Annotated in this window: 102 protein-coding genes and 4 tRNA genes (2 of these 106 only partly in view); 59 read left to right on the top strand and 47 right to left on the bottom strand. The window is 70.8% G+C overall.

Annotation, left to right across the window (positions count from 1 at the left end):
- From CP978_RS11825 to CP978_RS11800, 6 genes are all read left to right on the top strand, one after another.
- Positions 1–711 carry the 3' portion of an SCO2525 family SAM-dependent methyltransferase gene (locus CP978_RS11825; RefSeq protein WP_043440104.1) on the top strand. Its footprint begins 60 nt before the window's first position, so the window shows 711 of its 771 coding nt (coding positions 61–771); the start codon falls outside the window, past its left edge; its stop codon occupies positions 709–711.
- Between the two features lie 71 nt (positions 712–782).
- Entirely contained in the window at positions 783–2,624 is a 1,842-nt protein-coding gene (locus CP978_RS11820) for an SCO2524 family protein (RefSeq protein ID WP_043440103.1), read from the top strand.
- A gap of 3 nt (positions 2,625–2,627) precedes the next feature.
- Positions 2,628–3,545: an SCO2523 family variant P-loop protein gene (locus tag CP978_RS11815; RefSeq protein WP_043440102.1), complete on the top strand. Its 918-nt coding sequence runs from the start codon at positions 2,628–2,630 to the stop codon at positions 3,543–3,545.
- Positions 3,542–4,525: an SCO2522 family protein gene (locus CP978_RS11810; RefSeq protein WP_043440101.1), complete on the top strand. Its 984-nt coding sequence runs from the start codon at positions 3,542–3,544 to the stop codon at positions 4,523–4,525. The genes CP978_RS11815 and CP978_RS11810 overlap by 4 nt, the downstream gene beginning before the upstream one ends.
- Position 4,526: 1 nt before the next feature.
- The gene (locus CP978_RS11805) at positions 4,527–5,495 is read left to right on the top strand and encodes an SCO2521 family protein (RefSeq protein ID WP_043440100.1); all 969 of its coding nucleotides are present in this window, start codon (positions 4,527–4,529) and stop codon (positions 5,493–5,495) included.
- Between the two features lie 96 nt (positions 5,496–5,591).
- Positions 5,592–6,536 carry a DUF6879 family protein gene (locus CP978_RS11800; protein ID WP_221500895.1) on the top strand — a complete coding sequence of 315 codons (945 nt, stop codon included), beginning with the start codon at positions 5,592–5,594 and terminating at the stop codon, positions 6,534–6,536.
- Between the two features lie 36 nt (positions 6,537–6,572).
- On the opposite strand, the gene CP978_RS11795 is transcribed toward CP978_RS11800, so the two are convergent.
- Complete coding sequence (locus CP978_RS11795) at positions 6,573–7,403, bottom strand: ABC transporter permease (protein ID WP_043440098.1); 831 nt, start codon at positions 7,401–7,403, stop codon at positions 6,573–6,575.
- Positions 7,400–8,314, bottom strand: a complete 915-nt coding sequence (locus CP978_RS11790; protein WP_043448434.1) for an ABC transporter ATP-binding protein — start codon at positions 8,312–8,314, stop codon at positions 7,400–7,402. Before CP978_RS11790 ends, CP978_RS11795 begins: the two co-directional genes overlap by 4 nt.
- A 132-nt stretch (positions 8,315–8,446) precedes the next feature.
- Between CP978_RS11790 and CP978_RS11785 the strand changes: the two genes are divergently transcribed.
- From CP978_RS11785 to CP978_RS11775, 3 genes are all read left to right on the top strand, one after another.
- On the top strand, positions 8,447–9,655 hold the full coding sequence (locus CP978_RS11785; protein WP_043448432.1) for a sensor histidine kinase: 1,209 nt from the start codon (positions 8,447–8,449) through the stop codon (positions 9,653–9,655).
- Positions 9,652–10,317: a response regulator gene (locus tag CP978_RS11780; RefSeq protein ID WP_043440097.1), complete on the top strand. Its 666-nt coding sequence runs from the start codon at positions 9,652–9,654 to the stop codon at positions 10,315–10,317. The genes CP978_RS11785 and CP978_RS11780 overlap by 4 nt, the downstream gene beginning before the upstream one ends.
- A 311-nt stretch (positions 10,318–10,628) precedes the next feature.
- Positions 10,629–11,750 (top strand): FAD-dependent oxidoreductase, encoded by a 1,122-nt coding sequence (locus CP978_RS11775; protein ID WP_043440096.1) that lies wholly within the window; start codon positions 10,629–10,631, stop codon positions 11,748–11,750.
- 42 nt (positions 11,751–11,792) lie between these two features.
- On the opposite strand, the gene CP978_RS11770 is transcribed toward CP978_RS11775, so the two are convergent.
- Together CP978_RS11770 and CP978_RS11765 are read right to left on the bottom strand one after the other, a co-directional pair.
- Entirely contained in the window at positions 11,793–12,065 is a 273-nt protein-coding gene (locus CP978_RS11770; RefSeq protein WP_043440094.1) for a DUF397 domain-containing protein, read from the bottom strand.
- Positions 12,047–12,880 carry a helix-turn-helix domain-containing protein gene (locus CP978_RS11765; protein ID WP_043440093.1) on the bottom strand — a complete coding sequence of 278 codons (834 nt, stop codon included), beginning with the start codon at positions 12,878–12,880 and terminating at the stop codon, positions 12,047–12,049. The genes CP978_RS11770 and CP978_RS11765 overlap by 19 nt, the downstream gene beginning before the upstream one ends.
- Before the next feature lie 116 nt (positions 12,881–12,996).
- Here CP978_RS11765 and CP978_RS11760 point away from each other — a divergent pair, with 116 nt between their 5' ends.
- The 5 genes from CP978_RS11760 (at position 12,997) to CP978_RS11740 (ending at position 15,762) form a co-directional block, all read left to right on the top strand.
- A complete protein-coding gene (locus tag CP978_RS11760; protein WP_043440092.1) occupies positions 12,997–13,245 on the top strand; it encodes a hypothetical protein in 249 nt (82 codons plus the stop codon).
- The gene (locus CP978_RS11755) at positions 13,245–13,463 is read left to right on the top strand and encodes a hypothetical protein (protein WP_043440091.1); all 219 of its coding nucleotides are present in this window, start codon (positions 13,245–13,247) and stop codon (positions 13,461–13,463) included. The genes CP978_RS11760 and CP978_RS11755 overlap by 1 nt, the downstream gene beginning before the upstream one ends.
- 73 nt (positions 13,464–13,536) lie before the next feature.
- The gene (gene recO, locus CP978_RS11750) at positions 13,537–14,283 is read left to right on the top strand and encodes a DNA repair protein RecO (RefSeq protein WP_043440090.1); all 747 of its coding nucleotides are present in this window, start codon (positions 13,537–13,539) and stop codon (positions 14,281–14,283) included.
- 33 nt (positions 14,284–14,316) lie between these two features.
- A complete protein-coding gene (locus CP978_RS11745; RefSeq protein WP_043440089.1) occupies positions 14,317–15,153 on the top strand; it encodes an isoprenyl transferase in 837 nt (278 codons plus the stop codon).
- Positions 15,154–15,222: 69 nt separating this feature from the next.
- The gene (locus CP978_RS11740; protein WP_043440087.1) at positions 15,223–15,762 is read left to right on the top strand and encodes a YcxB family protein; all 540 of its coding nucleotides are present in this window, start codon (positions 15,223–15,225) and stop codon (positions 15,760–15,762) included.
- A 43-nt stretch (positions 15,763–15,805) separates the two neighbouring features.
- On the opposite strand, the gene CP978_RS11735 is transcribed toward CP978_RS11740, so the two are convergent.
- From CP978_RS11735 to CP978_RS11720, 4 genes are all read right to left on the bottom strand, one after another.
- Positions 15,806–16,222, bottom strand: coding sequence for a Fur family transcriptional regulator (locus CP978_RS11735; protein ID WP_043440085.1), 417 nt, complete (start codon positions 16,220–16,222; stop codon positions 15,806–15,808).
- A gap of 64 nt (positions 16,223–16,286) precedes the next feature.
- A complete protein-coding gene (locus CP978_RS11730) occupies positions 16,287–17,183 on the bottom strand; it encodes a metal ABC transporter permease (RefSeq protein ID WP_043440083.1) in 897 nt (298 codons plus the stop codon).
- The gene (locus CP978_RS11725; RefSeq protein ID WP_043440082.1) at positions 17,183–17,971 is read right to left on the bottom strand and encodes a metal ABC transporter ATP-binding protein; all 789 of its coding nucleotides are present in this window, start codon (positions 17,969–17,971) and stop codon (positions 17,183–17,185) included. The genes CP978_RS11730 and CP978_RS11725 overlap by 1 nt, the downstream gene beginning before the upstream one ends.
- Before the next feature lie 19 nt (positions 17,972–17,990).
- Positions 17,991–18,956, bottom strand: coding sequence for a metal ABC transporter substrate-binding protein (locus CP978_RS11720; RefSeq protein WP_043440081.1), 966 nt, complete (start codon positions 18,954–18,956; stop codon positions 17,991–17,993).
- Positions 18,957–19,176: 220 nt separating this feature from the next.
- On the opposite strand from CP978_RS11720, the gene CP978_RS11715 reads away from it, so the two are divergent.
- The gene (locus tag CP978_RS11715) at positions 19,177–20,559 is read left to right on the top strand and encodes a glycine--tRNA ligase (RefSeq protein WP_043440080.1); all 1,383 of its coding nucleotides are present in this window, start codon (positions 19,177–19,179) and stop codon (positions 20,557–20,559) included.
- Between the two features lie 197 nt (positions 20,560–20,756).
- On the opposite strand, the gene CP978_RS11710 is transcribed toward CP978_RS11715, so the two are convergent.
- Complete coding sequence (locus tag CP978_RS11710) at positions 20,757–21,353, bottom strand: ALF repeat-containing protein (protein ID WP_043440078.1); 597 nt, start codon at positions 21,351–21,353, stop codon at positions 20,757–20,759.
- Positions 21,354–21,516: 163 nt separating this feature from the next.
- Positions 21,517–22,968 (bottom strand): MFS transporter, encoded by a 1,452-nt coding sequence (locus CP978_RS11705; protein WP_043440077.1) that lies wholly within the window; start codon positions 22,966–22,968, stop codon positions 21,517–21,519.
- A 96-nt stretch (positions 22,969–23,064) separates the two neighbouring features.
- Here CP978_RS11705 and dusB point away from each other — a divergent pair, with 96 nt between their 5' ends.
- Positions 23,065–24,216, top strand: coding sequence for a tRNA dihydrouridine synthase DusB (dusB, locus tag CP978_RS11700; RefSeq protein ID WP_043440076.1), 1,152 nt, complete (start codon positions 23,065–23,067; stop codon positions 24,214–24,216).
- 46 nt (positions 24,217–24,262) lie between these two features.
- Here the strand turns inward: dusB and CP978_RS36385 are convergent, their stop codons facing one another.
- Positions 24,263–26,947 carry an alkaline phosphatase family protein gene (locus tag CP978_RS36385; RefSeq protein ID WP_407083913.1) on the bottom strand — a complete coding sequence of 895 codons (2,685 nt, stop codon included), beginning with the start codon at positions 26,945–26,947 and terminating at the stop codon, positions 24,263–24,265.
- Between the two features lie 612 nt (positions 26,948–27,559).
- Here CP978_RS36385 and ppdK point away from each other — a divergent pair.
- Both ppdK and CP978_RS11685 read left to right on the top strand, forming a co-directional pair.
- Complete coding sequence (gene ppdK, locus CP978_RS11690; protein ID WP_043440075.1) at positions 27,560–30,301, top strand: pyruvate, phosphate dikinase; 2,742 nt, start codon at positions 27,560–27,562, stop codon at positions 30,299–30,301.
- Between the two features lie 204 nt (positions 30,302–30,505).
- Positions 30,506–31,288 carry a sulfite exporter TauE/SafE family protein gene (locus CP978_RS11685; RefSeq protein WP_043440073.1) on the top strand — a complete coding sequence of 261 codons (783 nt, stop codon included), beginning with the start codon at positions 30,506–30,508 and terminating at the stop codon, positions 31,286–31,288.
- A 24-nt stretch (positions 31,289–31,312) separates the two neighbouring features.
- Here CP978_RS11685 and CP978_RS11680 read toward each other — a convergent pair whose 3' ends face one another.
- Both CP978_RS11680 and CP978_RS11675 read right to left on the bottom strand, forming a co-directional pair.
- Entirely contained in the window at positions 31,313–31,951 is a 639-nt protein-coding gene (locus CP978_RS11680; RefSeq protein ID WP_043440071.1) for a class F sortase, read from the bottom strand.
- A 144-nt stretch (positions 31,952–32,095) separates the two neighbouring features.
- Positions 32,096–32,620: a hypothetical protein gene (locus tag CP978_RS11675; RefSeq protein WP_043440070.1), complete on the bottom strand. Its 525-nt coding sequence runs from the start codon at positions 32,618–32,620 to the stop codon at positions 32,096–32,098.
- 386 nt (positions 32,621–33,006) lie between these two features.
- Here CP978_RS11675 and CP978_RS11670 point away from each other — a divergent pair, with 386 nt between their 5' ends.
- The gene (locus tag CP978_RS11670; RefSeq protein ID WP_043440069.1) at positions 33,007–33,417 is read left to right on the top strand and encodes a gamma-glutamylcyclotransferase family protein; all 411 of its coding nucleotides are present in this window, start codon (positions 33,007–33,009) and stop codon (positions 33,415–33,417) included.
- 94 nt (positions 33,418–33,511) lie between these two features.
- The gene (locus CP978_RS11665; RefSeq protein WP_043440067.1) at positions 33,512–34,462 is read left to right on the top strand and encodes an intradiol ring-cleavage dioxygenase; all 951 of its coding nucleotides are present in this window, start codon (positions 33,512–33,514) and stop codon (positions 34,460–34,462) included.
- Between the two features lie 207 nt (positions 34,463–34,669).
- Here the strand turns inward: CP978_RS11665 and CP978_RS11660 are convergent, their stop codons facing one another.
- Positions 34,670–35,365 carry a SanA/YdcF family protein gene (locus CP978_RS11660; RefSeq protein WP_043440066.1) on the bottom strand — a complete coding sequence of 232 codons (696 nt, stop codon included), beginning with the start codon at positions 35,363–35,365 and terminating at the stop codon, positions 34,670–34,672.
- A 220-nt stretch (positions 35,366–35,585) separates the two neighbouring features.
- On the opposite strand from CP978_RS11660, the gene CP978_RS11655 reads away from it, so the two are divergent.
- From CP978_RS11655 to CP978_RS11640, 4 genes are all read left to right on the top strand, one after another.
- On the top strand, positions 35,586–36,992 hold the full coding sequence (locus CP978_RS11655) for a deoxyguanosinetriphosphate triphosphohydrolase (RefSeq protein ID WP_043440065.1): 1,407 nt from the start codon (positions 35,586–35,588) through the stop codon (positions 36,990–36,992).
- A 172-nt stretch (positions 36,993–37,164) separates the two neighbouring features.
- Positions 37,165–38,430, top strand: coding sequence for an NAD(P)/FAD-dependent oxidoreductase (locus CP978_RS11650; RefSeq protein WP_043440064.1), 1,266 nt, complete (start codon positions 37,165–37,167; stop codon positions 38,428–38,430).
- Positions 38,431–38,593: 163 nt separating this feature from the next.
- A complete protein-coding gene (dnaG, locus tag CP978_RS11645) occupies positions 38,594–40,498 on the top strand; it encodes a DNA primase (protein ID WP_043440062.1) in 1,905 nt (634 codons plus the stop codon).
- Positions 40,499–40,720: 222 nt separating this feature from the next.
- Positions 40,721–41,986 (top strand): RNA polymerase sigma factor, encoded by a 1,266-nt coding sequence (locus tag CP978_RS11640; protein ID WP_063839051.1) that lies wholly within the window; start codon positions 40,721–40,723, stop codon positions 41,984–41,986.
- Positions 41,987–42,043: 57 nt separating this feature from the next.
- On the opposite strand, the gene CP978_RS11635 is transcribed toward CP978_RS11640, so the two are convergent.
- The 4 genes from CP978_RS11635 to CP978_RS11620 form a co-directional block, all read right to left on the bottom strand.
- The gene (locus CP978_RS11635; protein WP_043440060.1) at positions 42,044–43,972 is read right to left on the bottom strand and encodes an ABC transporter ATP-binding protein; all 1,929 of its coding nucleotides are present in this window, start codon (positions 43,970–43,972) and stop codon (positions 42,044–42,046) included.
- Positions 43,972–45,705, bottom strand: coding sequence for an ABC transporter ATP-binding protein (locus CP978_RS11630; protein WP_043448429.1), 1,734 nt, complete (start codon positions 45,703–45,705; stop codon positions 43,972–43,974). Before CP978_RS11630 ends, CP978_RS11635 begins: the two co-directional genes overlap by 1 nt.
- Positions 45,706–45,988: 283 nt before the next feature.
- Complete coding sequence (locus CP978_RS11625) at positions 45,989–47,443, bottom strand: FGGY family carbohydrate kinase (protein WP_150478203.1); 1,455 nt, start codon at positions 47,441–47,443, stop codon at positions 45,989–45,991.
- A gap of 82 nt (positions 47,444–47,525) precedes the next feature.
- Positions 47,526–47,831: a hypothetical protein gene (locus tag CP978_RS11620; protein ID WP_043440057.1), complete on the bottom strand. Its 306-nt coding sequence runs from the start codon at positions 47,829–47,831 to the stop codon at positions 47,526–47,528.
- Between the two features lie 164 nt (positions 47,832–47,995).
- Between CP978_RS11620 and CP978_RS11615 the strand changes: the two genes are divergently transcribed.
- The 4 genes from CP978_RS11615 (at position 47,996) to CP978_RS11600 (ending at position 49,175) form a co-directional block, all read left to right on the top strand.
- A tRNA-Asn gene (locus tag CP978_RS11615) sits at positions 47,996–48,068 on the top strand.
- A gap of 5 nt (positions 48,069–48,073) precedes the next feature.
- Positions 48,074–48,146: transfer RNA gene (locus tag CP978_RS11610), tRNA-Asn, on the top strand.
- 167 nt (positions 48,147–48,313) lie between these two features.
- Positions 48,314–48,387, top strand: a tRNA-Ile gene (locus CP978_RS11605).
- A gap of 170 nt (positions 48,388–48,557) precedes the next feature.
- A complete protein-coding gene (locus tag CP978_RS11600; protein WP_052454085.1) occupies positions 48,558–49,175 on the top strand; it encodes an SMI1/KNR4 family protein in 618 nt (205 codons plus the stop codon).
- A gap of 50 nt (positions 49,176–49,225) precedes the next feature.
- On the opposite strand, the gene CP978_RS11595 is transcribed toward CP978_RS11600, so the two are convergent.
- The gene (locus tag CP978_RS11595; protein ID WP_043440056.1) at positions 49,226–50,263 is read right to left on the bottom strand and encodes a rod shape-determining protein; all 1,038 of its coding nucleotides are present in this window, start codon (positions 50,261–50,263) and stop codon (positions 49,226–49,228) included.
- 227 nt (positions 50,264–50,490) lie between these two features.
- Complete coding sequence (locus CP978_RS11590) at positions 50,491–51,960, bottom strand: acyl-CoA synthetase (protein WP_043440055.1); 1,470 nt, start codon at positions 51,958–51,960, stop codon at positions 50,491–50,493.
- 219 nt (positions 51,961–52,179) lie between these two features.
- Here CP978_RS11590 and CP978_RS11585 point away from each other — a divergent pair, with 219 nt between their 5' ends.
- Complete coding sequence (locus tag CP978_RS11585) at positions 52,180–53,064, top strand: ATP-grasp domain-containing protein (protein ID WP_043440053.1); 885 nt, start codon at positions 52,180–52,182, stop codon at positions 53,062–53,064.
- On the opposite strand, the gene CP978_RS11580 is transcribed toward CP978_RS11585, so the two are convergent.
- From CP978_RS11580 to CP978_RS11565, 4 genes are all read right to left on the bottom strand, one after another.
- Positions 53,048–53,680, bottom strand: a complete 633-nt coding sequence (locus tag CP978_RS11580; RefSeq protein WP_376697922.1) for a hypothetical protein — start codon at positions 53,678–53,680, stop codon at positions 53,048–53,050. The genes CP978_RS11585 and CP978_RS11580 overlap by 17 nt on opposite strands.
- Before the next feature lie 70 nt (positions 53,681–53,750).
- Entirely contained in the window at positions 53,751–56,702 is a 2,952-nt protein-coding gene (locus tag CP978_RS11575; protein ID WP_043440050.1) for a beta-galactosidase, read from the bottom strand.
- Positions 56,703–56,954: 252 nt separating this feature from the next.
- A complete protein-coding gene (locus CP978_RS11570; protein ID WP_043440049.1) occupies positions 56,955–57,731 on the bottom strand; it encodes a LysM peptidoglycan-binding domain-containing protein in 777 nt (258 codons plus the stop codon).
- 403 nt (positions 57,732–58,134) lie between these two features.
- On the bottom strand, positions 58,135–59,754 hold the full coding sequence (locus tag CP978_RS11565; protein WP_150478202.1) for a pyridoxal phosphate-dependent aminotransferase: 1,620 nt from the start codon (positions 59,752–59,754) through the stop codon (positions 58,135–58,137).
- Positions 59,755–60,093: 339 nt separating this feature from the next.
- Between CP978_RS11565 and CP978_RS34830 the strand changes: the two genes are divergently transcribed.
- The gene (locus tag CP978_RS34830; protein ID WP_043440045.1) at positions 60,094–60,960 is read left to right on the top strand and encodes an SCO2400 family protein; all 867 of its coding nucleotides are present in this window, start codon (positions 60,094–60,096) and stop codon (positions 60,958–60,960) included.
- A gap of 89 nt (positions 60,961–61,049) precedes the next feature.
- Here the strand turns inward: CP978_RS34830 and CP978_RS11550 are convergent, their stop codons facing one another.
- Complete coding sequence (locus CP978_RS11550; RefSeq protein ID WP_043440044.1) at positions 61,050–61,484, bottom strand: MarR family winged helix-turn-helix transcriptional regulator; 435 nt, start codon at positions 61,482–61,484, stop codon at positions 61,050–61,052.
- A gap of 167 nt (positions 61,485–61,651) precedes the next feature.
- Between CP978_RS11550 and CP978_RS11545 the strand changes: the two genes are divergently transcribed.
- Together CP978_RS11545 and CP978_RS11540 are read left to right on the top strand one after the other, a co-directional pair.
- Positions 61,652–62,674, top strand: a complete 1,023-nt coding sequence (locus CP978_RS11545; RefSeq protein ID WP_043440043.1) for an NADP-dependent oxidoreductase — start codon at positions 61,652–61,654, stop codon at positions 62,672–62,674.
- Between the two features lie 134 nt (positions 62,675–62,808).
- On the top strand, positions 62,809–65,265 hold the full coding sequence (locus CP978_RS11540) for a beta-glucosidase family protein (RefSeq protein WP_043440042.1): 2,457 nt from the start codon (positions 62,809–62,811) through the stop codon (positions 65,263–65,265).
- A 47-nt stretch (positions 65,266–65,312) separates the two neighbouring features.
- Here the strand turns inward: CP978_RS11540 and CP978_RS11535 are convergent, their stop codons facing one another.
- Both CP978_RS11535 and CP978_RS11530 read right to left on the bottom strand, forming a co-directional pair.
- Entirely contained in the window at positions 65,313–66,287 is a 975-nt protein-coding gene (locus CP978_RS11535; RefSeq protein WP_043440041.1) for an aldose epimerase family protein, read from the bottom strand.
- A gap of 9 nt (positions 66,288–66,296) precedes the next feature.
- Positions 66,297–67,187: an SGNH/GDSL hydrolase family protein gene (locus tag CP978_RS11530; RefSeq protein ID WP_043440040.1), complete on the bottom strand. Its 891-nt coding sequence runs from the start codon at positions 67,185–67,187 to the stop codon at positions 66,297–66,299.
- A gap of 240 nt (positions 67,188–67,427) precedes the next feature.
- Between CP978_RS11530 and CP978_RS11525 the strand changes: the two genes are divergently transcribed.
- On the top strand, positions 67,428–67,922 hold the full coding sequence (locus CP978_RS11525; protein WP_043440037.1) for a DUF3145 domain-containing protein: 495 nt from the start codon (positions 67,428–67,430) through the stop codon (positions 67,920–67,922).
- A 174-nt stretch (positions 67,923–68,096) separates the two neighbouring features.
- On the opposite strand, the gene fabF is transcribed toward CP978_RS11525, so the two are convergent.
- The 5 genes from fabF to CP978_RS11500 all read right to left on the bottom strand — a co-directional run bounded on the left by fabF (position 68,097) and on the right by CP978_RS11500 (position 73,097).
- On the bottom strand, positions 68,097–69,368 hold the full coding sequence (gene fabF, locus CP978_RS11520; RefSeq protein ID WP_043440035.1) for a beta-ketoacyl-ACP synthase II: 1,272 nt from the start codon (positions 69,366–69,368) through the stop codon (positions 68,097–68,099).
- Positions 69,369–69,491: 123 nt separating this feature from the next.
- Entirely contained in the window at positions 69,492–69,740 is a 249-nt protein-coding gene (locus tag CP978_RS11515) for an acyl carrier protein (protein ID WP_043440034.1), read from the bottom strand.
- Between the two features lie 101 nt (positions 69,741–69,841).
- On the bottom strand, positions 69,842–70,873 hold the full coding sequence (locus tag CP978_RS11510) for a ketoacyl-ACP synthase III (protein ID WP_043440032.1): 1,032 nt from the start codon (positions 70,871–70,873) through the stop codon (positions 69,842–69,844).
- Positions 70,874–70,884: 11 nt separating this feature from the next.
- Positions 70,885–71,802, bottom strand: coding sequence for an ACP S-malonyltransferase (locus CP978_RS11505; RefSeq protein WP_043440030.1), 918 nt, complete (start codon positions 71,800–71,802; stop codon positions 70,885–70,887).
- Positions 71,803–71,891: 89 nt separating this feature from the next.
- The gene (locus tag CP978_RS11500) at positions 71,892–73,097 is read right to left on the bottom strand and encodes a PucR family transcriptional regulator (protein ID WP_043440028.1); all 1,206 of its coding nucleotides are present in this window, start codon (positions 73,095–73,097) and stop codon (positions 71,892–71,894) included.
- Positions 73,098–73,177: 80 nt separating this feature from the next.
- Here CP978_RS11500 and CP978_RS11495 point away from each other — a divergent pair, with 80 nt between their 5' ends.
- Entirely contained in the window at positions 73,178–73,834 is a 657-nt protein-coding gene (locus tag CP978_RS11495) for a pirin family protein (protein WP_043440027.1), read from the top strand.
- A gap of 58 nt (positions 73,835–73,892) precedes the next feature.
- Here CP978_RS11495 and CP978_RS11490 read toward each other — a convergent pair whose 3' ends face one another.
- The 3 genes from CP978_RS11490 to CP978_RS11480 form a co-directional block, all read right to left on the bottom strand.
- A complete protein-coding gene (locus CP978_RS11490) occupies positions 73,893–74,714 on the bottom strand; it encodes a serine hydrolase domain-containing protein (RefSeq protein WP_043440025.1) in 822 nt (273 codons plus the stop codon).
- A gap of 10 nt (positions 74,715–74,724) precedes the next feature.
- Positions 74,725–75,198 (bottom strand): hypothetical protein, encoded by a 474-nt coding sequence (locus CP978_RS11485; protein ID WP_043440023.1) that lies wholly within the window; start codon positions 75,196–75,198, stop codon positions 74,725–74,727.
- An 88-nt stretch (positions 75,199–75,286) separates the two neighbouring features.
- A complete protein-coding gene (locus CP978_RS11480; RefSeq protein ID WP_043440022.1) occupies positions 75,287–75,757 on the bottom strand; it encodes a GNAT family N-acetyltransferase in 471 nt (156 codons plus the stop codon).
- Positions 75,758–75,853: 96 nt separating this feature from the next.
- On the opposite strand from CP978_RS11480, the gene CP978_RS11475 reads away from it, so the two are divergent.
- Entirely contained in the window at positions 75,854–76,330 is a 477-nt protein-coding gene (locus tag CP978_RS11475; RefSeq protein WP_043440021.1) for a MerR family transcriptional regulator, read from the top strand.
- Positions 76,331–76,350: 20 nt separating this feature from the next.
- Here the strand turns inward: CP978_RS11475 and CP978_RS11470 are convergent, their stop codons facing one another.
- From CP978_RS11470 to CP978_RS11460, 3 genes are all read right to left on the bottom strand, one after another.
- On the bottom strand, positions 76,351–77,211 hold the full coding sequence (locus CP978_RS11470) for a DUF4429 domain-containing protein (protein WP_043440020.1): 861 nt from the start codon (positions 77,209–77,211) through the stop codon (positions 76,351–76,353).
- A 66-nt stretch (positions 77,212–77,277) separates the two neighbouring features.
- Positions 77,278–78,495: an alpha/beta hydrolase gene (locus tag CP978_RS11465; RefSeq protein ID WP_043440018.1), complete on the bottom strand. Its 1,218-nt coding sequence runs from the start codon at positions 78,493–78,495 to the stop codon at positions 77,278–77,280.
- A gap of 228 nt (positions 78,496–78,723) precedes the next feature.
- Positions 78,724–79,365 (bottom strand): TetR family transcriptional regulator, encoded by a 642-nt coding sequence (locus tag CP978_RS11460; protein ID WP_043440016.1) that lies wholly within the window; start codon positions 79,363–79,365, stop codon positions 78,724–78,726.
- A gap of 111 nt (positions 79,366–79,476) precedes the next feature.
- On the opposite strand from CP978_RS11460, the gene CP978_RS11455 reads away from it, so the two are divergent.
- Positions 79,477–81,105 carry an MFS transporter gene (locus CP978_RS11455; RefSeq protein ID WP_043440015.1) on the top strand — a complete coding sequence of 543 codons (1,629 nt, stop codon included), beginning with the start codon at positions 79,477–79,479 and terminating at the stop codon, positions 81,103–81,105.
- A gap of 652 nt (positions 81,106–81,757) precedes the next feature.
- Here CP978_RS11455 and aceE read toward each other — a convergent pair.
- On the bottom strand, positions 81,758–84,505 hold the full coding sequence (gene aceE, locus CP978_RS11450; protein WP_043440014.1) for a pyruvate dehydrogenase (acetyl-transferring), homodimeric type: 2,748 nt from the start codon (positions 84,503–84,505) through the stop codon (positions 81,758–81,760).
- Between the two features lie 478 nt (positions 84,506–84,983).
- On the opposite strand from aceE, the gene CP978_RS11440 reads away from it, so the two are divergent.
- The 6 genes from CP978_RS11440 (at position 84,984) to CP978_RS11415 (ending at position 89,567) form a co-directional block, all read left to right on the top strand.
- Complete coding sequence (locus tag CP978_RS11440; protein WP_043440013.1) at positions 84,984–85,421, top strand: DUF3052 domain-containing protein; 438 nt, start codon at positions 84,984–84,986, stop codon at positions 85,419–85,421.
- A 221-nt stretch (positions 85,422–85,642) separates the two neighbouring features.
- Positions 85,643–86,101: a peroxiredoxin gene (locus CP978_RS11435; RefSeq protein WP_043440011.1), complete on the top strand. Its 459-nt coding sequence runs from the start codon at positions 85,643–85,645 to the stop codon at positions 86,099–86,101.
- A 116-nt stretch (positions 86,102–86,217) separates the two neighbouring features.
- The gene (locus tag CP978_RS11430; protein ID WP_043448427.1) at positions 86,218–86,793 is read left to right on the top strand and encodes a TerD family protein; all 576 of its coding nucleotides are present in this window, start codon (positions 86,218–86,220) and stop codon (positions 86,791–86,793) included.
- Positions 86,794–86,891: 98 nt separating this feature from the next.
- Positions 86,892–87,467: a TerD family protein gene (locus CP978_RS11425; protein WP_043440009.1), complete on the top strand. Its 576-nt coding sequence runs from the start codon at positions 86,892–86,894 to the stop codon at positions 87,465–87,467.
- Between the two features lie 50 nt (positions 87,468–87,517).
- A complete protein-coding gene (locus CP978_RS11420) occupies positions 87,518–88,666 on the top strand; it encodes a DUF475 domain-containing protein (RefSeq protein WP_043440007.1) in 1,149 nt (382 codons plus the stop codon).
- A 169-nt stretch (positions 88,667–88,835) separates the two neighbouring features.
- Positions 88,836–89,567 carry a TerD family protein gene (locus CP978_RS11415; protein WP_043440006.1) on the top strand — a complete coding sequence of 244 codons (732 nt, stop codon included), beginning with the start codon at positions 88,836–88,838 and terminating at the stop codon, positions 89,565–89,567.
- 39 nt (positions 89,568–89,606) lie between these two features.
- Here the strand turns inward: CP978_RS11415 and CP978_RS11410 are convergent, their stop codons facing one another.
- Entirely contained in the window at positions 89,607–90,473 is an 867-nt protein-coding gene (locus CP978_RS11410; protein ID WP_043440005.1) for a TerD family protein, read from the bottom strand.
- 185 nt (positions 90,474–90,658) lie between these two features.
- Here CP978_RS11410 and CP978_RS11405 point away from each other — a divergent pair, with 185 nt between their 5' ends.
- From CP978_RS11405 to CP978_RS11395, 3 genes are read left to right on the top strand one after another with little or no spacing between them, the layout of a single operon-like run.
- Positions 90,659–91,825 (top strand): HpcH/HpaI aldolase/citrate lyase family protein, encoded by a 1,167-nt coding sequence (locus tag CP978_RS11405; protein WP_043440004.1) that lies wholly within the window; start codon positions 90,659–90,661, stop codon positions 91,823–91,825.
- Positions 91,826–91,876: 51 nt separating this feature from the next.
- The gene (locus CP978_RS11400) at positions 91,877–94,432 is read left to right on the top strand and encodes a phosphoribosyltransferase (RefSeq protein ID WP_043440002.1); all 2,556 of its coding nucleotides are present in this window, start codon (positions 91,877–91,879) and stop codon (positions 94,430–94,432) included.
- Positions 94,429–95,241 carry an HAD family hydrolase gene (locus tag CP978_RS11395; protein WP_043440001.1) on the top strand — a complete coding sequence of 271 codons (813 nt, stop codon included), beginning with the start codon at positions 94,429–94,431 and terminating at the stop codon, positions 95,239–95,241. Before CP978_RS11400 ends, CP978_RS11395 begins: the two co-directional genes overlap by 4 nt.
- A 218-nt stretch (positions 95,242–95,459) precedes the next feature.
- Here the strand turns inward: CP978_RS11395 and CP978_RS11390 are convergent, their stop codons facing one another.
- Positions 95,460–95,681, bottom strand: coding sequence for an FmdB family zinc ribbon protein (locus tag CP978_RS11390; protein ID WP_043440000.1), 222 nt, complete (start codon positions 95,679–95,681; stop codon positions 95,460–95,462).
- A 562-nt stretch (positions 95,682–96,243) separates the two neighbouring features.
- Here CP978_RS11390 and CP978_RS11385 point away from each other — a divergent pair.
- From CP978_RS11385 to CP978_RS11375, 3 genes are all read left to right on the top strand, one after another.
- Positions 96,244–98,445: a transglycosylase domain-containing protein gene (locus CP978_RS11385; RefSeq protein WP_079162510.1), complete on the top strand. Its 2,202-nt coding sequence runs from the start codon at positions 96,244–96,246 to the stop codon at positions 98,443–98,445.
- Between the two features lie 53 nt (positions 98,446–98,498).
- Positions 98,499–99,776, top strand: coding sequence for a polysaccharide deacetylase family protein (locus tag CP978_RS11380; RefSeq protein ID WP_043439999.1), 1,278 nt, complete (start codon positions 98,499–98,501; stop codon positions 99,774–99,776).
- Between the two features lie 123 nt (positions 99,777–99,899).
- Complete coding sequence (locus tag CP978_RS11375) at positions 99,900–101,093, top strand: amidase domain-containing protein (protein WP_227745355.1); 1,194 nt, start codon at positions 99,900–99,902, stop codon at positions 101,091–101,093.
- Positions 101,094–101,124: 31 nt separating this feature from the next.
- Here CP978_RS11375 and CP978_RS11370 read toward each other — a convergent pair whose 3' ends face one another.
- Together CP978_RS11370 and CP978_RS11365 are read right to left on the bottom strand one after the other, a co-directional pair.
- On the bottom strand, positions 101,125–102,750 hold the full coding sequence (locus CP978_RS11370; RefSeq protein ID WP_376697921.1) for a coiled-coil domain-containing protein: 1,626 nt from the start codon (positions 102,748–102,750) through the stop codon (positions 101,125–101,127).
- A gap of 103 nt (positions 102,751–102,853) precedes the next feature.
- The gene (locus tag CP978_RS11365) at positions 102,854–103,639 is read right to left on the bottom strand and encodes a DUF4097 family beta strand repeat-containing protein (protein ID WP_052454083.1); all 786 of its coding nucleotides are present in this window, start codon (positions 103,637–103,639) and stop codon (positions 102,854–102,856) included.
- 164 nt (positions 103,640–103,803) lie between these two features.
- On the opposite strand from CP978_RS11365, the gene CP978_RS11360 reads away from it, so the two are divergent.
- Positions 103,804–103,878, top strand: a tRNA-Val gene (locus CP978_RS11360).
- Positions 103,879–104,134: 256 nt separating this feature from the next.
- The gene (locus tag CP978_RS11355; protein ID WP_043439996.1) at positions 104,135–104,539 is read left to right on the top strand and encodes a hypothetical protein; all 405 of its coding nucleotides are present in this window, start codon (positions 104,135–104,137) and stop codon (positions 104,537–104,539) included.
- On the opposite strand, the gene CP978_RS35595 is transcribed toward CP978_RS11355, so the two are convergent.
- Positions 104,536–105,117 carry a hypothetical protein gene (locus CP978_RS35595; protein ID WP_043439995.1) on the bottom strand — a complete coding sequence of 194 codons (582 nt, stop codon included), beginning with the start codon at positions 105,115–105,117 and terminating at the stop codon, positions 104,536–104,538. The genes CP978_RS11355 and CP978_RS35595 overlap by 4 nt on opposite strands.
- 716 nt (positions 105,118–105,833) lie before the next feature.
- Here CP978_RS35595 and CP978_RS11340 point away from each other — a divergent pair.
- The 3 genes from CP978_RS11340 to CP978_RS11330 all read left to right on the top strand — a co-directional run bounded on the left by CP978_RS11340 (position 105,834) and on the right by CP978_RS11330 (position 108,212).
- A complete protein-coding gene (locus CP978_RS11340; RefSeq protein WP_043439993.1) occupies positions 105,834–107,045 on the top strand; it encodes a helix-turn-helix domain-containing protein in 1,212 nt (403 codons plus the stop codon).
- Positions 107,042–107,584: a flavoprotein gene (locus CP978_RS11335; RefSeq protein ID WP_043439992.1), complete on the top strand. Its 543-nt coding sequence runs from the start codon at positions 107,042–107,044 to the stop codon at positions 107,582–107,584. The genes CP978_RS11340 and CP978_RS11335 overlap by 4 nt, the downstream gene beginning before the upstream one ends.
- A gap of 469 nt (positions 107,585–108,053) precedes the next feature.
- The gene (locus CP978_RS11330) at positions 108,054–108,212 is read left to right on the top strand and encodes a hypothetical protein (protein WP_227745353.1); all 159 of its coding nucleotides are present in this window, start codon (positions 108,054–108,056) and stop codon (positions 108,210–108,212) included.
- 151 nt (positions 108,213–108,363) lie between these two features.
- Here CP978_RS11330 and CP978_RS11325 read toward each other — a convergent pair whose 3' ends face one another.
- A complete protein-coding gene (locus CP978_RS11325) occupies positions 108,364–108,669 on the bottom strand; it encodes a hypothetical protein (RefSeq protein ID WP_043439991.1) in 306 nt (101 codons plus the stop codon).
- A gap of 263 nt (positions 108,670–108,932) precedes the next feature.
- Here CP978_RS11325 and CP978_RS11320 point away from each other — a divergent pair, with 263 nt between their 5' ends.
- On the top strand, positions 108,933–109,622 hold the full coding sequence (locus tag CP978_RS11320; RefSeq protein WP_043439988.1) for an HAD family hydrolase: 690 nt from the start codon (positions 108,933–108,935) through the stop codon (positions 109,620–109,622).
- A gap of 108 nt (positions 109,623–109,730) precedes the next feature.
- On the opposite strand, the gene CP978_RS11315 is transcribed toward CP978_RS11320, so the two are convergent.
- Entirely contained in the window at positions 109,731–110,027 is a 297-nt protein-coding gene (locus CP978_RS11315) for a hypothetical protein (protein WP_043448422.1), read from the bottom strand.
- 438 nt (positions 110,028–110,465) lie between these two features.
- Between CP978_RS11315 and CP978_RS11310 the strand changes: the two genes are divergently transcribed.
- The 5 genes from CP978_RS11310 to CP978_RS11290 all read left to right on the top strand — a co-directional run bounded on the left by CP978_RS11310 (position 110,466) and on the right by CP978_RS11290 (position 113,423).
- On the top strand, positions 110,466–111,332 hold the full coding sequence (locus CP978_RS11310; RefSeq protein ID WP_043439986.1) for an SDR family oxidoreductase: 867 nt from the start codon (positions 110,466–110,468) through the stop codon (positions 111,330–111,332).
- 66 nt (positions 111,333–111,398) lie between these two features.
- Complete coding sequence (locus CP978_RS11305) at positions 111,399–111,812, top strand: Imm10 family immunity protein (protein WP_043439984.1); 414 nt, start codon at positions 111,399–111,401, stop codon at positions 111,810–111,812.
- 80 nt (positions 111,813–111,892) lie between these two features.
- Positions 111,893–112,357: a hypothetical protein gene (locus tag CP978_RS11300; protein ID WP_043439983.1), complete on the top strand. Its 465-nt coding sequence runs from the start codon at positions 111,893–111,895 to the stop codon at positions 112,355–112,357.
- Between the two features lie 83 nt (positions 112,358–112,440).
- The gene (locus CP978_RS11295) at positions 112,441–113,016 is read left to right on the top strand and encodes a hypothetical protein (RefSeq protein ID WP_043448421.1); all 576 of its coding nucleotides are present in this window, start codon (positions 112,441–112,443) and stop codon (positions 113,014–113,016) included.
- A gap of 206 nt (positions 113,017–113,222) precedes the next feature.
- Complete coding sequence (locus CP978_RS11290) at positions 113,223–113,423, top strand: hypothetical protein (RefSeq protein WP_221500893.1); 201 nt, start codon at positions 113,223–113,225, stop codon at positions 113,421–113,423.
- 12 nt (positions 113,424–113,435) lie between these two features.
- Here the strand turns inward: CP978_RS11290 and CP978_RS11285 are convergent, their stop codons facing one another.
- Positions 113,436–113,730, bottom strand: the 3' portion of a protein-coding gene (locus tag CP978_RS11285) for a hypothetical protein (protein WP_043439981.1). Its footprint extends 65 nt past the window's final position; the window shows 295 of its 360 coding nt (coding positions 66–360); its start codon lies off the right edge, out of view — the gene reads right to left on this strand; its stop codon occupies positions 113,436–113,438.

Raw genomic sequence — 113,730 nt, 5'->3', positions numbered from 1 at the left:
CGCGACTTGCAGGCCGAGGACGCGGAGATCCTTCATATCGTTCGCGATCATTTCGGCGATCATTTCCGCGACCGGTCCGAAACGGAGGCGACCGGACCGGTTTCCGGTATCGATGTGGGCGCCGGCGCCAATCTCTACCCCGCGCTCGCGATGCTGCCCTGGTGCGACGACATCACCCTCTTCGAGCGCTCCTCCGCGAACGTGCGCTACCTCAGGAGTCAGACCGCCTCCTACGACGCCAACTGGGACCAGTTCTGGCGGCTGCTGTGCAAGAACCCCGCATATGCCGCCCATGACATGGACCCGAGGGCCAGGTTCCGCGACACCGTCCGGGTCGAGCCGGGCGATCTCTTCGACCTGGTGCGGCACCGGGGACGGTGGTCCGTGGGAACCATGTTCTTCGTCGCGGAGTCGATGACCACCTCACACGCGGAGTTCGCCCGCGGTGTCGAGTGTTTCCTGGGTGCCCTGGCACCCGGTGCACCCTTCGCCGCCGCGTTCATGGAGCATTCGAAGGGGTATCACGCAGGAGAGCATTTCTTCCCCGCGTGCGACGTGGGGGAGCCGGAGGTGCACGAGAGCCTGAAGCCGTTCGCGGGTGAGTTCACGACTGTGCGCCTCAAGTCCTCGGCCGCCGTTCGGGAAGGGTATTCGGGAATGATCGTCGCCTATGGCCGACGACGTTCGGAGGCCGATATTCCGACCGGTTGAGGACAGAATCTTCACAACAGAAGAACGCTCTTCCCAAATGACGGCAACGCGGCCTGTGTGAGGGGCATGGGATGCAGATCAAGCCACGCCAGCATCTGCTGGACATCTGGCAGGCGGTCGCCCGCCATTCCTTCGACGGAGGTGAGTGGAGCTGGGGCCGCTGGGGCGGGGAAAGCAGTGTCGCCGACGCGGAGCGCCTGCTCTGCCTCCTCTACCCGGCCACGGAGATCCCGGCCTTCCGGCTGGACGATCCGGACACCACCGCGGAGGACGTCCAGAAGGTGCTGAAGAACGCCGGCGGTCGGCTGGAGACCCCGGCCAACCTGGTGACCGCCGCGGCCCAGTTCATGCGCACCCACACCAGCGACGACAAGAGGCCCAGTTTCGCCGGCGGCTACTACTTCGTCTCCTCGGACCCGGACCGGGGCCTCACCGAGGAGCAGCGGAGCCTCGGGGTGGTCGACGCGTACTCGATGTCGATCACTCTCTGTCTGGCCACGCTCGGCTTTCTGAAGGTCTACGAGTCCAAGACCCGGCGCAGCGAGGTCCAGGAGACGATCCAGGAGCTGCGGGCCGCCACCAGCAAACGGCTCACCGCCGCCATGGTGAGCCTGCTGCGCGCCTTCACCGTCAATGTCTTCGACACCGAATCCTCCCAGGGCCGCACCCTCTGTGAACTCCTCGGCCAGGGACGCCTCTCCCAGCGGCATGTGCTGGGGAACTTCCAGCGCCGCTTCCGGGCGCTGCGCGCCGCCATCGCCGAGAGCCTGGTCCTCGGCGTCGATGTGGAGGAGGGCCTCAAGGACGAGAACCGGTTCTTCGAGTGCGGCTGGGGCTGGAGCATCATCCGGGACGCGCCCACGGTGGAGACCGCCGAGGAGGTGGGGCCCCAGCCCGAGGGCGTGGCGAGCCCCGTGCCGTACCTGTACTTCACCGTGGTCGCGCTCGACGGCATCCAGGACCTGTTCTCCGACCGCACCCTCACCCTGGGCCTGCTCAACGCCGAACAGCAGAGGCTCGCCCAGGCGCTGCGACTGCGCTGGGAGATCACCCAGCAGTTCTGGTCCGGCATCGCGCGTTTCGACACCGACCGCTGGCCCCTGGAGGACATCCCCTGGCGCACCACCGGCCAGAAGCTGGAGTCCGAGTACTTCTCCCTCTCGGTCGGGGCCATCCTGGTCCACGACCTGATGCGGCGCAAAGCCACCGACGACGATCTGACCCGCACCGTCAGCGTCATGGAACGCCTCGCCGAACGCGGCCGCATCACCAGCAGGATGACCCGCGACGACCCCATGGTCCGGCTGCACAACCCCGGTGTCACCCTGCCGTTGCAGGGCAGCGAGAGCCTCGGCCCGCGCATGCAGTGGATCATGAAGGACTTCTCGGCGCAGCTGCTCAAACGGACCATCCAGCTGTGCACGCTCTCCCGCAACCTCGCCTCGCACGACCGGCTGCTCAGGCTCGCCGAGGACATCTTCGGCCAGCTGTGGCGGCGTCGTATCCGGGAGGGCGAGGGCATCGGCCTGTGGGACAACGTCCACGCCGCCTACCCGGACTCGCCCGTCTCCGACAGCCCGGTGTCCTGGAGCATCACCGAGCGCGTCACCGAGGTGATGGTCCAGGTCCAGCAGATGTACCAGCAGCAGCCGATCCGCAGCCCCGACCTGACCGAACTCGCCCGGGCGCTGCTCAGCGAGTCCACCCACCTCCTCGGCAACGAGCAGATGGAGCCCACACCCGCCTCCGAGGGCAACCGCGGGATGCAGCTCAGGGGCATCGAGGTCAAGCTGCGCCGCGCCCGCAGGCTGGTGGACGACCAGCCCGGTACCGCCTGTGCGTTGACGCTCGATGTGCTCGGCCAGCTCGACGCCCTCGTCCGGGCTCGTGAGGCCGCGGTCCAGGGGGTGTGAGCCGTGCTCGTCTTCGCGGCCTCCGACAAGGGAGGCACCGGCCGTTCCGTCACCAGCGCCAACCTCGCCTATCACCGGGCACTGGCCGGTGACGACGTCTGCTATCTCGACTTCGACTTCGGCTCGCCCACCGCCGCGGCCGTCTTCGACGTCCCCGACGCCCGCCGGGCCGCCGAGGAACAGGGCCTGCACACCTATCTGACCGGTGAGACCGCCGAGCCGGCCCGGGTCGACGTCTGGGCGGACACCGAGCACCCGGTGCTGCGCAACCGGCCGCCCGGCGCGGGCCGTCTGGTGCTGATGCCCGGCGACCTCAGCGGCGGCGAGTTCGCCACCACCGAGGACAACCTGCGCCGCTGTGTGGACCTGCTGCTCCGGCTCAACAGCGAGTTCGATGTGATCGTCGTCGACCTCAGCGCCGGCCGCAGCTATGCCGTCGACATGGCGCTGGAGGCCACCTCGCAGCGCGAGATGCGCGGTGTCGAGTTCCGCTGGCTGGTCTTCCACCGCTGGACCCGCCAGCATGTGTCGGCCGCGGCGAACCTGGTCTTCGGCAGGCGCGGCATCCTCGCCGGCGGTGTCTCACGCGGCCATGACGAGGGCGCGCTGCGCAACGCCATCCGGTTCGTACGGGCCGCCGTACCCGACCCCGAGTCGTCGCTGTGGTCGCAGGTCTCGGCCACCCAGTCGGCGTGGATGCGCGCCTGCGACAGCGACCTCAAGCAGCTCGCCTCCTCCTCCGGCATCGGCTACAGCCTGGTCCTCGGCTCCGTGCCCCTGGAGCCCGTCCTGCAGTGGCGCGAACAGCTCATCACCGACGAGGACGTGCTGGACAGCCAGATCGCCAACCGGGAGACCTGGGAGGCGCTGAGCGAACTGGCCGGCCGGCTCACCGACGACAAATACTGGGAGCCGGCGTGACGGAGTCCGTGTTCCAGGAGACCACCGCCCAGCCCCGCACCCAGTCCGTGCCGCTCTCCCATCTCTCGCTGGAGCTCGGCCATCTCTACATGGAGGACTTCGAGGCCGGGCCCGAGCGGCTGCGGGAGCACTTCGCCGAGGTACGGATCTGGGTGGAGGCCGCCCGGGCCGCCGCCGCGCGCCGCACCGGCGGCAGGCGGCCCCGCATCAGCACCTGCTTCCTCGTCGACGACTACTTCACCCGTTTCTCCACCCCCGCCGAACTCGTCCCCGTGGTGCTGGAGGAGGCCGCGCAGGCCGGACTGGTCATCGACTATCTGGCCCGCGAGTCGGGCTGCGCCGTCGCCGACAAGATCGAGATCGCCGAGTCCGTGGCACACCGCCTGGTCGAGTCGCCACCACCGGGCAGCCATGGCTCCCGCCCGCCGGTCAGCCAGACCGGCTGGCTCGCCAACGGGCAGCGGACGCCCACCTCGCGCAGCGCCATGGACGAGGTCACCGGCTGGCAGCCGCCCCAGGAGACCGCCGCCCGCAACCACTCCGTGTTCATGGACGTCGAGCTGTGGTCGGAGAAGGACGGACAGCGCCTGTGGTCCTGCCCGTTCCTCGCCGCGGTCTGGCAGCTGGCCCGTCTCGGACTGCTGCGCCACCTCGGCGAGCCGGTGCTGACCCCACGGCCCTGGAACGGCGGGGACTTCCCCTACGACTGGGACCGGCTGCCGCCGCTGCTCCAGCTCAGCCCCGCGGCGGCGCCCTTCTGCGCGTACCGCACCTGCACACTGATGGCGAACCGCTTCCTGGCCGTGGAGGACGCCGTACGACTCATCCTCGACCAGGTGGACGTCGACTCCGGTGCCCTCCGGCAGGTCGCCGAGCGCTCCGCCCGCGAGGGCGCCGCGGTGCCGGCCGCGGTCGCACAGCGCGCCGGCTATGTCTTCTACGAGGAGCCCGCCCACGTCTCCTCCGCCGAGGAGACCTGAGATGCGAGCCCCGGGGGAGTCGGCACGTCCGGTCGTCGTCTGTGGCGAGACCCGCACCGGACTGCTGCCGTCCTTCCAGGCACTGGACGGCCGGGCCGCCGCCCAACTGCTGAGGCTGCGCGCCGACGAACACGTCCGGGTCTCCGAACGCCCCAATCTGTACGCGCTCTCCCCGGAGGTCCTCACCGGGGTGGACTGCAGACTGCCCACCGCCAACGGGGCCAGGGTGCGCGGCGTCGGCACGGTGGCCACCCGCGCGGCGCTCACCGAGGGCCGGGTCCTGCAGACCACCGCCCGCTTCGGCGCCCCGGCCGCCGGACCCGATCTGCGCCGTCCCTGGGGCCACTACCTGGTACGGCCCGGGCTGGTCGAACCCTTGGGGAAGCTGCCCGAACGGGCCGTCGCGGAAGGCGTCCTGCGCGGGAACGGGCGGGGCGAGCTGGACCTCGGGATGATCGCCGAGGGGCTGTTCGCGCAGCTGATGCGGCATCCGCTGCTCGACCACAAGGCGCCCTTCAAGTCCCGGCGCACCCGGCTGCGCTGGGTCGCGCGGCGTGCCCCGCAGGGCGAGGGACCCTCGCTGGCGCGCTTCACCCTGGCCGAGGACGGGCTGCGGACCATGGAGCTGAGGCTGCCGGACGGCACCCCGGCCGCCGCGGCCGCGGGACTGTGCGAGGACCTCGCCCTGCACGACTGGCTGCTGACGACCGTCGTGCACATGCTGGACAGCAGCAGGCTCGGTGCGTCGGACGGCCCCTCGGCCGTCCTGGCGCTGCGCCCGGCCGTCGATCATCTGCTGCATCTGTGGATGCCGGGCGCCCATGTGGACCGCACCCTGGGTCAGCTGTGGGACGTGCTGGAACGGGAGCCGGGGTTCACCCGCCAGTGGGGAACCCTGGTCCAGCGCATCCGCGACCAACTGGCCGTCCAGGCTATTCCATTGCTCCACCGGGCGCTGAGCGCACCCTGAGGGGCGGCACCAACGACGCATTCGACGGGGGAGGTCGAAGTGAACGGAACGACGACAGGAGAGGTAAGGGCGGCGCCGCAGCGCGAGGAGCAGCGAGTGTCGAAAGTGTTCCGCAAGACCCTGGTCACGGCGGTGGTGGCAGCGGGAACGTTCCTGCTGACCAATGCCCTGACCCCGGACCAGGGCGAGTTGTGGCAGTGGACCGTGTCCATCACCCTCGGCAGCGCGACGCTCCTGGTGCAGTATCTGGTGGACTTCGGCGAGCGGCTGGAGACCGTCGAGGAGTACCAGAAGCGGCGGCTGCGCGAGATGAAGGACCGGCTGACCGCGCACCACGCCGAGATGCGCGAGGCGATCGACGAGAGCTTCGCCAAGATCAACGACGCCACCGAGCTGTTCAGCCAGGTGGACCGTTCGGTGCTGCGCTCCGACGGGGTGACCCGGCTGGCCCGCAAGTACACCCAGGTCGGCGAGCACGGTTCGGAGATCGTGAAGACCTTCGCCCAGGAGGAGATCGGCCGGCTCGCCTCGCTGATGGAGAGCCTCAGCAACGGCAGCGCGGAGTGCCCCGGCGAGAACCATGAGTGGCTGATCGACCTCACCACCTGCGCCCGGCGGACGGTGTATGCCACCAGCACCGATGTGGACCGGGACTTCTGGTTCAGCGAGCCGGCGAAGCGTTATCTCGCCGCGCAGGGGGAGGCGATCAAGAAGCGCGGGGTGCAGGTGCGGAGGCTGTTCCTGGTGGACGAGCCGGAGCATGTCACCGAGGGCCTGCGGACCGTCTGCGCCCGGCAGCGCACCTTCGGCATCGACGCCCGGATCGCGGTCCAGTCGCGGCTGGAGCCCAGCGTCCAGGTGACCCCGCTGAACGACTTCATCATCTTCGACGGCGAACTCTGCTACGAGACCGAGCCGGATGTGCGGGTGGTGCCCGTGAAGACCACCCTGAAGATGACGCCGGAGCACGTCCGCGAACGCGTCAACCGCTTCAATGTGCTCTGGGAGGCCACGGAGGAGGGGACCGAGACCGCCGACTGAACCGTGTGCCGTGCCCCGCGTTCCGCGCGCCGGGTCTCAGACGTCGCGGCGGTCCACGGCCACCACCGTGACGACGGCCGCCACCAGTGCCCACGCCCCGAACACGATCCAGCCGCCCGTCACCGTGGTCGGCCAGCGGGAGACCAGGGTGAACGGCTGGTGCCCGTAGTCGATGTCGACGAGGCGGAGCCAGGCGCTGAAGGGGAGGGCGTTCCGGACGCACGCCGTCCAGTGGTAGCGCTCGGTGATGAAGGAGGGCAGGAACAACAGGACGAACACATGGACCACCATGGTCGTCGCGCTGTGCCGGATCAGGGCGCCGAGGCCCATGCCGACCAGGGCGCAGACCGGGGCGAGCAGCGCCGACGCCATCACCACGCGCAGCGCCCCGGGATGACCGATCGGCACGCCCTGGCCCCGGCCGTCCAGGATGGCCTGGGTCGCGGCGAAGGAGGCGCTCGCGACGACGGCCCCGTACACCGTCATGACGGCGGTCACCACGGCCACCTTCGCGGCCATCAGCGCACGCCGGTCCGGGACGGCCGTGAAGGTCGTGCGGATCAGGCCCGTCGCGTACTCGCCGACGACCGTGGCGGCGCCGATGCTCGCCGCCGCCAGGACCAGGATCATGGCGGCGCCCTGAGTGAAGGCGTCCCGCAGCGCCCAGGAGAGGAAGTTCTCCTGGATGACCCGGCCGTAGCCCGGGTAGTTGGCGTAGTCGGCGCGGGCCGCGTTGGCGTTGAAGGCGATGACGGCGAAAGCGCTGGAGCCCAGTGCCCAGGAGGTGGAGCGCAGGGAGCGGAGCTTGATCCACTCGGCGGCCAGCAGATCGGTGAAGCGCGCGGCGGGCAGGGCGAGAGTGGTCATCGGGGCTCTCCGGCGAGGTATTCGACGCTGTCGGCGGTCAGTTCCATGAAGGCGGCTTCCAGAGAGGCGGCCTGGGGGGACAACTCCCGCAGCAGGAAGTGGTGTTCATGGGCGATCTCGCCGATCCGGTCCGACCCGAGCCCGGTCACCTCCAGCGTCTCCCCGTCCTGCGGCGCCACGGTCGCGCCCTCGGCCGACAACGCGGCGGCCAGCGCCTCCGCGTCGGGCGTGCGCACGGTCACCGTCGGCCGGGTGCCGCGCGCGGAGAACTCGGCGAGGCTCTCCGCGGCGATCAGCTCACCCCGGCCGATGACGATCAGCTCGTCGGCGGTGTGCTCCATCTCGGACATGAGGTGACTGGAGACGAAGACGGTACGCCCTTCGGCGGCCAGCCTCCGGAACAGCCCCCGCACCCACAGCACACCCTCGGGGTCCAGCCCGTTGAGCGGCTCGTCGAAGAGGAGGACCGGGGGATCGCCGAGCAGCGCGGCGGCGATACCGAGCCGCTGCTTCATGCCCAGTGAATAGCCGCCGACCCGGCGCCGGGCCGCGGCATCGGTGAGCCCCACCTCGGCGAGGACCTCGTCCACCCGGCGCGCTGCAATGCGGTTGCTGCGGGCCAGAGCCGCCAGATGGGCGCGTGCGGACCGGCCGCCGTGCACATCACCGGCGTCCAGGAGGGCACCGGCATGGTGCAGCCCCCGAGGGTGCCGGCGGAAGGAGCGCCCGCTGACGGTGGCGGTACCGGAGGTCGGCTCGACGAGGCCGAGCAGCATCCGCAGGGTGGTGGTCTTGCCCGCGCCGTTCGGCCCCAGGAAGCCGGTGACACGGCCGGGGCGGACGGTGAAGGACAGGTCGTGGACGGCGGTGGTGTCGCCGTAGCGCCGGGTGAGCCGGTTGACTTCGATCACGGGGTCCACGGTGCCGGGGCGGGCGGTCCGGGGCATCGCCCCGTCGCCGACACTCGGGGAGGGGAGTGTCGACCGTGGTTGTACGTCCCTGGTCCGATGACCGGCGCCGCGCCCCGTGCCTACCATCGCGGCATGCACGCCACCACGCCGCTCCCCCTGCTCAAGCGGGTGCCTCCGGGCGCCTGGACGGTGGTCGCCTGGTGCGCGGGGCTGGTCTTCACGTTCATCGCCCGGACCAGGCTGCCCGGGGAGAGCGAGCCCGGCCAGTACCCCAGCCATCTGCTGCACCGCTGGGACGGCGTGACCTTCGTCGTTCTGGCCACCGCGACGGCCCTGAACGGCGGCCGTCTGCTGGCGCGCCGCCCCCTGGCCGCCTGCGTCTGTCTGCTCCTGGCCGCGGTTCTCGGGACGGTCCCCCTGTCGGTGGGCGAGATCCCTATGGCGCAGTTCCTCGCGGCCGGCGTGGCGCTGTACTTCGTCGCGACGAGCTGCCCGCGGCGCACCGCGCGCATCGCCCTGGCGCTGGCGCTCGGGACCCTGGTCACCTTTGTGGCCGTCCGGCTGTTCTGCTGGGGGGTCGCCGGCACCTCCTCGGAGCTGGCCGTGGCCCTGATCGCGGTGATTCTCTGGCTGCTCGGCAGGTCGGCGCACCAGGTCCGGGCACACGCCGAGCGGCTGAGCGCGCAGGCCGCGGCGCAGGCGGTGACCACCGAGCGGCTGCGCATCGCCCGGGAGATGCATGACACGGTGGCCCACAGCATCGGCATCATCGCCCTCCAGGCGGGCGCGGCGACCCGGGTGGCGACGACCCAGCCGGAGGCGGCGCGCGAGGCGATGCGGGCGGTGGAGACGACCGGCCGGGAGACACTGGCGGGGCTGCGGCGGATGCTGGTCGCGCTGCGGGCGGCCGACGCGGGGCACCAGGACGATCCGGGCACGGCGGCGGGGCCCGTCAGCGGACTGGACGACGTCGACGGCCTGGCCGCCACCACGACGGCGGCGGGCGTGCGGGTGGAGGTGCGGCGACGGGGCCGCCCCCGCCCTCTTCCCCCGGACATCGACCTGTCGGCGTTCCGGATCATCCAGGAGTCGGTGACCAATGTCGTACGGCACTCGGGCACCCACGCCTGCCGGGTGACCGTGGACTACGGCGAGGACGACATCCGACTGGAGGTGACCGACGACGGCCGGGGCCGGGGCACGTCGACGGACACCGGCTTCGGCCTGGCGGGCATGCGGGAACGCGTGGCCCTGCTGCACGGCGAGTTCCACGCCGCGCCGCGTCCCGAGGGCGGTTTCCGGGTGGCGGCCCGGCTGCCCGTACCGGTGGGTGTCCGATGACCGTGCGCGTGATCCTTGCCGACGACCAGGAGCTGATCCGTACGGCGCTGCGGATGGTGATGGCGGACATCGAGGACGTGGAGGTGGTCGGGGAGGCGAGCACCGGCGCGGAGGCGGTGTCGCTCACGGAGGAACTGGGGCCGGACGTCGTGGTGATGGACATCCGTATGCCGGAGATGGACGGCATCGAGGCGACGCGCCGCATCACCGCGGGCTCGACGGACGCGCGGATCGTGGTCCTGACGACCTTCGACGACGATGACTATGTGTACGGGGCGCTGTACGCCGGGGCGTCCGGGTTCCTGGTGAAGGACATGGCGCTGGACGACATCATCGGCGCGGTACGGGTGGTGGCGGCGGGCGACGCGTTGATCGCGCCCGGCGTGACCCGGCGCCTGATCCGGGACTTCACGGCCCGCCCCGAACCGGTCCGCGCCCACCGGGAGCTGTCCGGCATCACGGATCGCGAGCGGGAGGTCCTGACCCTGGTGGCCAGTGGCCTGTCCAACACCGAGATAGCCGCCGAGCTGTACATCAGTGTGGCGACGGCGAAGACCTATCTGACCCGCCTGCTGACGAAGCTGGACGCCAGGGATCGCGTGCAGCTGGTGATCATGGCCTATGAGGCGGGGCTGGTGTCGGTGCCGCGGGGGGCGTCGTAGCCGTCCGGTGGGGGCGGGTGGGCCGTGTGGCCCGGTGGGACGGGTGCGGGTTCGTTGGGGGTGTTTTGCGCAGTTCCCCGCGCCCCTTTCGGGGTGCCGGTGCGGGTGGTTCGGCGGGTGCGGGCTCGTTGTGGCTGGTCGCGCAGTTCCCCGCGCCCCTTTCGGGGCGCCAGTGTCGGGGGGCGATGTGGGGTGTCGGGGGGCTGTCGGGGGTGTCGGGGTGGTGTCGGGTGCTTGTCGGCCGGGTTCGGGACCTTGCGGGGAGCTGCCGGGTGCCCGCCCGGCAGAGGTGCGACTTGCAAGGAGTCACCATGACCACCCCCGTCACGATCATCGGCGCCGGCCTCGGCGGACTGATCCTGGCCCGCGTCCTGCACATCCACGGCATCCCCGTCACCGTCCATGAGGCGGAGGCCTCGCCGATGGCACGCGCGCAGGGCGGGCTGCTCGACATCCACGACGACAGCGGCCAGCCGGCCCTCGAGGCGGCCCGGCTGACGGACGAGTTCCGCGGCATCGTCCTGGAGGGCCACCAGGCGGTGCGAATCCTCGACTGCAACGGCACCGTCCTGGTCGACAAGGCCGACGACGGCACGGGCGGCCGTCCCGAGGTGCTGCGCGGCGAGCTGCGGCGGATCCTGCTCGACTCGCTCCCGGGCGGCACCGTCCGCTGGGGCCACAAGGTCAGCGGCGCCCGCACCCTCGGCGACGGCCACCACGAGGTGACCTTCGGCGACGGCACCACCCTCGTCACGAGTCTGCTGGTCGGCGCGGACGGCGCATGGTCACGCGTCCGCCCGTTGCTCTCCGACGCCACCCCCGAGTACGCCGGCCGGTCGTTCGTCGAGACCTATCTGTACGACGCGGACACCCGGCACCCGGCCGCGGCCAAGGCGGTCGGCGCCGGTTTCTTCGGCGCGTTCGACCCTGCCGTGCGCGGGAGGTGGATCGGGGCTCACCGGGAGACCGAGGGGACCCTGCATGCCTATGTGGCACTGTCCGAGTCGCAGGACTGGTTCGCCGGCATCGACTTCACCGACCGCGCCGCGGCCACCGCGCGGATCGCGCAGGAGTTCGACGGCTGGGCGCCGGAACTCACCGCCCTGATCACCGACAGCGACACCGCCCCGGCCCTGCGCCTCCTCCACGCCCTCCCGGTCGGGCACCGCTGGGACCGGGTGCCGGGCGTGACCCTGGTCGGCGACGCCGCCCATCTCTCGGCCCCCGACGGAAACGGCGCCAACCTGGCCCTTCAGGACGGCGCGGAGCTCGGCGAGGCCCTCGCCGCACATCCCGACGACATCGAGGCCGCGCTCAGCGAGTACGAGCGGGCGCTGTTCCCGCGCAGCGCGGCGTCCTCCGCCGAGGCCGCGGAGGATCTCGCGTTCCAGGAGCTGGTCGACCTCTTCAACCAGGGCGAGCAGACCCGGTGAGAACAGGGTTCTGCGGGGTCCTGACCGGGCCCCGCAGGGCCTTCACAGCCCCACGGCCCCGATGAACTCCGTCCACGCCACCGAGCCGAAGACCACCACGGCACCATCGGGCATCTTGCTGTCCCGGACGGGGACGACGCCGGGGACTCCGTCGGCTACTTCGACGCAGTCGCCACCCTCGCCATTGCTGTATGTGCTTTTGCGCCAGCGCGCGGCGCCGGGGAAGTCATAGGCAACTTCGACGCAGCTTCCGCCATTGCCATCGCTGTGGCTGCTCTTGCGCCAGCGGGCGTTGCTCAGGTCGTACCCTCGCATCGTCTGAAGTCCTCCGCCGCCGACTCGATCAGAGAGAGGGACGCCTTCGGCGACAGCGCGGCGACCCTGAGTAGATCGTATGTCGCACGCATCCGCTTCACCAGGGCCGGATCGTCGAGCAGATTCCCCGAATACACCGCTTCTGTATAGGCAGTTGGCGGGGCGTCATCGAACTCCATCAGCGTGATCATCCCCGCCATGGCGGCGTAAGCGCCTGCCGAGTGCGGGATGACCGTGACCAGCATCTTCCGTTCGCCTGCCAGGGTAAGAACGTGCTCCAACTGGTCGGCCATCACCTCGTATCCCCCGACCGGAATGCGCACCACGTTCTCGTGCAAGATCGTCCAGTACTCCGGCCTTGTGGCATTGCTGAGGATCTGTGCCCGCTCCATGCGAGCCGAGACCTTCTCATCGATGTACTCGTCGGCGGCGAAAGGGCTCGTCGCCAGCGTCACCGCCCGGGTGTACTCCGCCGTCTGCAGCAACCCCGGCACCAACGTGGGTGCGAACTCGCAGATCTTCGTCGCCGTCCGCTCCAGCTCCACCACCGCCGCGAAGTAGTCCGCGTACCGCGTGTCGTCGATCAGCTTGCGCCAGGTGCGCTCGAAGAAGCCCGAGGTTCCAAGAACCTCGTCGATCCGCTGGGCCACGTCCAACTGGGGTTTTCTGATGGCCTGTTCGAACTGGCCGATATAGCCGCCGGAGACGAAGACCCGGGTGCCCAGCTCCACCTGGGTGAGGCCCTGATCCTCCCGCCGCCGCTTCAGCTCCGCGCCGAAGAACTCCCATGCCGCCTGGCGTGAACCGTTGGCCATGACTCAACGCCCCTCTGCTGCTTCGTGCTTGTAGGAGACAGATGGCTGCCAAGTGTAGATGCGGAGAGTCACCATAAGGATGCGAAGGGTAAAAGTGGAGTGGGAAGGGGAGCACCGTGGCGGCAGGACCGGTATCATGTGGAGGACGACACTCGGCGCGCTGCGTCGAAGAGGCGGAGGAGACAGTGAAGGAATTGCGGGCGGCGCTCGCGGAGGCCGGGGTGATCCTGCCGTCCCTCAGGCTCGACCCGGTGAGCCTCGCACGTGAGGCGCCCTGTCCGCTGGTGGAACTGGGCGGGTGTTCCGTCGACGTCGCCACCCGGCTCACGGCGGCCCTGCGGGCGCAGCGGCCCGCGGGGGCGTGATGCAGAAGCCGCCGATCGGTTCCCATGCGGTGGACGTCCGCTCCGGCAGGGTGGGCGTGGTGATGGGGCACGAGGGGCCGTATGTGCAGCTGCGCCCGTACGGCGGGGGCCGCGAGTGGGACGTGGAGCCGGAGGCCGTGCGCCCCGCGACCCCGTCGGAGCGGCTGAGCGCGGCGACCGCGTACGCCAACGCCCGCAGCCGCGGCGAGGTGCTCTGAGGCGCGGTGGCACGCGCCCCGGGAGCCGGGGCGCGGCCCCGGGCAGTTCCCGGCGTGGGCGAGAATGGGGTCCATGAGTCTGTTCCGCGACGACGGCATCGTGCTGCGCACCCAGAAGCTGGGTGAGGCGGACCGGATCATCACGCTGCTCACCCGGGGGCACGGACGGGTCCGTGCCGTGGCCCGGGGGGTGCGGCGGACCAAGTCGAAGTTCGGGGCCAGGCTGGAGCCGTTCTCGCACGTGGACGTGCAGTTCTTCGCGCGCGGGAGCGAGCTGGTGGGGCGCGGGCTGCCGCTGTGCACCCAGAGCGAGACCATCGCCGCGTACGGCGGCACCATCGTGACGGACTACGCGCGCTACACCGCGGGGACCGCCATGCTGGAGACCGCCGAGCGGTTCACCGATCACGAGGGGGAGCCGGCCGTCCAGCAGTATCTGCTGCTCGTCGGCGGGCTGCGGACCCTCGCCCGCGGTGAGCACGCGCCGCATCTCGTCCTCGACGCCTTTCTGCTGCGGTCCCTCGCCGTCAACGGCTATGCGCCCAGCTTCGGCGACTGCGCCAAGTGCGGCATGCCCGGACCCAGCCGGTTCTTCTCGGTGGCCTCGGGCGGGGCCGTGTGCGGCGACTGCCGGGTGCCCGGCAGCGTCGTACCCTCGCCACGCGCCCTGGAACTGCTCGGCGCGCTGCTGACGGGAGACTGGGAGACCGCGGACGCGTGCGAGCCGCGGTACGTCCGGGAGGGCAGCGGACTGGTGTCGGCGTATCTGCACTGGCACCTGGAGCGCGGACTGCGCTCGCTTCGGTACGTGGAACAGTAAGAGCGACAGCACTTCGAGGGAGACGAGAAGCACATGGCCGTACGCGGGTTCCTGGGGCGTCAGCGCCGTGACTACCAGACTCCGGAGCCGCACCTGTCCGGAGCCCGCCCGCCGAAGCTCCCGGGCGAACTGGTCCCCACCCATGTGGCGATCGTGATGGACGGGAACGGGCGGTGGGCCAAGGAGCGGGGCCTGCCGCGCACCGAGGGGCACAAGGTCGGCGCCGAGCGGGTGCTGGACGTGCTCCAGGGCGGGATCGAGATCGGCGTGGAGAACATCTCTCTGTACGCCTTCTCCACCGAGAACTGGAAGCGCTCGCCCGAAGAGGTGCGCTTCCTGATGAACTTCAACCGTGACTTCATCCGCAAGTCCCGCGACCAGCTCGACGCCCTCGGGGTCCGGGTGCGCTGGGTGGGCCGGATGCCCAGGCTGTGGAAGTCGGTGGCCCAGGAGCTCCAGATCGCCCAGGAGCAGACCAAGGACAACGACCGGATCACGCTGTACTTCTGCATGAACTACGGCGGCCGTGCCGAGATCGCGGACGCGGCACAGGCCCTGGCCGAGGATGTGAAGGCCGGGAAGCTGGACCCGTCGAAGGTCAGCGAGAAGACCCTGGCGAAGTACCTCTACTACCCGGACATGCCGGATGTGGACATGTTCCTGCGCCCCAGCGGCGAGCAGCGCACCTCCAACTATCTGCTCTGGCAGAGCGCCTACGCGGAGATGGTGTTCCAGGACGTCCTCTGGCCCGACTTCGACCGCCGGGACCTGTGGCGGGCGTGTCTGGAGTTCGCCTCCCGGGACCGCCGCTTCGGCGGGGCGATCCCGAACGAGGAACTGCTGGCCATGGAGGGCAAGCAGGAGGAGTAGCCCCGGCCACGCGCTGTCACCTGCGGCGGTTACGCTCACGGCTCGTCACCACAATCCTGGGGAGGGGCCGTGACGGAACAGACGGTGGAACAGCGCGCGACCGAGGTCGTGCTGGAGTACGAGTACCGGCAGGACGAACTGACGGACGCCGTGCGGCTGATGCTGCGCAAGCGGGGCCGGGCCGGCCTTATCCACCGCCCGGTCTTCCTGGTCTGCGTCGGGCTGCTGGGGGCCGCGGTGTTCGCGTCGGGCGTGCTCCAGGACGACCCCGTCTTCTTCGTCTTCGGGGGGATGTTCGTGGTCTGGCCGGTGCTGATGGCCCGAGTGCCCGGGATAACGGCCCGGCAGCTGCTGAGGGCCAACCAGCACCACGGCGTGATGCGGGTGACCGTGGGCGAGCAGGGGATGCGGACGGTGAGCGCCCATGCCGACATACGTCTGGGATGGGCCAACTACGGCAGCTACGCCGAGACCGAGCAGTGCTTCGTGCTCCGCAGCCCCGACCGCATCGGGGCCTGCGCCGCGGTGCTGGTCAAGCGGGGCGCGAGCACTCCGGAGGACGTGGACCGGCTGCGGACCCTGCTGGACGGCAGCCTGCCGCGCGTCTGACCTCCGTGCGCCCGGGCGGATCGTCCGGGCGCACGGACGCCGTTCAGTTCCCTGCCGCCGCGCACTCCGCGCAGGTGCCGAAGATCTCCACCGTGTGGGCGACGCCGACATAGCCGTGCTCCGCGGCGACGGCCTCCGCCCACTTCTCCACCGCGGGGCCCTCCACCTCGACCGCCTTGCCGCAGACGCGGCAGACCAGATGGTGGTGGTGCTCCCCGGTCGAGCAGCGGCGGTACACCGACTCGCCGTCGGAGGTGCGGAGCACATCGACCTCGCCCGCGTCGGCGAGGGACTGGAGCGTGCGGTAGACGGTGGTCAGGCCCACCGAGTCGCCCTTGTGCTTGAGCATGTCGTGCAGTTCCTGCGCACTGCGGAACTCGTCGACCTCGTCGAGCGCCGCCGCTACGGCGGCACGCTGGCGGGTGGATCGTCCACGTACGGGCGGACCGGCGGTCGTCACCGTTGCCTCCTCACGTCTGCGGCTGCCGGGCCATTGTGCCAGCCCGGGCCGCACACAGTCAGATTCAGCCCTCGTCGGTCGCCGCCCGGGTGGCCGGAATCGCATACTCCGGTGGGTCCCCGGCCTCCTGGGCCGCGGCCAGCGCCCGCGCCCGTCGCCGGGCCAGTGGTGTCGCCAGCCCCGTGAGGACGATGAAGACGGCGATCGTCAGCAGGACGATCGTGGCGCCGGGCGGCACGTCCCGGTAGTACGAGGTGATCGTGCCGGTGAGGGTCACGGTCACGCCGATGGCGACGGCGATCGCGAAGGTCGCCGCGAAGCTGCGGCTCAGCTGCTGTGCCGCGGCCACCGGGACGACCATCAGGGCGGAGACCAGCAGCAGGCCCACCACCCGCATCGCGACCGTCACGGTCGCCGCCGCCGTGATCGCCGTCAGCAGGTTCAGCGCCCGCACCGGCAGGCCGGTCACCCGGGCGAACTCCTCGTCGTGGCTGACCGCGAAGAGCGGGCGGCGCAGCCCCAGGGTGACCAGCACGACGAAGGCCGCCAGCAGGCAGATCGCCATGACGTCCGACTCCGACACCGTGGACAGCGAGCCGAACAGGTACGACATCAGATTCGCGTTGGAGCCGCCCGGCGCGAGGTTGATGAACATGACACCGCCGGCCATGCCGCCGTAGAACAGCATGGCGAGGGCGATGTCGCCGCGGGTCCGGCCGTACCAGCGGATCAGTTCCATCAGGACCGCGCCGAGGACGGAGACGGCCGTCGCCATCCACACCGGGGAGGTCGACAGCAGAAACCCGAGACCGACACCGGTCATCGCCACATGACCGATGCCGTCGCCCATCAGGGCCTGGCGGCGCTGGACCAGATAGATGCCGACGGCGGGCGCGGTGATGCCGACCAGGACGGCGGCGAGCAGGGCCCGCTGCATGAAGGCGTAGTTCAGGAAGTCCATCAGCTCAGCAGTCCCGTACGGGTCGGTCCGGTGCCCGCCGCCGCGCCGTGCGGGTGTACGTCGTCGTGCGGGTGTACATGGTCGTGGCCGGGGAGGGCGTGCTCGCCCACGGCCTTCGGGGGCGGGCCGTCGTGCACCACGAGGCCGTCGCGCAGCACCACCGCCCGGTCGATCAGCGGTTCCAGGGGGCCCAGCTCATGGAGCACCAGCAGGACGGTCGCGCCCGACGCCACCTGGCGCTCCAGCGTCCGCGCCAGTACCTCCTGGCTGGCCAGGTCGACGCCCGCCATCGGCTCGTCCATGATCAGCAGCTCGGGCTCGGAGGCGAGGGCACGGGCGATCAGCACCCGCTGGTGCTGGCCGCCGGAGAGCGCGTCGACGGAGTCCTTGGCCCGGTCGGCCATGCCGACCAGCTCCAGGGCGTGCCGTACGGCCCGGTGGTCGGCCCTGCGCAGGACGCCGAGGCGGGCCCGGGAGAGCCGGCCGGAGGTGACCACCTCGGTCACGGTGGCGGGCACCCCGCCCCCGGCCGTGGTGCGCTGCGGCACATACCCGACGCGCCGCCAGTCGCGGAACCGCCGCCGGGGGGTGCCGAACAGCTCGACCTCGCCGGCGCCGACCGGCACCTGGCCGATGACGGTGCGTACGACGGTCGACTTGCCGGAGCCGTTGGCGCCGAGCAGCGCGACGACCTCACCGCGGTGCACGGTGAGGTCGATGCCGCGCAGGACGGGGCGTGAACCGAGCTCGGCGCGGACCCCGCGCAGCGCTATGACGGCCTCGCTCATGCCTGCATCCTCCGGTGGATCACTTGGCTCCCAGGGCCGTCTGGAGGGCCTTGAGGTTGGACTCCATGACCTGGAAGTAGTCCTGGCCGCGGGACTCCTTGACGATGCCCTCGATCGGGTCGAGGACGTCCGTCTTCAGGCCGGCGTCCTTGGCGATGGTCTTCGCGGTCTTGTCGCTGACGAGCGTCTCGTAGAAGACCGTGGAGACACCGTCGGCCTCAGCCATCTTCTCAAGGTCCTTGACGCGGGCGGCGCTGGGCTCGGAATCGGGGTCGAGGCCGCTGATGGCCTCCTCGGTGAGCCCGTAGCGCTCGGCGAGGTAGCCGAAGGCGGCGTGAGTGGTGATGAACACCTTGTCCTTGGTGTTCTTCAGGCCCTCGGTGTACTGGACGTTCAGGTCGTCGAGCTTCTTGACCAGCGCGTCGGTGTTCTTGCGGTAGGTGTCGGCGTGGTCCGGGTCCGCCTTCTCGAAGGCCGTGCCGACGCCCTTGGCGACCTCGGCGTACTTCACCGGGTCCAGCCAGATGTGGGGGTCCTTGCCGCCCTCTTCCTCGCCCTGGTGGGTGTCGTGGGCCGCCGCGTGGCCGCCGACCTCGTTGCCGTGCTCCTCCAGGGTGGTCAGGGAGGCGGCGTCGATCTTCGTCTTGACCCCGGACTGCTCCACCGCCTTGTCGACGGAGGGCTGGAGGTCCTTGAGGTAGAGCACCGCGTCGGACTTCTCGAGCTGGACGATCTGCTGGCCGCTGATCTCCAGGTCGTGCGGCTCCTGGCCGGGCCGGGTGAGACTGGTGACATGGACGTGCTTCCCGCCGATCTGCTCGGCGAGGAAGGCCATCGGGTAGAAGGACGCGACGACGTCGAGGGTGCCGCTGCCGCCCTTGGCACCGGCTGCCGTCTCGGAGGAGCAGGCGGAGGTCGCGGTGAGGGTCAGTGCCGTGACCCCGGTCAGGGCGGCGGTGGATATCAGGCGTCGTCGTACGTTCATGACAGTCATTTTCATCAAATATGGAAACCGTTGTCAACAAGCTCCCGGTTCGGAGGCCCGCCGAGCGCGTTCGTGATCATCAGCGAGCCCGGGGGCCCGACTTGGGAGCCGTACTGATTTGATTGAAGGGGAGCCCTCGCCGGTAACCTGAAGCATTCGCTCTGAAGCAACGCTCTGAAGCAGTCGCTTCGTCGTCCGTCGTCGTAATGAAGAGAGCACCGTGGCCGCCGACAAGATCGACACCATCGTCAGCCTGAGCAAGCGCCGTGGCTTCGTATTCCCCTGCAGCGAGATCTACGGCGGTCAGCGTGCCGCCTGGGACTACGGGCCGCTGGGTGTCGAGCTCAAGGAGAACATCAAGCGTCAGTGGTGGCGTTACATGGTGACGTCGCGCGAGGACGTCGTGGGTATCGACTCGTCGGTGATCCTGGCGACCGAGGTCTGGGTGGCCTCCGGCCACGTCGCCACCTTCACCGACCCGCTCACCGAGTGCACCTCCTGCCACAAGCGCTTCCGCGCCGACCACCTGGAGGAGGCCTACGAGGCCAAGCACGGCCGTCTGCCGGAGAACGGCCTGGCGGACGTCAACTGCCCGCACTGCGGCAACAAGGGGCAGTTCACCGAGCCCAAGCAGTTCTCGGGCCTGCTCTCCACCCACCTCGGCCCGACCCAGGACAGCGGCTCGGTCGCCTACCTGCGTCCCGAGACCGCGCAGGGCATCTTCACCAACTTCGCCCAGGTCCAGCAGACTTCGCGTCGTAAGCCGCCCTTCGGCATCGCCCAGATGGGCAAGTCCTTCCGCAACGAGATCACGCCGGGCAACTTCATCTTCCGCACCCGCGAGTTCGAGCAGATGGAGATGGAGTTCTTCGTCAAGCCGGGCGAGGACGAGAAGTGGCAGGAGTACTGGATGCAGGAGCGCTGGAACTGGTACACCGGCCTCGGCCTGCGCGAGGAGAACATGCGCTGGTACGAGCACGCCAAGGAGAAGCTCTCCCACTACTCCAAGCGCACGGCCGACATCGAGTACCGCTTCCAGTTCGGCGGCTCGGAGTGGGGCGAGCTGGAGGGCGTCGCCAACCGCACGGACTACGACCTCTCCGCGCACGGCACGGCCTCCGGCCAGGACCTCTCCTACTTCGACCAGGAGGCCGGCGAGCGCTGGACGCCGTACGTCATCGAGCCGGCGGCCGGTGTCGGCCGGACGATGCTGGCCTTCCTCCTCGACGCCTATGTCGAGGACGAGGCGCCGAACGCCAAGGGCAAGATGGAGAAGCGCACGGTGCTGCGTCTCGACCCGCGCCTGGCCCCCGTGAAGGTCGCGGTGCTCCCGCTGTCCCGCAACCCGGAGCTGTCCCCGAAGGCCAAGGGCCTGGCCCAGGCGCTCCGCCAGCACTGGAACATCGAGTTCGACGACGCGGGCGCCATCGGCCGCCGCTACCGCCGCCAGGACGAGATCGGCACGCCGTACTGCGTCACGGTCGACTTCGACACGCTGGACGACAACGCGGTGACGGTGCGCGAGCGTGACTCCATGAAGCAGGAGCGCGTCTCGCTGGACCAGATCGAGGGCTACCTGGCCGGCCGGCTCATCGGCTGCTAGCCACTCCGCGCGGTCGCGCACGGGGCCCGGGGGCCTACCCCCCCCGGGCCCGGGAACCCCCGAACGCCGGGCGGTCCGGATCACTCCGGCCCACCCGGCGTTCGCCGTCCCCGCCCCCCGCCGGGACGGTCGACCCCCGCTCTTCGACGACCGGTTCGGGTAGCGCTGGGATGCGTCGGCCACGGATCCAGTGGGCCCTAGCCCTTCACCTCGTACCGCCCGACTTCCAGGAAGTACCGCAGGTCCTCCGGTGTACCGGCGGTGAGGGCGTCGGTGGCCGCCCTGCGGAGGGCGTCGCTGGAGGCCGGGTCGGCGAGGATGCGGAAGATCGCGACGCGGTCGTCTTCGGCCTGTGCGAGGCGGTAGCCGGTCTCGAGGAAGGCGCGGAGGGCGTCCGGGGTGTCGGTTTCGAGGGCCTTGGTGGCTTCTCGGATGACGCCGGTGCCGGAGTTCTTGTCGGCGAGGATGCGGAAGATCGCGACGCGGTCGTCTTCGGCCTGTGCGAGGCGGTAGCCGGTTTCGAGGAAGGCGCGCAGGGCGTCCGGGGTGTCGGCCTCGAGCGCCTTGGTGGCCTCCCGGACGACGGCCCGGCCGGAGTTCTTGTTCCCCAGGATGCGGAAGACCTCGACGCGGAGGTCGTCCAGGGACATCTCGTCCACCGGCGTTCCGGAGGCGGACGCCACGGCCGTGGTCGTCGTGGCCGTCGAGCCGGCGGCGAATGCCGGGGAGGTCAGCAGGAGAGCGGGTGCCAGGGCGGTGGCCGCGACGAGCAGGGCCGCACGCGTCGGTCTCATGGGAGTGTGCCTCCGTGGTCGATCTGTCGGTGCGACCGATCCTCCCCGCGGCGCCCCGCCGAATCATTGCCCGGTGTCGGCAGTCTTCCGCCACGGTCGTTGCCGCCTACACCTAGGCGGTCGGGGCGCACCAGGGTCCGCCGGGCAGGCCACGGCCCCGGTGTCAGTGGGCTGCGCCGACGCCTGCCGCGTCCCGGATCTCGGCCTCCTGGAGGCGGTCCGCCGTGCGGTCGGCGGTCCTGCGGCCCCAGCGGCCGGTGGTCAGCGCGCCCAGGGTCAGGACCAGGGCCCCGCAGACCACGAGGATCCACCAGCCCGGGCGGGCGGCGGCCACAAAGGTGTCCCGGTACGAGGACGCGGTCACGCCCGAGGCCAGCACCGCGCCGATCACCGCCACGCCCAGGGTCTGGCCGAGCTGGCGGCTGGTGGAGGCGACCGCGGCGGCGACTCCGGCCTGGGCGCGGGGCATGCCGGAGACGGCGGTGTTGGTGATGGGGGCGTTGACGAAGCCGAAGCCCACGCCGAACAGGATGTAGCCGAGCAGCAGCGTGGCGTCGGAGGTCTCCGCCTGGAAGGCCGCGAACAGCAGCGCGCTGACGGTGATCGCACAGCCCGCGATCAGCAACGGCAGGCGTGGCCCCCGGCTGCCGACCAGACGGCCGGACAGGGGCGCGCACAGAAAGGTCGGGGCCGCCATCGGGATCATCCACAGGCCCGCGTGCAGGGCGTCGAGACCGCGTACGTTCTGCAGATACAGCGTGGACAGGAACAGAAAGCCGCCCAGGGCCGCGAACGCGCTGATCGCGATCACGGTGGCGCCGCTGAACGGCGCCGAGTGGAAGAAGCGCAGGTCGATGAGGGGTTCGTCGCGCCGGGGCTCGTACCAGAGCAGGCCGAGCAGGGCCAGCAGCGCGACCGCCGCGAAGGGCACCACCGTGCTGAGGCCGGCCTCCGGGGCCTCGATGATCGCGTAGGTCAGGGAGCCGAACAGGGCGATCACCAGCAGCTGGCCGACCGGGTCCGGGCGGCGGGCCTTGGGGGCGCGGGACTCGGGGATGCAGCGGAGGGTGAGCAGCAGTGCGGCCGCGCCTATCGGCAGATTGATCCAGAAGATCGAGCGCCAGCCGACCGACTCCACCAGCAGCCCGCCGACCAGCGGCCCGGCGGCCATGGAGATGCCGACCACGGCGCCCCACGCCCCGATCGCACGGGCTCGCTCACGGCTGTCGGTGAAGGTGTTGGTGATGATCGACATGGCGACCGGGTTGAGCATCGAACCGCCCACCGCCTGCACCATGCGGAACGCCACCAGCGCCTCCAGGCTGGGGGCGAGGGAACACAGCAGCGAACCGATGCTGAAGACGGCGAGACCGGCCATGAAGACGCGTTTGCGGCCGATCCGGTCGGCGGTGGAGCCCGCGAGCATCAGCAGCGTCGCCAGGACCACCGTGTAGGCGTCGATCGTCCACTGCAGGCCCGCCACACTCGCGTGCAGCTCCTTCTGCATCGAGGGCAACGCGACGTTCAAAACGGTGTTGTCGAGGCTGACGATCAGCAGGCTCATACAGCAGATCGCGAGCACAAGAAGACGTCGTCGACGGCTGGGCTCGGGCATGCGTTCCATCGTACGCCGGTGTCGATAGTGCGGTTAACTAATGACTTCCGGGAATTCGGGGGCCGGGTACCCCTCGGCGTACGGGACAATGGGGGAATGTCCACGCCCCCGATGAACCCGACGACGCTGCGGATCGGCCCGCACTCCGTCCAGCCGCCCGTGGTGCTCGCACCCATGGCCGGGATCACCAACGCTCCCTTCCGGACGCTGTGCCGGGAGTTCAGCGGTGGCAAGGGGCTCTTCGTGAGCGAGATGATCACGACCCGGGCGCTGGTCGAGCGCAATGACAAGACCATGCAGCTGATCAGGTTCGACGCGACCGAGCGTCCTCGCTCGATCCAGCTGTACGGCGTGGACCCGGCGACCGTCGGCAAGGCCGTCCGCATGATCGCGGAGGAGGATCTGGCCGACCACATCGACCTGAACTTCGGCTGCCCGGTGCCCAAGGTGACCCGCAAGGGCGGCGGCTCCGCCCTCCCGTACAAGCGGAATCTGCTGCGGGCGATCCTGCGCGAGGCCGTCAGCGGCGCCGGTGATCTGCCGGTCACCATGAAGATGCGCAAGGGCATCGACGACGACCACATCACTTATCTGGACGCCGGGCGGATCGCCGTGGAGGAGGGCGTCACCGCCATCGCCCTGCACGGCCGCACGGCCGCCCAGCACTACGGCGGCACCGCGGACTGGGACGCCATCGCGCGGCTGAAGGAGCATGTCCCGGAGATCCCGGTGCTCGGCAACGGCGACATCTGGTCCGCCGAGGACGCGCTGCGGATGGTGCGGGAGACGGGCTGCGACGGAGTGGTCGTGGGCCGCGGCTGTCTGGGGCGGCCCTGGCTGTTCGCCGATCTGGTGGCGGCCTTCGAGGGGCGGGTGGAGGACCTCGCCCGTCCGTCCCTGCGCGAGGTCGCGGACGTCATGGTCCGGCACGCCACGCTGCTGGGAGAGTGGATCGGCGACGAGTCCCGCGGGGTCATCGACTTCCGCAAGCATGTCGCCTGGTATCTGAAGGGCTTCGCGGTCGGCTCGGAGATGCGCAAGCGGCTGGCGATCACCTCCTCGCTGGAGGAACTGCGGGCCGGTCTCGATCAGTTGGACCTCGACCAGCCGTGGCCCGCCGGCGCCGACGGGCCCCGCGGCCGTACGTCCGGCAACAACCGGGTGGTGCTGCCGGACGGCTGGCTGAAGGACCCGTACGACTGCGCGGGGGTCGGCGAGGACGCGGAACTGGACACCTCCGGGGGCTGACCCGGGCGCCCGCGCCGGGGTCAGCCCTTCGCCGCGGGCGCCGGGGTCAGCTCTTCGGGTGCGGGGTGGAGCCGTAGGCCGTCAGAAAGCGGTCGCGGAAGGAGCTCATCTTCCACACCGGGGCGTCCTGCGCGGGCCGCAGGCCGTCCGACCAGCCCCAGTCGGCGATCTTGTCGAGCACCGCGGGGTCCTTGGCGACCACGGTGCACGGCACATCACGGCTGGCGTGGTCGCCGCTGACCCGGGAGATCGGCTGGTGGTCACCGAGGAAGACGAGGACCGTGTCGTCGGTGCCGTAGCGCTCCAGGAACTGGGTCAGGCTGGTGAGCGAGTACTGGATCGACTGGCCGTACCCCTCCTTCGACAGGGTGCTGTCGGCGATGACGTCCTTGGGGTCGCTGCCCGCCTTCTCGATGGCGTCGAACACCGAGCCGTTGCCCAGCTCGTCCCAGCCGACCATCTTCGGGATGGGCGCCCAGGGCTGGTGGCTGGAGGTCAGGATGATCTCCGACATCAGCGGCTTGTCGCGCTTCTTGCTGTGCTCCAGCTGCTGGTAGGCCTCCAGGGTGTACTGGTCGGGCATGGTGGACCAGCTGAACTTCGGGCCCTGGTAGCCCAGTTGGAAGGCGTTGTAGACCTTGTCCAGGCCGTGGAACCTCTGCTCCGGCCAGCCCTTCTGCACCCCGGGCATGACCCCGACGGTGTCCCAGTCGCCCGTCTTCTGGAAGGCCTTGGTGAGGGTGAGACGGTCGCTCGTGGTGACGGTGCGATAGCGGCTCTGGTTGTCGACCCAGAGGCCCGACAGGAACGTGGAGTGGCCGAGCCAGCTTCCGGCGCCGTACGTCGCCGAGGTCAGCCAGCCGCTCTTGGCCTGGAAGCCCGCCTCGGTGAGGGCCTTGGTGCTGTCGGCGAGCGTCTGTTCGACACCGGGGGCGATCTCCGGGTCCTCGAGCGCGGTGCGGCCGTAGCTCTCGATGAAGGTGAAGATCATGTCCTTGCCGCGCAGATCGGGCACCAGCTCGGAGCCCGGGGTGCCGCCGAAGGCGTCCACCCCGGCGGTGCGGGCGAACTCCTGCTCGTCCCGCAGGGTCTCGCGGATGCTGTCGTTGCGGGCCTGCACCGTGTGGACGGTGCGCTCGGCGGCCACCGGCACCCCGTCGATCCGGAGGCCGAGGGCCGTGCAGATCATCCACGCCAGGCTCAGGACCAGGACGGTACGGGTGGTGGTGGCGCGATGCCGGGCCATCAGCCCGCCGAGCCGGACGAGGGCGAGCACGGGGACGAGGAGCAGGGCGGCCGCGATCACGAGCACCGCCACCAGCGCGCCCACGGCGCCCGTCCCGCCCAGGGTGTCCTCGAGGTAGGAGTAGCCGTCGGGGAACAGGGGCCAGTCGAGGATCACGTCGAAGCCGCGGCCGAGGTATTCCTGGAAGCCGATGTCCAGCAGATTGAGCAGGGTCAGCACCCCGAGGGTGATCCCGCCGATCCAGGTGGCCGTCAGCCGTGGCCGCCGGGGGAGCACGGCCAGGAGCACGGCGAAGGTCAGCGCCTCCATCGGCAGCCGGGTGAACGCGGCGAACTTCAGGCTCTCGGGCTTGCTCGGCAGCAGCAGCGCGGCGACGACGAAGGCCCCGGCGAGCACGGTGACGGCGATACCGGGAACCCGGGCGGCGCGCGGGTGCGCCTCCCCCCAGTCCCGTAGCCGCGACAGCCGGGGGCGCGGTGTCGCGGTCTGCTCGGTGGCGGGTGCCGCGGCCGGTCGGGGATCCGGGGCTGCGTCCACCTCGGCGGTGGGGGCCGGGGCCGGTGCGGGGTCGGACGTCGGGTCCGGGGCGGAGTCGGTGCGGTCGGCTTCCGGGGCGGGGGGCCTGTCGTCGGTGCCGGCCGGGCCCGCGCTCTCGGTGGCGGCGGATATCGCCCGGCCGCCGGGCGCCGGTCCTGCGCCCTCCGGTCCGTGTTCGGCTACGGAGTCCCCTCCGGAGACCTGCGCCGCCAGGGCGTGCTCCGGCTCGGGCTCCGCCTCCGGCCCGGCCTTCGGGGCGTTGGATATGGACTCGGACGCGGGCTCCGGCCCAGGTTCAGGCTCCGTATGGGACTTGGCCTCGGGCTCCGACCCGGACTCGGGCTCGGGCTCCGACCCGGGCTCGGCCTTCGGGGCATCGGATGTGGACTCGGGCTCGGGCTCGGGAGTACCGGGGGCCGGGCTGTGGTCCGTGACACCGGGGGTCGCCTCGGGCTCCGCAGGATCGGAGGCCGGGCCGGGGCCCGTAGCACCGGACGCTGATCCGGTTTCCGTGGCGCCGGTGCCCGACGTGGGCTCTGCGACGGCGGACGTGGCCTCGGGCTTCGCGGTGACGGGGCCGCCCTCGGAATCCGCCGTGAGGGGCCTCGGGCCGCGGCCCGTTGTCCCGGAGCTCGCCTCGGGCTCCATGGTGCCGGAGCACGCCTCGGGCTCCGCCGTACCGGAGGCCGGATCGTGGTCTGCCGTGCCGGAGGCCGACTCGGGCCCCGCGGCGCCCTCCGCCGAAGGCCTCGGGTGCGGCACCGTGCCCGGTGCGGGGACGGGTTCCGTGTCGGGGGCGGAGGCGGTCGGCGTGGATGCCTCGGTGTCGGCGTCGGCCGGTGTGCCCTCCGGATCCGGGGTCTGCCGTTCCTCCTCCGTCGGCAGGTCCTCGCCCGTGGCCTCCCCAGCCTTGTCCGTCGTCTGTGGTGAGCGTGTGTTGAGAGGCAACCCGAAGGTCCTTCCGTTGCGCAGACCGTGCTGGAGGACGGGCCCCGACCGGGGGAGTCCGGGGCCCGCCGCCATCCCGTACGAGTGCTCGCTCGGGCGCGTTCAAGGCGGAGCCCCGGCACCGGGCAAACACCCGGCAAACTTCGCCATGGCGTGCTTTTGACCATCCGGCCCGGCACCCCGTGCCGTCGTCCCTTCGAGACCGCGGGTGCCCGCACGCACGTCCGTATGTCCGTCCGCATGGTGAAAACGGGGCCCTTCGAGGGCGTGATTCTCGCCACCCTTGATAGGGCTACCGCTCAGATGAGCGATTTTTTACCGTCTGCACTTCTCCAAGGGCTGGCACTCAGTGCCGTACCTCATCCGTTCAGCGGGCGAAATCAAGTGTATGGAATCCCGCTCATGTGAGCGTTACCCTTGACTTGAGAGCACTGTCGCGTTCAAGAAGTGAAAACATCCGGCCGCGAGGAGTTGCCGACCCTTGACTTTCGATCCAGTGGCGGACGAGTGGTTACAGGCGCATGGCGCGCAAGTGGACGTACCCAGACTCCTTCGATCTGGGTATGTTCCTCGCCGTCAGGGCAGCCACCACGTCCTCGAGGAGTCGAGACCGTGTCGGAAAACAAAGATCCTCAAGTCACGCAGAACGGCGGCGAGGGCGTGAAGTTCGTTTATGACTTCACCGAAGGCAACAAGGACCTCAAGGACCTCCTCGGTGGCAAGGGCGCGAACCTCGCCGAGATGACCAACCTCGGCCTCCCCGTCCCTCCGGGCTTCACCATCAGCACGGAGGCCTGCAAGGTCTACCTGGGGAGCGGCGAAGAGCCCTCGGCGCTGCGTGACGAGGTGAGTGCGCACCTCGCCGCGCTGGAGCAGCGGATGGGCAAGAAGCTCGGCCAGGCCGACGACCCCCTCCTGGTGTCCGTGCGCTCCGGTGCCAAGTTCTCGATGCCCGGCATGATGGACACGGTCCTGAACATCGGTCTGTCCGACAAGTCCGTCCAGGGTCTGGCGAAGCAGGCCGGCGAGGAGCGCTTCGCCTGGGACTCGTACCGCCGTCTCATCCAGATGTTCGGCAAGACCGTGCTCGGCGTCGACGGCGAGCTCTTCGAGGACGCGCTCGAGGCGGCCAAGACGGCCAAGAAGGTCGCGGTCGACACCGAATTGGAGGCCGGCGACCTCAAGAAGCTGGTCACCAAGTTCAAGAAGATCGTCAAGACCGAGGCCGGGCGCGACTTCCCTCAGGACCCCCGGGAGCAGATGGACCTCGCCATCAAGGCGGTCTTCGAGTCCTGGAACGGCGACCGCGCCAAGCTCTACCGCCGCCAGGAGCGCATCCCGCACGACCTGGGCACGGCCGTGAACATCTGCTCGATGGTCTTCGGCAACCTGGGCCCCGACTCGGGCACCGGAGTCGCGTTCACCCGTGACCCGGCCTCCGGCTACCAGGGCGTCTACGGCGACTACCTCCAGAACGCGCAGGGCGAGGACGTGGTCGCGGGCATCCGCAACACGGTCCCGCTCGCGGAGCTGGAGCGGATCGACAAGAACTCCTACGACCGGCTGATGCAGATCATGGAGATCCTGGAGAACCACTACAAGGACCTCTGCGACATCGAGTTCACCATCGAGCGCGGCCATCTGTGGATGCTCCAGACCCGGGTCGGCAAGCGCACCGCGGGCGCGGCCTTCCGGATCGCCACCCAGCTGGTGGACCAGGGGCTGATCGACGAGGCGGAGGCGCTGCAGCGGGTGACCGGCGCCCAGCTCGCCCAGCTGATGTTCCCGCGCTTCGACGAGCAGGCCAAGGTCGAGCAGGTCGGCCGGGGCATCGCGGCCTCCCCGGGCGCGGCGGTGGGCAAGGCGGTCTTCGACTCGTACACCGCGGTGAAGTGGTCGCGCTCGGGTGAGAAGGTCATCCTGGTGCGCCGCGAGACCAACCCGGACGACCTGGACGGCATGATCGCGGCCGAGGGCATCCTGACCTCGCGCGGCGGCAAGACCTCCCATGCGGCCGTGGTCGCCCGTGGCATGGGCAAGACCTGTGTGTGCGGTGCCGAGGAGCTGGAGGTCGACACCAAGCGCCGGCGGATGACCGTGCCCGGCGGGCAGGTGGTGGAGGAGGGCGACCTCATCTCCATCGACGGCTCGTCCGGCAAGGTCTACCTGGGCGAGGTCCCGGTGGTTCCCTCCCCGGTCGTGGAGTACTTCGAGGGCCGGATGCACGCCGGTGCCGACGACGCCGACGAGCTGGTCGAGGCCGTGCACCGGATCATGGCGTTCGCCGACCGCAAGCGGCGCCTGCGGGTACGGGCCAACGCCGACAACGCCGAGGACGCGCTGCGGGCGCGGCGCTTCGGCGCCCAGGGCATCGGACTGTGCCGCACCGAGCACATGTTCCTCGGCGACCGTCGCGAGCTGGTCGAGCGGCTGATCCTCGCGGACACCGGGGCCGAGCGCGAGGAGTCCCTGAAGCAGCTGCTCCCGCTGCAGAAGAAGGACTTCGTCGAGCTCTTCGAGGCGATGGACGGACTCCCGGTGACGGTCCGTCTGCTGGACCCGCCGCTGCACGAGTTCCTGCCCGACATCACCGAGCTGTCGGTGCGCGTGGCCCTGGCCGAGTCCCGTCAGGAGCCGCACGAGAACGAGCTGCGGCTGCTCCAGGCGGTGCACCGGCTGCACGAGCAGAACCCGATGCTGGGTCTGCGCGGGGTGCGCCTCGGACTGGTCATCCCGGGCCTGTTCACCATGCAGGTGCGGGCCATCGCCGAGGCGGCGGCCGAGCGCAAGGCCGCCAAGGGCGACCCGCGCGCCGAGATCATGATCCCGCTCGTCGGCACGGTCCAGGAGCTGGAGATCGTGCGCGAGGAGGCCGACCGGGTCGTCGCCGAGGTCGAGGCGGCCTCGGGCACCTCGCTGAAGCTGGCGATCGGCACCATGATCGAGCTGCCCCGTGCGGCGCTGACGGCCGGGCAGATCGCCGAGGCGGCCGAGTTCTTCTCCTTCGGCACCAACGACCTCACCCAGACGGTGTGGGGCTTCAGCCGGGACGATGTGGAGGCCAGCTTCTTCACCGCGTACCTGGAGAAGGGCATCTTCGGCGTCAGCCCGTTCGAGACGATCGACCGGGACGGCGTCGGCTCCCTGGTGGCGTCCGCCGTCGAGGCCGGCCGTGCCACCCGCCCCGACCTCAAGCTCGGCGTCTGCGGTGAGCACGGCGGCGACCCGGAGTCGGTGCACTTCTTCCACGAGGTGGGGCTGGACTATGTGTCCTGCTCGCCCTTCCGGATCCCGGTGGCCCGGCTCGAGGCGGGCCGGGCGGCCTCCCAGTCGGGGGGCAGCGACCACCGCTGAAGACCCCGGAGTCCTTGTCGTGGTCCCCGACCCTCACGACCGATGCGACAAGGACTCCGGCTCACGGAGGAAGGGGCGGCACCCGTGCGGGGATGCCGCCCCTTCGCCGTCGCGGGGGAGGGGAATCGTCGCGGGGTGAGGGGAATCTCTGAAGAACCTCAATTTCGTGGACGATGCAATCATCGTGTCCTTAGAGTCGCGATCATGCCGGACATATCCCTGACCATGGTCGTCGTCCTGTGCCTCGCCGCTCTGGGGGCGGGCTGGATCGATGCCGTGGTGGGCGGCGGGGGACTGCTGCTGCTCCCCGCCCTGCTGCTCGGGCTGCCCGGCAACACCCCGGGCGCTTATGCGCTCGGCACCAACAAGGCCGTCGCGATCGTGGGCACGACAGGTGCGGCCGTGACCTATGTCCGCAGTACGCCGGTGGATGTGAGAACGGCCGTACGGATCGGGCTGGCGGCGCTCGTGGGGTCCATGGCCGGGGCGTTCGTCGCCGTGGGACTGAGCACGGACGTCCTCAAGCCGGTCGTCATGGTGGTGCTGCTCGGTGTCGGCGCCTTTGTGCTGCTGCGGCCCGCCTTCGGCACCGTGGCCCCGTCCGGACCGGTCTCCGCGCGCCGGGTGCTCGCCGCGATCGGGCTCGCGGGCCTCGGCATCGGCTTCTACGACGGGCTCATCGGGCCCGGCACCGGCACCTTCCTGGTCCTGGCGCTGACCGCGATCCTCCATCTCGACCTGGTGTCCGCCTCCGCCACCGCCAAGATCGTCAACTGCTGCACCAATGTCGGCGCCCTCGCCACCTTCGCCTGGCAGGGCACGGTCTTCTGGCAACTGGCCGCGCTGATGGCCGTGTTCAACCTGGCGGGCGGCATGGTCGGCGCGCGCACCGCGCTGAAGAAGGGCAGCGGATTCGTCCGGATCGTGCTGCTCACGGTGGTCTTCGCCCTGGTGGTGAACCTCGCCTACCAGCAGTGGGTGGCCTGAGCGGACCGCGGAGCACGCGACGGATCAGCGGCTGCCGGTGAGGTGCGCGAAGACCACCACATTTCCCAGGTAGCCCGTTCTGCGCGAATAGCCGCCCCCGCAGGTGATCACCCGCAGCTCGGGGCGGTCCGCCTTCCCGTACACCTTCCGGTCGGGGAAGTCCTTGTCCGCGAAGACCTCGACCGCATACACCGTGAAGACGGCCGTCGAGCGGTCCCGGCGGTGCACCTCGATGGTGCTGCCCTTCCGCAGCGCGCCCAGGTCGTAGAAGACGGCCGGGCCCGCCGAGTTGTCCACATGGCCGGCGACGACCGCGGTGCCCGTCGCGCCGGGCGCGGTGCCGGCCTCGTACCAGCCGGCCAGGTTCTTCCGGGACGCGGGCGGCGCCTCCAGGCGGCCGGCGGAGTCCAGACGCAGACCCGTCAGGGGGGCGTCGACACGGATCGAGGGGATGCGTATGCGGTCCGGCGGCGAGGGCGGCAGCGCGCGGGCGCCGGACCGGTCGGGGCCGGTGCCCGAGGACGCCTGGGCGGCCGTCGGCTGGGGCGGCGTCCGTATCTCGGAGGCGCTGCGCAGCAGCCCTATACCGGTACAGAGGGCTATCACCGTGACGGACGCTATCGCGGCGTCGCCGACCGCTCCGGACCTGCCGACCTTGCGCACCTCGAACCTCCTGCGTGGACGCCGGGAACCGGCTGTCGTCGTGGACGCCGGGAGCCCGTGCCCCCTCCGGGCCGCGAGGGGCGTCGGACCCGGAGGGGGAGCGGGACGGCGGTACCGGCGGGACGGACCGCGGAGGGGTGTCCGTCAGATCCTGTCGCCTCTCGCCCGGCGATGCAGGAGCCAGGTACCGCCCGCGGCCGCGACGGCGAGCGCCGTCACTCCGGCCGCGGTCTTCACGGGGTCGGGGCCGAGTACGCCGCCGACCCCCGTCTTCATGCTTCCTCGCGGAAGCGCCGGATCCTTGATCGGGGTCAGGGAGACCGTCAGATCGCCCGTCACCGAGGTGTGCCGGCCGGCGGAGCATCTGGCGACGATCTCGTACGTCCCCGGCTGCGCGCCCGACGGCACCCGGAACCGCCCGGTCGCGTTCTGCTCCTGGGCGCCGGGCGCCAGCAGGAAGGTGCCGGCGCCGACCGCGGAGGCGTCGCCCACCGCGGAGCCGTTCGCCCCGCAGACGGCCGTGCCGACGGTGACCTCGGTCCCCGGCACCACGGCCGAGGGGAGGACCCGGAGGCTCCGGGTGTCGTCGCCGTACGCGGGGACGGCGGTGAGGCACGCGACGACGACGGCGAGCGCGGGACCTGTCAGCAGGCGTGCCGTTCGTCGCATCGCGGTGCTCCTCCGAGAAGGCACGACCCGCGGCACCCCCAGTGTGCCGCTGCCTCGGCCGTGCCCTGCACTGTCGAGACAAGCGCCGCTCGCCCCCACCCGCTCTCTGACGGGGCGTCAGAAATACGGTGAACGGGTGCCGGCCGGGGCGCCCCACGGGCCGGAGGTGTTGACGTTCCGGCAGGTCAGCGGCGTACGACGGGAGTGGCGGGGAAGAATCCCCGAAGATCCGGCGGCCGAGGACGAACGGGTGAGGGCGTCCGGTCCGCCGGAATCGATCTGCGATGCTTCGACAGGGAACCCGGGAGGGAGACGAACGTGGCGACGGCCGACCGGTGCACCGCTGTGACCAGGCGTACCGCCGTGACCGGCGGAGGGGCGGACCGATGAGACTGCCCTTCTTCGTGTACGGGACACTGCGCCCGGGCGAGCACAACCATGACCTCTTTCTGCGCGGCCGGGTCCGCTCCGAGGAGCCCGGACTGCTGACCGGCGCCGTGCTGTACGCCGGACCCGGCTACCCCTACGCCGTGGAGCAGGGCCGGGGCACGGTCAGCGGCGAGATCGTCACCGCGCTGCCCGAGGCGTACCCGGAACTGCTCGCCGACCTCGACCGGTTGGAGGAGTATGTGCCGGGCGATCCCCGCAGCCTCTACGAGCGGGTGGACCGGGAGGTGACGACCGCCGACGGCAGGACCGTACGGGCCTGGGTGTATGTCGCCGGACCCGTGGTCGCGGCCCGGCTGCGCGCGGACGGCAGGCCGATCGAGGGCGGGGACTGGCTCGCCCGCCGCTGAACCTCACCGGGCCCGGGCCGCCGTGTCGCTCGTGCGGGCGACCACCCCGTGCGCCCCCGCCCGGCGCGCGGCCCGCACCCCTAGGGTCCCGGCCATGACCGACAGCGCAATCACCCGGCGCCGCGCCCTGGCGCTGGGCGGCGCCGCGACGGGCGCCCTGCTGGGCCTCGGCCTCGCCTCCTGCTCCGCCCCGCGCCGCGGCTCCCGCGCCCCGGCACCGGACGCTGCGTCGAACGCCGCCCCCGACGGCCAACTGTGCGTGCTCGCCCCGAGCACCACGGAGGGTCCCTACTATCTGGCGGGCGCGCTCTTCCGCAGGGACATCACCGAGGGCAGAAAGGGCGTCCCGCTCACGGTACGGCTGACCGTGCGCGACCACCCCCACACCTGTGGCCCCCTGAAGGGCGCACTCGTGGAGATCTGGCAGCCCGACGCCTGGGGTTACTTCTCCGGCTACACGGCACTGCACCCGGGCGGCAGGGTGCCCGCCGCCGACACCGCCGGCGCGAACCCCGCGACCTGTCTGCGCGGTTGTCAGACCACCGGCGCCGACGGTGTCGCCGAGTTCACCACGATCTTCCCCGGCTGGTACAAGTCGCGCGCCCCGCACCTCTACGTCAAGGTGCACACCGGTGTCAGCAGGACCGGCCGCAGCTTCGAGGGCGGCCGGGCCAACTGGACGGGGCAGCTCTTCTTCGACGACCGCTACGCCGACGAGGTGTACGCCAAGGCCCCGTACACCGAGCACCGCGGCACCCGAGGCCGGCTCGCGCGGGACCGGGTGTACCGCGGGGGCGGCGAACGGGACGGACTGATGCGGGTCACCGGGAACGCGGACCGGGGGCTCGTGGCGAGCCTGACCGTCGGGGTCGATCCGACGCGGGAGAACATCGCGTCGTCGTCGGACGACGAGGGCCTCCCGTCGGCGGACCCGTCGTCCCCTTCGTCGTCGACGAGCCTCAGGCCGCCGTACGACGAGGCGAGCGTCTCCCCGTACGGCTCGCCGGACGACGCGGCGAGCGCCTCCCGGCCGGCCACTCCCTGACCTGCCCCGGCGGTCGGTGGGGCCGGTCCGTGTGCCCCGGGCTCAGAGCTCCGAACAAAAGTGGGGCCCGGCGGGCGGCGCCCGGCACGCACGCTCGCCGCGTTGCCGGAAGGCCCTGGTAGCTCCGCTACAAGGACCTTCCGGCGCCTTGCGATCGCACGCACCGGACACCGCCCGCTGATCGGACCCCACTTTTGTTCGGAGCTCTCAGCCGCGCCCCGCCGCCAGCGCCTCGGCGATGCCCGGTTCCTCGGGGCCCAGGAAGGTCGGATCCGGCCGGAACAGGGCCTCCAGGGCTGCCTTGCCCGCCGCGAAGACCTCCCGGGTGTTGCCGTAGTACCAGGTCACATCGTGCTTGGCGGGGACGCCGACGCCGTACGCCGTCACGCCCGCCGCCCGGCACAGGGCGACCGCACGGCGGATATGGAAGTCCTGGCTGATCAGGACGGCCCGGTCCACGCCGAAGATCTTCTTGGCCCGGACACAGGAGTCCCAGGTGTCGAAGCCCGCGTAGTCGCTGACGATCCGTTCGTCGGGCACGCCGTGCCGGGTCAGATAGGCGCGCATCGCGTCCGGCTCGTCGTAGTCCGTACGGCTGTTGTCGCCGGTGACCAGGACGACCTCGATCCGGCCCGCCCGGTACAGCCGCGCCGCCGCGTCCAGCCGGTGGGCGAGATAGGGCGACGGCTCGCCGTTCCACAGGCCGGCGCCGAAGACGACGGCGACCTCGGTGCGGGGCGCGTCCGCGGTCGTGCGGAGCCGGTCGCCCGTCGTCAGGAACAGCCAGGTCACCGGCAGCAGCGCCAGTACGCACCCGAGCATCAGGACCTGGACGGCCCTGCGCCGGCCGGTACGGGTGCGCGGCAGGCGCGGCCTCAGAAACGCCAGGCGCGGCACGGCCATCGGACCCATCCCCCCGAATCGCTGATCACGCCTGGGGAGACGCGCACCGCGGTGATCCGGTTCTCCCGGCGCACGAGCGGCTCATGGCACCCGCCGGATCACCGGGCCCTCGAACGACGGCCGGGCGCCATGAAAACACCCGGTGGGACGCTGTCCGGCCCTCCGGCGGGAAACGGACGCCGACATCCCGATTGTCGTCCGCTGCGTTTACTGTCGGGTCATGGACGGCTCTGCACCCGAGACCCATCAGACCTCCGCCCCGTACCGGAACGGCCCGGCCGACTCGGCGTACGACGCCGCGGCCGTCGAGCGCTGGGCGCCCGAGCCCGACAAACGCCCGGGCCGCACCGCGTTCCAACGGGACCGCGCACGGGTGCTGCACTCGGCGGCGCTGCGCCGGCTGGCGGGCAAGACCCAGGTCGTCACCCCCGACGCCCTCCCCCATCGGCTCGAAGCCGCTCGCGCGGGAGGCGGGCCGGTCGAGGCCTGGGACGCCAGCCCCCGCACCCGGCTCACCCACTCGCTGGAATGCGCCCAGGTCGGCCGGGAGCTGGGCGCCGCCCTCGGCTGCGACCCCGATCTCGTGGAGGCCGCCTGTCTCTCCCACGACCTCGGCCACCCGCCCTTCGGCCACAACGGCGAACAGGCGCTGAACGAGTTCGCCCGGGACTGCGGCGGCTTCGAGGGCAACGCCCAGTCACTGCGGCTGCTCACCCGCATCGAGCCCAAGCGTTTCGTCCACAGCGACGAGACCGGCGAACTCGTCAGTGTGGGACTGAACCTCACCCGCGCCGCCCTGGACGCCGCCACCAAATACCCCTGGCCGCGCGGCGAGCACCCCACCGACCCCGCCTCCCCGAAGTTCGGCGTCTACGAGGACGACCGCCCCGTCTTCGACTGGGTCCGCAAGAACGCCCCCGGGCATCGTGTCTGCTTCGAGGCCCAGGTCATGGACTGGTCCGACGATGTCGCCTACTCGGTGCACGACTTCGAGGACGGACTGCACGCCGGCCATATCGACCCCGGCTGTCTGCACGCCGAGCCCGAGCGGGAGGCCGTCTTCGCCGTCGCCCTCGGGCGGTACGTCCCCGCGGACACCGACCCGGCCGAGCTGTCCGAGGCACTGGACCGTCTCCTCGCCCAGGAGTGGTGGCCCCGCGGCTACGACGGATCCGCGATCGCCCAGTCCCGGCTGAAGGACGCCACCAGCCAGCTCATCGGCCGCTTCTGCCTGGCCGCGGAGGGCGCGACCCGGGCGGCCTGGGGGCACGGCACCGGCCGTCCGGGCACGGAGGGCGGCGGCGGACGCCTCACCCGGTACGCGGCCGAACTCGTCGTCCCCCGGGGCACCCGGCTGGAGTGTGCGGTCCTCAAGGCGGTCGCCGACCGGTATGTGATGCAGCGCGCCGAGCAGGAGCGGATCCGCGCGGCGCAGCGCATCGTGGTCGCCGAACTGGCCGAGGCGCTCACCGCCCGCGCCCCCGAAGGGCTCGACCCGCAGTTCCGGGCGCTGTTCCGGGAGGCGGCCGACGACCGCGCCCGCAAACGGGTGATCGTCGACCAGATCGCCTCGCTCACCGATACCTCGGCGCGTTCCTTGCACGCCCGGCTGACGGGGACCTCATGACCGGACCACCAGGGCCCGGCGACCGTACCGGCGGGGGCCGTACGACCCGGCCGACCGGGACCGTATGACCCGGACGCGACCGGGTGTGGCCTGATCGGGGCACTCCCCCTTCCCGCAGCACGCCCCGTGCGGGAGGCTCGCATATGGCGACATCCTTACGAGGAGGCATCAAGTGGTCGACGCGGATCAGACATTCGTCATCGTCGGGGGAGGTCTCGCGGGCGCCAAGGCGGCCGAGACGCTCCGCGCGGAGGGTTTCACCGGCCGCGTGATACTGATCTGCGACGAGCGCGACCACCCCTATGAGCGACCTCCCCTGTCCAAGGGCTTTCTGCTCGGCAAGGAGGAGCGCGACAGCGTCTTCGTCCATGAGCCCGCCTGGTACGCGCGCAACGACATCGAACTGCACCTCGGCCAGACCGTCGACGCCCTCGACCGCCACGCCCGCACGGTCCGGCTCGGCGACGACGGCACCCTCATCCACTACGACAAGCTGCTGCTGGCGACCGGCGCCGAGCCCCGCCGCCTGGACATCCCGGGCACGGACCTCGCCGGCGTCCACCATCTGCGCCGCCTCGCCCACGCCGAGCGCCTCAAGGGCGTCCTCGCCTCGCTCGGCCGGGACAACGGCCATCTGGTGATCGCGGGCGCCGGCTGGATCGGCCTGGAGGTCGCGGCGGCGGCCCGCGAGTACGGCGCGGAGGTCACCGTGGTCGAGCCCGAGCCGACCCCGCTGTACGGGGTCCTCGGTCCGGAGCTGGGCAATCTCTTCGCCGAGCTGCACCGCGAGCACGGTGTCCGCTTCCACTTCGGCGCCCGGCTCACCGAGATCGTCGGCCAGGACGGCCTGGTGCTGGCCGCCCGCACCGACGACGGCGAGGAGCACCCCGCGCACGATGTGCTCGCCGCCATCGGCGCGGCACCGCGCACCGCGCTCGCCGAGGCGGCCGGCCTGGAGATCGCCGACCGGGCGCACGGCGGGGGCGTGGTGGTCGACGAGCGGCTGTGCACCTCCGACCCCGACATCCACGCGGCCGGTGACATCGCCTCCTTCCGGCACCCCCTCTTCGGCACCCGGCTGCGCGTGGAGCACTGGGCGAACGCGCTCAACGGCGGCCCGGCGGCGGCCCGGGCGATGCTGGGCCGGGAGGTCACCTTCGACCGGGTGCCGTACTTCTTCTCCGACCAGTACGACCTGGGGATGGAGTACTCCGGATGGGCGCCGCCCGGCTCGTACGACGAGGTGGTGATCCGGGGCGACGCCGGGAAGCGGACCTTCGTCGCGTTCTGGCTGACGGAGGGCAGGGTGCTGGCCGGGATGAATGTGAACGTGTGGGATGTCACAGATCCGATCCAGCGCCTGATCCGGGCGCGGACGGTCGTCGACCAGGAGGCCCTGGCGGACCCGGGGGTGCCGCTGGAGAGCCTGGCCCCCTGAGCCGGCGGCGGGCGTCCGGCGCGCCGCGCCGCACACCGGGCCGCCCCGGAGGCGCCTTGGACCCCGGACCCGGGCCGTCCAGGGTTCCCCCCGGCGGCCCGGACCCCGGCCGGGGTCCGGCGGTCCCGCCGGGGGTGTCCGACCCGCCCCGTAGAATCGCCTCGTGGCAGGACGGATCAACGACGAGGACGTGAAGGCGGTTCGGGACGCGGTCCCGATCGACTCCGTCGTGGCCGAGTACCTCCAGCTGCGCAACGCGGGCGGCGGAAACCTCAAGGGTCTCTGCCCCTTCCACGACGAGAAGTCGCCGTCCTTCCAGGTCAGTCCCAGCAAGGGCCTGTTCCACTGCTTCGGCTGCCAGGAGGGCGGCGACACCCTCACCTTCGTGATGAAGGTCGACCACCTCTCCTTCTCCGAGGCGGTAGAGCGCCTCGCCGCCCGGGCCGGCATCACCCTGCGGTACGAGGAGGGCGGGTACAACCCCACCCACCAGCGCGGCGAGCGCATCCGCCTGGTCGAGGCCCACCAACTCGCCGCCCAGTGGTACGCCGAGCAGCTCGACTCCAGCCCCGAGGCCGAGACGGGACGGAAATTCCTCGCCGAGCGTGGCTTCGACCAGGCCGCCGCGCTCCACTTCAACGTCGGCTACAGCCCCCAGGGCTGGGACCACCTCACCCGCCATCTGCGGGGCAAGGGCTTCAGCGACAAGGAACTGCTGCTGTCCGGCCTCTCCCAGGAGGGCCGCCGCGGCCCCATCGACCGCTTCCGCGGCCGGCTGATGTGGCCCATCCGCGACATCGGCGGGGACGTCGTGGGCTTCGGCGCCCGAAAGCTCTACGAGGCGGACAACGGACCGAAGTATCTGAACACCCCCGAGACGGCGATCTACCGCAAGTCCCAGGTCCTCTACGGCATCGACCTGGCGAAGAAGGACATCGCCAAGTCCAGCCGGGCGGTGGTGGTCGAGGGCTACACCGATGTCATGGCCTGCCATCTCGCCGGTGTCCCCACGGCCATCGCGACCTGCGGCACGGCTTTCGGCGGCGAGCACATCAAGATCCTCCGGCGCCTGCTGATGGACAACGGCAGCGCCCGGGTGATCTTCACCTTCGACGGGGACGCGGCCGGCCAGAAGGCGGCCCTGCGCGCCTTCGAGGACGACCAGAAGTTCGCGGCCGAGACCTATATCGCCATCGCCCCCGACGGCATGGACCCCTGTGAGCTGCGGCTGGCCAAGGGCGACGAAGCGGTCGCCGACCTCGCCGAACCCCGTACGCCGCTCTTCGAGTTCGCACTCCGCCAGATCGTGAGCCGCTACGACCTGGAGACCCCCGCGGGCCGCGCCGCCGCGCTGGACGAGGCCGCCCCGGTGGTGGCCCGTATCAAGAACAGCGGCGCCCAGCACGAGGTCGCGGTCCAGCTCGCCGGCATGCTCGGCATCCTGGACACCCAGTTCGTGGTCAAACGGGTGGCGCAGCTGGCCCGTTGGGCGCGCGACCGGGGCGGCAGGGGTCCCGCCCCCGGTGGCCGGCGCCCCGAGCAGCCGTACCAGGAGGCCCCCCGCCCGACCGTGACCGGACCGGCGCTCAACCTCCGCAACCCGGTCTATGCGACCGAGCGTGAACTGCTCAAACTCGCCCTCCAGCAGCCGGAGCTGGTCTCCCCGGCGTTCGACGCCTATGGGGTCGACGAGTTCACCGCGGCGCCCTATGCGGCGGTCCGCCGGACGATCCTGGAGGCGGGCGGCGCCGAATGGGGCGTCCAGGACCCCCAGGAATATCTGGTCCGGGTCCGCGAGGCCGCCCCCGACGACACGGTCCGCGCCATGGTCACCGAGCTGGCGGTCGAGGCCATCCTGCGCAGGACGGTGGACGAGGCCTATGCGGGCACCGTGCTGGTCACGGTCCGCCGCCGCGCGGTGGAACGCCGGGTCCGTGACGTCCAGAGCACTCTGACCCGGCTCGGCCATCAGGCTGACCCGGCCCAGCTGTCCGCCGTGCAGAACGAACTGTGGGTGCTTCAGCAGTACGACCAGGCCCTGCGGGAGCGGGGCGCGACGGCCCTGTGAGGCCGCGGGAGGTGCGCCGGGCTTCCCGCTGAGGGCCCCGGCACCGGGATGCCGGGCGAGTAACCGCCCGGTCACCCTGTGAACGCAAAAAGTGCTCGCACGCCCCTCGTGGCGGCGATATGTCGTACCCCACACTGGGGTGCGGTGCCTGAGTCCTCGGAGCGCGGCCGACCCGCCCACGGCGGGTCCGGCGCCCCCGCGCTTCCGCTCGACGACTGAGGGATGGCCGGAGATCGGACCGCCGGTCCCATCCCCGACGTACCGCTGCCGGCTGCCTCGGCAGCGACATCCATGGAGGTCGCCCCCGTGCAGACCCAGACCCTCGCCCAGACCGACATCCCTGCCGATGAGCCCGACGCGGAGCCCGGCTCCCTCGCCGCGATGCCCCCGCAGAGCCGGCTCACGCACCACCCCGAGGGGGAGACGGGGCCGCGGATCACGTCCGGGTCCGCCGGGCCGCCCGCCGCGGCGGCGGAGGCCACCGAAGCCGCCGGGACCACCGCAGTCGCAGAGCCCGACGAGGCCGTCGAGACGTCCGAGCCCGTCGAGCCGCTCCAGGGATCCGCCGACACCGGGGGCCCCTCCTCGGACCTGTTCCGCCAGTATCTGCGCGAGATCGGCCGTATCCCGCTGCTCACGGCCGCCGAGGAGGTCGATCTCGCCCGCCGCGTCGAGGCGGGACTGTTCGCCGAGGAGAAGCTGGGCTCCGCCCCCGATCTGGACACCCGGCTCGCCCTGGACCTGGACCGCCTCGTGGTCATGGGCCGGATGGCCAAACGACGGCTGATCGAGGCCAATCTGCGGCTGGTCGTCTCCGTCGCCAAGCGCTATGTGGGCCGCGGACTGACCATGCTCGATCTGGTCCAGGAGGGAAACCTCGGCCTGATCAGGGCCGTCGAGAAGTTCGACTACGCCCGCGGCTACAAGTTCTCCACCTATGCGACCTGGTGGATCCGCCAGGCCATGTCCCGCGCCCTGGCCGACCAGGCCCGCACCATCCGGGTCCCGGTCCATGTGGTCGAGCTCATCAACCGGGTGATCCGCGTCCAGCGCCGGATGCTCCAGGAGCGCGGCCGCGAACCGACGCCCGAGGAGGTCGCCGACCATCTGGACCTGCCCGTCGAGCGGATCGGCGAGGTGCTGCGGCTCGCCCAGGAGCCCGTCTCGCTGCACGCCCCCGTGGGCGAGGAGGACGATGTGGCCCTCGGCGACCTCATCGAGGACGGCGACGCCACGAGCCCCGTGGAGTCCGCCTCGTTCCTGCTGCTGAGGGAGCATCTGGAGGCGGTCCTGTCCACCCTGGGCGAGCGGGAGCGGAAGGTCGTCCAGCTGCGGTACGGGCTGGCGGACGGCCGCCCCCGCACCCTGGAGGAGATCGGCGGCATCTTCGGGGTGACCCGCGAGCGGATCCGCCAGATCGAGTCCAAGACGCTCAACAAGCTCCGGGACCACGCCTTCGCGGACCAGCTCAGGGGCTATCTGGACTGAGGGGACCGCCCCGCAGGACGGTCCCCTCGGACAACCGGCGGCCGGCCCGCCGCGACCTCAGTCCACCTCGGCCACGGCCTGGGCGAACTGCGCCTGGTACAGCCGCGCGTAAGCGCCCTCGGCGGCCAGCAGCTCGCTGTGCGAGCCCTGTTCGACGATCGAGCCGTTCTCCATCACCAGAATCGTGTCCGCGTCCCGGATGGTCGACAGCCGGTGGGCGATCACGAACGACGTCCTGCCGTGCGCCAGCTTCGCCATCGCCTTCTGGATCAGGACCTCGGTCCGGGTGTCGACCGAACTCGTCGCCTCGTCGAGGACCAGGATCACGGGGTCGGACAGGAACGCCCGGGCGATGGTGATCAGCTGCTTCTCACCCGCGCTGACGCCCGTGCCCTCGTCGTCGATCACGGTGTCATAGCCGTCCGGCAGCGTACGGACGAACCGGTCCGCGTGCGCGGCCCGCGCCGCCTCCTCGATCTCCCCGCGGGTCACCTCGCGCGCGGCACCGTAGGCGATGTTCTCCGCGATGGTGCCGCCGAACAGCCAGGTGTCCTGGAGCACCATCCCTATCCCGGCGCGCAGTTCGTCCCGGGACATCTTGGCGATGTCGACCCCGTCGAGCGTGATGCGCCCGCCGGTGACCTCGTAGAACCGCATCAGCAGGTTCACCAGGGTCGTCTTGCCCGCTCCGGTCGGGCCGACGATCGCCACCGTGTGGCCCGGCTCCACCTTCAGCGAGAGGTTCTCGATCAGCGGCTTCTCGGGGTCGTACCGGAACGAGACGTTCTCCAGCGCGACCCGTCCCCGCAGCTCCTCCGGACGCACCGGCTCCTCGGGGTCGGCCTCCTGCTCGTCCGCGTCCAGCAGCTCGAAGATCCGCTCCGCCGAGGCGACACCCGACTGCACCAGGTTCGCCATCGAGGCGACCTGGGTCAGCGGCATGGAGAACTGCCGCGAGTACTGGATGAAGGCCTGCACATCGCCGATGGACAGCGACCCGGAGGCGACCCGGAGGCCACCGACCACGGCCACCAGCACATAGTTGAGGTTCGACACGAACATCATCAGCGGCTGCATCACACCGCTGTTGAACTGCGACTTGAACCCGGCCTCGTACAACGCGTCGTTCTGCCGGGCGAACTGCGCGGCCGACTCCTTCTGGCGCCCGAACACCTTCACCAGCGTGTGCCCGGTGTACATCTCCTCGATGTGCGCGTTGAGCTGGCCGGTGGAGCGCCACTGCTGCACGAAGTGCGGCTGCGAGCGCTTGCCGACCCGGGTGGCCACCACGAAGGACAGCGGCACGGTCACCAGCGCGACCAGCGCCAGCAGCCAGGACACCCAGAACATCATCACCAGCACGCCCACGATGGTCAGCAGGGAGTTGACGAGCTGACCCATCGACTGCTGGAGCGTCTGCTGGATGTTGTCGACGTCGTTGGTGGCGCGGCTGAGCACCTCACCGCGCTGCCGCTTGTCGAAGTACGACAGCGGAAGCCGCGACAGCTTCGCCTGGATGTCCTCGCGCAGCCGGTAGACGGTCTTGTTGATGGCCCGGTTGGAGAGCCGGGTGGACACCGCCATCAGCAGGCCGGCCGCCAGGAAGGTGCCGAGCGCCAGCAGCAGGACGTTCCCCACGGCGCCGAAGTCGATGCCCTTGCCCGGGGTGAAGTCCGTGCCGGAGAGCATGTCGGCGACGCCGCCCTCGCCCCGCCGGCGCATCGACTCCAGGACCTGTTCCTTGCTCGCCCCGGCCGGCATCTGACGGCCGACGATGCCCGCGAAGACCAGGTCGGTGGCCCTGCCGAGGATCTTCGGGCCGACCACGGAGAGACCCACGCTCAGCACACCGCAGGCGATCATCGCGTACATCGTCGGGCGCTCGGGTCTGAACTGGGAGAGGAGCCGCTTGCTCGACCCCTTGAAGTCCATCGAGCGCTGGTCGGGGCGCCCTCCGGCCATCATGCGTCCCATGGGACCGGCCATCAGGCAGCCTCCGCTTCCGTCAGCTGGGAGAGCACGATCTCCCGATAGGTCTCGTTGTCCGCCATCAGCTCGTGGTGGCGGCCGGTGCCCACCACCCGGCCCTCGTCCAGGACCACGATCCGGTCGGCGTCCCGGATGGTCGACACCCGCTGGGCGACGATCAGCACCGTGGCCTCGGAGGTCTCCCGGGAGAGCGCCGTGCGCAGCGCCGCGTCGGTCGCGTAGTCCAGCGCGGAGAAGGAGTCGTCGAAGAGATAGATCTCCGGGCGCTGCACCAGGGTGCGGGCGATCGCCAGACGCTGCCGCTGACCGCCGGAGACATTGGTGCCGCCCTGGGAGATCGGCGCGTCGAGGCCGCCCTCCAGGCGCTCCACGAAGTCCTTGGCCTGCGCCACCTCCAGCGCGTGCCACAGCTCCTCGTCGGTGGCGTCCGGCCGGCCGTAGCGCAGATTGGTGGCGACCGAGCCGGCGAACAGATACGGCTTCTGCGGGACCATCCCGACCGTCCTGGCCAGCAGCCCGGGGTCGATCTCCTGGACGCCCACGCCGTCCACGAGCACCTCGCCCTCGGTGGTGTCGAAGAGGCGGGGGATCAGCCCGAGCAGGGTCGACTTGCCGCTGCCGGTGGAGCCGATCACCGCCGTGGTCTCACCGGGCCGCGCCACCACGTCGACGGCCTTGAGCACCGGCTCCTCGGCACCCGGGTAGCGGAACCCGGCGCCGCGGATCTCCAGATGACCGTGGCGCCGCAGCTCGGTCACGGGCGCCGCGGGCGGCACCACGCTGGACTCGGTCCCGAGCACCTCCTGGATGCGCTCGGCGCACACCTCCGCGCGCGGCACCATCATGAACATGAAGGTGGCCATCATCACGGACATCACGATCTGCATCAGATAGGCGAGGAACGCGGTCAGGTCGCCGATCTGCATGCCCCCGCTGTCGATGCGGTGCGCGCCGAACCAGACCACCGCGATCGAGGAGAGGTTCACCACGGTCATCACCATGGGGAACATCAGCGCCATGGTGCGTCCGGTGCCGAGGGCCACCTCGGTGAGATCGCCGTTGGCGCCCCGGAAGCGGTCCTTCTCGTAGCCGTCGCGGACGAAGGCGCGGATGACCCGGTTGCCGGAGATCTGCTCGCGCAGCACCCGGTTCACCGTGTCCAGCCGGACCTGCATGCTGCGGAACAGCGGCCGCAGCCGACGCACGATCAGCGTCACACAGAGTCCGAGCACGGGCACCACGGCCACCAGGACTCCGGACAGCGGTACATCCAGACCGAGCGCCAGGACGATGCCGCCCACACACATGATCGGCGCCGACACCAGCAGGGTGAACGACATCAGGGCGAGCATCTGCACCTGCTGCACGTCGTTCGTGGTGCGGGTGATCAGCGACGGCGCCCCGAAGTGGCTCACCTCACGGGAGGAGAAGGACTGCACCCGGTCGAACACGGCGGCCCGGACGTCCCGTCCGAGCGCCGAGGCCGTGCGGGCGCCGAAGTAGACGGCGCCCATGTTGCAGACGACCTGGCCGAGGGAGACCCCGATCATGAGACCGCCGAAGGCCAGGATGTAGCCCGTGTCGCCCTTCACGACGCCGTTGTCGATGATGTGCGCGTTGAGGGTGGGCAGGTAGAGCGTGGCGCAGGTCTGCAGCAACTGCAGCAGCACCAGGAGGGCGATGGGTTTCTTGTACGGGCGCAGATAGGCCCTCAGCAGTCGTATGAGCACGAGATCTCTCGGGTCGTCGACGGGCGGCGTGGTGGTCGGTTGGTGCACCACCCCCTATCGTCGAACACTCCACCCGCGTTACCTCAACCGATTAACCCAACAGCAGGCCAAGAACGCGCCGGATTCAGCCTCGGCGGGCAGTCCGGCCGGGGGAAGCGGGGCGGGGGTGACATGGCGCACACTGCGGCACACTTCGGCACGCGCGACGCCCCGCGGGCCGTACGCGCCCCTCGTGCCACCCCGTCCGCCGGGCCCGTGAGCCCCTCGGATCCCCCTCGGATCCCTATGCGTGGAACGCCCCCGGATGCGCCTGCTCGCGCACCGACACGTACTGCTGGCGTACGGCCTGGCCCACCGCCAGTTCGTCGCCCGGCTCCAGGGCCTGGGCCGCCGCGCCCTGCCAGGCGGGCGGGGTACGCGGGTCGAGGGTCCCCTGCGACACACCGAGGGACCAGGCCGCCTGCCGGGCCGCGCCGATCGCCGCGTAGTCCGCGGGCTGCGGCACCACGACCTGCACCCCGAACAGCGCGGGCGCCGCGGCCTGCACGACGGGCAGCTCGGCGGCGGGGCCGAGCAGAAAGATCCGCCGTACCTCCACCCCGCGCCCGCGCAGCACGTCCAGCGCGTCGGCGAGACCGCACAGCATGCCCTCGAACGCGGCGCGCGCCAGGTGCTCCGGCTTCATCGACTCGCGGCGCAGCCCGGCCAGAGTGCCCGCGGTGTGCGGCAGGTTCGGGGTCCGCTCGCCCTCCAGATAGGGCAGCATCACCAGCCCGTGCGCCCCCGGGGTCGACTTCATCGCCAGCTCGGACAGGGCCTCCAGGTCCGGCACGCCGAGCAGTTCGGCGGTGCCGCGCAGGGCCCGCACCGCGTTGAGCGTGGTCACCACGGGCAGATGCATGCCCGTGGCGTCCGCCAGCGAGGTGATCATCCCGGTCGAGTCGACGAGCGCCTCGGGATGTACGGCCATCACCGACCCGGAGGCGCCCAGTGAGACCACCGCGTCGCCGAGCCCCATGCCCAGGCCCAGCGCGGCGGCCATGGTCTCCCCGGTGCCCGCGGAGATCAGCAGGCCCTCCGGGGTGGTACCCGCCGGCTCGGACGGGCCCAGCACCTCCGGCAGGGCGGCCTGGTGCCCGAGCGCCAGCTCCACCAGGTCCGGACGGTAGACCCCGGTCGCCGCCGACCAGTACCCGGTCCCGGAGGCACCGCCGCGGTCGGTGGCTCTTCTCATGGGCCGGCCGAGCAGCTGCCACACGATCCAGTCATGGGCCTGCAACAGCGACACGGTGCGCCGCGCGTTGTCGGGTTCGGTCCTGGCGAGCCAGCGGAGCTTGGTCACCGGCTGCGCCGCCTGGGGGACGGATCCGACCGCCTCGGCCCACGCCCGCCGGCCCCCGAGGGCGTCGACGAGGTCGGCGGCCGCCACCTGCGCCCGCTTGTCGCCGCCGACCAGCGCGGGCCGCACGGTGCCGCCCTGGGCGTCGAGCGGGACCAGCGCGTTCTGCTGCGAGGAGACGCCGATGGCCTGCACGCCCTCCAGAAGACCGCCGCCGGCCGCCTCCCCGAGGGACAGCAGCCAGGCCTGCGGATCGACATCGGAGGGCCGGCCGCCCTTCTCGGGACGGTCCACCGGATGCGGTGCGTATCCCTGCTTGAGAACGGCGCCCGTATCCGAATCACAGACGACGATACGAGTGAAATCGGGCGAACTGTCCAACCCGGCGACTATCCCCATGGCGGAAATTCTGCCGTACGGAGGGCGATGTCCGCGCCGCGCCGGGGTGGGAACGCGGGGCGCTCTCCCGGCGCGGCGGCGGTCAGCTGGTGCTGCTGCCCCAGTCGTCCCGGCCGTCGCCGTCGGTGTTCCGCTCCCGCAGCGAGCGCACCCGGGCGGCGACCGAGTCGGGCATCCGGTCGCCGACCTTGTCGCTCACCGTGTGGAGCGCCTTCCCGGCGATCTCGCGGCCCTGCTGGACGGCGGTCTCGGCGGTGTTGCGGACGGCGGGGTTCTGCGTGACCTGACGGGCCGACTTCTTCAGCTGCTCGTACCGTTCACGCCCGGCCCGTGTGCCCAGCACATAGCCCAGAACCAGCCCGGCGACGAACGTGAGCCGATAGCGCATGACGGCCACCCTTCCCTTGCATCTGCGTCGTCCCCTGCGGGGGCATCGGTCGCGGGGAGTATCGATTGGCGGAGCACCCCCCTGCTTGCGCTAATGTATGTGTCGCAGCGAGCGCGCGCCCCCTGGAGAACACCCCGGGAGGTACGTTCGACGCGACGAGGCATTCCTCCGTAGCTCAATTGGCAGAGCAGCCGGCTGTTAACCGGCAGGTTACTGGTTCGAGTCCAGTCGGGGGAGCTCGGTCCTCCGTAGCTCAATTGGCAGAGCAGCCGGCTGTTAACCGGCAGGTTACTGGTTCGAGTCCAGTCGGGGGAGCATGCTGAACGAGGACCCCACAGGGGTCCTTTTTCATGTCCGCGGGGGCCGCCACACACATGGCGTAGCTCTCAAGGTCATCTGAAGCCGACCATCCGAAGCAGGAGATCGTATGAGCGGCTATGCTGCGGCAGACGGCGCGCACACATGTGCGCGACGCGCCGTACGGGGCGGTAGCTCAGCCGGTTAGAGCAGCGGACTCATAATCCGTCGGCCGTGGGTTCGAGTCCCACCCGCCCCACTCCAGCTTCGCGGGCGCAGGAAGGTTTTCCCTTCACATGACCGCGTCCACGGTGCACCTCCGGTGGCCCGCGGCGTCGGAACGACATGCCGAGGTCACCCGGGTGCAGGCACACCGGGCCGACGCCCGGCCGGGACGGTGTCACCTCACCCGGACGAAGGGCGCATCCCATGGAACTGGCCCGGACGGTGGCCCTGCTCGACCGGTGGCTGGAGGAACACGCCCCGGGTGACTTCCGGCAACTCGCCCCGCCCGCCGAGTCCGCACGGGCCGCAGCGGTGACGGAGAACCGGTTCCAGCCGCATCCTGACGTCCTGTCCTGGCTCGCCCTGCACGACGGCTCGGCCCTCGACCCCAGGTCCGCCGCGGGCGCCTTCGTGCCCACCGACTTCCCGTTGCTGGGGGCCGCCGGTATGCGTGACGGGCTGCGGGAGATGGCGGAGGAGGTCGCCCGGGCACAGGAGGAGGGCGAAGCCGAGTATGTCGTCGGCGTGATGGCGGACGTGCGCTGGCTGCCGGTGGCGATGAACCACACCGGCGGACAGCTCGTGGTCGACCACCGGGAGGGCCCCGGTTTCGGCGCGGTCCTGGAACTGGATCCGTCCATCGGCCTGGACGGGGTGAAGCGCTGGGACAGCCTGTCCCATCTCCTCGACTCGGTCCTGGACGCCCTGGTCCACGGCACCCCGGTCGCCACGGCCGGGGCCGGCGGTGCGCGGAACGTCCCACGCGTCGAGGACACGGGGAACCCGCTGCCCCATGTCGTCTGGGACCTCTACTACAGCTGACCGACCGGCATGACCGAAGGGCCCGTCCGGAACCCGGTGTGCGCGCCGGGTCAGGCCGCCAGGGTGTCCAGGTTCAGGGGGCGGATCCGGCCCTCCAGCATGGCGCCGAGGCCCTGCACGGCGCAGATGTCGGGGCGTTCGGCGATGTGCACGGGCATGCCGGTGGCCTGACGGAGCATCTGGTCGAAGCCCGGCAGCAGCGCACTGCCCCCGACCATCATGATCCCGCGGTCGGCGAGGTCGGCCACCAGATCGGGCGGGCAGTCCCGCAGCACCTTGCCGATGCCGTCGAGGACACCGGTCAGCGGAGTCTGGATGGCCAGACGTACGGCGGCGGTGTCGATCCGCACGGACCGCGCGAGCCCGGTCGCCACGTCCCGTCCCTGGATCTCGGTGGAGGCGGGGCCGTTCGGGGAGAGCCCATTGCCCGAGAGGGCGACCTGAAGGGGGCGCACCGACTGGCTCGGCAGCATCAACGCGTGCTCGTGCCGCAGATGTTGCACGATCGCACGGTCCACCGCCTCCCCGCCCACCGGGACCCGCTCGGCGGTCACGATGTTTCCGAGCGACAGCACGGCGATCTGGGTGGCGGCGGCCCCGCACACCATGATCATGGAGGCCTCGGGCTGTTCGACGGGCAGCCCGCACCCCACGGCGGCCGCGACCAGGGTGTCCACCAGCTCCACCCGCCGGGCCCCCAGCCCGACCAGGGTCTCGATCGCCGCGCGCTGGGCCAGCGGATCCGCGTCGTGCGGGGTGCAGGCGGCCGCCCGCAGCCGGGGCTTGCGGCGCAGGCTGCGGCGCAGCGGGTCGCCCAGCAGATGGCGCAGCATGCGCTGGGCCATCTCGATGTCGACGACGGTGCCACCGGAGACGGGCCGAACCACACGGATGTACGAAGGCGTGCGTCCCGTCATCTGCTCGGCGAACTCGCCGACCGCCATCAGCGCACCGGTCCGGGTGTTCACCGCGGCGGCACTGGGCTGGTCCACCACCAGCCCGGCGCCCTTGACATACACACGGGTCCTCGCCGCCCCCAGATCGACGGCGAAGTGGCAGCGGCGCAACTGGTCCAGACTGACGGTCATGGCGGTACCTTCCGAGAACAGACCGTGGGCGGTCGCCCAGGGCCCCTTCCGGCGGGCCCCGCAACGCCGCGGTGCCCGCCGGAAGCACCCTGATGCGGGCCTTTCCTCGTCCATCGTGTGCCGTGGGCCGGGGCCGCGCCTCCCGAGATGGGCCGGGCGAGGCTGCGCCGGACGGGTGGTCCCGGGCGCGTCGCACCCCAGGGCGCCGGGTCTTTGCCGGGGGCCGGTCAGCCCTGGCCCAGGGACCGCTTCATGATCTTCCCCATGTCGTTGCGGGGCAGCGCCTCCAGATGACGGACCACCCGCGGGCGCTTGTGCGGGGCGAGACGGCGGGCCACATGCTCGGCCAGTTCCTCGGCGCCGGGCGCGTCGGCGGGGTCCGCCGGCACCACCCAGGCGACGATCCGCTCGCCCAGATCCTGGTCCGGCTCCCCGGTGACCGCGGCCTCCCGCACCCCAGGGTGCTCGAGCAGCGCGTTCTCGATCTCCCCCGCCCCGATCTTGTACCCGCCGCTCTTGATGAGGTCGGTGGCCTTGCGGCCCACGATGCGCACATATCCGTCGGCCTCGCGCACCGCCATGTCGCCGGTACGGAACCAGCCGTCGGCGGTGAAGGCGCCGGCGGTGGCGTCGGGCCGGTTGAGGTACTCGGTGAACAGATTCGGGCCGCGCACCTGGATCTCGCCGACGGTCTCCCCGTCGTACGCGGTGATCGGGGTGCCGTCCTCCTCGGTGAGCCGCAGCTCCACCCCGGGCAGCGGCACGCCGACCGTGCCGGGGCGCGCCTCACCGTCCGCGCGCACGCTGGTGTTCATCAGTGTCTCGGTCATGCCGTACCGCTCGATGACACGGCGGCCGGTCGCGGCGGCGATCCGCTCGTGGTCGTGGACCGGCAGCGCCGCCGAGCCGGAGACCAGCAGCCGCGCCCCGGCCAGCGCCTTGGCCAGCGCCGGGTCGTCGGTCAGGGCCTCGGCGATGCGGTGGTACATCGTCGGCACCCCGAACAGCATGGTCGCCCCGTCGGTCAGCTCGCGTGTCACGCCGTCCGTGCCGAAGCGGCCCAGATGCCGTACGGACCCGCCGCGGCGGAGCGGTCCGAGCATGCCGAGGACCAGTCCGTGCACATGGAACAGGGGCAGTCCGTGCACCAGTACGTCGTCCCCGGTCCACTGCCAGGCGTCCGCGAGCGCGTCCAGTGTGGCGGTCACGGCACGGCGGGGGATCACGGCGCCCTTGGGCGGCCCGGTGGTCCCGGAGGTGTAGACGACCAGGGCGGCGTCCTCGTCGTCCGCCTCGGCCGGAGCGAACGCCCCCACGCCCCGCACCGCCACCTCGATGCGCTCCAACTCGCTCACGGGTGAGGGGAGTTCCGCTCCGGGGGCGGCCAGCACCAGGGAGGGCGCGCTGTCCGAGAGGATGTGCGTCAGCTCGCTCTGCCCGGATTTCGGGTTGAGCGGGACGACCGGCACCCCGGCGGTCAGCGCGGCCACCACCCCGACGGCGGTCTCCAGGGAGGGCGTGGCCCACACGGCCACCCTCCGCGGGACTCCCGAACCGGTGCGCGCGCCGCCGATCCGCCCGGCGAGCGCGCCCACCGCGGCGGCCAGCTCCGCATAGGTCAGGGCCCGCTCCCCGAAGCGCAGGGCGGGCCGCTCCCCGGCCGAGGGGTCGTGCAGAGCGGGAAAGAGGGAGGACACGCGCGCACTCCTTGCGTCGGATACGGATGCACGGACACCGGGGCCGTCCCCGACGTCTTCCCTCGTTCCTACACCAGAGCGAGCGGAACCCGCCCCGGAGCGGTCGCGGTCCCGGCGGCACGGCATCCGGCCCGGAGAAGGCCAGGAAGGGGGGTGCCGCGTTTCCCGGGGGGTTGTTAGCCTGCGCGCAGCAACGGTCCTACGAACAGGAGCACAGAGGTGTCCCGCACCGCCGCCGCCCGAGTCGCGCTCGTCACCTGCCGTCCCGGGCCCGAGGTCGCGGAGGACCATGATCTGCCCGTGCTCATCCGTGAGTTGCGGGCGGCGGGGGCCGAGGCCGAGGCCGTGCACTGGGACGACACGGAGGCCGACTGGGCGGCGTACGACCTGGCCGTGATCCGCTCCACCTGGGACTACAGCTGGCGGGCGGCGGAGTTCGCCGCCTGGGCCGAGCGGTGCGGGAAGGCCACCCGGCTGGCCAATCCGGCCGATGTGGTGCGCTGGAACGCCGACAAGCGTTACCTCGGGGAACTGGCCGCGGCGGGCGTCCCGGTCGTCCCCACGCGCTATATCGCCGCCGGCGATCCCGTCGAGCTGCCCGACGACCAGGAGTACGTGGTCAAGCCCACCTCGGGCGCGGGCGCCCGGTTCGCCGCCCGCTACCCGAGCGGGGAGCACGACACCGCCGTACGGCAGCTCGCGCGGATGCACGCCGAGGGGTTCACCGCGATGGTGCAGCCCTATGTGCGGGGCATCGACACCCACGGGGAACGCGCGCTTCAGTTCTTCGGCGGGCGGCTGGTGCACGCCAGCCGCAAGGGGGCCGTACTCGCGCCCGGCACCCCCTATGACGAGCGGAAGGTCGCCCATCCCGGTCTGGAGCCCTGGACCCCGACCCAGGAGGAGCTCGCCGTCGCCGAGCGAGCCCTGGCCGCGGTGCCGGGGGCCTCGGAACTGCTCTACGCCCGGGTCGACCTGGTGGACGGCGCGGACGGCGGGCCCTGGGTGATGGAACTGGAGCTCGTCGAGCCCAACCTCTTCCTCGGACTGCACCCGGGCTCGCTGTCCCCGGTGGTGGAGGCGATCCTCACGGCCGCCCGCTGACCCGCACCCGCTGCAACAGCCCCCAGGTGAACTCCGCCGCGCACGCGTGCGGGGTGCCCGAGGCGTCCGGCGCGGTGAAGGCCAGGCCCCACCGGGTGGGGGCGGTGCCCTCCAGCGGGCGGGCCGGGGCGAAGGCGCGGGCCACCTCGTCGACGGTGGCCGACCAGGGCGTCAGATCCTCCAGGGTCCGGGGCCGCGCGGCGGGAGTGCCGGGCGCTCGCACCAGCCACTCGTTCCACACCGCTCCGGTCGGCCCGACCAGCGCCTCGAAGCGCAGCTCGGGCCAGAGCGGCACCGGCCAGAGCAGGGCCTCACAGTCGAGGTCGCCGATCCTGCGGGGCGTGGCCGACTCGGGCTCGCCCAGGACGGAACGGATGAGGGACCTCCGGGTCACGGGTGTCCCGGAGCGGGGGAGGGCGCCGGCGGAGCGGGACCGCGGGGAGCGGAGCATCGCCTGCCAGCGCCTGTTGGCCTCACGCATCTCGGCGAGGGAGACCCCCAGCGTGTGACGGGCGTCCTCCACCAGGTCGGGATTGTGGTCGGCCATGCGGCGCAGCAGCACCAGCTGGAAGTCGAGCGGGGTGAAAGGGCCGGCGGGGCGCTTCGCGGACGGCATGCACCCCATGGAACACCCTCGGCGCCCCGGTCCGGGTCACTTCGCACCCGTACCCGGGGCGCCGTCCTGGTCAGCCCCCCGCGCCGGGGGAGTGCACCCGTCGTACCGGGACTCCTCCGGCCGCCCGGCCGAGCAGGGTCAGCCCGACCTTTCCGGGCCCGGCCGGTGTGGTCCCGTCGGCGAGCACCGCCAGCGCGAGTGTGTTGTCGCCCTGGGTGTCGAGCACACCGTTCGGCAGGACGAAGGTGTGCTGGGGGCCCACGTCGTTGATGTACTGGCCGAGGTTCCAGCCGTTGAGGAAGATCTGCACCCGGTAGGCGCGGGACGGGTCGTCGGTGAGGGTCAGCCCGATCGAGGCGTCCGTCCCGGACGGCACCGCCAGCCGGAAGCCCGTCCGGTACCAGATCACCCCCTGCCCCTGCTCGGTGCGCGGCAGCGCGGCCGGTGTCCAGTCGCCGTCGCCGAACCCGGGCAGATGCCAGCCCTGGCGCTCCCCGTACAGTCCGCCGTTGTTGAGCGGTCCGCGTACCGGGTCGGGGGCCGCCTCGCCCTGGATCCGCCAGGCCACCCGGGGCGTCGCGCCCTCGAAGGAGACCGAGAGCAGCCCGCGCCCCGCCTTGTGGCTGTCCTCGGCCCGCCCGTCCTCGTCGTGCTGCATCCGGCGCACCAGCACGGACAGCACATGGGGTCCCGTGCCGGGGGCGAGCGGGAAGGTGGCCGTCGCCGACCAGGTCCCCTGCCGCACCGTCTTCTTGCCGGGCACGGGCATGCGATGTGTGCCCAGCGGCTTTCCGTCCAGCCACGCCATCAACAGCCCCTGGGTGCCGGTGACATAGGAGAAGGAGACCGACCGGGCGCCGGCGGCGTCCGGGAAGCGGCCCCGGTACCAGACGTCCCCGTAGTGGAAGCCGTAGTCGTCAGCGAGCAGCACGGGCTGCCCGGCGGGCACCGGGGTGATGCTGTACGACGTCGTCCGGTCGGCCTTCCGCCAGGCCGAGTCGTCGAAGCGGGGGGCCGCCTCGGGGTTCTCGGCCCTGCGGCGCCATCCGGTCAGCGCGGGCAGCCGGACCCGGCCCGCCCCCGGCAGCCGCCGGGTGGCGCGCAGACTGCCGGAGGGGGTGGCACGGGTCCGTACCGGGTGCCGGTTCCAGGCGACCTCGGTCACCCCGTGCGGCAGCCACGCCTCCAGGTCCGCCTCCTCGACGGTGTCGCCGGTCAGCAGCGCGGTCGTGCCGTGCAGGGAGGCGGTGCGCAGCAGCGCGGGCCCGTACACCAGCAGGGACCCGGACGGGGTGTCGTGGCGCCACAGCCGCAGGGAGGTCTCGTCGTCGGCGAGCAGAAGCAGCAGCGGCCGGGCCACCCCCGCGCCCTCCACCAGGACCCGGGTGAGACCGCCGAGCCGCGCCTCCACCCGGAGCGTGCCGTCCCGGTGGGTGTGCTCGGCCTGTCCGGCGAGCACCCTGACGGCCGGGGCGGTCGGGGACTCCAGGACGGTCCGGGTGGTCTCGCCCGCACGGCCCGTGAACACCGCGATGTCCTGGCGGCCCACGGCCAGCCGCAGCATGGGCTGGGCGGTGGAGTGGCGCAGCTTCCGGTGCCCCAGCGAGAGCCCGGTGGCCAGCAGCCGGGCGTCGAGCGCGGGGACCGGCACCCGCAGGGTGTCCCCGGAGAGCGGCACGGCGGCCACGAGCTCGGCGGCCGTGTCGTTGCGCAGCACGTGGATGCGCGCACGGGTGGACGGGTTGACGAGGTGGTACGCCCTGAGCCCCGGGCCGCCGCCGACACCGAGGTCCTCCGCCCGGTCCAGCTCGGCCAGCTCGGGCACGCTGCCCAGCAGATGTCCGAGCTGATGCATCGGGACCAGTTTGGCGGTGGGCTGCCGGGCCTCGTCCAGGGCGGCCCCGTAGTCGTAGGAGGTGTAGACGACCGGCGCGGGCAGCCAGCCCCAGGAGGTGCCGCCGAAGGTCATATAGACGTTGTGGATCGTGATGCCGTTGGCGAGGTTGGTCAGATAGAAGCGCCGCTCGTAGGCCGCGTCCCGGGTGCGGCGTGACTCCGCGTACCCCTTGCGGTCGAACTCGGCGCCGCCCCAGGGGTCGAACCAGCCGCCCCCGAACTCGGCCAGGAAACCGGGGGTGCCGGGGCTGGCCGAGGCCCCGCCCTTCGCCCCGCCGGGGCCGAAGTACCCCCAGTCCGGGGGTGTCCGGGACGGCGAGGGGTAGCCGTCGAAGCCGTACAGCCAGCGGCCGTGCTCCCCGCCCGTGTCGAAGCTGCCGGGCACCCAGTGACCGTTTCGGCCCTTGTCGTTGTGGAAGAGGGGTACGTCGATGCCGTCGGCGCGGGCCTTGTGGTGCAGATGGGCCATGTAGGCGCGGCCGGTGGCCTCGGTCACATGGTCGGCGTACTCGTTCTCCAGCTGGTAGAGGACGATCGTGCCGGTGCCCCTGGTGTACAGGTGCCGCACCGCGATCCGGTTCACCGCGGTCAGCCACTCGTCCACATGGCGCAGATAGGCCGGGTCGGCGGTGCGGGCCTTGCCCCGGGTCGCGGTCAGCCAGCCGGGGAAGCCGCCCGCGTCGACCTCCGCGTTGATGTACGGGCCCGGCCGCAGGGTGACATACAGCCCCACCTCGGCGGCGGTGCGCAGAAACAGGTCGAGGTCGCGGACGCCGGTGAAGTCGTACCGGCCCGGGGCGGGGGAGTGGTAGTTCCAGGAGACATAGACGCTCACCGTGTTGTAGCCGTGGGCGCGCATCTTCTCCAGGACGTCCCGCCACAGGGACGGACTGGGCAGCCGGAACGGGTGCATCTCGCCGGACCACAGCACGACCCGCCTGCCGTCGATGAGCATCGAGTGCGCGTCGAAGCCCACCGTGTGCGGGTGTCCGTCCGCGCCGGGCGGTCCGGTGGCGGGCCCGCCGGGGGCGTCGGCGGCGGCGTACACCTCGCCGTTCCCGCCGGGCGGGAGGGCGAGCGCGGCGGTGCCGACGAGTGCGCTGAAGGTACGTCTGCTCAACACCAAGAGGGTCTCCTCGGGGGCGCGGGTGCCGTGACGGCCGTCACGGTCGGGCAGGGTCCTCGGAGAGAGCAACGAGCGGGGCGCGTGAGGAGATCGGTGCAGGCGGACGGATTAGCCGGTATGGGCGGCGGCCGACCGGACGTGCGGCGGGGCGGCGGCACCCGGGGGGCGCGGGCACGACCGCGCCCCGCACCGGAGAGCGGTGCGGGGCACGGTCGGGTACGGGCGGCGTCCCGGGAGGAGACACCGGCTCCGTCAGTACGGGCCGTTGACGTTGTCGATCGAGCCGTAGCGGTGGTACGCGTAGTTGCACGCGGCGGTGATGTTGGCGATCGGGTCGTAGATGTCCCACGAGGTGCCCGACACGTGGTACGCGTTGAACGTGGGCTGGATCACCTGGAGCAGACCCTTGGAGGGGATGCCCTTGGCGGCGTTGGAGTCCCACAGGTTGATGGCCTTGGGGTTGCCCGAGGACTCACGGATCACATTGCGGTAGATGCCGTTGTAGGAGCCCGGGATGTTGTGCTTGGCCATGACGTCCAGCGACTCCTTGATCCAGCCGTCCAGGTTGTTGGCGTAGGTCTTGACGCCGGAGGACGAGGCGGAGGTGGAGGCCGAGGACGAGGACGAGGACGGGGTGGAGGCCGTGGAGGCCTTGGACGCCGTGGAGGCCGAGGAGGAACTCGCCGAGGACGACGCTGTCTTCGCGGTGGTTCCGGCGGGCAGCTTCAGGACCTGGCCCGGATAGATCGTGTAGGGGCTGGAGAGGTTGTTGGCCGACGCGATGGCCTGCCAGCCGCCCGGCACGTTCAGGGTGCGGGCGATCGCGATCAGGTGGTCGCCGGACTGGACGGTGTAGGCGGTCCGGGCGGTGCTCTGTGCCTTGGTCACCGTGGTGGCCGGGGCGGCGTCGGCAGCATGGGCCGTCCCGAGTCCGACCGTGCAGGCCAGGGCGAACGAACCGAGGGCGACGGCGCCACCGGCGCGGAGCCGGCGCGTACGGGTCGAGCGTATGGCGGCATGAAGGGGCATGGTGCGGTCCTTTTTCCAGGAAATGCATCACCCGCAGTTGCCGGTTCCCCTCGACAATCAGCACCGCTTTTCGATGGGCGATGCGCTGCGGCGAGCACATTCTTAGCCGCCGGGAATAGGTCTAGAAATACCCTTTTTACTAACCGGCCTAGTTGTCATCCGACTACCGTGTCGGGCGAGACTCGCGGGAAAACTGGACGGTAAGGGCCGTATAAAGCACTAGCGCGCTTCGTAAGTGAAGTGCATCACGGGTTCCACGAAAAGCGGCCCAAGGGGCGAAATTGTGACGTGATGCGAGTTTGGTGTTTTTTCCGAGCAAATCGGGCATATGGTGGCCGGTTTGTGCCCCGAAGCACGCCGCGGCCGGTCCCGGGGAGGGGGACCGGCCGCGGGGCTGTGTCGCTCAGCCGACCTGGTGGTACATCCCGCCCGCCGCGGGCCAGCCCGTCGGCTCGGGGGCCGGCTCCGGCTGGGTGCGTCCGCGGACCTGTGCCGCGGTGAGGCCGCCCGCGGCGGGCACGCCGCGCCGGTTCTGTGCGGAGACCGCATATCCGGGCGGGCCGGTCAGGGGAGGCGCCCCGGCGGGCAGGCCGGGGGCGACGGGCGCGATCCCCGGCGGCATCGCGGCCGCGGGTGCCATGGGCGCGGCGGCCGCCGGTGCGGGCAGGGGCGCGGGGACCGGTGCCGCCGGGGCGGGGAGCGGCGGCACCGGCAGCGGGGCGGGCACGGACCTGGGGTCCGGTACGGGGTCCGGCGCCGAGCCGGGGGCCAGCGACGGCATCGCCGCGGCCTGGGCGGCGATGCCCCTGAGGCCTGCCCCGTTGGTCCGGCCGACGAGGCGGTCCACCGCGGCCGTGCCCGAGCTGTAGCCGTTCTGGTCGCCGGGCCCGGGCGCGGCGGTCTCCCTCCCGGCCTCCTGGAGCACCTGCCCAAGGGCGGCCACCAGGCGGCGCACATCCTCCTGGGGGCGCACCACGAGCCGCAGAAAGCGGCTGGACGAACCGATCTTGTTGCCGCACTCGCGCACCAGGATCCGGTGCCGGGTGAGCAGTCGGTCCCGGACCACGGTGCCCTCGGCGCCCACGGGGAGGCGCACGAAGAGGAAGTTGCCCTGGGACGGATAGATCGTCAGACCGGGGACCTGGGAGAGCGCGCGGGCCATGTCCAGCCGGTCCCGCCGGACCTGGTGCAGGCTCTGGTGGTAGGCGGCGCCGTGCTCCTTCAGCATGAACACCACGTGTTCGGCGAAGGAGTTGAGGTTCCACTTCGGCAGCATCGAGCGGACCCGGCCCGCGAGCGAGGGATTGGCGACCAGATAGCCGAAGCGGATGCCGTGCAGACCGAAGTTCTTGCCGAGGCTGCGCAGCACGATGACATTGGGACGCATCATCGCGTCCTCGACGACACTGGGTTCGTTCTCCGTGTCGGCGAATTCCAGGAAGGATTCGTCGATCACGATAAGATCCAGATCCGCCATCGCGTCCAGGAACTGTATGAGCGCCTGCCGTTGCACGAATCCGCCGTCGGGATTGTTCGGATTGCAGATGACGGCGACGCGTGAACCGCGTCTGCGGATGAATTCGGCGTACCGGGCCAGGTCCAGGGTGAAGCCGCTGGATTCCTGGAGCGGAAACATGTCGACGCGCTTGCCGGTCTCCATCGGCTGGTCGGTCCAGCGGCCGAAGGTGGGCACGGGGACGGCGAGGGACTCCTGGACGAGCAGATGGTCGATCCAGGTGATCAGCTCGGTCGAGCCGTTGCCCATCGCCACACACTGCGGCGGCAGTTGGAGCAGGTCGCACAGTTCGGCCGTGATGGTGTCGGCGCCGCTCGGGTAATAGGTGAGGATCTCGCGCAGCCGTCCCGCCATCTCCTCGAACATGGCGGGCGTGGGGAAGTACGGATTGCAGGGGATGCAGAAGTCCACCGGGCCGGTTCCGTCGCCGCCCTGCCGTGCCAGCGCGGCCATCGAGGGGCTGTGCGCCGCCGCACTGCGGAACAGAGAGGTGACGCTGTCGGCCATGGAACCTCCGTATGGGGCGGGCCCGTGGGGACGGCGGGCCCGTCGTCTATGGGTGGCCCGTGCCGGGGGGGGAGAGCACGGGCCACCCACTCATACGGAGACGGGGGCGGTGTTGTTCAACCGATCGTCACGCGAAGCACCGCCGGTCCGGAAACCGCCGTCCGGCCACCCGCCCAGTCGTCCGGCCGGGCGCGCGCGACGGCTGCGGTGAGGGCTCCGAGGCGACGGTACTCCGAGTGGATACGAGTAACGCGCCACGCCGGAATGGCCGATTCACCACACAACCTTCACAGGACTGACTAGGAACGTGACCCGGGTCGAACCTAGTCTTCCGGCGTCATGGACTACTGCCACCCGTGCCGAAGACATCTCAACGGCGCCCTCGCCTGCCCCGGATGCGGCACCTCGATCGAACAGCTGGGTACCTATGCGGCCGAGGGTGCCGCGGGCCCCGGCGGCGACGGCCTCCCGGAGGACCAGGGTGCCGACGGCGCCGGTGACGCGGACGGCGGAGACGGCGGGGGCGATCCCGCCGAGGCCGCCGCGACGCCCTCGGCGGACGAGGTCCCGCCGCCGGCCGGGCCGCCCGGCCGGGGAGAGGCCGAGGAGTACGAGGCGTCGGACGACGAGGACGAAAGCCCCGGTGCACGGTCCGCGCGCCGGGAGCGCAAGGCCGCGGCGCATCGCAGGCGCCGGCGTCGGGTGCTGTTCACGGGCGCCGGGCTGCTGCTGGCCGTGGGCGGTCTGAGCCTGGCCGCCGAACTCGGCACCGAGACGCCGGGGGGCGCCCCCAACGGCACGGCCTCCGAGGGCGCGACGGCGGACGACGCGGCTTCGGTGGGGCATACTTCCGCCCCGTCCGGCGGAGCCGGGGGCGAGGGGGCGGCCGGTGCCGTCTCGGCGTCGGGATCGGCGTCGGCCTCGGCATCGGACTCCGCGTCCGCCTCCCCCTCCGAGTCGCCGTCGGACTCGGCGTCGGAGTCCGCCCAGGATGCGGCGTCCGGCTCCGATGAGGAGAAGGGCGGGTCCGAGGGCCGGTCCGCGGACGCCCCGCCCGCGTCCACCGACGACCCGGCCCCGGGCGCGACGGACCCGGCCGGCGAGGAGCCCGGCACGCCCCCGGCGGCGGACCCGCCCCCGCCGAGCCCGACCCCCACCCCGTCACCGTCGAAGACCTGCGACCGGTTCCTCTGGTGGTGCACCTAGGACTTTCGGTGGTGCACCCAGGGCCTTGTGGCGGTGACCGGCGCCGCGGCACTGAAGTCCGCGTCCGGGAGGCGGCGTCGGCCCGGGGGTCACGCCGCCAGCATGCGCAGCAGCAGGGCCCGTAGCGACAGCCGCTCCTCGTGGGAGAGACCGGCCAGGGGCTCCCGGGCGAAGTCGAGGGCGTCGCGCAGGCCGCGGGCCACCCGGCGGCCCTCCTCCGTCACCGCCGCCAGCTTCACCCGGCGGTCCTCCGGGTCCGGGCGGCGCTCCACCAGCCCCCGGGCCTCCAGCCGGTCCACGATCCCGGTGACATTGGACGGCTCGCACCTCAGCTTCTGCGCCAGCCGGCGCATCGGCAGCGGCTCCAGGGTCAGCAGGCTCAGCAGCTTCGCCTGAGCGCCGGTCAGCGCGTGCTCGGCCGCCGCCTCCTCGTACTCCTCGTGGTAGCGGGCCACGACCGTGCCGATGAGTTCGACGACCTCCAGGGTCAGGGGGTCCGTCCGGGGTGTCCTCTGCGTGGCCATGAGGTCCAGGCTACCCGCTTGCTTGACATCCTGAAATATTCAGGGGCATGGTTGTTTCAGGTCCTGAAACATTCTCCCGCGGCACGCCCGCCCACAGCACGTCCGCCCGGTGCCCGGCCCACGCGTCGGGGCCCGCGGCGGCGGCACCGCATCCGAGGAAGGGTTCCATGTCCGACACCCCCGCGCTCCCCGCCGTCAGCCGCGTCTGGCATCTGATCAGCCGTCCGGTCGGCCGTCCCGTGCCCGAGGACTTCGCCCTGGTCGAGGAGGAGCTCCCGCAGCCCGACGAGGGACAGGTGCTGGTGCGGAACGAGTACCTCTCCGTCGATCCCTATATGCGCGGCCGGATGAGCGCGGCCCGGTCCTATGCCGCCCCCTATGAGCTGGGCGGGCCGATGGCGGGCGGGGCGGTCGGCGAGGTCGTCGCCTCCCGCGCCGAGGGGATCGAGCCCGGCGACCATGTGCTGCACTCCTCCGGCTGGCGCGAGTACGCGGTCGTCGACGCCCCGCGGGCCGTCAAGCTCGACCCGGACGCCGCGCCGCTCTCCGCCTCTCTGGGAGTGCTGGGAATGACCGGACTCACCGCCTACGCCGGTCTGCTGCGCATCGCCGCTTTCAAGGAGGGTGACTCCGTCTTCGTGTCGGGCGCGGCCGGGGCCGTCGGCAGCCAGGTCGGCCAGATCGCCCGGCTCAAGGGGGCCTCCCGGGTCATCGGCTCCGCGGGCTCCGACGACAAGGTCCGGCTGCTCCTGGAGGAGTACGGCTTCGACGCGGCCTTCAACTACCGCAACGGCCCCGTGCGCAAGCAGCTGCGTGCCGCGGCCCCCGACGGCATCGACGTGTACTTCGACAATGTCGGCGGAGAGCACCTGGAGGCCGCCGTGGGCTCCCTCAACCGGGGCGGCCGGATCGCCCTCTGCGGCATGATCTCCGGCTACGACAACACCGAGCCCGCACCCGGCCCCAGGAACCTCGGCCGGCTCGTCCAGACCCGCGGCCGTATGGAGGGCTTCCTGGTCACGGACCACCACGACCTCCGGCCCCGGTTCCTGGAGGAGGCCGGAGCCTGGATCCGCTCCGGAGAGCTGAAGTACCGGGAGACCGTCGTCGAGGGCATCGAGAACACCCTTGAGGCGTTCCTCGGCGTCCTGCGCGGCGACAACATCGGGAAGATGATCGTCAAGCTCTGACACCCCGGGCCCCGGGACGCCGCCCGGCGGCACTTCTCGCCATCGCCCGGTGAAGTTCCTGCACACAGGGGAGAGTTACCTGCGGCGGGCGCACGACGGAGGCGCCCATCGGCTGACGACGAGGAGGTGCCGCCGTGGCGAGGACGGCAGCCGGCACAGCGAAGACCCCGCAGGACCAGGCCCGGGAGGCCGTGGTCGAGGCCGCCCTCGGCGTCCTCGGCCTGGAGGCGAAGACCCGGCTGCTGGCCGGCCAGGACGCCTGGTCGCTTCCGGCGCTGCCCGAGATCGGGCTGAGGTCGCTGGTGATGTCCGACGGTCCCATCGGTGTCCGCGGGGCGCTCTGGACCGCCGAGGACCCGGCCGTCGCGCTGCCCTCACCGACCGCACTCGCCGCCGGCTGGGACCCGGAGCTGGCCCGGCGCGCGGGAGCCCTGCTGGCGCAGGAGGCCCGCCGCAAGGGCGTCCATGTGCTGCTCGCGCCCACGGTCAATCTGCACCGTTCGCCGCTCGCCGGCCGCCACTTCGAGGCATACAGCGAGGACCCGTATCTGACCGGGCGGATCGGCACCGGCTATGTGCGGGGTGTGCAGTCCGGGGGCGTCGGCACCACCGTCAAGCACTTCGTCGCCAACGACGCGGAGACCGACCGCTTCACCGTCGACAACATCGTGGGCGAACGCGCCCTGCGCGAGCTGTATCTCGCGCCCTTCGAGGCGATCGTCGCCGACGCCCGTCCCTGGGGCGTGATGACCGCCTACAACAGGGTCAACGGCACCAGGATGAGCGAGCACGGCCGGCTGGTGAACCAGGTGCTGCGCGGCGAATGGGGCTTCGACGGCGTCAATGTCTCCGACTGGACCGCCGCCCGCTCGACCGTCGCCGCCGTCGAGGGCGGGCTGGACATCGCCATGCCGGGACCGGTCACGGTGTTCGGCGAGGCCCTCGCCCGGGCCGTGCGGGAGGGAGAGGTCGAGGAGGCCACGGTCGACGAGGCCGTGCGCCGTGTCCTCAGGCTCGCCGCCCGCGTCGGTGTCCTCGAGGGCGCCGAGCCGGTGGTGACCGAGCCTCCCGAGCAGATCGACGGCGAGGCCCTGTCCCGTGAGATCGCCCGCCGTTCCTTCGTCCTGGTACGCAACGAGAACGAGGTGCTCCCGCTGCCCCGGACCGGCACGGTCGCCCTCATCGGCGCCGCCGCCCGGGAGGCCCGTGCCCTCGGCGGCGGCTCCTCCACCGTCTACCCGGCCCGGATCGTCTCCCCGCTGGACGGACTCACCGCCGCCCTCCCCGAGGGCAGTCTCAGCTATGCCGTCGGCGCCGACCCGGACACCGAACTTGCCGTCGCCGAGCGGGACTTCACGCTCCGGGCGGTCTGCCGTGACGTAGCGGGGAAGGTGATCGGAACCGGTGCCGCCCCCACCGGACAGATCTGGTGGGAGGACGCGGACCTCCCCGAGGGCGTCACCCGCCGGGGTCTGCACACGGTCGAGCTCACCGGCACCTTCACCCCGCGTGCGTCCGGACCGCACACCTTCGGCGTCAAGGGCGTCGGCGCCTTCACGCTCGTCGTCGACGGCACGACCCACTACGACGGCGTCCACCCGTCCGGCGCCGAGGACGACCCCTTCGAGGCGATCTTCGCCGCGCCGGTGCCCCATACCCGGGCCGAACTGACCGAGGGACGGACGGTCGAGGTCTCCCTCACCCATGTCGTCGCCCGCCCCGAGGGCGCCCCGGCCCGTGCGGTCGGCTTCGCGCTCGCCCACCGGGAGCCGCAGCGCGACCCCGAGGAACTGATCGCCGAGGCCGTGGCGGCGGCCAGGGACGCCGACACCGCCGTCGTCGTGGTCGCCACCACCGAACGCGTGGAGTCCGAGGGCTTCGACCGCAAGAACCTCCGCCTCCCCGGCCGCCAGGACGACCTGGTCCGCGCCGTCGCCGCCGCCAACCCCCGCACCGTGGTGGTCGTCAACTCCGGCTCCCCGGTGGAGCTGCCCTGGCGCGACCGGGTCGCGGCCGTGCTGCTGAGCTGGTTCCCCGGCCAGGAGGGCGGCGCCGCCCTCGCGGACGTCCTCACCGGCGCCCATGAGCCGGGCGGCCGGCTGCCCACCACCTGGGGCCCGCTCCAGGACGCCCCGGTCACCCAGGTGGTCCCCAGCGGGGGTGAACTCGCCTACAGCGAAGGTGTGTTCATCGGCTACCGCGCCTGGGAGCAGGCGGGCAGGACGCCCGCGTACCCCTTCGGCCACGGTCTCGGCTACACCGACTGGGCCTATGAGTCGATCGAGGCGGAGGGCACGACGGTGACGGTCCGGGTACGCAACTGCGGACGGCGGGCCGGGCGCGAGGTCGTCCAGCTCTATCTGGCCCCCGCCGAGGCCGACGCGGGGCGCCCCGCCCGTTGGCTGGCCGGTTTCGCGGGCGTCGAGGCGGCACCCGGCGAGAGCGTCGAGGCCGTCGTCGAACTGGCCCCGCGCGCCTTCGAGATCTGGGACGAGAGGGCGGGGGCCTGGACGCGGGTGAAGGGGGCGTACGAGGTCGCGGCGGGCCGCTCCCTCGCGGACCGCCGCCTCACCACGACGCTCACCGTCTGACCCGGCCCCGGGGGTGCCGGGGCCCGCGCTCCGGCCCGGTCACAGCACTAGCCCCGCACCCCGAAGCCGTACACCGTCTCCGAGTGGTAGACCTCGCCCGGCCTGAGTTCCGTGCTCGGGAACTCCGGCCGGTGCGGGGAGTCCGGGAAGTGCTGGGTCTCCAGCGCGATCCCGGCACCGGGGGTGAAGGGCTCGCCGATGTGGTCCGCGGTGTAGAGCTGGAGCCCGGGCTCGGTGGTCGCCACCGTGAGGACCCGCCCGGACGCCGGATCGTGCAGCTCGGCGATCTCCACCGGGGCCGCGGTCACGCCCTTGTCCAGCACGAAGTTGTGGTCGTAGCCCGACCCGGTCTTCCGCGCCGTACGGAAGTCGAAGCGGGTGCCCTCCACGTCCTCCGGTTCGCCCGCCGGGATCAGATCCAGGTCCACCGGAGTGAACCGGGAGGCGGCGATGCGCAGTTCATGCCCCTCGGCCTGACCCGAACCGGCCAGGTTCCAGTAGGAGTGATTGGTCAGATTGACCAGGGTCGGCGCGTCCGTGACCGCCTCGTAGGCGATGCGCAGCGCGCCGTCCGCATCGAGGGTGTACGTCGCCGAGACCTCGAGGCGGCCCGGGAAGCCCTCCTCGCCGTGCGGGCTGACCCGGGACAGCCGTACGCCGTGCTCGACCGGCTCCACGTCCCACATCCGCTTGTCGAAGCCCAGGGCGCCGCCGTGCAGCGAGTTGGGCCCGTCGTTCGGTTCGAGCGCATAGGTCCGGCCGTCCAGCGGGAAGCGGGCGCCTGCGATGCGATTGGCGTACCGGCCGATCAGCGCCCCGAGGAACGGCTCCGGATGGCGCAGATAGCCGTCCAGGTCCTGGAAGCCCAGCACCACCTCCGCCGGCTGCCCGCCCCGGTCGGGAATCCGCACCGACTGCACGATCCCGCCGTACGACAGGACCCGCACCCGCACCCCGGCCCGCTCCAGCGTCCAGCGATGGACCGGTGTGCCGTCGGACAGCGTGCCGCATACCTCGCTCATGGGAAAACCTTAGGTGACCGGGTCCTTCGCCGTCACCGTGCGATAGGCGATCTCGGCGAGTCGGGCCTGGCCGTTCCTGCTCGGGTGGAACCAGTCCCAGTGGCTCAGCTGGTCGGTGCCGAAGCGGAAGTCGAAGACCGCGCCGCCGTCGAAGCGGCACCGCCGGTCCTTGGCGCACACCTCCTCCAGCACCCGGTTGTACGCCTTCACCCGGGCCTGGACCTTGTCGCGCCGCTTTGTCGCCGCCGTGTCCAGGGCGTCCGCGTCGCCCAGCATGGACGGGCAGACGCCCAGCTTCCACACCTCCTTGCCGAGCGGGCTGGTGCGGCCCTGCGACCACAGGCGCTTCAGATTCGGCACGCTGGAGACATACACCTGCGCCCGCGGCTGCGCCTCGCGCAGGGTGTCCATGGCCTCCTGGAAACGGGCCCGGAAGGTGGCGACCGGGGTCATCGCGGCGGCGGAGGAACGGCAGGCGTCATTGGCGCCGATCATCACCGTCACCAGCTCAGGACTCTGCTGGGCGGCCTGCGCCATCTGCCCGGCCAGATCGGAGACACGGGCCCCGGTCACCGCGTAGTTCCAGCTGTGCAGCCCGGCCCCGGCCGCCCCGAGCAGGCGCACCGCGAGACTGTCGACCCGGGCGTCGCTGCCCGTCGCCCACGACACCTCGGGACAGTCGGACAGCACATGGCAGGCGTCGAAGCCGCGGGTGATGGAGTCGCCGACCGCGGCGATCGAGCGGGGGGAGGTGTTCCAGACCGGGGCGGGCCTCGGCGACGGCCGCGCTCCGGTGCTCCGTGAGCCCCCGTCGCCGGAGGGGTCGCAGCCGGTGAGCCCCAGGACGGCCGCCGCCGCGAGGGCGACGACGGCTCGCACCCGGTGGCTTCGCTTCCGCATCCCTGGTCCCCTTGCTCATGGCCCACGGCCGGCCGGTCCGTGGACGCCCTTGTTCGACCGTGCTTCGAACACATTGGGTCAGTGCCGCGTCCCCTTGGGTGAAACCTCGGAGTTCGCGACCGCCCGGACCGACGGTACGTCACACTCCTTGCCCCGTCGCACGGTAGCCTCGCCCCGTGGCAGCCCTGCCACGCTGGTTCCTCAAAGTTACAAGATGTCGCGGTCTGCCCGGAGGTTCAGGTGACGACACGTGGAGTCCTGTACGTGCACTCCGCGCCACGCGCACTGTGCCCGCACGTCGAGTGGGCGGTGGCGGGTGTGCTGGGCACGCGGGTCAACCTCGACTGGATCCGGCAGCCCGCCTCTCCCGGCACCTGGAGATCGGAGTTCTCCTGGCAGGGCGAGGCCGGCACCGCCTCCAAGCTCGCCTCCGCGCTGCGCGGCTGGCAGCTGCTGCGCTTCGAGGTCACCTCGGAACCCTGCCCGACCGCCGAGGGCGAGCGCTACAGCTGCACCCCCGGCCTCGGCATCTTCCACGCGGTCACCGGCATCCACGGCGACATCCTGATCCCCGAGGACCGGCTGCGCGCCGCCCTGGTGCGCTCCCAGCGCGGGGAGAGCGACCTGGAGGCCGAACTCGCCAAGCTCCTGGGCAAGCCGTGGGACGACGAACTGGAGCCGTTCCGGTACGCGGGCGAGGGCGCGCCGGTGCGATGGCTGCACCAGGTCGTCTGAAGGCCTACTGACCCCCTGTGAGCCCACCGGACCCCATGACCACGGGAAGGGCCCCCACCGAGTGGTGGGGGCCCTTCCCGTGCTGCCGGGGGTACGGACCGCGCCCGGGTGTACTGCGGGGACGCGGGGACGGGCCCGCGCCGGACCGGCCCCGTCGTGCGGGGGCGACCCGGGTCAGACCGTGCGGAACGCCAGGACCACGTTGTGGCCGCCGAAGCCGAACGAATTGTTCAGCGCGGCGATACGGCCCTCGGCGGGCAGCTTGCGGGCCTTGCCGCGCACGATGTCGGCGTTGGCCTCGGCCTCCGGGTCGAGGTTGTCGACGTTGATCGTCGGCGGGGCGATGCGGTGGTAGAGCGCGAGCACCGTCGCCACCGACTCCACGCCGCCCGCGCCACCGAGCAGATGACCGATCATCGACTTGGTCGCCGAGACCGCGATGTGGTCCGCGTCGTCGCCGAAGACCTTGCGCAGCGCCTTCAGCTCGGCCACGTCACCGGCCGGCGTGGAGGTGGCGTGTGCGTTCGCGTGCATCACCTCGGCCGGGTCGAGGCCGGTGTTGTCGAGCAGGTGCTGCAGGGCGTGGGAGATGCCGCGGCCCTCGGGCTCCGGCTGGACGATGTCATGGGCGTCGGCGGAGATGCCCTGGCCGACCGCCTCCGCGTAGACGCGGGCACCGCGCGCGGCGGCGTGCTCGGCGGACTCCAGGACCAGGATGCCGGCGCCCTCACCGAGGACGAAGCCGTCACGGTCGACGTCGTAGGGACGCGAGGCGCCCTGCGGGTCGTCGTTGTTCTTGGACATCGCCATCATGTTGCCGAACGCGGCGATCGGCAGCGGGTGGATCGCCGCCTCCGTGCCGCCGGCGACGACGACGTCGGCGCGGCCGGTGCGGATCATCTCGATGGCGTAGCCGATGGCCTCGGCGCCCGACGCACAGGCGGAGACCGGGGTGTGCACACCCGCGCGGGCGCCCACGAGCAGACCCACGTTGGCGGACGGACCGTTCGGCATCAGCATCGGCACGGTGTGCGGGGAGACGCGGCGTACGCCCTTCTCCTTGAGCACGTCGTACTGGTCGAGGAGGGTCGTCACACCGCCGATGCCGGAGGCGACGACCGTACCCAGCCGGTCGGGGTCGACACTGGCGTCCGCACCCGCCTTGTCGGTGAAACCGGCGTCCGCCCAGGCCTCCTTGGCGGCGATCAGCGCGAACTGCGCGGAGCGGTCCAGTCGGCGGGCCTGCGGCCGGGGGATGACCTCGGACGGTTCCACGGCGATCTGCGCCGCGATACGGACCGCCTGCTCGGCGGCCCACTCCTTCTCGATGGGGCGGACACCGGAGGTGCCGGAGACCAGGCCCTCCCAGGTAGAGGCCGCGTCGCCACCCAGCGGTGTGGTTGCGCCGATACCGGTGACGACCACGGTGCGATTGGTCGAGCTCACGGGAATTCTTTCTCCAACGGATACGAGGATTCAGCGGCGCCACCGCCGGGTGGCGGGGCGACGGCCCGGCGGCCGGGCCCACGGGCCCGGCGTCCGGGCTGTCTGCCCAGGTTGATCGGTCGATCAGGCCTGGTGCTTGAGGATGTATTCGGCGGCGTCACCGACCGTCTTGAGGTTCTTGACGTCGTCGTCCGGGATCTTCACGTCGAAGCGCTCTTCGGCGGCGACGACGACCTCGACCATGGACAGCGAGTCGACGTCCAGGTCGTCGGTGAAGGACTTGTCCAGCTGGACGTCCTCGGTGGGGATCCCGGCGATCTCGTTCACGATCTCGGCGAGACCGGCGACGATCTCTTCCTGAGTGGCGGCCATGTCAGGCGCTCCTTCGTAGTTTCCATAGGGTGTGGCGCCCGCCGCGTCAGCGGCAGGTTGGTGCAGGTCCCGCACCGGATCCAAGATCCGGCACGGAGTGCCTAGGGGAGGGTAACGACCGTTGCGGCGTACACGAGACCCGCCCCGAAACCGATGACGAGCGCGGTGTCGCCGCTCTTCGCCTCGCCGGTCGCCAGGAGCCGCTCCATCGCGAGCGGGATCGAGGCGGCCGAGGTGTTGCCGGTGGTGCGGATGTCACGGGCGACCATGACGTGCTCCGGCAGCTTGAGAGTCTTCACCATCGAGTCGATGATCCGCACGTTCGCCTGGTGCGGGATGAAGACGTCCAGGTCGTCCGCGGTGATCCCGGCCGCGTCCAGCGCCTGCTGGGCGACCTTCGCCATCTCGAACACGGCCCAGCGGAAGACCGCCTGGCCCTCCTGGGTGATCGCGGGAAACTTGATGTTGCCCTCGCTGTCGAGGGGCAGCTTCGAGAGGTCCCCGACCCGGAAGTCGCTCCAGGGCACCGTCTGCCTGATGGTGTCGGCCTTGTCGCCCTCCGAGCCCCACACGGTCGGGCCGATGTGCGGCTCCTCGGAGGGGCCCACCACGACCGCGCCCGCGCCGTCGCCGAACAGGAAGGCGGTGGCCCGGTCCTCGTGGTCCGTCAGATCGGACAGCCGCTCCACGCCGATCACCAGGACGTACTCCGCCGATCCCTCGACGACCATGCCCTTGGCGAGGGTGAGGCCGTAGCCGAAGCCCGCGCAGCCGGCCGAGATGTCGAAGGCGGCGGCCTTGTCGGTGCCCAGCTTGTCGGCGATCTCGGTGGCGATGGCCGGGGTCTGGCTGAAGTGGGAGACCGTGGAGACCACGACCGCGCCGATCTGCTCGGCGGCGATCCCGGCGGCGGCGATCGCCTTGCCGGACGCCTCGACGGACATCGCGGCGACGGTCTCCTCGCCGTTGGCCCAGTGCCGGGTCTCGATGCCGGAGCGGGAGCGGATCCACTCGTCCGAGGAGTCGATCTTCTCCAGGATCACCTCGTTGGGCACCACACGGACCGGGCGGTAGCCGCCGACACCGATGATGCGCGCAAAGGGAGCGCCCCTGCGGGCCTTGATCTTCGACATGCTCGGGCTCCTCACCGGGCGCTGTGCTCGGCGATGAGGGCACGAGCAGCGTCAAGGTCGTCGGGGGTCTTCAGGGCCAGGGTCGTGACACCGGGCAGCGCGCGCTTGGCGAGGCCGGTCAGGGTGCCGCCGGGGCACACCTCGATCAGGGCGGTCGCACCCAGCTTCTCGAAGGTCTCCATGCACAGGTCCCAGCGGACCGGGTTGGCGACCTGGCCGACCAGACGCTGGAGCACCTCGCCGCCGGTCTCGACGGTCTGGCCGTCCCTGTTCGAGACATAGGTGACCCTCGGCTGAGCCGGCGTCAGCGCCTCGGCGGCCTCGGCGAGAGCGTCGACCGCGGGGGCCATGTGGTGCGTGTGGAACGCACCGGCCACCTTGAGCGCGACGACACGGCGCACGCCCTCGGGCTTGTCCGCCTCCAGGGCGGCGAGCTGCTCCAGGGTGCCGGCGGCCACGATCTGCCCCGCGCCGTTGACGTTCGCCGGAGTCAGGCCGAGCTTCTCCAGATGCGGGACCGACGTCGTGGGGTCGCCGCCGAGCAGCGCCGACATGCCCGTGGGCGTGAGGGCGGCGGCCTCGGCCATCGCCAGACCCCGCCTGCGGACCAGCCTGAGCGCCGCGGTGTCGTCGAGGACGCCCGCGAAGGCGGCCGCGGTGATCTCGCCGACGCTGTGGCCGGCGACGGCGCCGGGCACGAAGTCACCGAGTGCCGTCGCGGACAGCAGACCGGCGGCGACCAGCAGGGGCTGGGCCACCGCGGTGTCACGGATGGCATCGGCGTCGGCCTGCGTGCCGTAATGGGCGAGGTCGAGCCCGATGGCGTCCGACCAGGCGGCGACACGGTCGGCCGCGCCGGGGAGGTCGAGCCAGGGGGTCAGGAAGCCAGGCGTCTGAGCGCCCTGGCCGGGAGCGACGAGTACGAGCACTCTCACACTCTCTCTTGGGGACGGCCGAAGCCGCCCGTGGGGACAGGGACGAAGAACAGCAAGGGGTTTTGTTGGGCCCCGACAAAAGACTAGATCTGTGGATCTCCCTCGGTCAGCCGCCCCAGGATCAGCGCGATCCGCAACGTGAACGCGGAGCGTACATCAGAGGGTGACCAGCCGGTGACGTCTGTCACACGTCGGAGCCGGTAGCGCACGGTGTTCGGGTGAACGAAAAGCATCCGGGCCGCACCTTCGAGGCTGGAGGCCTGTTCCAGATAGACGCTGAGGGTCTCCAGGAGTGCGGATCCCGCCTCCTCCAGCGGTCTGTAGATCTCCTCCACCAACTGCTCGCGCGCGCTGGGGTCTCCGGCGATCGCGCGCTCCGGGAGCAGGTCGTCCGCCAGCACCGGACGCGGTGCGTCCTGCCAGGCGGAACACGCCTTGAGGCCCGCGGCGGCGGCCTGCGCGGAGCGGGTCGCGGCGAGCAGATCGGGCACGATCGGCCCGGCCACCACGGGGCCGGGGGCGAACGGGCCGATCAGCGATTTGGCGACGGCGAGCGGATTGTCACGGCCCCCGGCGATCACCACCAGACGGTCCCCGAGCACTCCGGTGAGCACCTGGAGCTTGGCGTGCCGGGCCGCCCGCCGGATGGCCTCGACCGTCAACTCGCTGTCCCCGTCGGGGGCCGTCCCCAGCACCACGCACACATGGTTTGGCGAGTTCCAGCCGAGCGCCGCGGCCCGGCTGACGGCCCCCTCGTCGGCCTCCCCGCTGAGCACGGCGTTCACCACCAGCGATTCCAGCCGGGCGTCCCAGGCACCGCGGGCCTCGGCGGCCTGGGCGTAGACCTGGGCGGTGGCGAAGGCGATCTCACGGGCGTACACCAGGAGCGCCTCGCGCAGCACGGCCTCGTCGCCGGGAGCGGCCACCTCGTCGATGGCGGACTCCATGACCTCGATGGTGGTCCGCACCATCTCCACGGTCTGCCGCAGGGTGATGGCACGCGTCAGTTCGCGCGGCGCGGTGCCGAAGACATCGGTGGAGATGGCCTGCGGGGCATCGGGACGCCGGAACCACTCGGTGAACGCGGCGATGCCCGCCTGGGCCACCAGACCGATCCACGACCGGTTCTCCGGGGGCATCGCCCGGTACCACGGCAGGGTCTCGTCCATCCGCGCGATGGCCTGCGCGGCGAGGCTTCCGGAGGATTTCTCCAGCCGCTTCAGGGTGGCGGCATGGGGGTGGACGGAGCGCGCTGCGTGAGGGGCGGGGGTGGCTTCGGGTTCGGGCACGGGACAAGACTGCCTTATCGGGCCGGGGCCGTGCGGTGGGGGTCCCCGGGGGTGGGGCCTGGGACTACGGTGGGGCTGTGATGGATGTACGGCGCGCCGGTGAGCGCTACCGGGGAGGGGACCCGGCCGCCGGGATCGAGTCCCTGCACTCCTTCAGCTTCGGCCCCCACTACGCCCCGGACAACCTCCGCTTCGGCGCGCTGATCGCCTGCAACGAGGAACGGCTCGCGCCCGGTGCGGGTTTCGACGAGCATCGGCACAGCCATACGGAGATCGTCACCTGGGTGGTGGAGGGTGAGCTGACCCACCGCGACTCGACGGGCCGCACCTCGGTGATCGGCCCCGGCGGCCTCCAGCACCTCAGCGCGGCGGGCGGGGTGCGGCACACGGAACGCAACGAGGGCACGATTCCGCTGACCTTCGTCCAGATGTGGCTGGCCCCCCTGGAGCCCGGCGGATTCCCTGCCTACGAGGCCGTCCCCGCCCTCGCGGGCTCCACCCGCTACGCGGTCCCCGAGGCGGGCGCGCTGCTGCACGTACGCCGCCTGGAAGCCAGGGACCGCACGGCGGTGCCGGATGCGCCCTATGTCTATGTTCACGTCGTACGGGGTGAAATGCTCCTGGGCGGGCAGCGGTTGGGCCCGGGGGACGCGGCGCGCATCACCGGGGGCGGGGGCCTGGAGGCGGAGGTGCTACGGGATGCGGAGCTGCTGATGTGGGAGATGGGGGCCGGCTGACCGGGGCCCATCCCGCCGCGGGTGTGCGCCGGCGCCCGCGGGTATCGCGGTCACAGCACTAGCCGCGCAGCTCCGCCAGTACCGCGTCCGTGAAGGCCGGCCAGGCCTCGATCGCCCAGGGGCCGAAGGCCCGGTCCGTCAGGGCGACGCAGGCCGCGCCGGCGTCCGGGTCGATCCACAGGAAGGTGCCGGACTGGCCGAAGTGGCCGAAGGTCCTGGAGGAGGACGAAGCGCCCGTCCAGTGCGGCGACTTGGCGTCGCGGATCTCGAAGCCGAGGCCCCAGTCGTTGGGGTTCTGATGGCCGTAGCCGGGCAGCACGCCCTTGGTCCCGGCGTACTGCACCGTCATCGCCTCGGCCACCGTACGCGGATCCAGCAGCCTCGGTGCCTGCACCTCCGCCGCGAACCGCGCCAGGTCCTCGACCGTCGAGACGCCGTCCTTGGCCGGGGAGCCGTCGAGCGTGGTCGCGGTCATGCCGAGCGGCACCAGCACCGCCTGCCGGGCGTACTCACCGAACGGGATGTCCGCCGCCTTGGCCACATGATCCCCGAGCACCTCGAACCCGGCGTTCGAGTACAGCCGCCGCTCTCCCGGCGCCGAGGTCACCCGGTGCTCGTCGAAGGCCAGCCCGGAGGTGTGGGCGAGCAGATGCCGGACGGTGGAACCGGGCGGCCCGGCGGGCTCGTCCAGCTCGATCGCCCCCTCCTCGTAGGCGACCAGCGCCGCATAGGCGGCCAGCGGCTTGGTGACCGAGGCGAGCGGGAAGCGGTGGTCGACCGGACCGTGCGTCCCGAGCACCGCCCCGTCCGCGCGGACGACGGCCGCGGAGGCGGTGGGGACGGGCCAGTTCTCGATCAGCGCCAGGCTCTGCAACGACATGCGGACGAGCCTAGTGGGCGGTCCCGCGGCCGGACCTTGTGGGTGGGCTTGCCTTCCTGGACGAGCTGGTGAGGTATGCGCTGCCGAACCACAGGAGAACGGCGACAGCGACCAAGGAGACGACCGCGCACACCACGATGGCCGGGTTGACCCAGACAGGGACCAGGTCGAAGTGCGCATTGCACTTGTTGTGCAGTGGGAAGAGCCTCCCGAACTCCTCGGCATGGGAATCCCAGTACGCCTCGTCATAGGACTGGTGACGGACGAGGCAGGTGTCGCTGACGACGAGCCCCTGCCGCAGTACCCCCCAGATCCAGCAGACGAGGCCACCGAAGAGCGAGACGGAGCACAGGCGTGTCCACCACATCGGCCGTCGCCATGATCTGTCTTGCAGCCCGGTGGCGACACGGAAGAGGTTCCAGAGGTTCCACACCAGCCATGCGACAAGGGCCACTGCGGCAACAAGGGCTCCAGCCTGCTTCATCACATCGTTCTACCGCAGTCACCGAGCGGCGTGCGCACGGACCGCCTCGAGGTGACGGGGCGCGGCGGCGGAGCGGTGGGGCGCCGGCTCAGAATCGCAGCCGCATCGAGGGGTCCGGCTTGCGGACGAAGCCGAGGGAGGCGTACAGCGGTTCCGCCTCGGCCGACGCGTTGAGGTCGACCTGCGACACGCCCTGTCCGCGGAACCAGTCCAGCAGGTCCTCCATGCAGGCACGGGCATAGCCGCGGCGGCGCGCGTCGGGATCGGTGGCGACGCTGAAGACATGCCCCACTCTGCCGTGCGGATTGCCCTGGCGCCCGATCCGGTACTCGACGGTGCCGGCCACCAGCGCCGCCAGCGCCCCCGGCCGGTCCGGATGGTCGATCACAAAGGCCGCGAAGCCGCCGTCCGGATCGGCGAGCCGGCGGCGCACGGTCGGCAGGGACTCCGCGTGCCACTCGGTGGAGGGGTCCCCGGAGAAGACCGAGTCGATCATCACCTGGCGCAGTCGCAGCAGTTCTTCGGCGTCCTCGGGCACGGCCCGGCGTACAAGACTCATGCCCCGTACGCTAAGTGCGCCCGGCCGGTGCGGTCACGGCCATTTCCCCCCGGTTCCCCTTGCCTGGAGTGCGCTCCAAGGTCCTAGCGTGGGGGCATGACGGTGATGGAGACCCTGGCCGAGGCGGCCGCGAACCGGACCGACATCTGCTCCGTGACGCCGGAGCGGCACCCCCGTCCCGACGGGCAGGACAGTTACACCATCAGCGAGGTCGTCGACTTCACCGGTCTGACGGCACACACCCTGCGCTGGTACGAGCGGATCGGGCTGATGCCCCATGTGGACCGCTCGCACACCGGCCAGCGCCGCTACCGCAACGCCGACCTGGACTGGCTCGAACTCGTCGGCAAGCTGCGGCTCACCGGCATGCCCGTCGCCGACATGGTGCGCTATGCGGAATTGGTGCGCGCCGGGGACCACACCCAGGGCGAGCGCTGTGCGCTCCTGGAGGCGACCCGCCGCGATGTGCACGCCCGGATCGCCGAACTCCAGGGCACCCTCGCGGTGCTGGACCACAAGATCGATCACTATGCGGGGGCCCGGTGCGTCCTGACCTCGGAGCGCCCCGGATGAGGGACCGCTGACCGGAGGCCTCAGAGCTCGGCCAGCAGCTGGGCCTTCTTGGCGGAGAACTCCTCGTCCGTCACCAGACCCGCCTTGTGCAGCTCGCCGAGGTGCCGGATGCGGTCGGCGATGTCCGCGGGATCCCGCCGGGCGGCGGCGGACACCGCCGCGCCGGCGCCGGGCGCCGCGGCCCGGAGCGAGGCGAGCACCGAGGCGGCGAACGGCAGGGACTCATGGACCGGGCCGTAGCCGAGCCCGAACACCACGGCCGCCGGATCCTGGTCCGCCTGGGCCGGCTGCGCGGCACCGGCGGGTTCCCGCCGCAGCAGCCGCAGATGCCCCTCGAAGGCCTCGGGGGAGCGCCACTCGACACCGCTGAGTCCGGCGACCGGGAACGTCTGGTCGCCGGCCTTCCACTTGGCGGAGGACGCGCCGGTCCAGGACCAGCGGAAGGTCACCGCCTCGCCGTCGAAGGACGCCTTGCCGTCGTACGCCTTGAACTGCGACGGCGTCCGGGGCGGGGCGACCAGGAAGCGTTCGGCCGGGGTGCCGTCCGCGGTGAGCAGGGCGCGCAGCTCGTCCGCGTAGTACTCGGCGAGGGTCTCGCGATCGGCGGGCAGCGCCAGCCGATAGGGGTCGGTCCACTCCTTCAGCTGCCCGGCCGCCGCCTCCATCAGCGGGTCGGCGCCGGGTCGTGGCAGCGCGTGCAGCACAACGCTCCCGCGCCTGCCGGGAGTCAGCGTCACCCCCGCGATCGCCTCCAGGGGGATGCGGCGCTCGCCGAGCGACTGGAAGAGCTTCGGCGTGCGGATCCCCCGTTCGAAGCGGATGAGCACGGAGTCGGACTCGAACTCCCAGACGGCATGAAATCCGGCCAGTACGTCACCCATGCGGGTCATCGTATGCGGCACGCGCTCTTCCGTCGCCTCCCCGGGTGGACCGCAATTCCTGTTTCTCTACGCGCGTCGGCCGGACTCCGCGCCGGACAAACCCGCCCGGCAGGCGTCGCCCTGTCCGGCACAGTCCACCGCGCGGTACGCGCCAACCCCGATCGCGGCGAAGTTGCGCAGGCTCTCGGTGCCCGGGGTGAAGTAGCCGGCGTGGCCCTTCGCCCCCCGCGCCGACAGCACCCGCGCGCCGAAGCCCGGGGAGACCGGGTCGGAGCCGTGGCCGAGGCCCCCGACCTCCAGATAGGGCACGTCCTGGATCCAGTCGTCGGCGTCCCGCATGGCCCACACCCGGGCGGTGGTGCCCAGCCCGGCGGCCGTCCCGGCGCGCATACCGGGGCTGCCGGCCACCGCCATGTCGGACACCCGGGAGGGCAGGATGTGCGCGGCGACCCCGCACAGCACCGAGCCGTAGCTGTGGCAGTACAGCTGGACGGGGGCGCGGCCGGGCAGGGCACGGACGAGGGCGTTCAGCCGTACGGCGCCCTCCTCGGCCCGCATCGCGGTGGCCGCGTCCACGCCGATCCCGCTGGGTGCGGTGTAGTCGGCCCAGGCGATCACGGCCGTACGGGTCCTGGGGCTCGCCTCGCGCTCGGCCGCGTACAACGACGTGGCCATGCCGACCGGTGCCGAGTACTTGCGGAAGGTGCGCTGGAAGGTGAGCAGATCGGTGTCGACGCCGGGGACGACGACCGAGATCCGCTGGGCCCTGCCGAGGTCCCCGAAGACCTCGGCGACACGGCCCGACCCGTCCGGGTCGAAGGCGAGGATCTGCCGGCCCTCGCGCATCAGCGCCTCGAAGCGGTGCATCCGGCGGCCCGCGTCCTGCTGGCCGACGGGCGACAGCCGGTCGTCGTGCATCCGGTCGCGCTCGACCTCGCGCTGCAGGCCGAGCGCGAGGCGGTTGGCCTGGTAGCGCAGCCCCACGGGCGCCCCGTCCATATTGCCGACCGCGAGCGGATAGCGGTGGGCAAGCCGGGAGCGCTGGTGGGCGCTGAGGGAGGCGAAGAACTGGGCGAGCCGGGCCGGGGGGGAGTCGGCGGCGGGCAGTTTGTGCCCGGCGATCCTGCCGTGCTCCCATGCCGCGAGCGACGCCTGGAGGGGCGTGGCGGCACGGTGGCTGCGTACGGCGGTCCAGCCGGTCGTCGCCAGCATCACGAAGACCACGGCCAACGCGAGCAGTGCGCGCCAGACGCTGAGGTGCGGTGAGGTGTCGAAGGAAGTCACTGAAAGGACACACTAGGAGAACGAGCCGGTCTCCCGTCGGCCAAGTGACGCGTCTCACGTTTACGACGCTTCAATTGCGGCAAAACGGCGGCACCTTACGACCGGACACCGCCGTTGACCGATGAGGCGCGCGTCACTTGGCGCCCCGGGTGTCACGGTTTCACTCCCCCGGCCCGCTCCGGCCGCTCGTGCCGCGGGACCGCCGTCGACGCGCGCGGCGGCGGAACCTCATCCGGTGTGCCACCCCTCCGCCAACACGGGGCGCACCGTGTCCAGGTACGAGGCCGTCAGCTCGCGTATCGCGGCCACGCTGATGTCCCCGCCCGCGCTCCACAGCCGTTCCGTCACGCGTATCACCCCGCCGAACACGGCCACCGCGACCCGCGGCCGGGGGTCCAGATCCACATCGAGGCCCTCGCGTTCGGCGATCACCCGGGCGATCTCCTCCTCCAGCTCCGCCGAGCGGCGCAGATGGGTGGCGAACAGGGCCGGCGTCGACTCGATCAACCGGTAGGTGCGCAGGTGGAGTTCGACCGGGACGATCTCCCCGACGGCCTCCCCGATGCCGTCCCAGCCCTCCAGGACCGCCTGTCGCAGTGCCTCCAGCGGGGCCTCCTCGGGCGGACGGGTGCGGACCAGGCCGACGAAGTGCGCGGCGGCCACCGAGTGGGTGAAGAAGACGACGTCCTCCTTTCCGGCGAAGTACCGGAAGAAGGTGCGCTGCGACACATCCACCGCCTCGGCGATCTCGTCGACGGTCGTCCGCTCGTACCCTTGCGCGAAGAAGAGCTCCAGAGCGGCGCGCAGCAGCGCATTCCGGGTGTGCTGCTTCTTCCGCTCACGCAGTCCCGGCCGCGGCAGCGTCTCCATGTGCCCTCATTTCCCTGCATCCGCCGTCCGGCTTATCAGTGCGTTGCGTGACAGTTACCGACTTATGAATTGGTTTGTCAATTGTCAGCCGCTGTCACTAATCTCGAAAGCATGACTAGTCAGACCACCGTTGACGCGACCGGACCGGGGGACAGGGCGGTCGAGAAGTCGGTCACCCCGTCGGACCAGGAACCGCGGCGCGGATTGCGCGGCCATCCCTGGGTCACTCTTGTCACCGTCGCGGTCGGCGTGATGATGGTGGCCCTGGACGGCACCATCGTGGCCATCGCCAACCCGGCCATCGCCAAGGACCTCGGTGCGAGCTTCTCCGACGTCCAGTGGATCACCAACGCATACTTCCTCGCCCTCGCGGTCACCCTGATCACCGCGGGCAAGCTCGGCGACCGCTTCGGCCACCGGCAGACCTTTCTGATCGGTGTGGTCGGCTTCGCCGCCGCCTCCGGGGCCATCGGCCTGTCCGGAACCATCGCCCTCGTGGTGACCTTCCGGGTCTTCCAGGGCCTGTTCGGCGCGCTGCTGATGCCGGCCGCGCTCGGCCTGCTGCGGGCCACCTTCCCGGCCGAGAAGCTGAACATGGCGATCGGCATCTGGGGCATGGTCATCGGCGCCTCCACCGCGGGCGGCCCGATCCTCGGCGGTCTGCTCGTCGAGCACGTCAACTGGCAGTCCGTGTTCTTCATCAATGTGCCGGTCGGCGCGCTCGCGCTCGTCCTCGGCCTGCTGATCCTCACCGACCACCGGGCGCAGAACGCGCCGCGCTCCTTCGACCTGCCCGGCATCGGGCTGCTCTCGGGCGCCATGTTCTGTCTGGTCTGGGCGCTCATCAAGGCGCCGGCCTGGGGCTGGGGCGACGGGAAGACCTGGCTGTTCATCGTCCTGTCCGTGCTGGGCTTCGGCTTCTTCGCCTTCTGGGAGACCCGGGTGAAGGAGCCGCTGATCCCGCTGGCGCTGTTCCGCTCGGTGCCGCTGTCGGCGGGTGTGGTGCTGATGGTCCTGATGGCCATCGCCTTCATGGGCGGTCTGTTCTTCGTCACCTTCTACCTGCAGAACGTCCATGGGATGAGCCCGGTCGACGCGGGCCTGCATCTGCTGCCCCTGACCGGAATGATGATCGTCGGTTCACCGCTCGCGGGCCTGGCGATCACCAAGCTGGGCCCGCGCATTCCGCTGGCCGGCGGCATGGCGGCCACCGCGATCGCCATGTACGGCATGTCCACACTGAAGGCGGGCACCGGCAGCGGAACGATGTCGATCTGGTTCGCCCTGCTGGGCTTCGGCCTGGCGCCCGTGATGGTCGGTGCCACCGAGGTCATCGTGGGCAACGCCCCGCTGGAGCTCTCCGGTGTCGCCGGCGGTCTCCAGCAGGCCGCGATGCAGATCGGCGGCAGCCTCGGCACGGCCGTGCTGGGCGCCGTGATGGCCTCCAAGGTCGATCACGACCTCGCGGGCAACTGGACCGCCGCACAGCTTCCGCCGCTGACGCCCGCGCAGCTCGACCAGGCCTCGGAGGCGGTGCAGGTGGGCGTGGCCCCGGTGACGAAGGACATGCCGGCCGCGATCGCCGAGAAGATCACGAGCGTCGCGCACGACACCTTCATCTCCGGCATGAGCCTGGCCTGTCTGGTCGCCTCGGGCGTCGCGGTGATCGCCGTGCTGGTCGCGCTGCTGACCAAGCGGGGCGAGAACGCGGAGGCCGGCGCGGGCGCCGCGCACATCTGACGCCGATCGGGCGCGTTCACCCGTCAGGGTGAACGCGCTCAAGGTCCGTCCCGCTCGGCACGCGCCGCAGGTCACCGTGGGCCATGTCCTCCGGACGCCGGGCCCGTACCACCCGGGGGACGCCCGGGCCGCGGCGCGCTGCCGGAGGGGGCAGCGCACCGGGCGGAATCATCCGCTCGGCGCAGCGGGCTCCCGCGGTCGCCGCCGCGTCCCCGGAACTCGCGGAGCTAGTGCCCCGACAGGCAACGTTCGCCCCGTCGCGACGCCCGGCACGCTCCCCCACGCTCGACTGCGCTCGCGCGGGAGGTGCCCCCACGACGCCGCTCCTTCACGGGCAAACGTTGCCTGCCGCGGCACTAGGGAGAGGACGCCCGACCGGTCGCGGGAGCGCCGACGAGGCGCAGCACACGGCGGCCGGGAGAGAACGCAGGGGCGGCAGGGCTGTCGTCCCGCCGCCCCTCGGGCGTGTTTCGAAAGTGCCGTCTGCCCCGCGGCGTCTGGCACGCACGCTCGCTGCGTTGTCGGGATCGCCCACGTACACCCAGTACGAGGGCGACCCTCCGCCTTGCGATCGCACGCACCAGACACCGCGGGGCCCGCCCTCCGGGCGAACGACGCCACTTTCGAAACACGCCCTAGGGGCGGACGGCCGTCAGGCGTCGCCGCCCGCGGCTCCCGGGTCGGCCGCCGTCACATCGAGCAGCTGATAGCGGTCGAGCGCCTGCTTGAGCACCGAGCGGTCGACCCTGCCCGCCTTGGCCAGCTCGGCGAGCACCGCGACCACGATCGACTGCGCGTCGATATGGAAGAAGCGGCGCGCCGCACCGCGGGTGTCCGCGAATCCGAAGCCGTCGGCGCCCAGGGACTGATAGGCCCCCGGTACCCAGCGCGCGATCTGATCCGGAACCGATCGCATCCAGTCGGACACGGCCACGAACGGACCCTCGGCGCCGCTCAGCTTGCGGGTCACATAGGGGACCCGCTCCTCCTCCTCGGGGTGCAGCAGATTGTGCCGCTCGCAGTCCACGGCCTCGCGCCGCAGCTCGTTCCAGGAGGTCGCCGACCAGACGTCGGCCCGCACCTGCCACTCCTCGGCGAGGATCCGCTGTGCCTGGAGCGCCCAGGGCACGGCGACGCCGGAGGCCATGATCTGTGCCGGGACGGCGCCCGAGGTGCCCTCGGCGATGCGGTGGATGCCCCTGAGGATGCCCTCGACGTCCACGTCCTCCGGCTCGGCGGGGTGCCGGATGGGCTCGTTGTAGACGGTGAGGTAGTAGAAGACGTCCTCGCCGTGCGGATGCTCGGGCGAGGAGCCGTACATCCGGCGCAGCCCGTCCTGCACGATGTGCGCGATCTCGTAGGAGTACGCCGGGTCGTAGGCCACGCACGCCGGGTTGGTGGAGGACAGCAGCTGCGAGTGGCCGTCCGCGTGCTGCAGGCCCTCACCGGTCAGGGTCGTACGGCCGGCGGTCGCGCCCAGGGCGAATCCCCGGGTCAGCTGGTCGGCCATCTGCCAGAACTGGTCACCGGTGCGCTGGAAACCGAACATCGAGTAGAAGACATAGACCGGGATCAGCGGCTCGCCATGGGTGGCGTACGCCGAACCGGCCGCGATCATCGACGCCGTGCAGCCCGCCTCGGAGATGCCGTCGTGCAGCATCTGACCGGTCGGCGACTCCTTGTAGGCGAGCAGCAGATCCCGGTCGACCGACTCGTACTGCTGGCCGAGCGGGTTGTAGATCTTGGCGCTCGGGAAGAACGAGTCCATTCCGAAGGTGCGGTACTCGTCGGGCGCGATCAGCACGAACCGCCTGCCGATCTCCTTGTCCCGCATGAGGTCCTTCAGCAGCCTGACGAACGCCATGGTGGTGGCGATGGACTGCTGGCCCGACCCCTTCTTGACCGTGGCGTACGCCTTGTCGTCGGGCAGCTGCAAGGGCTTGGACCGCACCACACGGGTCGGTACATACCCGCCGTGCAACCTGCGGCGGTCGTGCATGTACTGGATCTCCTCCGAGTCCCGCCCCGGGTGGTAGTACGGCGGCGGGCCGGACTCGAGGGCGTGGTCGGAGATCGGCAGATGCAGGCGGTCCCGGAAGTGCTTGAGGTCCGCGACCGTCAGCTTCTTCATCTGGTGCGTGGCGTTGCGGCCCTCGAAGTTCGGGCCCAGCGTCCAGCCCTTGACGGTCTTGGCCAGGATCACCGTCGGCTGGCCCTGGTGCTCCACGGCCGCCTTGAAGGCCGCATAGACCTTGCGGTGGTCATGGCCACCGCGGCCCAGGTGCAGGATCTGGGCGTCGGTCATGTTCTCGACCATCGCGCGCAGCCGGTGGTCGTCGCCGAAGAAGTGGTCCCGGATGTAGGCGCCGGACTCCGTCGCATAGGTCTGGAACTGGCCGTCCGGAGTGATGTTCATCTTGTTGACCAGGATTCCGTCCCGGTCCTGCGCCAGCAGCGGGTCCCAGGTGCGGTCCCAGATCAGTTTGATCACATTCCAGCCGGCGCCCCGGAAGACCGACTCCAGCTCCTGGATGATCTTGCCGTTGCCGCGCACCGGGCCGTCCAGGCGCTGCAGATTGCAGTTGACCACGAAGGTCAGATTGTCCAGGCCCTCACGGGCGGCGAGGCTGAGCTGGCCCAGCGACTCCGGCTCGTCCATCTCCCCGTCGCCGAGGAAGGCCCACACATGCGACCGGGAGGTGTCCGCGATGCCGCGGGCATGCATATAGCGGTTCATCCGGGCCTGGTAGATCGCGCCGATCGAGCCGAGGCCCATGGAGACGGTGGGGAACTCCCAGAAGTCCGGCATCGAACGCGGGTGCGGATAGCTGGAGAGGCCGTATGGTGCCTTGGACTTCTCCTGGCGGAACCCGTCCAGGTGACGCTCGCTGAGCCGGTCCAGGAGGTAGGCGCGCGCATAGATGCCCGGCGAGGCATGGCCCTGGAAGAAGACCTGGTCGCCGCCGTCGCCCTCGTCCTTGCCGCGGAAGAAGTGGTTGAACCCCACGTCGTACAGCGAGGCGGAGGAGGCGAAGGTGGCGATGTGCCCGCCGACCCCGATGCCGGGACGCTGGGCGCGGGAGACCATCACGGCGGCGTTCCACCGGGTGGCGTTCAGGATCTTGCGCTCGATCTCCTCGTTGCCCGGGAAGAACGGCTCGTCCTTGGTGGCGATGGTGTTCACATAGTCCGTGCTGCGCATCTCGGGCACGGCCACGCGCTTCTCGCGGGCGTGCTCGATCAGACGGAGCATCAGATAGCGGGCTCGCTCACGGCCCCGCTGGTCCACGGCGGCGTCGAGGGAATCGAGCCACTCCTGGGTTTCCTCGGGGTCGAAGTCCGGAACCTGACTCGGGAGGCCGCCGATGATGATCGGATTGCGATCGGATGCCGAAGCCACGCTGGTCCTTACCTGTCAGAGGGGCATTTCACCTGTCAGAGGGGCATTTCTTCATGCTCCTGCACCGATCCCCATCGTCCACCCCGGCGCTGCGGAACGTCATCCTTACCGTGGGGTAACCATGGGGCCGGGCCGTTCTTCGGGGGCAGGCCCGATCAAAACGCAACGATACGCCCAGGGTGTGACGCGCTCCGCAAAGTCATTCGACTCTCGTACCCTTGGAGGATTCCAGAACGCATAAAGCGGGCAAAAGGCTGTGGTGTGGATCACCTGGGGGCGCGATACGGTGCCTGAGGTTGCGGCGACACGGCCAGGATCGTCACCGTTTCGGCGGTCTGGACGGCCGGGTACTTGCGCGATCCGCCCCGCCCGTGTGGACTACGGCCAATGCCTCGCGTACGCGCGTGGCTGAGATTGCCCCGGGCTCCTGACCGAGCCGGGGGTGCAACCATCCAAGAACATGATCAGGAGGCAACCCGTGAGCGCGACCGCGGACCACGCGGAGGAGCGGACGAACCCTGCCGCGAGGCTGGGGTTCCAGCCCGAGCAGGTGGTCCAGGAGATCGGCTACGACGACGATGTCGATCAGGAGCTCCGCGAGGCCATCGAGGACGTCATCGGCGGCGAACTCGTGGACGAGGAGTACGACGACGTCGCCGATGCCGTGGTGCTGTGGTTCCGCGACGAGGACGGCGACCTGACCGATGTGCTGGTGGACGCCACCACGTACATCGAGGAAGGCGGCTCGATCCTGCTCCTCACGCCGAAGACCGGCCGTAAGGGGTACGTGGAGCCGAGCGACATCTCTGAAGCCGCGACGACGGCGGGTCTGTCGGCGTCCAAGAGCGTCAGCGTGGGCAAGGACTGGAGCGGCTCGCGTCTGGTGACGCCGAAGGCCGCCAAGGCCAAGCGGTGACCCTTCGCCGGGGTGGCCGGCCACCCCGGCGGCCGTGACCGGGGGCCCAGCCCCCGGTCCCCTCGGGTCCGGACGGGTCCCGCCCCGCAGCCGCCGGGCGGGCCCGTTTCCCGCCGGGCCGAGCACGCCGACCGGCTCGGTCCGGCCCCTCGCACGGGCCGCGGTGATCGCTGCGTAGGGTGGTTTCCACCCGAACGGCTCCACCGGAAGGAAGCAGGACCATGGCGATCCAGGTCGGCGACAAGGCCCCCGACTTCGAGCTCAAGGACAACCACGGCCGGACCGTGCGGCTCTCGGACTTCCGCGGGGACAAGAACGTGGTGCTGCTCTTCTACCCGTTCGCCTTCACCGGTGTCTGCACCGGGGAGCTGTGCGCGCTGCGCGACAACCTCCCGACGTTCGTCAACGACGACACCCAGCTGCTCGCCGTCTCCAACGACTCCATCCACACCCTGCGCGTCTTCGCCGAACAAGAGGGCCTGGAGTACCCCCTGCTGTCCGACTTCTGGCCGCACGGCAACACTTCGCGCGCCTACGGCGTCTTCGACGAGGAGAAGGGCTGCGCGGTGCGCGGCACCTTCATCATCGACAAGGAGGGCGTGGTGCGGTGGACCGTCGTCAACGGCCTGCCGGACGCCCGCGACCTGAACGAGTACGTGAAGGCGCTCGACACCCTGTGATTCCGAGGTTCCAAGCCCTGCGGAGCGTGGGAACCCCTCACTAGGATCGAAGCGTTGATCCGATGGCAACGCACGACGGGGCTCCCCGCCCCGGGACACCACATATGGAGGGACGCGTGGGAGTCAGCCTCAGCAAGGGCGGCAACGTTTCGCTGACCAAGGAGGCCCCGGGTCTGACCGCGGTCCTCATCGGTCTGGGCTGGGACGTCCGTACCACGACCGGTACGGACTTCGACCTGGACGCCAGTGCCCTGCTGCTCAACTCGTCGGGCAAGGTCGGCAGCGACCAGAACTTCGTGTTCTTCAACAACCTCAAGAGCCCCGACGGCTCGGTGGAGCACACGGGCGACAACCTCACCGGTGAGGGTGAGGGCGACGACGAGGCGATCAAGGTCAGCCTCGCCACGGTCCCGGCCGACGTGGAGAAGATCGTCTTCCCGGTCTCGATCTATGACGCCGAGAACCGCCAGCAGTCCTTCGGCCAGGTGCGCAACGCTTTCATCCGCGTCGTCAACCAGGCCAACCAGCAGGAGATCGCGCGGTACGACCTCAGCGAGGACGCCTCCACCGAGACCGCCATGGTCTTCGGCGAGCTGTACCGCCACGGCGCGGAGTGGAAGTTCCGCGCCATCGGCCAGGGCTACGCCTCCGGCCTGCGCGGCATCGCCCAGGACTACGGCGTCAACGTCTGAGCCGTCCCAAGGCCGTACCGTCCGGCGCCGCACCCTTCGTGTGCGGCGCCGGACGCGCAGCACAACCAGAGCACCAGCATCTCGGGGAGGACAGCAGCATGGGTGTCACGCTCGCCAAGGGAGGCAATGTCTCCCTCTCCAAGGCCGCGCCGAATCTCACACAGGTGATGATCGGGCTCGGCTGGGACGCGCGCTCCACCACCGGAGCCCCCTTCGACCTCGATGCCAGCGCATTGCTGTGCACCGGCAACCGGGTCCTCGGCGACGAGTGGTTCGTCTTCTACAACCAGCTCAAGAGCCCCGACGGCTCGGTGGAGCACACGGGCGACAACCTCACCGGTGAGGGTGAGGGCGACGACGAGGTGATCCTGGTCGACCTCTCCCAGGTGCCGGCCGGGTGCGACAAGATCGCCTTTCCGGTCTCCATCCATCTGGCGGATGAGCGCGGCCAGACCTTCGGCCAGGTCAGCAACGCCTACATCCGTGTGGTCAACCAGGCGGACGGTCAGGAACTCGCGCGCTACGACCTCAGCGAGGACGCCTCCTCCGAAACGGCGATGATCTTCGGCGAGGTATATCGATACGGCGACGAATGGAAGTTCCGTGCGGTGGGCCAGGGGTATGCATCAGGCCTGCGGGGTATCGCTCTAGACTTCGGAGTCAACGTTTCGTAAAGCCGGGTACGGCGACGGGGGAACCCGTACACATACGGATTGGGTAGCCAGTGCTTCTGAAAACCTTCGGCTGGTCGTTCGTGATCACTGCGATCGGCCTGACCCTCGCGGTCCTTTTCGGGGGGTGGACCGCATTCGGCATCGTGGCGATCCTGTCCATCCTTGAGATCTCGCTGTCCTTCGACAACGCGGTGGTCAACGCCGGGATCCTGAAGAAGATGAATGCCTACTGGCAGAAGATCTTCCTCACGGTCGGCGTGCTGATCGCGGTCTTCGGCATGCGGCTCGTCTTCCCCGTGATCATCGTCGCCGTCACGGCGAAGAAGAACCCGGTGGACGCCGTCAACCTGGCGCTGAACCACAAGGACCAGTACCAGCAGCTCGTCACCGACGCCCACCCGGCGATCGCCGCCTTCGGCGGGATGTTCCTGCTGATGATCTTCCTGGACTTCATCTTCGAGGAACGGGACGTGCAGTGGCTGGGCTGGATCGAGCGCCCGCTCGCCAAGCTCGGCAAGATCGACATGCTGTCGGTCTGTATCGCGCTGGTCGTGCTGCTGATCACCTCCATGACCTTCGCGGCCCATGCCCACCAGCACGGCGGCGGGCATGCCGACAAGGCAGAGACGGTGCTGCTCGCGGGCATCGCCGGACTGATCACCTACATGATCGTCGGCGGTCTCTCCGGCTACTTCGAGGAACGCCTCGAGGAGGACGAGGAGCGCGAGCACGAGGAGGAGGAAGAGGCCAGGCGTTCCGGTAAGCAGCGCTCCGCGGTCGCCCTCGCCGGCAAGGCGGCGTTTTTCATGTTCCTCTACCTCGAGGTCCTGGACGCCTCCTTCTCCTTCGACGGAGTGATCGGCGCCTTCGCCATCACCAACGACATCGTGCTGATGGCGCTCGGCCTCGGTATCGGTGCCATGTATGTGCGTTCGCTGACGGTCTATCTGGTCCGCCAGGGCACCCTGGACGACTATGTGTATCTGGAGCACGGCGCCCACTACGCGATCGGTGCGCTGGCCGTGATCCTGATGGTCACCATCCAGTACGAGATCAACGAGGTGATCACCGGTCTGGTCGGCGTGGTGCTGATCGCCTGGTCCTTCTGGTCCTCCGTGCGCCGCAACCGGGCGCTTGCCGCGGCCGAGGGAAAATCCCCGGCCACCGACGAGAAGGCTGAGGTCTCCTCCGGGGTGTGACACCCCGGGTCCCCTCGTGCCGGTGCCCATCGGCCCGACTTCCCGGCGATGGCCCCTTCCGCTGGTGTGAAGTGGGCCCGGGTGAGGAACGCTCTGTTCGGGGCGGCCATGAGGATGCGTCCTCGTCGGCCGCCCCGCGGCTGTCGAACCATAGGTACTGGGGGCGGGAATGGGTTTCTGGGACGGCGTGTGGCGCGGACGCCCGACGGAGTTCGACTCGGGCAGCGCCGCGACCAACGCGATCGAGCTGACCAAACGGCATCACCGGGTCTCCCTCACCAAGCAGGGCGCGGAGACCGGCAATCTGCGCGTCAACCTGTCGTGGCGAATGCGCACTTCCGACATAGGCGGGCCCGAGCGGGCCAGTCTGCTGCGCCACCCGATGAAGATGTTCACCCCGGAGGCCGTCCAGGCGCACACCCAGAGCATGGTCAATGTCGACCTCGACCTGGGCTGCATGTATGAGCTGGCCGACGGCACCAAGGGCGTGGTGCAGCCGCTGGGCGAGTTCTTCGGGGAGCTCAACGAGCCGCCCTACATCAAGCTCAGCGGCGACGACCGGTTCGGCTCCGGCTCCGGTGAGACGATCTTCATCAATCTCGACCACCGGGACGACTTCAAGCGGCTGCTGATCTTCGTCTACATCTACGACCAGACGCCGGCGTTCGATCGTACGCACGCCGTGGTCACCCTCTACCCCGGCAACGGCCCGCGGATCGAGATCGGCCTGGACGAACGCCATCCGCAGGCCCGTTCCTGTGCGGTCGTCCTGATCGAGAACAACAACGGTGAGATCATGGTCCACCGCGAGGTGAAGTTCGTGTACGGCTTCCAGGCGGAGCTGGACCGGCTGTACGGGTGGGGCCTGCAGTGGGGTCGGGGCTACAAGACCAAGGCCTGACCGGGCCGCGACGGGCCCGGCGGACCGCGCCGCCTGCCGCTAGCGGCCGATGAACTGCGGCCCCTGCGGCGGCAGCCGGAAGTCCGGGTCCGCCGGCAGGGCCGCCGGCTGCGGATAGCCGTACGCGGGCGCGGCGGTCGTCGGGGGCTGCGGATATCCGTACGCCTGGAGGGCGGCCGGCTGGGGGTAGCCGTAGGCGGGCTGTGTCGCGGGCTCCGGGGGGTAGCCGTACGCGGGCTGCCGCGGCACCGGCTGCTCCGGCGGCAACGGCACCGACACCTCGGGCGCCGCCGGGACGGGGCTCTCTTCCGCCGCCGGCTCCTCGCCCTCCTCGGAGGGGTCGTCGTCGGACAGGGCCGCCTCCGACTCGTCGACCGAGATGCCGAAGTCGTTCGCCAGGCCCTTCAGCCCGTTGGAATACCCCTCGCCGAGCGCGCGGAACTTCCAGCCCTCGCCCCGCCGGTACAACTCGCCGCAGATCAGCGCCGTCTCCGCGCCCGTCTCCGGAGTGATGTCGAAGTACGCGAGCGGTTCCCCGTCGGCGTCGGCCGCGTCGTACACCCATATGCACAGCGACTGCACCTGGTCGAAGGCGACATCGTCCGCCGAGGCGACCAGCAGGATCCGGCCCACACCGGGCTCCACACCCGTCAGGTCCGCCTGCAGCGTCTCGCTGGGACCGGAGGGCTCCTGCTTCCTGCCGAGCAGCCGCACCGCCCCGGAGGGATGCCGGGGCTGGTTGTAGAAGACGAAGTCCTCGTCCGACCGCACCCGTCCGTCGGGGCCGAGCAGCAGGGCCGAGGCGTCCACGTCCGGGACGTCCTGTCCCGGAGCCCAGCGCAGCACCGTTCGTACCGCCGTGGCTTCGAGCGGTACGTTCGACCCCTTCAGCATCGCGTGCGTCATGGCGTCATCCTGCCTTCCCGGTCCAGGTCACGACAACGCGGGGTCGCTCCCCGCCCGGCGCCGACGGCACGCCGACACAGCTGAGTTACCGGAACTTCATGCCCGGTGGGAACCCATGACATGGACTTCTACGTAGTATTACCGGCCACCTTTTTTTGGGCAGTCCCGTACCACGGGGGAGTCTTATGCGTCATTTCGGGCACATCGCCCCCGAGGAGCGGCAGCGCCTCTTCCACCGTGAGCCGACCGTGTTCACGGCCGACTCGCCCGCCCGGGTGCTCGCGGCGGCCCTCGGCGCCACGCTGTACAGCCCCGCGACCCGGCCGCACCTCGTCGAGGACGTGATCAAGCAGGCGGGCCGCGGTGTGGTCTCCATGGTGCTGTGCCTGGAGGACTCGATCGACGACGCGGATGTGGTGGACGCCGAGGAGAACCTGGTCCGGCAGCTCACCGAGCTCGCCGCCGACCCGGACGCCGAGCCGCCGCTGCTGTTCGTCCGCGTCCGGACCCCGGAGCAGATCCCGGACCTGGTCGCCCGGCTCGGACCCGCGGTCCGGCTGCTGTCCGGCTTCGTGCTGCCGAAGTTCACCGAGGAGCGGGGCGTTCCGTTCCTGGAGGCGCTGACCGGGGCCGAGGCGGCGAGCGGGCGCCGGCTGTTCGCCATGCCCGTCCTCGAGTCGCCCGACCTCCTCTATCTGGAGACCCGCAGGGAGACCCTGGAGGGCATCTTCCGCACGGTGGACAAGTACCGTGACCGGGTGCTGGCGCTGCGTCTCGGCGTCACCGACTTCTGCTCCTCGTACGGCCTGCGCCGGGCGCCCGACATGACCGCCTACGACGTCCAGATCGTCGCCTCGGTGATAGCCGACGTGGTCAATGTCCTCGGGCGCGTGGACGGCACCGGGTTCACCGTGACGGGTCCCGTGTGGGAGTACTTCCGGGTGCAGGAGCGGATGTTCAAGCCCCAGCTGCGGCGCAGCCCCTTCCTGGAGGGCGAGGTCGAGGAACTGCGAGAGAGCCTGATCCAGCACGACATGGACGGGCTGCTGCGTGAGATCTCCCTGGACCGGGCCAACGGACTGCTCGGCAAGACCTGCATCCATCCCTCGCATGTGATGCCCGTGCACGCGCTGTCGGTCGTCAGCCATGAGGAGTTCAGCGACGCCCAGGACATCCTGCGGCCCGAGCGTCTGGGTGGCGGAGTGCTGCGCTCCGCGTACACCAACAAGATGAACGAGGTGAAGCCGCACCGCGCCTGGGCCGAGCGCACCCTGCAGCGCGCCGAGGTCTTCGGCGTGGCGGGCGAGGACATCGGCTTCGTGGAACTGCTGGCCGCGGGACTCCCCGGCTGAGCGTCGGCGTCCGCCGAACCGTCGTACTGACGTCGTACTGACAAGGAACCGATGAAGAACGTGGTCTGGTCCGGGACATGGGTCGCCGAGCGGCTCGGTGTCGAGCTCGTCGGCGACGAACGGCTCAGCGAGATGCTGGGGCTCGCGCTGCGGCGCAACCCCAAGCGGGCGCATCTGCTCGTGTCGAACGTGCTGGGCAAGCATGTCCCGCAGTCCCCGTCCGTGGTCTACGGACACGGGTTCGCGCTCGGCCGCCGGGTGCGGGACCTGCTGGGCGCCGACGGCGGGGAAGAGACCGGCGACCCGGTCGTCCTCGGATACGCGGAGACCGCCACCGGGCTGGGCCACTGTGTCGCGGACGGCCTGGGGTCCGCGCCCTATCTGCACTCCACCCGCCGCCCGGTCGAGGGCGTCGCCCGGGCCGGCGGCTTCGAGGAGTCCCACTCCCACGCCACCTCGCATCTGCTGCTTCCCGAGGACCCGGAACTGCTGGCGGGCGAGGGACCGCTGATCCTGGTCGACGACGAGTTCTCGACCGGCAACACGGTGATCAACACACTCCGCGAACTGCATCGGCGATACCCGCGGAAACGATACGTCGTGGTCGCCCTGGTCGATATGCGCTCGCCCGCCGACCGGGGGCGGCTGGAGGACTTCGCCCGGGAGACCGGCGCCCGGGTGGATCTGGTGACCGCGGCCGCGGGCACGGTGAGGCTGCCGGAGGGCGTACTGGAGAAGGGGCAGGCCCTGGTCGCGCGGTACGAGGCCGCCCCGCACGGCACCGACCCCGCACCGGCCGAGGAGGGCCTCCCGGCTCAGCGCGTGGCGCCCGGTGTCACGCCCTGGGCCGGAGCGGACCCGTGGCACCCCGGGCGGGCCGTCCGGGTCGCCCTCGGCTGGCCCCGCGGGCTGCCCGACGGAGGACGGCACGGCTTCACCCCCGAGCACCGGCTCCGGCTGGAGGGCGCGCTGCCCGCCATGGCGGCCCGGCTCGCCGAGGCCCTGCCGGACGGGGCCCGGCGGGTGCTGGTCCTGGGCTCCGAGGAGCTGATGTACGCACCGCTCCGCCTCGCCCGCGAACTGGAGCAGATCGTTCCCGCCGAGGTCAGCTGCTCCACGACCACCCGCTCGCCCGTCCTCGCCGTCGACGACCCCGGATACGCGATACGCAGCCGGATCGTCTTCCCCGCCCATGACGATCCGGCCGACGGCCCCGGCGAGCGCTATGCCTACAACGTCGCGGGCGCCGGCTTCGACGCCGTCGTCACGGTCGTGGACTCCGCGGGCGACACGCCCCGACTGCACGCTCCCGGCGGCCTGTTGGACCGGCTCGCCGCCCACACCCCGCACGTCCTGCTCGCGGTCGTGCCCGCTCACGTCCCCGCGCCCCCGCACGCTTCCGAAAGGCCCGCCATGCTGCCCGAGCCCCTCCGGGGTCCCGCCTTCTCCTCGTACCCGCCCGACGAGGTCGGCTGGCTGCTCCAGGACCTCTCGGACGTCACCCTGGAGGCGCCGACCGAGGAACGCGAGGAGGCGATCCAGAACGGCGGCGCGCACTACGCCGAGTCGCTGCCGGTGGAGTACCAGCCGAGCGAGCACTACCAGGAGCTGTTCCACGCGGCGCTGGAGACCTCGGCCACCCGTATCGCGCGGGCCGTCGGCGTGGTCACCGAGACCGTCCTCGCGGAGCGCTTCCCCGGTGCGGCCGACGCGAGCGGGGGCGCGCCCGCCCGGCGCCCCGTCCTGGTCTCGCTGGCCCGCGCCGGCACTCCCGTCGGCGTACTGATGCGCCGCTGGGCCCGCCGACGGCACGGCCTCGATCTGCCGCACTACGCCGTCTCGATCGTGCGCGGCCGCGGCATCGACGCCAATGCGCTGCGCTATCTCGCCGACCGGTACGACCCCTCCGATGTGGTCTTCGTCGACGGCTGGACGGGCAAGGGCGCCATCACCCGGGAACTGGCCGAGGCGATAAGGGAGTTCGAGGCCGCCGACGGCGTCACCGGCTTCGACCCGGAGATCGCGGTGCTGGCCGACCCGGGCTCCTGCGTGCGGACCTACGGCACCCGGGAGGACTTCCTGATCCCCTCCGCCTGCCTCAACTCCACGGTCTCCGGGCTGATCTCGCGTACGGTGCTGCGGTCCGACCTGGTCGGACCGCACGACTACCACGGCGCCAAGTTCTACCGCGAACTCGCCGGGGCCGATGTCTCGGTCGCCTTCCTCGACACCGTCTCCGCCCGCTTCGCCGAGGTCGAGGAGGCGGTCGCCGCACAGACGCGGGAACTGCTCTCCGGCGACCGCACGCCGACCTGGGAGGGCTGGGCGGCGGTGGAACGCATCAGCAAGGAGTACGGCATCGACGATGTGAACCTCGTCAAACCGGGCGTCGGCGAGACCACACGGGTGCTGCTGCGCCGGGTGCCCTGGAAGATCCTGGCGCGGTCCGGGGCGGGCGCCGACCTCGACCATGTGCGTCTGCTGGCCGAGCAGCGCGGTGTACCCGTGGAGGAGGTCCGGGAACTCCCCTACAGCTGTGTCGGGTTGATCCACCCGAAGTACACCCGGGGCGCCACCGGTGCCGACGGCAGGGCGGTGACCGGATGAGCCCCGTCCTGGTCGCCAGCGATCTCGACCGTACGCTGATCTACTCCTCCGCCGCGCTCGCGCTCACCATGCCGGACCCGAGGGCGCCCCGGCTGCTGTGTGTCGAGGTCCATGAGAGCAAGCCGCTGTCGTACATGACCGAGACCGCGGCCGGGCTGCTCACGGACCTCGGGGACCGGGCGGTGTTCGTGCCCACCACGACCCGCACCCGCAAGCAGTACCAGCGGATCAATCTGCCGGGTCCAGGACCCGCGTACGCGATCTGCGCCAACGGCGGCCATCTGCTGGTCGACGGCGTCTGGGACCTCGACTGGCATGCGGCGGTGCTCGCCCGGCTCGCCGAGGAGTGCGCACCGCTGGAGGAGGTCTGCGCGCATCTCGCGGCCACCGCGGACCCGGCCTGGCTGCGCAAGCAGCGGGTCGCCGAGGACCTGTTCGCCTATCTCGTGGTGGAGCGGGAGCTGCTGCCCGAGGAGTGGGTGAAGGAACTGAACGGCTGGGCGGAGACCCGCGGCTGGACGGTCTCCCTGCAGGGCCGCAAGATCTACGCGGTACCGGGGCCGCTCACCAAGGGCGCGGCCGTGCGCGAGGTCGCCCGGCGCACCGGGGCCACGCTCACGCTGGCCGCCGGGGACTCGCTGCTCGACGCGGACCTGCTGCTCGCGGCGGACCGCGGCTGGCGCCCGGGCCACGGGGAACTGGCCGAGGCCGACTGGACGGCGCCGGGGATCAGCGCCCTGCCGGAGCGGGGTGTGATGGCCGGGGAGCGGATCCTGCGGGAGTTCCTGAAGGCGACGAAGGACAGCTGAACGGCCCCGGTCCGGGGAGGGGGACCCCGGGCGCGTCGGTGGCGGACCGACCGCCTCCGGTTGTGCGGGGCGGTGGCCCGGGGCGGGTGCCGTCGAGCGGGAGGCGGTCCGGGGACGTACCGAGGGACATGACGAGGCAGATGACTCGGGGCGATGCCGAACCGGCCGGGGTGCGCGGCGTCCCGGGCCGGAGGTGGCCCGGGACGGTGACCGCTGGGTCAGGAGCAGCAGCCTCCGCCGCAGCAGCCGCCCGCCGGGCCGCCCGCTCGCGGGGCCGGTGCGGGGGTGGACGCGGTGCCGCCGACCGCGACCGTGGACAGCAGCTTCACCGTGTCCTCGTGACCCCGGGGACAGGACGCCGGAGCGGAGGACTCCGCCATCGGCCGGCTCAGTTCGAACGTGTCTCCGCAGGCACGGCAGCGGTACTCATAGCGAGGCATGCGCACAGAGTATCGGCCGACCCCTGCCGGTCACAGGACCTCGATGGGCGTGTACATGTTCACGAATTCCCTGTCATCTCCTTCGGATGTCCTCAACTCTCTTCGTTCAGCCTGGTTCTGGCCGGTTCCTGGGCGAAGATGTCACAGGGGACGCTGATAATTTATGGAAGCCGCGATGAGCCGCAAAGTCGGGAGGGGGGCTCGCAGCCGCATATGCGGCCGCTGCATCTACCCGCGCGCGCAACCCGGAGTGCGGAGGGAGACGCAGTCGTGACCGAGGCCTGGCATCGAATAGGTGGCCGGCGACCCCTGGGCGGTTCTTGCCCCGGAGGGCGCCGTGACTAAGGACGACGACGGCGGCCGCTCGCATCGCCGCCGCGCGGCATCGAAGCGCCCCTGGTCCCGCCGTACGGAGACCGAGACCGGGACCGAGACCGAGGCCGAGAAGCCCTCGGAGCCTCTGGGACCCGATGTCACCATGCAGTTGAAGCTGCCGCCGGCCCCGGAGGGCGATCCCGCCCCGCAGCCGGAGCGTCCGGAGCTCCCGGCGTCCGATGTCACCATGCAGTTGAAGCTGCCGCCAGCCCCGAAGGGGGATTCCGCCGCGCGTGCGGAGCGTCCGGAGCTTCCGGCGTCGGACGTCACCATGCAGTTGAAGCGTCCGGAGCCGCCGGCCCCGGACGCCACCATGCAACTGCGGACGCTCCAGCCGGAAGAAACCGGCCAACTTCCCGAGCGCCGCAGCGACCGGAAACCCCCGGCCCGCACCGGGGTCGTCGCGAACCTGACCGGCAGACTGGCGCCGTACACCGAGAGACTCGCGCCCTACGCCCGTAAGCTCCGGCCGGTCTACCCCCGCCCGGGCCGCACCGACTGGCGGCGCTGGGTGCCCTCCTGGCGGCAGTGGACGGGGGCCGTGCTCGCCTCCTTCGGGCTGAGCGGCCTCTTCCTGGTCTTCGCGTACGCCGCCACGGACATACCGCAGAACCTGAACACCTACGCCACCCAGCAGGACAACGTCTACTTCTGGTCCGACGGCACTCCGATGGCCCGCACCGGCTGGGTGCAGCGGCAGGCGATGCCGCTGAAGGACATACCGGAGAAGGTGCGTTGGGCGGTGCTGGCGGCGGAGAACGAGAGTTTCTACTCCGACCCCGGGATCTCCTTCAAGGGCCTGTCCCGCGCCCTGTGGCGCACCGTCGGCGAGGGCGACACCCAGGGCGGGTCGACCATCACCCAGCAGTATGTGAAGAACGTCTATCTGAACCAGAACCAGACGGTGAGCCGTAAGTTCACCGAGGCGATGATCGCCCTCAAGCTCGACAACCGGATGAGCAAGGACAAGATCCTCGAGGGGTATCTCAACACCAGCTGGTTCGGCCGCGGCACCTACGGCATCCAGCGCGCCGCCCAGGCCTACTACGGCAAGGACGTGAACGAGCTCAATGCGAGCGAGGCCGCCTTCCTCGCCTCCCTGCTCAAGGGCGCCGGTCTGTACGACCCCACCCTGAACGCGGCGAACCGCGACCGCGCGGTGGAGCGCTGGGAATGGACCCTCGACCGGATGGTCAAGATCGGCAAGCTGTCGCAGGCCGAACGTGACACGTACCGGAAGTTCCCCGAACCGCTCAAGCAGAACCCGCTCCATGACACCGGCACCCAGACCGACTACCTGGTGGAGCTGGTCTCGCAGTACGCGAAGAAGGCCGCACACATCTCGGACCAGCAGTTCGACCTGGGCGGCTACCAGATCTACACGACGTTCGACCGCAAGCGGGAGGAGGCGCTCACCAAGGCCGTCACCGAGGCCCGGGCGCAGGGCAAGAAGGAGAACCCGGGCCTGGCGAAGGCCGCCCACTACGGCGCCGCCTCGGTGGCCCCCGACGGCCGGATCATCGCCGTCTACGGCGGCCCCGACCACCGTACGCAGGGCTACAACGAGTCCAATGCGACCACCGTCCAGGCGGGTTCGGCATTCCTGCCGTTCGTCTACGCGGCCGGGCTCGAGCACGGGGTCCACAAGACCCGGAACGGTCCGGCGACCCCGGTCGGCCCGGAGTCGGTCTACGACGGCGACGACGCCGTACCCGTGACCACGCCCGAGGGCCCCTACTGGGACCGCAGCGGCAGAAAGGTCGCCGCTCACAACGACGGCAACGAGTCCTACGGGAACATCAGTCTGCATCGGGCGCTCGCCCTGTCCGTGAACACACCGTTCATGCAGCTCGGCATGGACACCGGGCTGCCCAAGGTGCGTGAGACGGCGGAGGCCGCCGGACTGCTGTCCTCCAGCATGGGACCCCAGGTGCCCACGCTGTCCACGGGCAGCGCCACGCCCAGCGCGATCCGGATGGCGAGCGGATACGCCACCTTCGCCGCGGAAGGGACGCACACCGAGCCGTACTCGGTGCGGCGCATCACCCGCAACGGTTCCGCGGTCGCCCTCGCGACCCCCAAGCCCCACCGGGCGGTCGGCTCCGAGGTGGCCCGCCAGGTCACCGAGGCGCTCGCGGAGTCCTTCCGCACCGCCCACCCGGGCGCGGCCCCCGACTCCGCGCAGGTGGCCGGCAAGGCCGGAACCACCGAGGACGACACCGCCTCCTGGTACGTGGGCACGGCCTCCTCCGTGTCGACCGCGATCGTCGTCTACCGCATGGACCTGTCCAAGAGCCTCGAACCACTGCCGCTGGACGGACTCGCCGGCACCCCGGCCGACGGTGTCGCCTACGGCATCTGGTCGAAGGCCGTGAGTCCGCTCGGCTGACTTCGGCGGCCGAGCACAGCCCCCCACCCCCCTCCTCGTAGAACGAGCCGCCCATGACTCAGAGCAAAGGCCGTCGCCGCCGTGCCCGCTCGCCCCGTGTCAGCCATCTGAACATGACCCTGGCGGGCCTGCTGGCCGTCGCGTCCGTGACCGTGACCTTCCTCGCGGTCTCCCGGCACTCCGACCCGGCCCCGGCCGCCTCGGCCGGCGACCGGCAGAGCCCCAGCCCGAGCCCCAAGCCCAGCCGGACGCCGGAATGGGACGGCAAGACCAAGATCCTGGGCGACGGCTCCACCTCGTACACCGGCCCGCAGAAGGGCGGGTTGAAGGCCGAGCCGCTCAAGCCGGGCCAGAAACCGCCCCAGTTCGTCGTCTTCTCCTGGGACGGCGCGCTGGAGGGCGACGACCATCTCTTCTCGCACTACCGGGAGCTGGCCAAGCGGTACGACGCCCATATGACGTTCTTCCTCACGGGCATCTATCTGCTGCCCAAGGAGAAGAAGGACCTCTACCACCCGCCCCAGCACGGGGTGGGCGCCGCGGCCATCGACTACGCCACCGGCGAGCATGTCCGCACCACCCTGGAGCAGCTCCGCGAGGCGTACAACGACGGCAACGAGATCGGCACCCACTTCAACGGCCACTTCTGCGGAGAGAAGGGCGGCGGAGACTGGAGCGTCGAGGAGTGGAAGAGCGAGATCGACCAGTTCTTCACCTTCGCCGACAAGTGGAAGACCAACACGGGCTTCACGGACATACCGGCGCTGCCCTTCAACTTCAAGAACGAGGTGGCCGGCGGGCGCGCGCCCTGTCTCGAGGGGCAGAAGAACCTGCTGGCGGCCATCAAGGACTACGGCTGGCGCTATGACGCCAGTTCCGCGGGCGACTTCCAGATCTGGCCGGCGAAGAAGAGCGGCATCTGGGACTTCCCGCTGCAGATGCTCCCGTACGAGGGCGGCAAGTACCAGGGGCTGTCCATGGACTTCAACTTCCTCTACAACCAGTCGGACGGCGAGACCCAGGGCGACCCGGCGAAGTTCGCCGAGTGGCAGCAGGAGACCGTCGACTCCTATATGGCCGGATTCGACCGCGTCTACTACGGCAGCCGTGCGCCTCTGTTCATCGGCAACCACTTCGAGGACTGGAACGGCGGCATCTATATGAAGGCCATCGACCAGGTCGTCGAGAGCGTGTGCACCAAGAAGGACGTCAAGTGCGTGTCCTTCAAGGAGCTCGCCGACTGGCTCGATGTGCAGAAGCCGGAGACGCTGGAGCGGCTGCGCAGCCTGGACCCCGCCCAGTCGCCCGACTGGTCGACCGTGGTGAAGTGACCGACGGCCGCCCGTGGACGGCGTGTTCCGGCCGGTCTCCCGCAACCCCCTTCGAGACGGCCGGAGATGGCGTGCGAGGATGCCGTCTCCGGTACCGGTGTACCGGCCTAGAGGGGAACACCATTGAAATCAAGAAGATTGAGCCGTAAGCGGAGCCGTGCGGCCATAGTCACGGCAGCGGCCGCCTCGGTCGTCGCCGGTGCGGCCATGCTGCCCAGTTGGAGCGCGGGCGCGGCGAGTGTCGCCGAGGACCCGAAGGTGGATCCGGCGACCAAGGCCACCTTCCAGCAACTGGCTGACGCCGTCTTCACCGACCGCACCGAGGCGCTGGTCGACGGCACCGCGAGCGCACAGCAGAAGGGGCGTCACCACCACAAGACGTCCCGCTTCTCCGGCAAGGTGAAGCTGTCGCAGAAGCAGTCCCGCGCGGAGAACTCGGCGCTGTCCGAGCTGCGTGGCCGCAAGGACCGCCTTGCGAAGCTGGGGGAGAAGTACAGCGCGGCCAAGACCGAGGTCGCCCTGGACGCCACCCGGGTGAAGGGCCGCAAGGCCACGGTCGATGTCACCGAGACCACGACCCTGACCTATGCGAAGGCCAAGGGGGGCGAGCCGAAGACCACCGGCTTCCAGGCCCACCACCGGCTGACGTTCCAGGCCGACAAGCAGGGCGACTGGCAGCTGACGGGCATCCGTGACACCGATGACGGCGTCGCGGTGAACCAGCCCGCCGAGCCGCCGGCCGTCGCACCGGACACCGCCGACGACGGCAACCCGCCGTCGGCCACCCGCTCGGCCACCACGCAGCCCGCTCCGGCCGCGCCGAAGAACTTCACCGCCTCCGGCTACGACTACAAGGCCATGGCGGACTACGCGGCCAAGCACTGGAACAACTACAACCCGGACTACCCGGACTTCAACGGGGCGGGGGCCGGAGGCGACTGCACCAACTTCGTCAGCCAGGCCCTGAAGGCCGGCGGCTGGAAGCATGTCCCCGGCTACACGTACGACTTCCACAACTGGTTCGGCAACTCCGAGATCCAGTCGGACTCGTTCGTGGGCGTCAACGAGTTCTCCTGGTTCGCGCTGTCCTCGAAGCGGGCCACCGGCCTCGCCAACGTCTACCAGATGGACGTCGGTGATGTGCTGCAGGTGGACTTCGACCGGGACGGGTCCAAGGACCACTCCATGATCGTCAACTACCGCAGCCCGCAGGGCGTGCCGTATCTGACGTACCACTCCACCAACACCTACAACAGGTCGGTGGCGAGCATCATCGCGTCGTACCCGACGGCGTACTACTACGCCTACCGCACCTGATCGATGTCCCGCCGGAGCGGGGAGCGGGCCGTCAGTGGCCCGCTCCCCGCTCCTCGCGGATCCGCGTGACCACGGCGGCCACGGTCCCCCGCACCGCCTCGGTCTCGGTCAGGAAGTGCCAGTAGTCGGGGTGGCGGCCCTCCAGGGTGGCGACCGCCCGGTTCAGCCGGGCCACGGAGTCGTCCAGCGGGCGGGCGTGCCGCGGATCGGGACTGTTCCGCCCCGCCATGGCCAGTCGCTGGGCGTCCCGGATCGCGAACCGGGTCCGTTCGATCTCCTGCTGTGGATCCTTCTGCACGGCGTTGAGCCGCTGCAGCCGGTCGCCGGCCGCGGACACCGCCTCGTCGGTGGCGTTCAGCAGCGACCGCACCGTCGACAGCAGCGAGGTCGCGTCCGGCCAGCGCTGGGCGTCACGCGCCTTCTGCGCCTCCGACAGCTTCAGCTCGGCCTGCCGCACGGCCTCGTCCGCCTGTTCGGGCACCTGCTGGAGGTCCTGCCAGCAGGTCGCGGTGAACCTGCGGCGCAGCTCGCTCAGCACCGGCCGCACCTGTCCGGCGCGGGTGGTCAGTGCCTGCGCCCGGGTACGGAGGGACACCAGCCGATGGTCGATCTCGGCGGCCCGCTCCGGCAGCCGCTCCGCCTGGCTGCGCACCGCCTCGGCCTCCCGTGCGACCCGCTCGGCGCGCTCCAGGGTCTCCGTCGCGCCGTGCTGTCCCGCGCCCTCGTTGAGCTTGGTCAGCTCGGGGGCGAGAGCGGCCAGCCGGGCCGCAAGATCATCGGCCGTGAGCCCCGAGGCCCGTACGGAGTCCAGGGCGCCGCCGGCGCCGCGCAGAGCCTGGCGGGCGCGCTCCACGGCCGGGGCGATCCGGGCGAGCTGGGTCTCGGCCTTCCCCAGCAGCGGCCCCAGGCTCTCGCCGAAGCCGTCCAGCTCCCGCTTGACGCGCTTGAGTTCGTCCTTGGCAGCGGTGAGGTCGACACGGGCGCGGGAGGCGGTGGAGGCGTCGAGATCCACCCGGTCGAGGTCCTGCGCGTCGACGGCCTCGATATAGCGGTGACTGACCTCGTCGATACGCCGTCCCAGCGCCTCGAAGCCGCTGATCGCGCGCCGGGCGGCAGGGGAGTCGTCGACAGCGGCGATGGTCTCGATCGAGATCCTCAGATCGCGCTGCGCGGTGTCCAGCTCGTAGAAGGCGGCCGCGGCGGCGTCCTTGGCGGCCTGGGCCTGAGCCCGCTGCCCCTCGGCCCGCCCCCCACCGAACCACCGCCGCGTACCCCCACCGGCGAACGCCGCCGGGAGCAGCAGAGCGGCGACGAGGGGCGCGGCGATGAGAGCGAGCGCATACCGGGCGGCTCCGGCTCCGGCACCGGTGCCGGAGCCGGTACGACGGGGCGCGGGCCGCGGCGCCCCGGTGGCGCGGACGCCGTCGGGGAGGCCGCGAGGCGCCGCCCCTGCGGGATCGGTGGGACCGGCGGGACCGGCGGGGCGCCGACCTCTGGCGCGACTGCCGTCGTGGCCGTCCGTCCGGTGTTCCCCGGATGTGGACATGACCGTCGGGGCGGACCGAACGCTCGGGGGTCGGTCGTGAGGCGCACATGGCGCAATCGGCGTGTACGGCTCTGGTGGTGTCGCCGTCACATCCCTCTCCCGTGCTGTCATCCGCCCTGCCCGGTGTCATTCTCCCACCGGTTGATGACGAACACACGAGCTGTTCGGTTCGCGGTGCGCCCCGGCCGAACCGAGCCCCGCCCGGACCCTCCGGTTATCCGGCCGTCCGTATCGTGATCGACCCGTCTCGTGTGTGTGCGTCGACCACATGGGAGCTGCCCGGATCTCTCGGGACCGACACATGGACCGAGCCGTCCTGCGCCTGTGTGCTGACGCGGTACGAGGCCCGGGGCAGCGTGATCGTGACCGAGCCGTCCACGGCGTTCGCCTGTACCTGATCGGGCACGGTGCCGAGTTCGAGATGGACCGAGCCGTCCCGCGTCGTGGCGTGCACGCGGCGTGCGCTCACGCCCGACGCATGGATCGACCCGTCCGTGCTGGCCAGCGTCAGCGGCCCGGTGCTGTCGGCCACCCGCACCGAACCGTCCCGGGAACGAATGTCCAGCGGCTCCTTGAAGCCTTGTGCCCGCACGCTCCCGTCGGAGCTCTCGACCTTCACGGAGACCCCGCGCGGCACCTCGATCCGGTGCTTGGCGGAGCAGGACGCGACCACACCGGAGCACTTCACCCGCAGCACGAGCCGGTCGTCCTTCATGGCCCAGGTCACCCGGGGATTCCCGCCGACCAACACGTTCCCCCGGAACCACCGGGTGACCTTGACCTGGCTCACATCGGCCGGGACCATCTCCAGCGCCGAGTCCTGGGAGTCGACGGTGAGCGTACGTCCGTGCAGGGCGAAGGCGCGGTGATCCGGATGCGGGTCGTCCGCCGCGTCGCCCGAGCACGCGGTGGCCGTCACCAGGAGCGCCGCGACGACCCCCAGGGCAGCGACTGCCCGGATGGTGCCGGTATGGCCTGTTCGCGTCGTCGTACGAGCCATGATGTGTCCCCCTGAGAGCATGGAAGCCGATGTGCTTCGACCCTAGGCATGCACAGCCTCCGCCGGGATCCGGCCCGCTCCCGGATCCGGGGTGGGGTTATCCCCCCGTACACGGGTTTGCGGGGCATCCCCTCCGGCCATGTAGGCTGCTGTCGACTCGTCCCGGGCGCGTAGCTCAGCGGTAGAGCGCCGCCCTTACAAGGCGGATGTCGGCGGTTCGAAACCGTCCGCGCCCACCAGGTTGGTTAGCAGGTCGGAGGCCTCTCGGGGATTTTCCCGGGAGGCCTCTCCTGTGGCCGGAGTCCACTTGGAATCCACATTCCCAGGTGATCATGCATAGCCCTCAACCCGTACGAGGGAGTGGACCCCGCCCATCCACCACGGGGGGGAGCGGACAAGCGGGGCCGGCTCTACCGGGTTGCTTCCTCGGGATGAGGCGTGGCGCCCGGTTCTCGTCGACTACCTTGCTGCCCATCGCAGCGAGGTGGTGCAGGGATGAAGGAGAGCGACGCGTTCGCCCGGGACGGGCGACCGGTGTGCGGAGTGTGCCCGTCCCTGCGGCACCCGGGCGGCAAGTTCGACGTCGTCGAACGTCCCTCCCGTGACTGCCCCTACGACCCTGCCACCGGGCACCGGTTCACCGCAGCCGGCATCCCCGTGTGCGTGCACCCCGAGCGAGTCGGGCTCCCCGCCGCTCCGTACGCCGGCGAGGGCCTGAGGCTGCCCTGGGAGACCCCGCCGCCCTCCGAGGCCGACGAGGTCCCCGCATGGCTTCGCCAGGTGCTGACCGCAGCACCACCGGACGCCTGCGACGAGGTGATCCGGCAGGCGACGCAGATCCTGCTCGCCGCCGACCTCGATGCCGACGTCACCGCGGTGCTGCGCGCAGCGCTCGGCTAGACCGCTACCGGCTCGGCGAAGTCGAGGGCGTGCTCCCGACCGGAGCGGCCCATGCCGATGCTCTGGTACAGCCCGGCCAGCACACCGCGCCGCCGCACGACCTCCTCGTGGTCCAGCCAGTACCGGGCCGGAGGCTCGCCCCACGCCAGCCGGTAGCAGTCGTGGGTGTACCCGCCAGCGCGGTAGTCGGTGTGCTCCTGGTCGGTCTGGTGGATGATGCTGATGCCGCGGGCATCCGCGATCCGGGTCAGCAGCTGCGCCTGGGCGAGCATCGCGTGCGTCAGCTCGTCGACCGGCACGGCGATGGGGATCTCCGCCGTCTGGTCGTCGTGGGTGAGCGCGTACACCGCGGCCTTGAGGGCCAGGGCGCGCAGGCCCTCCTCGAACAGCGGCGCCGCGTCCGTCTCCAGGTGCCAGTTGGCCACGACCGGGAAGCCGGTGAAGCACTGCCAGTCGTCGGAGTACTCCAGGGACGCGGCCCTGAAGGCGGGGAACTGGGAGTCCCCCTTGATGCCGTCCAGGATGACCTTCGAGGCGTCTGCGACGACGTTCGCCGCGGGCAACTCGATGTGGGACATGAGGTTCCTCTCTCGATGAGCCGGGATGGACGGGTGGTGCATGACCGGCGCCTCCGCGGGACAGTGCACTCCGGGGAGGCGCCGGCGCTTATGGGGGCGACGCTGAGGTCCGTCAGCGGCTGCGCGAGCGCTGGCCGGACGGCGAGGTCTGCAGCTGAGCCCGTCTGCACGGGCGGGCATGCACGAAGACGGTGATACCGGCCCCGGACGCGGCTGGGATGTCGTACGGCCGGTAGTCCTCGTCGGGGGTGATCCGCCCACCGCAGCGGTCGCAGAGCCTCATCGGCGGCCCTGCCGAATGAGCCGGTTGAGGGTATGGCCGATCGTGCACCCGGGTGCGCTGGCGCAACACTCTTCGCAGCCGGGGGCGTGGTCGAGGAGCGCGCTGTATGCCCGCGGGCCGGTGCAGGGCCGGCAGGCGCGCGGGAACTGGCGCACGCCGGCAGGGCTCGGCCGGTCGCCGAGGGGCACCGCTGCCTCGGTGGTCAGAGGGGATCCGCACCAGACGCAGGCGGCGCCGCGGGCCTGTTCTGCCGTCAGTCGGTCAGGGAGCGGCAGTAGGGCGAGCGCTCTGGTGTCGAGAGTGGGAGTGCTCGCAATCTCCGGCGGCATGGTCAGGCCTCCACGGTCAGCGTGATCCGTCTCACACGGGACCGTAGGGTGCGGTACAAGAGTGGTGGGCACGCACAGTGCGTGCCTTGGCTCGGGGACACGCAATGGACACTGGCATCGGCCGCCGCATCGCGTACTGGCGTGACCGGCGCGGTTTCACCCAGGCCGACTTCGGCCAGCTCATGGGGCAGACGAAGCGCTGGGTGCAGGACATCGAAGGCGGGAAGCGCCAACAGGACCCGCGTCTGTCAGTACTGGTGCGCGCGGCAGACGTCCTGCGCATCACCCTGGAGCAGTTGTTGACAGACAGTCCGCCCGAACCACCCGCGGTCAGCCCCCCGCCGGCCGACGCCCTCGGCGTCATCGACGCCCTGTACGGGGCGCCCTCATCCACTGACCCGCCGGCACCGGCCATCCTCCGGCGGCGTCTCGGCTACTGCTGCGAGGCGTTCCAGGCCTGCCACTACGCAACGCTCGCCCGCGAGTTACCCGACCTGATCATCGGCGCCGGGCAGGCAGCGCACAGTGCCCCTGTGGGCGAGCAGACCGAAGCCCAGGCAGTGCTGTCCCGGGTCTACCAGCTGGTGACGTCGTACCTGCACAAGTACGGGGAGGCGACCGCGATCCAGGCCGCCCTTGCCGCGGACCGTGCGCTGGTCGCTGCGGAGCGGTCTGGCGATCCAGTGCAGATAGGGGCCGCGGCCCGGAGGGTGGCGAAGAGCCTGGTGTACCAGCAGCGGCCTGAAACGGCCGTTCTATTCGCGACGGCTGCCGCCCGGCGGCTCGAAGGCGGGCTGACCGAGCAGGGGCCGCTCGGCCTGTCCACCCTCGGCATGCTGTACCTGTCCGCCGCCCTCGCCGCGTCCTCGCAGGAACGCACCACCGCTCGGGTGCAGGCGGCCACGGACTTCGTGAACGAGGCCGCAGACGTCGCCGAACGGCAGGGAGGCGACCGCGATGAAGACTGGACGATGTTCGGTCCGACCAACGTCGGGCTGCACCGGGTGGACATGCTGATCCGCTTCGAGGACGGCTGGTCGGCACTCGAAGCCGCCGACGAGGTGAGCCAGGAAGCGCTCGCTGGGATGTCTCGGGAACGGCAGGCCGGCCATCACGTCGCGATGGCACGGGCTTCGCTCTTGACACGGCGCAAGGGCACTGCGGCGGAGGAACTCCTGGAGGCTGACAAGCTGGCGCCCGAGGAGGTACGGGGCAGGCCCGACACCGTGAACCTGGTCAAGGACCTCGTCGGCGCAACCCCCCGTCCTGGGAACGAGTTGCGTGCGCTGGCCGAACGTTGTGGACTCCGCGCATGACGACTCCAGTCCTGTACCTCATCGCCTGCGCTGCAGGGCCCACCCAGTACATCGACGACGGCGTGCGAGCCGCCCAAGCCGACGGGTGGAACGTCTGCCTCATCCTCACCCCGTCTGCGGCAAGCTGGTGGGAGCTGCGCATGCAGGAACTTGTCGAGCTGACCGGGCATCCGGTGCGTTCGCGCTACAAGATGCCTTGGGAGAGGGACGTGTTGCCGAAGGCGGACGCGATGCTGGTGGCACCGCTGTCGTGCACCACGCTGAACAAGTGGGGCGCGGGCATCGCGGACACCGTGGCGATCGGCATTCCGTCGGAGGCAACACACATGGGTGTGCCCGTTGTGACGATGCCGTACTTCAACCAGGCCCAAGCCGCACAGCCCGCAGTGGCGCGGTCGATCGCTGCGCTGCGCGAGCAGGGCGTCGTCGTGCTCGACGGGCCGGACGGATACGCGTCGCACCCTCCGAAGCAGGGAAACCCCAAGGCGTTCCCGTGGGGGAAGGCGCTCACTGGCGTGCGGCACTTGGCCAGGGCCTGACATCGCTGGCCCAGGTCGAGATGGTCAAACTGTCGATCCCTAGACATGACGAAGCGGCCCCCTCCCGCCCGAAGGCGAGAGGGGGCCGCACGGTCTCTTCCAGTATGAGGAACTCCCTGCCGTGTTCCGGCTGAGAGGCACTGGCGAGGTGTCGTTGAATCAAGGAGAGACTATTGAGTTCCTGATGGCGGGTTCGATGGGACTACCGATCCTGCCGCAGCTCTTCGCCCGGTGGGACGGTCAGGATGAGCGGGTGCAGGTTCGAGTCCCTCCCGAACGGTAGACGTGACGACGCCCCGTCGTCCGGGTGGGCGACGGGGCTACGGTCACCGGGGCTGTGAGTGGCTCGCGCCGCCCCGTAGTCTTGTTCCGTCCACACGGCAAGGACGGGGGCGTTCACTCGATGGCAAAGCCGGTACGTGCAGCACTGGGGGAAGTCTGGCTCACCTGCCAGGTCTGCCAAGGAGACGTGTTCCGAGAGCGGGAAGTCCTGCTCAACAGCGCTGGCATGGAGTTCATGAAGTTGGCCTGGGCCAACGAGAGTGCCACCGGCCTGATCTGCTGGAGCTGCGGCTACGTCCACCTCTTTGTCAACAAGGACATCGAGCTGTATCGGGCGGACAAGTAACCAGGGGCGCCGCGGTCTCGGTTCCGGTCTCAGGCACTACTTGTTCCGCGGGCGTCCGCCCTTGTTCCCCGGAGTCTGGGGCGCCCGCTGATCAGGCAAGGAACCGACCCTGTTTGCGGACTGTAAAAGCGCTCCACGCCCTGTCCAATGTTCAGCCGTCGACGCCCCTGGTGAGGAGCAGGCATTTCCCGGCGTCCGTCACGTCGTAGGTGACGGAGAAGTCGCGGGAGACGTCGGGCATCGGGTTGGCCGTGGCGGGACAGACAGAGGTGACGCCGTGCAGGGACACGGTGTATTTCACCGGCCAGCGACGCGTCTCCGTCCAACCGAAATAGCTGCCGGCGCCGCGGCGTGGCCGCAGTCCGTCGGGGTCGCCGACCAGGCGGACGCCCTTGTCCGTGCAGTGCGGGCAGCCGAAGAGCTGTATGTCTTCGTGCCCGTCGTTGATCACGGTCACGGAGACCCCTTGCGGCGTTGCGGAACTGTCGTCCGTCATCGAGCTGCAACCAGTAAGCACCCCAGCCAGGGCCAGCCCCGCAAGGACATGTAGGGCTTGCTGGTGCTTCCCGACGATCACGGCCTCCACCTCTCGTAGAACGATCAACCATGCCGCTGGTTGAAGCGATCACGATTCCACTGAACCCGCAGATCAGTACGATTCTTGAGTAAGTTCTGAGCATCGTCCGGGTGCTTGTTGCCTCTGTTCACCAGACTGGGCGGATGACGACCAGTCCAGCCTCTGCCACCGCGCTCCGTGCTGTTCTCTTCGACTCGGGCGGTGTTCTGATGCAGCCGATCGGTGGACGTTGGAACCCGCGAGCCGATTTCGAGGAGACCGTCCTCGCTCATGCCTCGTCCCTCACACCGCAGCAGTTCGCTGCGGCCATCGCTGCGGGTGATCACGTCTTCTCTGCCTCGTCATCAACACCCGAGTACGACGATTACCACCGGGTGGTGCTCTGTCATCTCGGCGTGGACGCAACCCCGGAGTTGCTGGCCGACTTGCGGCGCGACGTTCCACCGTCGACGTTTTTGGAGACTTACCCGGACGTCGAAGAGACCCTGGAAGGGCTGAACCGGCGGGGAGTGCGGATGGCCGTGGTCTCGGATGCCTGGCCCAACCTGCCCGACCTTCACGCCGGGCTCGGGATCAGCCACTTCTTCGAGGCGTACGCGATCTCAGCCGTCCTTGGCTGCAACAAGCCGGACCCATGTATGTACCATCACGCCAGCACAGCGCTGGGCCTCGCTCCTGCGCAATGTCTGTTCGTCGACGACGACCCCGAACTGGTGGCAGCGGCCATCAGGCTCGGCTATGCCGGACGCGCGCTATGCCGGGACTCGGCCGTCCCGGGCGTGCCTTCCATCACTTCCCTGACGCAATTGCTGGACCTGTCCTTCGGGTGCTGACCTATGCGCAGGCCAGGGACTTACGCACCCTCCTGGGCCGTCTCGGGGTCGTCGCTCGTGGACTTGTCGTTCTTGAAGTCGACGTAGAACAGCCGAAAGGCCGGGCGGTTACTGGTCTGTGGGGCGACGCAGCGAGCGTCTCTGAAGCAGGCCGCCCAGAATGACCAACGCCATGGCGAGGACGAAGAGCGTATCCAGCACGATCTCCGAATCCACTGCCATCTTGAAGGACATGACCGTCGCCAGGCCCGCGGCCAGCGACACCGTCCCGTACCCCCACAGGTCCGGCCGAACTACGCGGCCTCGCAGCCACGGCGCCAGCCAACCGGTGGCCAACGCCAGGACGCCGCCCACAGCCAACAGGCCAAAGCCCACCGCAGCCGCGCCGACAAAGAACCAGTCCATGTCCCGCCCCTCCATTCGCGTGTCCCGTCACGCGGGCCTGATCGTCGCACAGGGGGCCGTGCGGGGGTGCTCAGTGGCCCCTATCGCCACCGCGTCGTCCTCGTGGTCGCCGACAGGCAGCGGCGATCAGTCGAGCCACAGACCGTCTCGGTTTCCGTCGCATTCAGTCCCGTTCGGCAATGTTCACGGCCGTTCATGAGATACCGCGGGTCCTCCGGTTGAGGAGTCGAGGAGGTGCTGGGTCAGCGCCATCCATCCGTGCCCATTGTGGATCGGTGGCGCGTGGCGCGACGTCGAGGGAAGTGAGCCCCGTCCGACAATGGGCCCGTTCGTCGGCGAAACGGTCAAAGAGGCCGTCGTGGTCGAGCGCGCAGCTCGACGTCGCGTGGGCTGGTTCCGCCATCGACTGTCGCTCAATCCGAAGGGAATCCCCTCACCATGGCCGGTACGGCGGAACTGAGAAAGGTGCTCATCACCGGTGCGGGGTCCGGGTTCGGGCACGAGGTCGCCATGCGGCTGGCGGAGAAGGGCTTCGAGGTCATCGCGGCGGTGGAGATCTACGGGCAGGTCCAGACGCTCAAGCGCCAAGCGGCCGAACGGGGAGTGAGACTTCAGGTAGAGAAACTGGATGTCACCCATGACGGCGATCGACGGAAGGCGCTGGCGTGGAATGTCGAGATCCTGGTGAACAACGCGGGCGTGGGCGAGGGCGGCTCCACCGTCGACATCCCCGCCCGCAACATCCGCCACGAGTTCGAGGTCAATGTCGTCGGGCCGCTTCTTCTCACTCAGGGGATCGCGAAGCAGATGGTCAAGCGGGGCGCCGGACGCATCGTCTGGGTCTCCTCCCGGGAGGGCCTGAACGTCAATCCCTTCACCGGCATCTACTCCGCCTCCAAGCACGCCGTCGAGGCCATTGCCGAGACCATGGCGTATGAGCTGCAGGAATTCGGCATCGAGGTCGCAACCATCAACCCCGGACCCTTCCTGACCGGCTTCAACGACCGCATGTTCCAGACCTGGGAGAGCTGGGAGGACGACCCGTCCGAGCGGCTCTTCGACTACGCGGAACTCGCATTCCCCCGAGCGCAGTTCGACCCTGAGCCGGTGTACGCGACCATGACCGCGGTAGCCGCCGGCGAGGTCGACAGCTATCGCAATCTGGAGCCCAAGTCGATGATCGAGGAGACCAAGCGCCTCCAGCAGGTTCCGTGGGAGCGCAAGGTCACGGACGGACTGGGGACTCGGCCCCAGGCCCTCCAGAACTCGTACGAGATGAAGCCCGAGACCCCGGTCGCCGACTGATCCTCCCCCGGTCGCCGATGAGCGGCCGCGCTCCAAGCGGTCAGAGGCACGTGCTAGAACGCCCGTATGACGTACAGGTTCACGGCGCGGGCTGCTTGCGGGCTCGACGATCCGGACGAAGGCGCCTGCGTGATGGCGGGACTGGCCGAGTCGAACGACGAGGAGGGGTTCTCCCTCGTGTTCATGTGCGACTTCGACGAACCCGACAGCCAGGAAGCGTCCCTCGGCATGGACACACATTGCCTCGTCACCCCCGACCAGGGCACCGCCTACGGCTGCGTACGCGAGGTGGAGCTCGCCGGTGATGTGCTGAGGGTGACGCTGGACCCTTCGTCGCTGGGCGACCTTGGGCTTACCGATCCCGTCGTCGAGATCTTGCTTCGTGCGCCGGCGGCGGACGTGGCGCGCATGCGCGAAGTGCTGCCGCGCATCCTGACGTACGGGCGCCCGGATGCCCGTCCACGGCTGATCATGCGGTAGCAGGCTCAGGGCGTTTCCGCCTGAGGGGAGAAGTCGGGCTTTCGGCCCGCCGAGGGTGGAGAGCGTGATCAGCTTGAGGCGTGGAGTCCATCATCGCGAGCGCCATAGCCGTCCTTGGAACCCTGCTCGGATCGGGGATCACCCTGGCATTTCAGCAGCGCGGTACCGAAAGGAGCCATCAGCTCAGCCGTCGCGAGACGCTGCGGCAGGAGAGGCTCGACGCCTCCTCGGCCTATGCGGGCGCGTTGGTCGACTACCGCCGCTGCCTGGTCCACCTCTGGTTCTGTGAGCACGAGCAGCCGCCGCCGGGGGACCCCGACGCGGTGCGCATCCGCGCGTACGACTTGCGCTCCCGTGCCCAAGAGGCCCTTTTTCGGGTGCAGATGCTGACGGACGACGAGAGGCTGAGCCGGACGGCGGAAGACGTGCTCACGGACATCACGAAGCTGTTCAAGGCGGACGGCAGGGCGGAGCTGGACGAGCTGAGGGTGCGGACCCGTGACGAGATCAGCCGACTCGTCGGCTTGGCCAAGCAGCATCTATAAGGTTCTTGTGCAAGCGGCTGGGCTGAATTCGGGTGCTGGGCGCGATCGCCGGGCTGTCAGTGGGGCCTTCTACTGTCGCCTTCATGGGAAGCCACTTTCAGACCCTGGTGGACCTGGATGCCACGCCGGTGGATGCGAAGGTCCTCGCCGCTCGCGGCCTTGAATGGCTTGTCGAGGAAGAGATAGTGCGGGCCGAGCGCACCGACTGTGTTCTCGGTGCCCCGTGGGGGTATCCGCCTGGTCCGCGCTGGGCTCGGGCGGTCGGGCGGGAGGACTGGGAGCCCAGTGACGGGCTCAAGATCGAGACAGGGCGGACCGTTTTCCATGGCGGCCAGGGCGATGCCGGATACGCCGTCTGTCCGTGCTGTGCCGCCCAGGTGGATCTGTACACCGATGAGTGGGATGAGATCGAGGGGGCCTGGGAGCCGTTCGACCAGGCCATCGGCACCTGGCACGACACGGACCGAGCCGCCGTGGCCTGCCCGCACTGCGGTCGGGCCGGTGAGCTGGGGGTGTGGCTCTGGGACAACGATCACTATGCGTTCGGGTACCTGGGCTTCGAGTTCTGGAACTGGCCCGAGTTCAGCCCCGGCTTCCTCGAACGGTTTGCGGGCGTGCTGGGAGGTCATCGCACGGTTCTGGTGGGAGGCAAGCTCTGAGCGGTGAGCCGTTGAAACGGGGCGCGGTGTGACATATGCGGTTAGCGTGAGGGGAGGGGATCGAGGTCGAGTGGATGTCCGGCAGTGGGTGACGGGACGGGTGAGACATGAGCGCGCGAGCAAGCATGGCAGTCGCCGATATCACCTCCTCCGGTGGATCCGAGGGGCCTCGCGCTGCTGCTGAGCGGATCATCTCGGACAATTCGGTGACCGTTCGTATGGGTGATCTGCAGTTCGATCTGCCGTGCAAGGAGCAGCTCGCCTATTTCGTGGGGCTCGGCATCCTCACGGCGCTCGAGGTCATCGACTGGCCGGTGGCGCTGGCCATCGCCGTCGGGCATGAGCTGGCTCGCAGCAACCACAGCAAGTCGTTGCGCGAGTTCGGGGAGGCGCTGGAACAGGCCTGAGGCCGGTCCGGCTCACGTCATCCGCCCGAGTTGCTGCTCGTCGTGCGCGGAGGCATGTGCGTGCTTGAGGTGTGCGCGTGCGTTCACCGTGTCCTCGGCCGTCACCTCCGCCCAGAAGCGGTGGCAGGAGACGAACACCGCCAGCTCCCGCTCGCGCCGCCGGAGCTTCTCCACCTGGGCCTGCTCGTCCTCGGTCCAGCCCGGGGAGGCGGGGCGCTCGACCTTGCGCCAGGCGGTGTTGTCGCTGAACCCGTCCAGGGGTTCCACCGACCAGGGCAGTCGCTTCAGCAGGGCCAGAAGCTCCGCC

This window comes from Streptomyces nodosus, from assembly GCF_008704995.1.
Taxonomy (GTDB): Bacteria; Actinomycetota; Actinomycetes; order Streptomycetales; family Streptomycetaceae; genus Streptomyces; species Streptomyces nodosus.
This window is presented reverse-complemented; position numbering and strand designations above follow the sequence as displayed.

What these genes read in the sequence shown, in the direction of transcription:
- CP978_RS11460 (WP_043440016.1), bottom strand. Translation starts at nt 79,365, where the DNA reads ATGGAGACGCTGCCGCGGCCGGGACTGCGTGAGCGGAAGAAGCAGCAC.
- CP978_RS11765 (WP_043440093.1), bottom strand. Translation starts at nt 12,880, where the DNA reads ATGGCCAACGGTTCACGCCAGGCGGCATGGGAGTTCTTCGGCGCGGAG.
- CP978_RS11470 (WP_043440020.1), bottom strand. Translation starts at nt 77,211, where the DNA reads ATGGGTGACGTACTGGCCGGATTTCATGCCGTCTGGGAGTTCGAGTCC.
- CP978_RS11435 (WP_043440011.1), top strand. Translation starts at nt 85,643, where the DNA reads ATGGCGATCCAGGTCGGCGACAAGGCCCCCGACTTCGAGCTCAAGGAC.
- CP978_RS11395 (WP_043440001.1), top strand. Translation starts at nt 94,429, where the DNA reads ATGAGCCCCGTCCTGGTCGCCAGCGATCTCGACCGTACGCTGATCTAC.
- CP978_RS11320 (WP_043439988.1), top strand. Translation starts at nt 108,933, where the DNA reads ATGACGACCAGTCCAGCCTCTGCCACCGCGCTCCGTGCTGTTCTCTTC.
- CP978_RS11475 (WP_043440021.1), top strand. Translation starts at nt 75,854, where the DNA reads ATGACGGTGATGGAGACCCTGGCCGAGGCGGCCGCGAACCGGACCGAC.
- CP978_RS11485 (WP_043440023.1), bottom strand. Translation starts at nt 75,198, where the DNA reads ATGAAGCAGGCTGGAGCCCTTGTTGCCGCAGTGGCCCTTGTCGCATGG.
- CP978_RS11565 (WP_150478202.1), bottom strand. Translation starts at nt 59,754, where the DNA reads ATGGCCGACAGCGTCACCTCTCTGTTCCGCAGTGCGGCGGCGCACAGC.
- CP978_RS11415 (WP_043440006.1), top strand. Translation starts at nt 88,836, where the DNA reads ATGGGTTTCTGGGACGGCGTGTGGCGCGGACGCCCGACGGAGTTCGAC.
- CP978_RS11720 (WP_043440081.1), bottom strand. Translation starts at nt 18,956, where the DNA reads ATGAACGTACGACGACGCCTGATATCCACCGCCGCCCTGACCGGGGTC.
- CP978_RS11640 (WP_063839051.1), top strand. Translation starts at nt 40,721, where the DNA reads ATGGCCGGAGATCGGACCGCCGGTCCCATCCCCGACGTACCGCTGCCG.
- CP978_RS35595 (WP_043439995.1), bottom strand. Translation starts at nt 105,117, where the DNA reads ATGTCCCACATCGAGTTGCCCGCGGCGAACGTCGTCGCAGACGCCTCG.
- CP978_RS11780 (WP_043440097.1), top strand. Translation starts at nt 9,652, where the DNA reads ATGACCGTGCGCGTGATCCTTGCCGACGACCAGGAGCTGATCCGTACG.
- CP978_RS11785 (WP_043448432.1), top strand. Translation starts at nt 8,447, where the DNA reads ATGCACGCCACCACGCCGCTCCCCCTGCTCAAGCGGGTGCCTCCGGGC.
- CP978_RS11665 (WP_043440067.1), top strand. Translation starts at nt 33,512, where the DNA reads ATGACCGACAGCGCAATCACCCGGCGCCGCGCCCTGGCGCTGGGCGGC.
- dusB (WP_043440076.1), top strand. Translation starts at nt 23,065, where the DNA reads ATGTCCACGCCCCCGATGAACCCGACGACGCTGCGGATCGGCCCGCAC.
- CP978_RS11495 (WP_043440027.1), top strand. Translation starts at nt 73,178, where the DNA reads ATGGATGTACGGCGCGCCGGTGAGCGCTACCGGGGAGGGGACCCGGCC.
- CP978_RS11530 (WP_043440040.1), bottom strand. Translation starts at nt 67,187, where the DNA reads ATGCGGAAGCGAAGCCACCGGGTGCGAGCCGTCGTCGCCCTCGCGGCG.
- CP978_RS11545 (WP_043440043.1), top strand. Translation starts at nt 61,652, where the DNA reads ATGTCCGACACCCCCGCGCTCCCCGCCGTCAGCCGCGTCTGGCATCTG.
- CP978_RS34830 (WP_043440045.1), top strand. Translation starts at nt 60,094, where the DNA reads ATGGACTACTGCCACCCGTGCCGAAGACATCTCAACGGCGCCCTCGCC.
- CP978_RS11770 (WP_043440094.1), bottom strand. Translation starts at nt 12,065, where the DNA reads ATGCGAGGGTACGACCTGAGCAACGCCCGCTGGCGCAAGAGCAGCCAC.
- CP978_RS11775 (WP_043440096.1), top strand. Translation starts at nt 10,629, where the DNA reads ATGACCACCCCCGTCACGATCATCGGCGCCGGCCTCGGCGGACTGATC.
- CP978_RS11295 (WP_043448421.1), top strand. Translation starts at nt 112,441, where the DNA reads ATGGGAAGCCACTTTCAGACCCTGGTGGACCTGGATGCCACGCCGGTG.
- CP978_RS11425 (WP_043440009.1), top strand. Translation starts at nt 86,892, where the DNA reads ATGGGTGTCACGCTCGCCAAGGGAGGCAATGTCTCCCTCTCCAAGGCC.
- CP978_RS11655 (WP_043440065.1), top strand. Translation starts at nt 35,586, where the DNA reads ATGGACGGCTCTGCACCCGAGACCCATCAGACCTCCGCCCCGTACCGG.
- CP978_RS11725 (WP_043440082.1), bottom strand. Translation starts at nt 17,971, where the DNA reads ATGAGCGAGGCCGTCATAGCGCTGCGCGGGGTCCGCGCCGAGCTCGGT.
- recO (WP_043440090.1), top strand. Translation starts at nt 13,537, where the DNA reads ATGAGTCTGTTCCGCGACGACGGCATCGTGCTGCGCACCCAGAAGCTG.
- CP978_RS11550 (WP_043440044.1), bottom strand. Translation starts at nt 61,484, where the DNA reads ATGGCCACGCAGAGGACACCCCGGACGGACCCCCTGACCCTGGAGGTC.
- CP978_RS11335 (WP_043439992.1), top strand. Translation starts at nt 107,042, where the DNA reads ATGACGACTCCAGTCCTGTACCTCATCGCCTGCGCTGCAGGGCCCACC.
- CP978_RS11310 (WP_043439986.1), top strand. Translation starts at nt 110,466, where the DNA reads ATGGCCGGTACGGCGGAACTGAGAAAGGTGCTCATCACCGGTGCGGGG.
- CP978_RS11705 (WP_043440077.1), bottom strand. Translation starts at nt 22,968, where the DNA reads ATGCCCGAGCCCAGCCGTCGACGACGTCTTCTTGTGCTCGCGATCTGC.
- CP978_RS11490 (WP_043440025.1), bottom strand. Translation starts at nt 74,714, where the DNA reads ATGTCGTTGCAGAGCCTGGCGCTGATCGAGAACTGGCCCGTCCCCACC.
- CP978_RS11515 (WP_043440034.1), bottom strand. Translation starts at nt 69,740, where the DNA reads ATGGCCGCCACTCAGGAAGAGATCGTCGCCGGTCTCGCCGAGATCGTG.
- CP978_RS11365 (WP_052454083.1), bottom strand. Translation starts at nt 103,639, where the DNA reads ATGGCTCGTACGACGACGCGAACAGGCCATACCGGCACCATCCGGGCA.
- CP978_RS11370 (WP_376697921.1), bottom strand. Translation starts at nt 102,750, where the DNA reads ATGACAGCACGGGAGAGGGATGTGACGGCGACACCACCAGAGCCGTAC.
- CP978_RS11410 (WP_043440005.1), bottom strand. Translation starts at nt 90,473, where the DNA reads ATGACGCACGCGATGCTGAAGGGGTCGAACGTACCGCTCGAAGCCACG.
- CP978_RS11730 (WP_043440083.1), bottom strand. Translation starts at nt 17,183, where the DNA reads ATGGACTTCCTGAACTACGCCTTCATGCAGCGGGCCCTGCTCGCCGCC.
- CP978_RS11595 (WP_043440056.1), bottom strand. Translation starts at nt 50,263, where the DNA reads ATGACCGTCAGTCTGGACCAGTTGCGCCGCTGCCACTTCGCCGTCGAT.
- CP978_RS11620 (WP_043440057.1), bottom strand. Translation starts at nt 47,831, where the DNA reads ATGCGCTATCGGCTCACGTTCGTCGCCGGGCTGGTTCTGGGCTATGTG.
- CP978_RS11355 (WP_043439996.1), top strand. Translation starts at nt 104,135, where the DNA reads ATGAAGGAGAGCGACGCGTTCGCCCGGGACGGGCGACCGGTGTGCGGA.
- CP978_RS11670 (WP_043440069.1), top strand. Translation starts at nt 33,007, where the DNA reads ATGAGACTGCCCTTCTTCGTGTACGGGACACTGCGCCCGGGCGAGCAC.
- CP978_RS11305 (WP_043439984.1), top strand. Translation starts at nt 111,399, where the DNA reads ATGACGTACAGGTTCACGGCGCGGGCTGCTTGCGGGCTCGACGATCCG.
- CP978_RS11805 (WP_043440100.1), top strand. Translation starts at nt 4,527, where the DNA reads ATGCGAGCCCCGGGGGAGTCGGCACGTCCGGTCGTCGTCTGTGGCGAG.
- CP978_RS11400 (WP_043440002.1), top strand. Translation starts at nt 91,877, where the DNA reads ATGAAGAACGTGGTCTGGTCCGGGACATGGGTCGCCGAGCGGCTCGGT.
- CP978_RS11390 (WP_043440000.1), bottom strand. Translation starts at nt 95,681, where the DNA reads ATGCCTCGCTATGAGTACCGCTGCCGTGCCTGCGGAGACACGTTCGAA.
- CP978_RS11600 (WP_052454085.1), top strand. Translation starts at nt 48,558, where the DNA reads ATGGAACTGGCCCGGACGGTGGCCCTGCTCGACCGGTGGCTGGAGGAA.
- CP978_RS11480 (WP_043440022.1), bottom strand. Translation starts at nt 75,757, where the DNA reads ATGAGTCTTGTACGCCGGGCCGTGCCCGAGGACGCCGAAGAACTGCTG.
- CP978_RS11635 (WP_043440060.1), bottom strand. Translation starts at nt 43,972, where the DNA reads ATGGCCGGTCCCATGGGACGCATGATGGCCGGAGGGCGCCCCGACCAG.
- CP978_RS11405 (WP_043440004.1), top strand. Translation starts at nt 90,659, where the DNA reads ATGCGTCATTTCGGGCACATCGCCCCCGAGGAGCGGCAGCGCCTCTTC.
- CP978_RS11455 (WP_043440015.1), top strand. Translation starts at nt 79,477, where the DNA reads ATGACTAGTCAGACCACCGTTGACGCGACCGGACCGGGGGACAGGGCG.
- CP978_RS11510 (WP_043440032.1), bottom strand. Translation starts at nt 70,873, where the DNA reads ATGTCGAAGATCAAGGCCCGCAGGGGCGCTCCCTTTGCGCGCATCATC.
- CP978_RS11570 (WP_043440049.1), bottom strand. Translation starts at nt 57,731, where the DNA reads ATGCCCCTTCATGCCGCCATACGCTCGACCCGTACGCGCCGGCTCCGC.
- CP978_RS11745 (WP_043440089.1), top strand. Translation starts at nt 14,317, where the DNA reads ATGGCCGTACGCGGGTTCCTGGGGCGTCAGCGCCGTGACTACCAGACT.
- CP978_RS11710 (WP_043440078.1), bottom strand. Translation starts at nt 21,353, where the DNA reads ATGAGACCGACGCGTGCGGCCCTGCTCGTCGCGGCCACCGCCCTGGCA.
- CP978_RS11385 (WP_079162510.1), top strand. Translation starts at nt 96,244, where the DNA reads ATGCAGTTGAAGCTGCCGCCAGCCCCGAAGGGGGATTCCGCCGCGCGT.
- CP978_RS11820 (WP_043440103.1), top strand. Translation starts at nt 783, where the DNA reads ATGCAGATCAAGCCACGCCAGCATCTGCTGGACATCTGGCAGGCGGTC.
- CP978_RS11380 (WP_043439999.1), top strand. Translation starts at nt 98,499, where the DNA reads ATGACTCAGAGCAAAGGCCGTCGCCGCCGTGCCCGCTCGCCCCGTGTC.
- CP978_RS11660 (WP_043440066.1), bottom strand. Translation starts at nt 35,365, where the DNA reads ATGGCCGTGCCGCGCCTGGCGTTTCTGAGGCCGCGCCTGCCGCGCACC.
- CP978_RS11795 (WP_043440098.1), bottom strand. Translation starts at nt 7,403, where the DNA reads ATGACCACTCTCGCCCTGCCCGCCGCGCGCTTCACCGATCTGCTGGCC.
- CP978_RS11340 (WP_043439993.1), top strand. Translation starts at nt 105,834, where the DNA reads ATGGACACTGGCATCGGCCGCCGCATCGCGTACTGGCGTGACCGGCGC.
- CP978_RS11535 (WP_043440041.1), bottom strand. Translation starts at nt 66,287, where the DNA reads ATGAGCGAGGTATGCGGCACGCTGTCCGACGGCACACCGGTCCATCGC.
- CP978_RS11675 (WP_043440070.1), bottom strand. Translation starts at nt 32,620, where the DNA reads ATGCGACGAACGGCACGCCTGCTGACAGGTCCCGCGCTCGCCGTCGTC.
- CP978_RS11580 (WP_376697922.1), bottom strand. Translation starts at nt 53,680, where the DNA reads ATGCCGTCCGCGAAGCGCCCCGCCGGCCCTTTCACCCCGCTCGACTTC.
- CP978_RS11685 (WP_043440073.1), top strand. Translation starts at nt 30,506, where the DNA reads ATGCCGGACATATCCCTGACCATGGTCGTCGTCCTGTGCCTCGCCGCT.
- CP978_RS11315 (WP_043448422.1), bottom strand. Translation starts at nt 110,027, where the DNA reads ATGGACTGGTTCTTTGTCGGCGCGGCTGCGGTGGGCTTTGGCCTGTTG.
- CP978_RS11625 (WP_150478203.1), bottom strand. Translation starts at nt 47,443, where the DNA reads ATGGGGATAGTCGCCGGGTTGGACAGTTCGCCCGATTTCACTCGTATC.
- CP978_RS11755 (WP_043440091.1), top strand. Translation starts at nt 13,245, where the DNA reads ATGCAGAAGCCGCCGATCGGTTCCCATGCGGTGGACGTCCGCTCCGGC.